This window comes from Novosphingobium sp. PC22D, assembly GCF_002556635.1.
Classification (GTDB): domain Bacteria; phylum Pseudomonadota; class Alphaproteobacteria; order Sphingomonadales; family Sphingomonadaceae; genus Novosphingobium.
In genome coordinates this window covers 286716-402058 of the sequence record NZ_MWMO01000002.1, presented here as the reverse complement: position 1 = coordinate 402058, position 115343 = coordinate 286716, and the positions used below count along the sequence as shown (strand labels likewise).

Annotated in this window: 96 protein-coding genes (2 of these 96 cut by a window edge); 52 read left to right on the top strand and 44 right to left on the bottom strand. The window is 67.3% G+C overall.

The features are described 5' to 3' along the window. From B2G71_RS05420 to B2G71_RS05400, 5 genes are all read left to right on the top strand, one after another. On the top strand, window positions 1-1202 hold the 3' portion of the coding sequence (locus B2G71_RS05420; protein WP_098104700.1) for a leucyl aminopeptidase. It extends 262 nt beyond the left edge of the window; 1202 of the gene's 1464 nt are visible here — the last part of the coding sequence; its start codon lies off the left edge, out of view; its stop codon occupies window positions 1200-1202. Between the two features lie 20 nt (window positions 1203-1222). Next, the gene (locus B2G71_RS05415; protein WP_098104699.1) at window positions 1223-1657 is read left to right on the top strand and encodes a DNA polymerase III subunit chi; all 435 of its coding nucleotides are present in this window, start codon (window positions 1223-1225) and stop codon (window positions 1655-1657) included. Between the two features lie 76 nt (window positions 1658-1733). Beyond that, window positions 1734-2156, top strand: coding sequence for a nucleoside-diphosphate kinase (ndk, locus tag B2G71_RS05410; RefSeq protein ID WP_098104698.1), 423 nt, complete (start codon window positions 1734-1736; stop codon window positions 2154-2156). A gap of 111 nt (window positions 2157-2267) precedes the next feature. Beyond that, window positions 2268-2969, top strand: coding sequence for a lysozyme inhibitor LprI family protein (locus B2G71_RS05405; RefSeq protein ID WP_098104697.1), 702 nt, complete (start codon window positions 2268-2270; stop codon window positions 2967-2969). A gap of 63 nt (window positions 2970-3032) precedes the next feature. Then, on the top strand, window positions 3033-3278 hold the full coding sequence (locus tag B2G71_RS05400; RefSeq protein WP_098104696.1) for a hypothetical protein: 246 nt from the start codon (window positions 3033-3035) through the stop codon (window positions 3276-3278). On the opposite strand, the gene B2G71_RS05395 is transcribed toward B2G71_RS05400, so the two are convergent. The 3 genes from B2G71_RS05395 to purM all read right to left on the bottom strand — a co-directional run bounded on the left by B2G71_RS05395 (window position 3275) and on the right by purM (window position 6699). Then, window positions 3275-4543, bottom strand: a complete 1269-nt coding sequence (locus B2G71_RS05395; RefSeq protein WP_098104695.1) for an MFS transporter — start codon at window positions 4541-4543, stop codon at window positions 3275-3277. The two genes, B2G71_RS05400 and B2G71_RS05395, sit on opposite strands and share 4 nt — an antisense overlap. 106 nt (window positions 4544-4649) lie before the next feature. Continuing rightward, window positions 4650-5603 (bottom strand): phosphoribosylglycinamide formyltransferase, encoded by a 954-nt coding sequence (purN, locus tag B2G71_RS05390; protein ID WP_098104694.1) that lies wholly within the window; start codon window positions 5601-5603, stop codon window positions 4650-4652. Then, complete coding sequence (gene purM / locus B2G71_RS05385) at window positions 5596-6699, bottom strand: phosphoribosylformylglycinamidine cyclo-ligase (RefSeq protein ID WP_098104693.1); 1104 nt, start codon at window positions 6697-6699, stop codon at window positions 5596-5598. Before purM ends, purN begins: the two co-directional genes overlap by 8 nt. A gap of 67 nt (window positions 6700-6766) precedes the next feature. Between purM and B2G71_RS05380 the strand changes: the two genes are divergently transcribed. Genes B2G71_RS05380 through B2G71_RS05365 form a run of 4 tightly spaced genes read left to right on the top strand, consistent with a single transcriptional unit; the run spans window position 6767 to window position 9801 of the window. After that, window positions 6767-8074: a hypothetical protein gene (locus tag B2G71_RS05380; RefSeq protein WP_098104692.1), complete on the top strand. Its 1308-nt coding sequence runs from the start codon at window positions 6767-6769 to the stop codon at window positions 8072-8074. A gap of 12 nt (window positions 8075-8086) precedes the next feature. Next, the gene (locus B2G71_RS05375; protein WP_098104957.1) at window positions 8087-8680 is read left to right on the top strand and encodes an ATPase; all 594 of its coding nucleotides are present in this window, start codon (window positions 8087-8089) and stop codon (window positions 8678-8680) included. 45 nt (window positions 8681-8725) lie between these two features. After that, window positions 8726-9430: a serine O-acetyltransferase EpsC gene (gene epsC, locus B2G71_RS05370; RefSeq protein ID WP_098104691.1), complete on the top strand. Its 705-nt coding sequence runs from the start codon at window positions 8726-8728 to the stop codon at window positions 9428-9430. Between the two features lie 5 nt (window positions 9431-9435). Continuing rightward, a complete protein-coding gene (locus B2G71_RS05365) occupies window positions 9436-9801 on the top strand; it encodes a DUF2794 domain-containing protein (protein WP_098104690.1) in 366 nt (121 codons plus the stop codon). Window position 9802: 1 nt separating this feature from the next. Here B2G71_RS05365 and B2G71_RS05360 read toward each other — a convergent pair whose 3' ends face one another. Then, window positions 9803-10450 carry a DUF4328 domain-containing protein gene (locus B2G71_RS05360; protein ID WP_098104689.1) on the bottom strand — a complete coding sequence of 216 codons (648 nt, stop codon included), beginning with the start codon at window positions 10448-10450 and terminating at the stop codon, window positions 9803-9805. Further along, window positions 10451-11368, bottom strand: a complete 918-nt coding sequence (locus B2G71_RS05355; protein WP_098104688.1) for an SDR family NAD(P)-dependent oxidoreductase — start codon at window positions 11366-11368, stop codon at window positions 10451-10453. It lies immediately after the preceding gene. 137 nt (window positions 11369-11505) lie between these two features. Here B2G71_RS05355 and purS point away from each other — a divergent pair, with 137 nt between their 5' ends. Together purS and purQ are read left to right on the top strand one after the other, a co-directional pair. Beyond that, window positions 11506-11742 (top strand): phosphoribosylformylglycinamidine synthase subunit PurS, encoded by a 237-nt coding sequence (gene purS / locus B2G71_RS05350; RefSeq protein WP_098104687.1) that lies wholly within the window; start codon window positions 11506-11508, stop codon window positions 11740-11742. Further along, entirely contained in the window at window positions 11739-12422 is a 684-nt protein-coding gene (gene purQ, locus B2G71_RS05345; RefSeq protein WP_098104686.1) for a phosphoribosylformylglycinamidine synthase subunit PurQ, read from the top strand. The genes purS and purQ overlap by 4 nt, the downstream gene beginning before the upstream one ends. 128 nt (window positions 12423-12550) lie before the next feature. Here purQ and B2G71_RS05340 read toward each other — a convergent pair whose 3' ends face one another. The 4 genes from B2G71_RS05340 to glmU form a co-directional block, all read right to left on the bottom strand. Next, window positions 12551-14914 (bottom strand): EAL domain-containing protein, encoded by a 2364-nt coding sequence (locus B2G71_RS05340; RefSeq protein ID WP_240530014.1) that lies wholly within the window; start codon window positions 14912-14914, stop codon window positions 12551-12553. A 286-nt stretch (window positions 14915-15200) separates the two neighbouring features. Further along, on the bottom strand, window positions 15201-17024 hold the full coding sequence (gene glmS / locus B2G71_RS05335) for a glutamine--fructose-6-phosphate transaminase (isomerizing) (protein WP_098104685.1): 1824 nt from the start codon (window positions 17022-17024) through the stop codon (window positions 15201-15203). A 109-nt stretch (window positions 17025-17133) separates the two neighbouring features. Continuing rightward, entirely contained in the window at window positions 17134-17967 is an 834-nt protein-coding gene (locus B2G71_RS05330) for a TIGR00266 family protein (protein WP_098104684.1), read from the bottom strand. A 33-nt stretch (window positions 17968-18000) separates the two neighbouring features. Next, complete coding sequence (glmU, locus tag B2G71_RS05325) at window positions 18001-19365, bottom strand: bifunctional UDP-N-acetylglucosamine diphosphorylase/glucosamine-1-phosphate N-acetyltransferase GlmU (protein ID WP_098104683.1); 1365 nt, start codon at window positions 19363-19365, stop codon at window positions 18001-18003. A 59-nt stretch (window positions 19366-19424) separates the two neighbouring features. Here glmU and B2G71_RS05320 point away from each other — a divergent pair, with 59 nt between their 5' ends. Next, window positions 19425-20096 (top strand): HAD-IA family hydrolase, encoded by a 672-nt coding sequence (locus B2G71_RS05320; protein ID WP_098104682.1) that lies wholly within the window; start codon window positions 19425-19427, stop codon window positions 20094-20096. Here the strand turns inward: B2G71_RS05320 and B2G71_RS05315 are convergent, their stop codons facing one another. Then, window positions 20097-21953, bottom strand: a complete 1857-nt coding sequence (locus tag B2G71_RS05315; protein WP_240530013.1) for a sodium:proton antiporter — start codon at window positions 21951-21953, stop codon at window positions 20097-20099. A gap of 166 nt (window positions 21954-22119) precedes the next feature. Between B2G71_RS05315 and B2G71_RS05310 the strand changes: the two genes are divergently transcribed. After that, complete coding sequence (locus tag B2G71_RS05310) at window positions 22120-22995, top strand: isocitrate lyase/PEP mutase family protein (protein WP_098104954.1); 876 nt, start codon at window positions 22120-22122, stop codon at window positions 22993-22995. Window positions 22996-23120: 125 nt separating this feature from the next. Beyond that, entirely contained in the window at window positions 23121-24044 is a 924-nt protein-coding gene (locus B2G71_RS05305; protein ID WP_098104681.1) for a TIGR03619 family F420-dependent LLM class oxidoreductase, read from the top strand. Here B2G71_RS05305 and B2G71_RS05300 read toward each other — a convergent pair. Further along, window positions 23939-26932, bottom strand: coding sequence for an insulinase family protein (locus B2G71_RS05300; protein WP_098104680.1), 2994 nt, complete (start codon window positions 26930-26932; stop codon window positions 23939-23941). The genes B2G71_RS05305 and B2G71_RS05300 overlap by 106 nt on opposite strands. 100 nt (window positions 26933-27032) lie before the next feature. Further along, on the bottom strand, window positions 27033-27830 hold the full coding sequence (gene purC / locus B2G71_RS05295; RefSeq protein ID WP_098104679.1) for a phosphoribosylaminoimidazolesuccinocarboxamide synthase: 798 nt from the start codon (window positions 27828-27830) through the stop codon (window positions 27033-27035). 179 nt (window positions 27831-28009) lie between these two features. On the opposite strand from purC, the gene B2G71_RS05290 reads away from it, so the two are divergent. Together B2G71_RS05290 and B2G71_RS05285 are read left to right on the top strand one after the other, a co-directional pair. After that, window positions 28010-28477, top strand: a complete 468-nt coding sequence (locus B2G71_RS05290) for a MaoC family dehydratase (protein WP_098104678.1) — start codon at window positions 28010-28012, stop codon at window positions 28475-28477. Window positions 28478-28497: 20 nt separating this feature from the next. Then, window positions 28498-29094 carry a GNAT family N-acetyltransferase gene (locus tag B2G71_RS05285; protein WP_098104953.1) on the top strand — a complete coding sequence of 199 codons (597 nt, stop codon included), beginning with the start codon at window positions 28498-28500 and terminating at the stop codon, window positions 29092-29094. A 20-nt stretch (window positions 29095-29114) separates the two neighbouring features. On the opposite strand, the gene B2G71_RS05280 is transcribed toward B2G71_RS05285, so the two are convergent. Further along, entirely contained in the window at window positions 29115-29576 is a 462-nt protein-coding gene (locus B2G71_RS05280; RefSeq protein WP_098104677.1) for a low molecular weight protein-tyrosine-phosphatase, read from the bottom strand. Window positions 29577-29775: 199 nt separating this feature from the next. Here B2G71_RS05280 and B2G71_RS24735 point away from each other — a divergent pair, with 199 nt between their 5' ends. Beyond that, window positions 29776-32874 (top strand): Ig-like domain-containing protein, encoded by a 3099-nt coding sequence (locus tag B2G71_RS24735; RefSeq protein ID WP_141521502.1) that lies wholly within the window; start codon window positions 29776-29778, stop codon window positions 32872-32874. 24 nt (window positions 32875-32898) lie between these two features. Here the strand turns inward: B2G71_RS24735 and B2G71_RS05270 are convergent, their stop codons facing one another. Next, window positions 32899-33426, bottom strand: coding sequence for a hypothetical protein (locus tag B2G71_RS05270; RefSeq protein ID WP_141521501.1), 528 nt, complete (start codon window positions 33424-33426; stop codon window positions 32899-32901). Window positions 33427-33477: 51 nt separating this feature from the next. Here B2G71_RS05270 and B2G71_RS05265 point away from each other — a divergent pair, with 51 nt between their 5' ends. The 7 genes from B2G71_RS05265 (at window position 33478) to B2G71_RS05235 (ending at window position 38647) form a co-directional block, all read left to right on the top strand. Further along, window positions 33478-34239 carry a TlyA family RNA methyltransferase gene (locus B2G71_RS05265; protein ID WP_206049327.1) on the top strand — a complete coding sequence of 254 codons (762 nt, stop codon included), beginning with the start codon at window positions 33478-33480 and terminating at the stop codon, window positions 34237-34239. An 86-nt stretch (window positions 34240-34325) separates the two neighbouring features. Then, window positions 34326-34880, top strand: a complete 555-nt coding sequence (locus B2G71_RS05260; RefSeq protein WP_098104673.1) for a TspO/MBR family protein — start codon at window positions 34326-34328, stop codon at window positions 34878-34880. A 41-nt stretch (window positions 34881-34921) separates the two neighbouring features. Continuing rightward, window positions 34922-35173, top strand: coding sequence for an accessory factor UbiK family protein (locus B2G71_RS05255; RefSeq protein WP_098104672.1), 252 nt, complete (start codon window positions 34922-34924; stop codon window positions 35171-35173). Window positions 35174-35249: 76 nt separating this feature from the next. Further along, window positions 35250-35762: a hypothetical protein gene (locus tag B2G71_RS05250; RefSeq protein WP_098104671.1), complete on the top strand. Its 513-nt coding sequence runs from the start codon at window positions 35250-35252 to the stop codon at window positions 35760-35762. Then, complete coding sequence (locus B2G71_RS05245) at window positions 35759-36367, top strand: recombination protein O N-terminal domain-containing protein (protein ID WP_098104670.1); 609 nt, start codon at window positions 35759-35761, stop codon at window positions 36365-36367. Before B2G71_RS05250 ends, B2G71_RS05245 begins: the two co-directional genes overlap by 4 nt. A gap of 19 nt (window positions 36368-36386) precedes the next feature. Further along, window positions 36387-37430: a 3-isopropylmalate dehydrogenase gene (leuB, locus tag B2G71_RS05240; RefSeq protein WP_098104952.1), complete on the top strand. Its 1044-nt coding sequence runs from the start codon at window positions 36387-36389 to the stop codon at window positions 37428-37430. Window positions 37431-37474: 44 nt separating this feature from the next. Next, complete coding sequence (locus B2G71_RS05235) at window positions 37475-38647, top strand: glycosyltransferase family 2 protein (RefSeq protein WP_098104669.1); 1173 nt, start codon at window positions 37475-37477, stop codon at window positions 38645-38647. Between the two features lie 49 nt (window positions 38648-38696). Here the strand turns inward: B2G71_RS05235 and B2G71_RS05230 are convergent, their stop codons facing one another. Further along, complete coding sequence (locus B2G71_RS05230; protein ID WP_098104668.1) at window positions 38697-39983, bottom strand: phospholipid carrier-dependent glycosyltransferase; 1287 nt, start codon at window positions 39981-39983, stop codon at window positions 38697-38699. 105 nt (window positions 39984-40088) lie between these two features. On the opposite strand from B2G71_RS05230, the gene B2G71_RS05225 reads away from it, so the two are divergent. From B2G71_RS05225 to B2G71_RS05210, 4 genes are all read left to right on the top strand, one after another. Continuing rightward, entirely contained in the window at window positions 40089-41297 is a 1209-nt protein-coding gene (locus B2G71_RS05225; RefSeq protein ID WP_098104951.1) for an aminotransferase class I/II-fold pyridoxal phosphate-dependent enzyme, read from the top strand. Then, entirely contained in the window at window positions 41294-42652 is a 1359-nt protein-coding gene (locus B2G71_RS05220; protein ID WP_346426929.1) for a PAS domain S-box protein, read from the top strand. The genes B2G71_RS05225 and B2G71_RS05220 overlap by 4 nt, the downstream gene beginning before the upstream one ends. A 67-nt stretch (window positions 42653-42719) precedes the next feature. Further along, window positions 42720-43118 (top strand): Co2+/Mg2+ efflux protein ApaG, encoded by a 399-nt coding sequence (gene apaG / locus B2G71_RS05215; RefSeq protein ID WP_098104666.1) that lies wholly within the window; start codon window positions 42720-42722, stop codon window positions 43116-43118. 67 nt (window positions 43119-43185) lie between these two features. Continuing rightward, complete coding sequence (locus tag B2G71_RS05210; protein WP_098104665.1) at window positions 43186-43971, top strand: LysR family transcriptional regulator; 786 nt, start codon at window positions 43186-43188, stop codon at window positions 43969-43971. A gap of 230 nt (window positions 43972-44201) precedes the next feature. On the opposite strand, the gene B2G71_RS05205 is transcribed toward B2G71_RS05210, so the two are convergent. The 3 genes from B2G71_RS05205 to B2G71_RS05195 are packed head-to-tail and all read right to left on the bottom strand — an operon-like array spanning window position 44202 to window position 48002. Next, window positions 44202-45533, bottom strand: coding sequence for a hypothetical protein (locus tag B2G71_RS05205; RefSeq protein ID WP_098104664.1), 1332 nt, complete (start codon window positions 45531-45533; stop codon window positions 44202-44204). 16 nt (window positions 45534-45549) lie between these two features. Beyond that, complete coding sequence (locus B2G71_RS05200) at window positions 45550-46923, bottom strand: oligosaccharide flippase family protein (RefSeq protein ID WP_098104663.1); 1374 nt, start codon at window positions 46921-46923, stop codon at window positions 45550-45552. Continuing rightward, a complete protein-coding gene (locus B2G71_RS05195) occupies window positions 46920-48002 on the bottom strand; it encodes a glycosyltransferase (protein WP_141521500.1) in 1083 nt (360 codons plus the stop codon). Before B2G71_RS05195 ends, B2G71_RS05200 begins: the two co-directional genes overlap by 4 nt. 502 nt (window positions 48003-48504) lie before the next feature. Between B2G71_RS05195 and B2G71_RS23680 the strand changes: the two genes are divergently transcribed. From B2G71_RS23680 to B2G71_RS05160, 9 genes are all read left to right on the top strand, one after another. Beyond that, a complete protein-coding gene (locus tag B2G71_RS23680) occupies window positions 48505-48945 on the top strand; it encodes a hypothetical protein (protein ID WP_141521499.1) in 441 nt (146 codons plus the stop codon). A 300-nt stretch (window positions 48946-49245) separates the two neighbouring features. After that, entirely contained in the window at window positions 49246-50427 is a 1182-nt protein-coding gene (locus tag B2G71_RS05190) for a glycosyl transferase family 2 (RefSeq protein WP_098104661.1), read from the top strand. Beyond that, window positions 50420-51322 (top strand): hypothetical protein, encoded by a 903-nt coding sequence (locus B2G71_RS24025; protein ID WP_168176270.1) that lies wholly within the window; start codon window positions 50420-50422, stop codon window positions 51320-51322. The genes B2G71_RS05190 and B2G71_RS24025 overlap by 8 nt, the downstream gene beginning before the upstream one ends. Beyond that, window positions 51319-52560, top strand: coding sequence for a glycosyltransferase (locus B2G71_RS05185; protein WP_168176269.1), 1242 nt, complete (start codon window positions 51319-51321; stop codon window positions 52558-52560). The genes B2G71_RS24025 and B2G71_RS05185 overlap by 4 nt, the downstream gene beginning before the upstream one ends. Then, a complete protein-coding gene (locus B2G71_RS05180; protein WP_168176268.1) occupies window positions 52560-53462 on the top strand; it encodes a glycoside hydrolase family 16 protein in 903 nt (300 codons plus the stop codon). Before B2G71_RS05185 ends, B2G71_RS05180 begins: the two co-directional genes overlap by 1 nt. 97 nt (window positions 53463-53559) lie before the next feature. After that, window positions 53560-54861 (top strand): O-antigen ligase family protein, encoded by a 1302-nt coding sequence (locus B2G71_RS05175; RefSeq protein WP_168176267.1) that lies wholly within the window; start codon window positions 53560-53562, stop codon window positions 54859-54861. Next, window positions 54858-55718 (top strand): aldo/keto reductase, encoded by an 861-nt coding sequence (locus B2G71_RS05170; protein ID WP_098104657.1) that lies wholly within the window; start codon window positions 54858-54860, stop codon window positions 55716-55718. Before B2G71_RS05175 ends, B2G71_RS05170 begins: the two co-directional genes overlap by 4 nt. After that, window positions 55715-57442, top strand: coding sequence for a GMC family oxidoreductase (locus B2G71_RS05165; protein WP_098104656.1), 1728 nt, complete (start codon window positions 55715-55717; stop codon window positions 57440-57442). The genes B2G71_RS05170 and B2G71_RS05165 overlap by 4 nt, the downstream gene beginning before the upstream one ends. Before the next feature lie 36 nt (window positions 57443-57478). After that, window positions 57479-58852, top strand: coding sequence for an O-antigen ligase family protein (locus B2G71_RS05160; RefSeq protein WP_141521498.1), 1374 nt, complete (start codon window positions 57479-57481; stop codon window positions 58850-58852). Here B2G71_RS05160 and B2G71_RS05155 read toward each other — a convergent pair. The 5 genes from B2G71_RS05155 to B2G71_RS05140 form a co-directional block, all read right to left on the bottom strand. After that, window positions 58800-59408, bottom strand: coding sequence for a hypothetical protein (locus B2G71_RS05155; protein WP_098104654.1), 609 nt, complete (start codon window positions 59406-59408; stop codon window positions 58800-58802). The two genes, B2G71_RS05160 and B2G71_RS05155, sit on opposite strands and share 53 nt — an antisense overlap. Window positions 59409-59438: 30 nt before the next feature. Continuing rightward, on the bottom strand, window positions 59439-61598 hold the full coding sequence (locus B2G71_RS05150; protein WP_098104653.1) for an AAA family ATPase: 2160 nt from the start codon (window positions 61596-61598) through the stop codon (window positions 59439-59441). 26 nt (window positions 61599-61624) lie between these two features. Further along, window positions 61625-62917 (bottom strand): outer membrane beta-barrel protein, encoded by a 1293-nt coding sequence (locus B2G71_RS05145; RefSeq protein WP_168176266.1) that lies wholly within the window; start codon window positions 62915-62917, stop codon window positions 61625-61627. 26 nt (window positions 62918-62943) lie between these two features. Beyond that, window positions 62944-63393 carry a hypothetical protein gene (locus B2G71_RS24020; RefSeq protein WP_168176265.1) on the bottom strand — a complete coding sequence of 150 codons (450 nt, stop codon included), beginning with the start codon at window positions 63391-63393 and terminating at the stop codon, window positions 62944-62946. A gap of 93 nt (window positions 63394-63486) precedes the next feature. Further along, window positions 63487-64056, bottom strand: a complete 570-nt coding sequence (locus B2G71_RS05140; protein ID WP_098104651.1) for a polysaccharide biosynthesis/export family protein — start codon at window positions 64054-64056, stop codon at window positions 63487-63489. 426 nt (window positions 64057-64482) lie between these two features. Between B2G71_RS05140 and B2G71_RS05135 the strand changes: the two genes are divergently transcribed. Continuing rightward, a complete protein-coding gene (locus B2G71_RS05135; RefSeq protein WP_141521497.1) occupies window positions 64483-65070 on the top strand; it encodes a transglutaminase-like cysteine peptidase in 588 nt (195 codons plus the stop codon). 72 nt (window positions 65071-65142) lie between these two features. On the opposite strand, the gene B2G71_RS05130 is transcribed toward B2G71_RS05135, so the two are convergent. The 4 genes from B2G71_RS05130 to B2G71_RS05115 form a co-directional block, all read right to left on the bottom strand. Next, window positions 65143-66594: an efflux transporter outer membrane subunit gene (locus B2G71_RS05130; protein ID WP_098104649.1), complete on the bottom strand. Its 1452-nt coding sequence runs from the start codon at window positions 66592-66594 to the stop codon at window positions 65143-65145. Next, window positions 66591-69797: an efflux RND transporter permease subunit gene (locus tag B2G71_RS05125; protein WP_098104648.1), complete on the bottom strand. Its 3207-nt coding sequence runs from the start codon at window positions 69795-69797 to the stop codon at window positions 66591-66593. Before B2G71_RS05125 ends, B2G71_RS05130 begins: the two co-directional genes overlap by 4 nt. Window positions 69798-69804: 7 nt before the next feature. Continuing rightward, on the bottom strand, window positions 69805-70938 hold the full coding sequence (locus tag B2G71_RS05120; protein WP_240530030.1) for an efflux RND transporter periplasmic adaptor subunit: 1134 nt from the start codon (window positions 70936-70938) through the stop codon (window positions 69805-69807). 211 nt (window positions 70939-71149) lie between these two features. Then, window positions 71150-71497 carry a c-type cytochrome gene (locus B2G71_RS05115; protein ID WP_098104647.1) on the bottom strand — a complete coding sequence of 116 codons (348 nt, stop codon included), beginning with the start codon at window positions 71495-71497 and terminating at the stop codon, window positions 71150-71152. 123 nt (window positions 71498-71620) lie between these two features. Here B2G71_RS05115 and B2G71_RS05110 point away from each other — a divergent pair, with 123 nt between their 5' ends. Then, window positions 71621-72589 carry a histone deacetylase family protein gene (locus B2G71_RS05110; protein WP_098104949.1) on the top strand — a complete coding sequence of 323 codons (969 nt, stop codon included), beginning with the start codon at window positions 71621-71623 and terminating at the stop codon, window positions 72587-72589. A 118-nt stretch (window positions 72590-72707) separates the two neighbouring features. Next, window positions 72708-73940, top strand: a complete 1233-nt coding sequence (locus tag B2G71_RS05105; RefSeq protein ID WP_098104948.1) for a cell wall hydrolase — start codon at window positions 72708-72710, stop codon at window positions 73938-73940. Here the strand turns inward: B2G71_RS05105 and B2G71_RS05100 are convergent. The 4 genes from B2G71_RS05100 to amt all read right to left on the bottom strand — a co-directional run bounded on the left by B2G71_RS05100 (window position 73927) and on the right by amt (window position 79189). Beyond that, a complete protein-coding gene (locus B2G71_RS05100) occupies window positions 73927-74592 on the bottom strand; it encodes an ATP-binding cassette domain-containing protein (RefSeq protein WP_098104646.1) in 666 nt (221 codons plus the stop codon). The two genes, B2G71_RS05105 and B2G71_RS05100, sit on opposite strands and share 14 nt — an antisense overlap. Further along, the gene (gene modB / locus B2G71_RS05095) at window positions 74589-75254 is read right to left on the bottom strand and encodes a molybdate ABC transporter permease subunit (RefSeq protein WP_098104645.1); all 666 of its coding nucleotides are present in this window, start codon (window positions 75252-75254) and stop codon (window positions 74589-74591) included. The genes B2G71_RS05100 and modB overlap by 4 nt, the downstream gene beginning before the upstream one ends. 7 nt (window positions 75255-75261) lie before the next feature. Further along, window positions 75262-75951 carry a molybdate ABC transporter substrate-binding protein gene (gene modA, locus B2G71_RS05090; RefSeq protein ID WP_240530012.1) on the bottom strand — a complete coding sequence of 230 codons (690 nt, stop codon included), beginning with the start codon at window positions 75949-75951 and terminating at the stop codon, window positions 75262-75264. Between the two features lie 160 nt (window positions 75952-76111). After that, window positions 76112-79189: an ammonium transporter gene (gene amt / locus B2G71_RS05085; protein WP_098104643.1), complete on the bottom strand. Its 3078-nt coding sequence runs from the start codon at window positions 79187-79189 to the stop codon at window positions 76112-76114. A 376-nt stretch (window positions 79190-79565) separates the two neighbouring features. Here amt and B2G71_RS05080 point away from each other — a divergent pair, with 376 nt between their 5' ends. Then, complete coding sequence (locus tag B2G71_RS05080) at window positions 79566-80960, top strand: ethanolamine ammonia-lyase subunit EutB (protein WP_098104642.1); 1395 nt, start codon at window positions 79566-79568, stop codon at window positions 80958-80960. Further along, window positions 80953-81684 carry an ethanolamine ammonia-lyase subunit EutC gene (gene eutC, locus B2G71_RS05075; protein ID WP_098104641.1) on the top strand — a complete coding sequence of 244 codons (732 nt, stop codon included), beginning with the start codon at window positions 80953-80955 and terminating at the stop codon, window positions 81682-81684. The genes B2G71_RS05080 and eutC overlap by 8 nt, the downstream gene beginning before the upstream one ends. A gap of 43 nt (window positions 81685-81727) precedes the next feature. Here eutC and B2G71_RS05070 read toward each other — a convergent pair whose 3' ends face one another. From B2G71_RS05070 to B2G71_RS05050, 5 genes are all read right to left on the bottom strand, one after another. Beyond that, a complete protein-coding gene (locus B2G71_RS05070; RefSeq protein WP_098104640.1) occupies window positions 81728-84157 on the bottom strand; it encodes a TonB-dependent receptor in 2430 nt (809 codons plus the stop codon). Then, window positions 84141-85106: a FecR domain-containing protein gene (locus tag B2G71_RS05065; RefSeq protein ID WP_098104639.1), complete on the bottom strand. Its 966-nt coding sequence runs from the start codon at window positions 85104-85106 to the stop codon at window positions 84141-84143. The genes B2G71_RS05070 and B2G71_RS05065 overlap by 17 nt, the downstream gene beginning before the upstream one ends. 27 nt (window positions 85107-85133) lie before the next feature. Further along, window positions 85134-85649, bottom strand: a complete 516-nt coding sequence (locus tag B2G71_RS05060; RefSeq protein ID WP_098104638.1) for a sigma-70 family RNA polymerase sigma factor — start codon at window positions 85647-85649, stop codon at window positions 85134-85136. A 947-nt stretch (window positions 85650-86596) separates the two neighbouring features. Beyond that, complete coding sequence (locus B2G71_RS05055; RefSeq protein ID WP_098104637.1) at window positions 86597-88129, bottom strand: ATP-binding protein; 1533 nt, start codon at window positions 88127-88129, stop codon at window positions 86597-86599. A gap of 168 nt (window positions 88130-88297) precedes the next feature. Continuing rightward, the gene (locus B2G71_RS05050; RefSeq protein WP_098104636.1) at window positions 88298-89746 is read right to left on the bottom strand and encodes an Ig-like domain-containing protein; all 1449 of its coding nucleotides are present in this window, start codon (window positions 89744-89746) and stop codon (window positions 88298-88300) included. Window positions 89747-90138: 392 nt separating this feature from the next. Here B2G71_RS05050 and B2G71_RS05045 point away from each other — a divergent pair, with 392 nt between their 5' ends. The 4 genes from B2G71_RS05045 to B2G71_RS05030 all read left to right on the top strand — a co-directional run bounded on the left by B2G71_RS05045 (window position 90139) and on the right by B2G71_RS05030 (window position 95889). Beyond that, the gene (locus tag B2G71_RS05045) at window positions 90139-92763 is read left to right on the top strand and encodes a TonB-dependent receptor (RefSeq protein WP_240530011.1); all 2625 of its coding nucleotides are present in this window, start codon (window positions 90139-90141) and stop codon (window positions 92761-92763) included. A gap of 17 nt (window positions 92764-92780) precedes the next feature. Further along, a complete protein-coding gene (locus B2G71_RS05040; RefSeq protein WP_098104946.1) occupies window positions 92781-93824 on the top strand; it encodes a tyrosine-protein phosphatase in 1044 nt (347 codons plus the stop codon). 142 nt (window positions 93825-93966) lie between these two features. Continuing rightward, complete coding sequence (locus tag B2G71_RS05035) at window positions 93967-95178, top strand: toxic anion resistance protein (RefSeq protein WP_098104635.1); 1212 nt, start codon at window positions 93967-93969, stop codon at window positions 95176-95178. Between the two features lie 6 nt (window positions 95179-95184). Next, window positions 95185-95889, top strand: coding sequence for a hypothetical protein (locus B2G71_RS05030; RefSeq protein WP_098104634.1), 705 nt, complete (start codon window positions 95185-95187; stop codon window positions 95887-95889). Window positions 95890-95913: 24 nt separating this feature from the next. Here B2G71_RS05030 and B2G71_RS05025 read toward each other — a convergent pair whose 3' ends face one another. Further along, entirely contained in the window at window positions 95914-96360 is a 447-nt protein-coding gene (locus tag B2G71_RS05025) for a nuclear transport factor 2 family protein (protein ID WP_098104633.1), read from the bottom strand. Window positions 96361-96501: 141 nt separating this feature from the next. Beyond that, the gene (locus B2G71_RS05020; RefSeq protein ID WP_098104632.1) at window positions 96502-97104 is read right to left on the bottom strand and encodes a TetR/AcrR family transcriptional regulator; all 603 of its coding nucleotides are present in this window, start codon (window positions 97102-97104) and stop codon (window positions 96502-96504) included. Window positions 97105-97262: 158 nt separating this feature from the next. On the opposite strand from B2G71_RS05020, the gene B2G71_RS05015 reads away from it, so the two are divergent. After that, on the top strand, window positions 97263-98420 hold the full coding sequence (locus B2G71_RS05015) for an NADH:flavin oxidoreductase (RefSeq protein WP_098104631.1): 1158 nt from the start codon (window positions 97263-97265) through the stop codon (window positions 98418-98420). Window positions 98421-98443: 23 nt separating this feature from the next. Here the strand turns inward: B2G71_RS05015 and B2G71_RS05010 are convergent, their stop codons facing one another. Then, window positions 98444-101227: a DUF3857 domain-containing protein gene (locus B2G71_RS05010; protein ID WP_141521496.1), complete on the bottom strand. Its 2784-nt coding sequence runs from the start codon at window positions 101225-101227 to the stop codon at window positions 98444-98446. A gap of 633 nt (window positions 101228-101860) precedes the next feature. Here B2G71_RS05010 and paoA point away from each other — a divergent pair. Genes paoA through paoC form a run of 3 tightly spaced genes read left to right on the top strand, consistent with a single transcriptional unit; the run spans window position 101861 to window position 105653 of the window. Then, a complete protein-coding gene (gene paoA, locus B2G71_RS05005) occupies window positions 101861-102502 on the top strand; it encodes an aldehyde dehydrogenase iron-sulfur subunit PaoA (protein ID WP_098104629.1) in 642 nt (213 codons plus the stop codon). Further along, a complete protein-coding gene (locus B2G71_RS05000; protein WP_098104628.1) occupies window positions 102499-103449 on the top strand; it encodes a xanthine dehydrogenase family protein subunit M in 951 nt (316 codons plus the stop codon). The genes paoA and B2G71_RS05000 overlap by 4 nt, the downstream gene beginning before the upstream one ends. 5 nt (window positions 103450-103454) lie before the next feature. Next, window positions 103455-105653 (top strand): aldehyde oxidoreductase molybdenum-binding subunit PaoC, encoded by a 2199-nt coding sequence (gene paoC, locus B2G71_RS04995; protein ID WP_098104627.1) that lies wholly within the window; start codon window positions 103455-103457, stop codon window positions 105651-105653. 77 nt (window positions 105654-105730) lie between these two features. On the opposite strand, the gene B2G71_RS04990 is transcribed toward paoC, so the two are convergent. Then, a complete protein-coding gene (locus B2G71_RS04990) occupies window positions 105731-108523 on the bottom strand; it encodes a TonB-dependent receptor (protein WP_168176264.1) in 2793 nt (930 codons plus the stop codon). 183 nt (window positions 108524-108706) lie between these two features. Between B2G71_RS04990 and B2G71_RS04985 the strand changes: the two genes are divergently transcribed. Continuing rightward, window positions 108707-110359: an alkaline phosphatase D family protein gene (locus B2G71_RS04985; protein WP_098104625.1), complete on the top strand. Its 1653-nt coding sequence runs from the start codon at window positions 108707-108709 to the stop codon at window positions 110357-110359. Window positions 110360-110418: 59 nt separating this feature from the next. Further along, a complete protein-coding gene (locus B2G71_RS04980) occupies window positions 110419-110871 on the top strand; it encodes a tRNA (cytidine(34)-2'-O)-methyltransferase (protein WP_098104624.1) in 453 nt (150 codons plus the stop codon). 24 nt (window positions 110872-110895) lie between these two features. Here the strand turns inward: B2G71_RS04980 and B2G71_RS04975 are convergent, their stop codons facing one another. The 4 genes in view from B2G71_RS04975 to B2G71_RS04960 are tightly spaced (at most 19 nt apart) and all read right to left on the bottom strand, a layout consistent with a single transcriptional unit that may run on beyond the window. Beyond that, window positions 110896-111222, bottom strand: a complete 327-nt coding sequence (locus tag B2G71_RS04975) for a DUF3325 domain-containing protein (protein ID WP_098104623.1) — start codon at window positions 111220-111222, stop codon at window positions 110896-110898. Between the two features lie 19 nt (window positions 111223-111241). Then, on the bottom strand, window positions 111242-112951 hold the full coding sequence (locus tag B2G71_RS04970; RefSeq protein ID WP_168176263.1) for a PepSY-associated TM helix domain-containing protein: 1710 nt from the start codon (window positions 112949-112951) through the stop codon (window positions 111242-111244). Next, entirely contained in the window at window positions 112948-113250 is a 303-nt protein-coding gene (locus tag B2G71_RS04965; protein WP_098104622.1) for an iron transporter, read from the bottom strand. The genes B2G71_RS04970 and B2G71_RS04965 overlap by 4 nt, the downstream gene beginning before the upstream one ends. After that, window positions 113250-115343, bottom strand: partial view of a TonB-dependent receptor gene (locus B2G71_RS04960; RefSeq protein ID WP_141521495.1) — the 3' portion only. 546 nt of this gene lie beyond the right edge of the window; the window shows 2094 of its 2640 coding nt (coding positions 547-2640); its start codon lies beyond the right edge, outside the window — the gene reads right to left on this strand; its stop codon occupies window positions 113250-113252. The genes B2G71_RS04965 and B2G71_RS04960 overlap by 1 nt, the downstream gene beginning before the upstream one ends.

Genomic DNA, 115343 nt, shown 5'->3' with positions numbered 1-115343 from the left:
TCGTCGGCAAGTACTTACGCTCTGGCGAAGCGTCGCTCGCGATCGATTTCACCGGCGCCGGGCTCTCGGCGGAAGACGCCGCGGCCGCGCTGCTCGCGGCTCGCCTGCGCGCCTGGCGGCTCGATGGCTACAAGACCAAGCTCGCCGACGACAAGAAGGCCACGCTCGAGACGATCGCCGCCCTCGCCGCGCCCGATGGCACCGAGGCGCTCTGGCAGAGCGAAGAGGCGCTGGCGCAGGGTGTCGAATTCACCCGCGAACTCGTGACCGAGCCGGCCAACACGATCTATCCCGAAAGCTTCGTCGAGCGCTGCAAGGCGCGAATGGAAGGGACCGGGATCGTGTTCAAGGTACTCGACGAGGACGAGATGGCCGCGCTCGGCATGGGCGCGCTGCTCGGCGTGGCGCAGGGTTCGGTGCGCAAGCCGCGTCTGCTCGCGATGGAGTGGAATGGCGGCGAGGCCGGCGTGGCGCCGGTCGCCTTCGTCGGCAAGGGCGTGACTTTCGACACCGGCGGCATCAGCCTCAAGCAGCCCGGCGGCATGGAGGACATGAAGTGGGACATGGGCGGTGCCGGCGCGGTCGCGGGCACGATGCTCGCGCTCGCGCGGCGCAAGGCCAAGGCCAACGTCGTGGGCATCTGCGGGCTGGTCGAGAACATGCCCGACGGCAATGCCCAGCGCCCGGGCGACGTCGTCACCTCGATGTCGGGCCAGACGATCGAGGTGATCAACACCGACGCCGAGGGACGGCTGGTGCTGTGCGACGCGATGACCTGGACGCAGCGGACCTATTCGCCCTCGCGGATCGTCGATCTCGCCACGCTGACCGGCGCGATCATCGCCTCGCTGGCGCACGAATACGCCGGGATCTTCTCGAACGACGACGAACTGGCCGGCGCGCTTTCGGCGGCGGGCGACGCCACGGGCGACCGGCTCTGGCGCTTCCCGATGGGCCCGGCCTACGACAAGCAGCTCGACAGCGCGATCGCCGACATGAAGAACGTGGGCACCCGCTTCGGCGGATCGATCACCGCGGCGCAGTTCCTCCAGCGTTTCGTCGAGGACGAGCGGCCCTGGGCCCACCTCGATATCGCCGGCACGGTATGGGCCGACAAGCCCGGCGCTACCTGGGACAAGGGCGCGACCGGTTTCGGCGTGCGGCTGCTCGACCAGTTCGTGCGCGACACCGCCGAAGCCTGACGCGGCGCGCGTAGGCGATCGTGCGCGTCGACTTCTACCAGCTCAGCCGCGACCCCGCCGAGACGGCGCTGCCGCTGCTGGCGCGCGCCACGCTCAGGGCGGGCGAGCGGATGCTGGTGGTGGCGCGCGACGATGCGCTGCTCGAGCGGATCTCGCGCGGGCTCTGGTCGCTGCCCGGCACGTTCCTCGCGAATGGCCGGGCGGGCGAGGGGGCCGAGGACCGGCAGCCGGTGCTGCTCTCGAACGAGCCGGTCGCGGGCAACGGCGCGCGCTACATCGCGTTTGCCGACGGTGACTGGCGCGACGAGGCGGCGGGTTTCGAGCGCGTCTTCCTGCTGTTCGACGAGCGCTCGGTGGCGAACGCGCGCCAGGTTTGGCGCGGCCTGCGCGCGCGCGAGGAGGTCGAGCGCCGCTACTGGAAGCAGGAAGGCGGTCGCTGGATCGAGGCGGGGTAAGCTTGCTTGCAGCTTGCGATTATCCCGGCTAGGGGCGCGCGCAACGCAATCAGACCAACTTCAAGGAATAGGTAAAATGGCGGTCACCCGCACTTTCTCGATCATCAAGCCCGATGCCACCCGCCGCAACCTCACCGGCGCGGTCACCAAGATGCTCGAGGATGCCGGCTTGCGCGTCGTTGCCTCGAAGCGCATCCAGATGACCAAGGAACAGGCCGAAGGCTTCTACGCGGTCCACAAGGAGCGTCCCTTCTTCGGCGAGCTCGTCAGCTTCATGATCTCCGGCCCGGTCGTCGTGCAGGTGCTCGAGGGCGAGGACGCCGTGAAGCGCAACCGCGACGTCATGGGCGCGACCAATCCCGCCGACGCCGCCGAGGGCACGATCCGCAAGGTCCACGCCGAGAGCATCGAGGCGAACTCGGTCCACGGCTCGGACAGCGACGAGAACGCCAAGATCGAGATCGACTACTTCTTCAAGCCCGAGGAAATCGTCGGCTGATCGCCGCGCGTATCGCGAGAAATCGAAAAGGGCCGTCCGCGAGGGTGGCCCTTTTTCTATGCCCCGCGCGTGCATCGGCTTAAGCTGGACGAAACGACGAGAGGGCGGGCGATGAGATTGCGGATCGTGACGAGCGTGTTCCTGGCGCTTGCAGGATGTTCGCGGCAGGCGGCTCCGACGGATCCGGCGGACACTTCCACCGCAGCGGCGAGCCTCCGCGAAGCGGCGGCGCCCGTCGCCACGGCATCGCCGAGCTTCGCCTGCGCCAAGGCAGACACCAGGGCGATGCAGCTTGTTTGCGGCGATGCCGAGCTGGCCGCGCTCGATCGCGAAATGGCGCGGCTCTATGCACTGGCCTCCAAGGACGGCCCCCGCGACTCCGTCCGGCAGGAGCAATTGCGCGGCATGCAGCGCGGCTGGATCAAGGGCCGCGACGAATGCTGGAAGGCCGACGACCTGCGCCGCTGCGTGTTCAGCTCGTACAGTGGCCGGATCAGCGACTTGCGCCAGGGCTACGCGCCCGCGCGCAGCGATGACGCGAAGGGTATCTCCGAAGGACCGTTCTCGCTCGCTTGCGACGAAACGCCGTTCGCCATCGGCGTGACGTTCCTGAGGAGCGATCCGGGCGGCGCGTTCCTCCAGTGGAAGGACCAGGCCGTTGCGCTCGAGCGCATCGCGGGCGAGCCGGGAACGACGTATCGGGGCGTGAACTACGCGGGCGAAGCGGTGCTGACGATTTCGGACGATGATGCGCGGGTCACGCTCCCCGGCGAAACGGAGGAGCGCCATTGCCGGATCGAGGGCGGCGGCTGAACCTTCGCGTTTGATCCACTACGGCTCATTGCGCTATGCTCCCCCGCAAAGGAGAAGAACGCAATGCAAGGCATGGGTGAAGAGGGCGAAGCCTGCCCGTTCGAGTTCAATTTCGATCCCGCCACCTTCAAGGTCGGCGACATCGTCAGCTACCGCGTGACCGGCAGTCTCGAAGGCTTTCCCTTCGTGGGAACGCTGCTCGAGGTGCACGAGGACCACGTGATGATCGCGGGCGATCCGAAAGACCCCGAAGCCAAGTACCGCGGCACCCGCGAAAGCCGGCCGCTGGTCGACTACGCCGCGATCTAGCTCGCTGCCGAGTTGCCATTCTCGGCACGGTCGAAGTCGGGATAACGCCCGAGCAGGCCGTAGCAAATCGCGGCCACGAGCATGAAGGGCACCGCGACCAGCATCACGATCTCGTAGCTCGAGGTCGAATCGTAGACCATGTTCGCCACCAGCGGACCGGCGCCCACGCCGAACGCGATCGAGGTGTTGATCGCGCCGTAGAGGGTTCCGAAGGCGCGCTGCCCGAAGTGCCGGCTCGCGAGATAGGCGACGGCCGGAACTTTCGCACCGCCCAGCAGGCCGTAGACTGCGACCGCGCCGGCAGCGACCGGCACAGATCCGGCCATGGTCAGCAGCAGGACAGGCAGCAGCGAACACCCCGCCGCCGACACCGAAGCGATCGCCGCTGCACTGAACCGGTCAAGCAGCCAGCCGCCGAAGACCCGGCCCACGATTGTCGCGATGCCAAGGAGACCGGCGATGGATGCCGCCGTCGTCGGCGTCAGGCCCGTAGAGCGCAGAACGGGCACCAGATTGAGGATCAGCGCGACTCCGGCGGACATGCTCAGGAAGGCGCCGATCCCGAGCTTCCAGAACGAGGCTTGCCTGAATCCCTCGCGCGCGGTGAAGCCGGGCAGTGTCTCGGAGGTTTGGGCGGATTTCGCGGCGCCCTCCGTGGGTTGGCTTTTCGGCGCGCGACCGACGCGGAAGAACAGGATCAGCAGCGTCATCACGATTGCGAACCAGATCGCCGAAATCAGCAGGTAGGCCGAACGCCAGCCGCTTTCCTGCACTTGTGCATTGGCGAGTATCGGCACGAGCGTCGTGGAAATGCCGGAGCCCGAGAGCACCAGCGCGACGGCGAGGCCCTTGCCCTTTGTGAAGATCATCGAGACGGGCGTCAGCCAGACCGTCGGCATCGTGGCGCTGGCGACGCCGATCAGCGCCCACAGCCCCCACCACTGCCACAAGTGATCGCCGATCAGCGAAAAGCTGGCGAGGCCTGCGCAGAATGCCGTCGCTGCACTCAGCCCGACGAGCCGGGGCCCAAACCTGTCGATGAGCAGGCCGCCGCCAGTGCTGAGCACCATCACGATCAAGGGGACCAGCGAAGGGCCGAGGGTGATCTGCGTACGGGTCCAGCCAAGATCGCGTTCGATCGGCTCGATCATCACCCCGAGCGAGGCCGAGGTCACGCTGGCGAGCGAAACGCCCGATGCGGCGGCCAGCACCAGGGGCCAGCGACGCCCAAGCTCGGCATACGAATCGTCCCTGGCGCCCGCCATTCCACTCTCTCCCGCGAATCTCTGTTTGAGGAGAGGATGAAGAGGAGATCCGAACTCGGCAATCGACGGAATGGTCTCTCAGATGACTGAGCGGGTAGCAGCGGCGCTAGAAGTCGTCGGCCGCGTCGAGCAGCTTGGTCAACTTCTTGGGCGCCACCGCGCGCCATGACCGGCGCAGCCAGTCGGCGATCGCGTCCCAGTCGGTGTCGCCGAGGTCGAGGCGGATGCCGATCCAGCCGTCGCCGAAATAGGCGGGGCGGAAATAGCGCGCCTCGTCCTGCTCGATCAGCATCGCCTGTTCGTCGGGGCCGCTGATCTTGACGAGCAGCGCGATCCGCCCGTCGCCGTGATGGTCGGCGGTGAAATAGGCGAACTTCTTGCCCTTGACGATGCCGAAGCAGGGCATGCCGTGGCTCATGATCTCGTCCGCTTCGGGCATCGCCATGGCGCGCTCGCGCACCATCTGCGCGAGGTATTCTGGCGAGGTCTCGCGCGTGACGAGGCTTTCGAGGCAGCGCGAATAGAGCTGGTGCTCGGCGATCAGCACCCGCGCGGCGAGGCTGTCGGGCGTGTCGTCGGGCAGGATCGCGACCGGCGTCTGGCCGAGCACCGGCCCGCAATCGAGCTCGGCGGTGACGAGGTGGACTGTGACGCCGCCGTGGCTGTCGCCCGCCTCGATCGCGCGCTGGTGGGTGTGGAGCCCGGTGTACTTGGGCAGCAGCGAGGGGTGGATATTGACCATCCTGCCCTCCCAGCGCGCGACGAACTCGTCTGTGAGGATGCGCATGTAGCCCGCGAGCGCGACCCAGCGCGCGCCGCTGCGCCGGATCGCGGCGTCCATCGCGATGTCGTGCGCGGCGCGCTCCATGCCCTTGTGCGAGAGTGCGAAGGTGGCGACGCCCTCGGCCTCGGCGAGCCTCAGCCCTCCGGCCTCGGGCTTGTTCGAGGCGACGAGCACGATCTCGTAGGGGCAGTCCTCGGCGCGGCTGGCATAGAGCAGCGCGGCCATGTTGGTGCCGCTGCCCGAGATCAGGACCGCGACCTTCTGCCGCTCAGGCATCGTGCGCGGCGTCCCAGGCCTCGCGCGCGCTCCAGGTTCCGGCGCTGCCCGAAACCGAACAGCCGCGCGGGCCGGCCTCGATTGCGCCGATGCGGTGCACCGTCTCGCCCGCCGATTCGAGCGCGGCGCTGATCGCCGGGACGTCGTCCTCGGCCACGGCGATGACCATGCCGATCCCGCAGTTGAACGTGCGCGCCATCTCCTCGGGCTCGATCGCGCCCTGCGCCTGCAGGAAGGCCATGAGGCGCGGCTGTCCCCACGAATCGGCCTCGACCCGCGCGCGCAGCCCCTCGGGCAGGACGCGCGGTACGTTCTCGAGCAGGCCGCCGCCGGTGATGTGCGCCAGCGCGTGGATCTTGCCGCTGCGCACCAGCGGCAGCAGGCTCTTCACGTAGATCTTGGTCGGCGCGATCAGCGCGTCGATGAGCAGCACGTCCTGGTCGAACAGCGCCGGGCGGTCGAGCTTCCAGCCCTTGTCCGCGGCAAGCCGGCGGACCAGCGAATAGCCGTTCGAATGCACGCCCGAGGAGGCGAGGCCGAGCAGCACGTCGCCCGCGCGCACCTTGTCGCCGGTGAGCTGCTCGCCGCGCTCGACCGCGCCGACGCAGAAGCCCGCGAGGTCGTAGTCGCCATCGGCATACATGCCCGGCATCTCCGCGGTCTCGCCGCCGATCAGCGCGCATCCGGCGATCCGGCAGCCCTCGGCGATCCCCGCGACGACTCGCTCGGCAACGCCGTTCACCAGCTTGCCGGTGGCGAAATAGTCGAGGAAGAACAGCGGCTCGGCGCCCTGGACGATGAGGTCGTTGACGCACATCGCGACCAGGTCGATGCCGATGCGGTCGTGCCGGTCGTGGTCGATCGCGAGCTTGACCTTGGTGCCCACGCCGTCGTTCGCCGCGACCAGCAGCGGATCGACGTAGCCCGCCGCGCGCGGGTCGAAGAACCCGCCGAAGCCGCCCAGGTCGGCGTCCGCGCCCGGCCGCGCGGTCGCTTTCGCCAGCGGGGCGATGGCCTTCACCAGCGCGTTTCCGGCGGCGATCGAGACGCCCGCCTGCGCGTAACTGTAGCTTTGCTGGGACTTATCGTCGGTCATCGCGAGGCGGTTAGCGCTTTACGGCTTGGATTTCCACTTGCCTTTGGGCAAAAGGCGCGCCTCGAAGATGGTTATCGCCTCTAACAGCAGGACCAAGCGGCCCGGGTTTCTCGTGGGACGCCGCCCCGGGCCCGCCGCGCAGCTCCTGCTCGCGCTCGGCGGCGCATTGGCGATCGCGCTCGCGGTGGTCGGCCCGGCGCGGCTGATCGCGCAGATCGAGGGCGATCGCGGTATCCCTCCGCTCGCCAATTCCGACGATATCCAGGTGACGGGCATCGCCGTCGACGTGACCGGCAAGGACGCCGACGATGCGCGTACCCAGGGCTGGAAGCTGGCGCAGAAGAAGGCCTGGGAAAAGCTCGGCGGACCCGAGATGTCGGTGGAGCAGATCGACGCGATGGTCTCGGCGGTGGTGATCGAGAGCGAGCAGATCGGCCCGCGCCGCTACAAGGCGCGACTCGGCGTGATCTTCGACAAGGCCAAGGCCGGGCAATTCGTCGGCCGGGCGGAAGGCGGCGCGGCAAGCCGCTCGGCACCCTTGCTGGTGATCCCGGTGCTCTATTCGGGCGGCGTGCGCCAGGTGTTCGAAGTGCAGGGACCCTGGCAGCGGGCCTGGGCCAACTTCCAGGCGGCGGCGAGCCCGATCGACTACGTGCGACCCACTGGCGCCGGCGGCGAATCGCTGATCCTCAACGCGGGCCAGCCGGGACGGCGCAGCCGCCTGTGGTGGCGCACCGTGCTGGGCCAGTTCGAGGCGGCCGACGTGCTGATCCCGGTCGCCCGGCTCGAACGGCAATGGCCCGGAGGCCCGGTGCGCGGCACCTTCACCGCGCGCTACGGCCCCGACAATACCTTTCTCGAAAGCTTCACGCTCACTGCCGACGACGACAGCAAGGTTCCGGCGATGCTCGACGCGGCGATCGTGCGGGTCGACCGCATCTATCGCCGCGCGCTCGCCGAAGGCCGTCTGACGCCCGATCCGACGATCCAGAGCGGCGAGCTCGCCTTCGATCAGGCGCTCGACGCCTTGCGCCGGAAGCTGTTGCCCGGCGGGCCAGTCGCCCCGGCCGAGTCGAGCGCGCCGAGTCCGGCCGAAGCGCCGTCGCCCTCTCCATCGCCGTCCGGCGAGACGCAGTCGGTGGCCACGATCACCGTCCAGTTCGCCTCGCCCGATGCGTCCGCGGTCGATTCGGCGCTTGCCGCCGTGCGCGGCGCGCCCGGCGTGCAGGGCGCCGCGCCAACCAGTCTCGCGATCGGCGGCACTTCGGTGATGCGGGTCACCGTGGCGGGCGGCATCGACGCGCTCGCGGCCTCGCTGCGCGCGCAAGGCTGGCAGGTCTCGTCGAACGGCGGGGTCCTGCGGATCAGCCGCTAGGCGATGACGGTGATGTCGCAGATCGCTCTTCCGCTCGAGCCCATCGGCGGCGGCGGCCGGATCGTCGTCGGCAATGCCAATCGCGCCGTGCTCGATGCCTTCGGCACGACGTCCGACTGGCCGTTCCGCACCGCGATCCTGTTCGGTCCGCCGCGTTCGGGCAAGTCGCTGCTGACGCGCTGGTTCATCGAGTCGGGCGCGGGCGAGGCCATCGACGATGCCGACCGGCTGGAAGAGGACATCGTCTTCCACCGCTGGAACCGAGCGCAGGAAAGCGGGCGGCCGCTGCTGCTCGTCAGCCACGCGCCCGAGGGCGGCTGGAAGGTCGCCTTGCCCGACCTCGCCTCGCGGCTCGGCGCGGCGCTGCGCCTGAGCATCGGCGCGCCCGACGACGCCATGCTCGCCGAACTGATCGAGCTCCACGCGCAGGCCCGAGGGCTGGTTCTTGACCCTTCGGCAACCGAATATCTTGTACCACGCTGCGAGCGTAGCCATTTGGGCGTCGAAAAGCTGGTCGCCGCGATCGACCGCCTGAGCCTGGAGCGAAAGCATGCTCCGACCATGGCGATCTGGCGCGACGCACTGGCCGAGAGCCACGGAACCTGAGCGGCAAGCTTGCGTTGCGTACCGTTTGATGAAAGATTCGCGTCGATGATTGCTGCTCTTGTCCGTTATCTCGATTCCGTGAAGGCGCGCGATCCGGCGCCGCGCTCGCGTTGGGAAGTGCTGCTCTATCCCGGGGTCTGGGCGCTGTTCTGGCACAAGGTGGCGCACCGGCTGTTCAACGCGCGGCTGTTTTTCCTGGCGCGCTTCGTCAACCACATGTCGCGCTTCTTCACCGCGATCGACATCCACCCGGGCGCGACGATCGGGCGCAACCTGTTCATCGACCACGGCTTCACCGTCATCGGTGAAACCGCGGTGATCGGCGATGACGTGACCATCTACCAGTGCGTCACGCTCGGCGGCACCAACCCGACCAACGGCAAGGCGGGCAAGCGTCACCCGACGCTGGAAGACAACGTCATCGTCGGTTCGGGCGCGCAGATTCTCGGTCCCGTCACGGTCGGTCGCCGCGCGCGCATCGGCGCCAGCGCGGTCGTTACCGAGGACGTGCCCGAGGGCGCGACGATGATCGGCCTCAAGGCGCGCTCGACGCTCGTCGCCGCCGAGACCTGGGCCAAGGAGTTCATGCCCTACGGCACGCCGTGCAAGGAGCCGTGCGAACCGGTCGGCAACCAGCGGGTCGAGGAGATCGAGGCCGAAGTGGCGCGGCTGCGCGAGCAGGTCGAGGCGCTTCTGGCCGAGCGCGAGGCGGAAAAGCCCGCCAGCCAGCCGGCCTGCAAGGGCGTCTGAGCTGAATGGCCTCAGGCGGTCACGCGGCGAATACCGGCACGGTCATCGCCTTTCCCGGCAGGCCGGGCGGGCAGGTCGGCTTCGACCGGCTCGAATTGCAAAAGATCATGGACCTCTACGGCCGGATGGTCGCGGCGGGCCAGTGGCGCGACTACGCGATGGACTTCGGCCGCGATGCCGCCAGTTTCGCCGCCTACCGCCGCGCCGCCGAACGCCCCCACGCCCGCATCGAGAAACGCCCCTCGCTGCGCGGGCGCCAGGGCATGTGGACGCTGTTCGGCGAAGCCGGGCAAGTGCTCAAGCGCGGGCACGAACTGGCGGGCGTGCTGGTCCCGCTCGAACGCCGGCTGCTGAAAGTGGTCGAGGACTAGTTCAGGCAAATGTCGAGGCAGCGCGCAACGAGGTTTGCTGCGCCTGACTCACCTCGCGGATGATCTGCAACAGCAACCATGCGGACGCGATGAAGCTGAGGTCCGAGACGATATCGAGGAAGGACGTCAGCCGCGCGAAGGCTTGATCGTTTCGATCACCGAGTCGAAGGCTCGCGTTACTGGCCATACTTCCCACGATCCACGCTCCCCACCAGACTGGCAGGTTTCCGGAGTCGGTCCCGCCGTTTCCGGGGCGGCCGGTCAGGCTCGCTTCGCGCAGTTCGCGCATGGCCTGAAAGGGCTTGAACAGGTTGGCGATCGGGATGAAGTACCATCCCACGGCCCAGCCCGGACTGAATTTGAGGTCCCCGATCCCCGCGTCCCGCAAATTGGCATGGGCCCGGTAGATCCAGGTGGCGACGATTATTGTCGTGGCCACCATCGTGATGATGTAGGCTGCAAGGCTTAGACCGGCGGCGGTGGATGGCCGGTCCAGCTCGGCGGCGTCGAAGTCTATCAAGCCGCCATATTCGCAGATCGTAACGCCGATGCTGACGCCCGCCAAAGCCATGAACAGGATCAGCGCGATGTGTGCCCTCGCGGCGCGCGCCTCCAGAGTGCTCAACCCGGCATCGAGAGTCAGCACCATCTAGCCGCGCACATCCCTGTCCTTCTTCGCCAGCCTTGCCATGACTCGTTGCGACTGTTCCATGCCGTTGCGCACGGGCCGGTCGGTCGAGCGGTCGGCGATGCGGTCCCACGCGGCGGCGATGCCTTCGGGGGTGCGCTCGGCTTCGGGGAGCAGTTCGCCCTCGTTCATCGTCACCCAGGCCGACTGGAACACGCCGCCGCCCGCGCCGACGATCGCGCCGTTGGGCGCATCCTCGCCGACGAGAAACAGCGCGGCGGGCACCACGTTGTCGAGGCTGAAAGCGGCGAAGGCGTCTTCGGGGAAGATGTCCTCGGTCATACGCGTGCCCGCCGTGGGCGAGATCGCGTTGACGCGGATGTCGTATTTCGCGCCTTCGAGCGCGAGCGTCTTGGCGAGGCCGACCAGCCCGAGCTTGGCCGCCGCGTAGTTCGCTTGCCCGAAATTGCCGCCGAGCCCCGCAGAGGAGGTCGTCATCAGCACCCGCCCGTAGCCCTGCGCGCGCATGACGTCCCACACCGCGCGCGTCGCATTGGCGGCGCCGAACAGGTGGACGCCGACCACCGCCTCGAAATCCTCCTGCGCCATCTTGGCGAACGTGCGGTCGCGCAGGATGCCTGCGTTGTTGATGAGCACGTGGATGCCGCCCCAGGCGTCCTTCGCGCGCGCGGCCATGGCCTCCATCTGCCCGCTGTCGGTCACGTCGCCGCCGTCGGCCAGCGCCTCGCCACCCTTGGCGCGGATCTCGGCGACGACATCGGCGGCGGCCTGCGAATGCCCGGTGCCGTCGCGGCAAGTGCCCAGATCGTTGACGACGACGCGCGCGCCGCGCTCGGCGAGCGCCAGCGCATAGGCGCGGCCGAGGCCGTTGCCCGCGCCGGTCACGATCGCGACCTTGCCGTCGAAGTCGATGGTCATGGCCCCGGGGATGGCACGGCACGCGCGGGGATTCAATTGTTCAGCGACGCGCGTTCGGCGATGGGCGCACCTTGCGCCCGGCGACGCGCGGGGCCATAGGCGCAACAGACCCACCAAGCCCAACGAAAGGTCCTGCGATGAAGGTGCGCGTGCACGTCAGCCTCAAGCCCGGTGTCCTCGATCCGCAGGGCCGCGCGATCCATCACTCGCTCGAGGGGCTCGGATTTTCGGGCGTCAACGATGTGCGCGCCGGCCGCCTGATCGAACTCGACGTCGACGAGGCGACCAGCGATGACGCGCTCGACGAGATGTGCCGCAAGCTGCTCGCCAACATGGTGATCGAGAACTACCGGATCGAGAAGGTCGCGGCATGACCGGCGGCTTCCGCTCCGCGGTCGTCACGTTCCCCGGATCGAACTGCGATCGCGACATGGCGGTCGCGCTCGAGCAGGTCTCGGGAACCGCACCGATCCGCGTCTGGCACGGCGATGCCGAGCTGCCCGAGCGTCTGGACTTCATCGCCCTGCCGGGCGGGTTTTCCTATGGCGACTACTTGCGCTGCGGCGCGATCGCCTCGCGATCGCCGATCATGCGCGCCGTGATCGAGGCGGCGGGCAAGGGCGTGCCGGTGCTCGGTGTGTGCAACGGTTTCCAGGTGCTTACCGAAAGCGGCCTGCTGCCGGGTGCGCTGCTGCGCAACGCCGCGATCCGCTTTGTCTGCCGCGAGGTCGTGCTCACGGTCGAGAACGGGCAGTCGCTGTTCACCTCGGGCTACGAGCAGGGCGCGCGGATCCGCGTGCCCGTCGCGCACCATGACGGCAACTACTTCGCCGATGACGAGACGCTCGACCGGATCGAGGGCGAGGGCAGGGTGGCCTTCCGCTACGCCGAGGAGGTCAACGGTTCGTCGCGCGCGATCGCGGGCGTGCTCAACGCCGCCGGCAACGTGCTGGGGATGATGCCGCACCCCGAACGCGCCATCGAGCCCGCCCAGGGCAGCGCGGATGGCCGCGCCTTGTTCGAAAGCGCGGTGAAGGGTCTCGTCGGGGCCTGATCAGGCAGGCCGACCCCTTGCTCGTGCGGCAAACCGCATCCGCAGTTTGCCAAGGTCCGAACGGACGTCCGGACCGCACCAACCAATGACTCGCCGATGCCGCGATCGCGCCGCATCGGGCGCTTCGATCAGGCCGGCGCGGCGAGGCTGCGCAGGTCGGTCTTGCGGAACAGCTTGAGCGCGTCCTCGCGGTCCATCGGGCGGCCGAAGAAATAGCCTTGAATCTTGCGACAGCCGAGGTTGCGCACGATTTCGAGCTCGCGCTCGGTCTCGACGCCCTCGGCGGTCGTCGACATCTCGAGGCTGTCGGCCATCGCCACCACCGCGCGAATAATCGCGAGGCTTTCGGGATTGCCGCTCGCCGCGCCCTGGACGAAGCTGCGGTCGACCTTGATCGTCGAGAAGCGCAGCTTGCGCAGGTAGCCGAGCGAGGAATAGCCGGTTCCGAAATCGTCGAGCGCGACGCCGCAGCCCAGCGCCATGACTTGCTCGAGCGCGGCGCGCGCCATCGAGGCGTCGCGCAGGAAGATACTCTCGGTCACTTCGATCTCGAGGCGCCGCGCGTTGAGGCCGCTGCTGGTGAGCGCGCCGACGACGCTGGCGGCGAAATTGGCGTCGAGCAACTGCTCGCCAGAAACGTTTACCGCGACGCGCACATGCTCGGGCCAGTTGGTCGCCTCTTCGCAGGCCTGGCGCAGCACCCATTCGCCGATCGGCACGATCAGTCGCGTGTCCTCGGCCAGCGGGATGAACTTGGCGGGGCTGACCATGCCGTGATCACGGCTCTTCCAGCGCAGGAGCGCCTCGAAGCTGACGACGTTCTCGTCGTTGGCATCGACCACCGGCTGGTAGTTGACCACGAACTCGTTGTTGTCGAGTGCCCGGCGCAGCGAGAATTCGAGCTGGCGGCGCTCTTCGGCGTGGGCGTGGAGCGCGGGCTCGTAGACGTAGTGCTGCCCGCCGCCCTCGTCCTTCGAGCGGTAGAGCGCGAGATCGGCGTTGCGCATCAGCGTCTCGACCGTGGCGCCGTCGCGCGGGCCGATCGCCGAGCCGATGCTGGCGCCGACGTAGAGCGTGTGGTGATCGACTTCGTAGGGCTGCGAAAGCCGGGCGATGACCCGTTCGGCGATGCGCTCGACCTGCGAGAGGTCGGACGCGTCGCGGATGACGATCGCGAACTCGTCGCCGCCCAGGCGGCCGCAAAGCTCGTTTTCGGTCAGTTGCTCGCGCAGCCGCTCCGACACCCGCGCGAGAAGCTGATCGCCGACGAGGTGGCCCAGCGTGTCGTTGACCGCCTTGAAGCGGTCGAGGTCGATCATGAGGAAGGCGCAGCGCGTGCGCCATTGCTCGGCGTAAGTCAGCGCGTCGCCGAGCGCTTCGGTCAGCATCATCCGGTTGGGTAGCCCGGTGAGCGTGTCGTAGCGCGCCATGTACGCGATCTTGTCGGAGCTTTCGCGCGCCTCGGTGACGTCCGAGCCGACGCCGCGGAAGCCGTCGAATAGGCCGTTGTCGTCGAGTTTGGGCGTACCCGAAAGCTCCCACCAGCGCGCCTCGCCGTTGATCGAGACGCGCACCAGCAGGTTCGAGAAGCTCTCGCGCCGCTGCAGGCGCTCGGCAAGGTCATGCAGGCTGGAGGAGAACTGACCGGTCTCCCAGGCCTCGCCGGCGATCAACTGGATGAACGGCTTGCCTTCGATGTCGCGCGTGTCCTTGCCGAGCGCGTAGGCGAAGCGCGGCGAGACGGCGCGCACCCGGCGCGAGACGTCGATCTGCCACAGCCAGTCGGCCTCGCCTTCCTCGAACTCCTTGAGCAGCAGCGAGACGACTTCGTCCTTCTCGGCCGCTCCGGCCTGGGCGATCTTGGTGAGCAGAAAGCGCCGTGCGGTGACGGTCGCGCCGGTCAGGCAGATGGCGGTGAAGGCGGCCACGACCATCGCCATGTCCCACAGGCCATTGGTCAGGAAGAAGGTGACGCCCGAGAGGCCGAGCAGGCCGAGGAACAGCGACGTGCTCATCGGCACGGCGGGCAGCAGGATCGCCGAACTCGTCATCAGCAGGGCGATGATCGACCAGAATTTTATCTCGGTCATCGTGATGACGAACGGCCCGAACCCGGCGATCGGAATGACCCAGACCAACGCGTTGATGATCGCGGCCTTGGTCTGACCCATGGTCTCGTCATGCGCGATCCGGCGGCGTTCGCCGGTGATGAGCGCCGATTCGGTCCGGGCGATGTGGATCAGCGATAGCCCGAGCAGCGCCAGCCACGACAGGACCGCGGGCAGCGGAATCATGCCGATGAACAACGCCGCGGTCGCGATCGCGGCGAGGATCTGCGTCGCCGCGCGTGTCGTGGTGATTCCGCCCAGTTCGGCGAACTGCAGCCCGCGCAGCCTGGACCAATCGCCCTGAGCCGGATCGGTGAGGCCGAGCAGCGCCAGGACCGGCAGGTCGGTGGGCAGGGCCGCGTCTGATTGAAGTCGTCTGGGCACGGGTCTTACCTAGACCATAGGCGTTATCGCCCGGTAAAGTTCTGGTGGAAATACTCGCGTCACACCGTTTTGTGAGCGGCAAGGCTCAGGCGATGATCCATGAATTTGTCGTGAACCGCTTTTTGCGTACGAAATGCTTTCAAATGAAATTGAATTTTTTGGGCCGAAGGTGCAGGCAGTATTGAAAAAATACTAGGCGCGCGGGCGCATTCCGGCGTGCAATAGATCAACATAAGACCGCGTCGTGCGGCGTATTTTCCCTACGGCCCGGCGTCCCGGCGCTCCGCTATTCGACGGTAACGCTCTTGGCCAGATTGCGCGGCTGATCGACATCGGTGCCTTTGACGCAGGCGACGTGGTAGGCGAGCAATTGCGCGGGCACAGCGTAGACCAGCGGCGCGATCAGCGGGTGCACCTTGGGCATTTCGATCACGGCCATGCAGTCCTCGCCCGCTTCGGCGATGCCTTCCCAGTCGCTGATCAGCACCACCTTGCCGCCGCGCGCACGCACTTCCTGCATGTTGCTCACGGTCTTTTCGAACAGCGGGCCGGACGGGGCGAGCACGATCACCGGCACCTCGTCGTCGATCAGCGCGATCGGGCCGTGTTTCATCTCGCCCGATGCGTAACCTTCGGCATGGATATAGCTGATTTCCTTGAGTTTTAGCGCGCCTTCGAGCGCCAGCGGATAGTCCGGGCCGCGCCCCAGGTAGAGCACGTCGCGTGCCGGGGCGATGAGGTGCGCCATCCGCGCGATCTCCTCGTCGTGGCCGAGCGCGGCGTTGAGGCAGGCGGGCACTTCGATCAGGTGCCGCACGACCTCGGCTTCCTCTTCGCGGTCCATGCGCCCGCGCAGAACCGCCATGTGCGTGGCGAGCGCGGCGAGCACCGCGAGCTGGCAGGTGAAGGCCTTGGTCGAGGCGACGCCGATCTCGGGGCCGGCATGGGTCGGCAGCAGCAGGTCGGCCTCGCGCGCCATCGAACTGGTCGGCACGTTGACCACGACCGCGATGGTCTGCCCGGCCTGCTTGCAGTGCCTGAGCGCGGCGAGCGTGTCGGCGGTCTCGCCCGATTGCGAGATGAACAGCGCGAGGCCGCCCGGCTCCAGAACGGGATCGCGGTAGCGAAACTCCGAGGCGACATCGATGTCGACCGGCAACCGGGCGAAGCGCTCGAGCCAGTACTTGGCGACCATCCCGGCGTAGTAGCTGGTGCCGCAGGCGACGATGGTCACGCGGCTGATCGCGGTGAGATCGTAGCCGATCTGGGGCAGGGCGACCGTCTGGTCGATCTGGCGAATGTAGCTGCGCAGCGTCTGGGCTACGACGGTCGGCTGCTCGAAGATCTCCTTCTGCATGAAGTGGCGATAGTTGCCCTTCTCGATCGCCGCGGCCGAAGCGCCCGAAGTGACGATCTCGCGCTCGACCGGATTGTTGTCGGCATCGTAGACCTGCGCACCCTCGCGAGTGACGACGACCCAGTCGCCTTCCTCCAGATAGCTGATGCGCTGGGTGAGCGGCGCGAGCGCCAGCGCGTCCGAGCCGATGTAGGTCTCGCCCTCGCCGTAGCCGACCACCAGCGGCGAGCCGAGCCGCGCGCCGATCAGCAGGTCGGGATGGGCGCGAAAGGCGATCGCGAGCGCGAACGCGCCGCGAAGCTGGGGCAGGGCCCTGGCGACGGCCTCCTGGGGGCTCGCGCCGGCTTCGACCAGTTCGGAGACGAGGTGGGCGACCACCTCGGTGTCGGTCTCGCTCTCGAACTTGCGTCCGCGCGCCTCGAGCGCGTCGCGCAGCGGCCGGAAGTTTTCGATGATGCCGTTGTGCACGAGCGCGAGTTCGCCGGTGGCGTGCGGGTGCGCGTTGGCCGCGGTCGGCGCGCCGTGCGTCGCCCAGCGGGTATGGGCGATGCCGATCAGGCCGGGCGCGGGATCGCGCGCCAGCTCGCGCACCAGGTTGAACAGCTTGCCTTCGGCGCGGCGGCGCACGAGATGGCCGTCGTGGACGGTGCAGACGCCCGCGCTGTCATAGCCGCGGTACTCCATCCGCTTGAGGCCGTCGACGAGGCGGTCGGCGACTTCTTCCTTGCCGACAATGCCGATGATTCCGCACATGGACCGATAATGCCCCGTAGCTGAGGGTTAACGCGCTTCGGGCCGTCTATGCCCGCGCGGGATTGAATTTGGGTTTAACGCGCCCGAAGGGCCCGCGCGCGGTGGTTTATCAGTCGCCGTCGAAGATGTCGCCCAGGCCGCCGAGCAACGAACCCTCGCCGCGGTTCTGGCCGCCGTAGGACCCGGCGGCGGCGAGCATCCGGCCGGCGAGCCGTGAGAACGGCAGCGACTGGATCCAGACCTTGCCCGGGCCGCGCAGCCGCGCGAAGAACACGCCTTCGCCGCCGAAGAACATCGACTTGATCGAGCCCGCGCGCACGAGGTCGAAGTCGATGCCCGCGGTGAAGGCGGCGACGCAGCCGGTGTCGATGTGCAGCTCCTCGCCCGGGCCGAGCTCGCGCTCGATCACGGTGCCGCCCATCTGCACGAAGACCCAGCCGTCGCCCTCGAGCTTCTGCATGATGAAGCCTTCACCGCCGAACAGTCCGGTCATGATCCGTTGCTGGAAGTGGACGCCGATCGACACGCCCTTGGCGGCGCACAGGAAGGCGTCCTTCTGGCAGATCAGGCGTCCACCGACCTCGTCGAGCTTGAGCGGCACGATCGCGCCGGGCACCGGCGCGGCGAAGGATACGCGCGCCTTGCCCGAGCCGTGGTGGGTGAAGACCGTGGTGAACAGGCTCTCGCCGGTGACCAGTCGCTTGCCCGCGCCGAGCAGCGCGCCCATGAAGCCGCCGCCCGCTCCGGACTGCGAGCCGTCGCCGAACACCGTGGTCATCTCGATGCTGGCGTCCTTCCAGACCATCGCGCCCGCCTCGGCGACCGCGCTTTCGCCGGGGTCGAGCTCGATCTCGACGAACTGCAGTTCCTGTCCCTTGATCTCGAAGTCGATGTCGTCGGACACGGCGCTGCTGCGGCTGTGGCTCCAGGGGCTGTTGCTCATGTCAGGGATCTCCGAAGCTGGTAAGAGGACGGGCTACTTCGCCTTCTCGGCTTTTTTCTTCTTCATCGCGTCGTGGAAGCGGTCGGCCCAGCCCGGCTTGACGAGCTGCTCGGCGCGCACCAGCCGCAGCTCGCCGTCGGCGACGTCGCGGCTGACCGCGCTGCCCGCCGCGACGATGGCGTCGGCGCCGATCCGCACCGGCGCGATCAGCGCCGAGTTCGAGCCGATGAAAGCGCGGTCGCCGATCACCGTGCGGTGCTTGAAATAGCCGTCGTAGTTGCAGGTGATCGTGCCCGCGCCGATGTTGGTGCCCGAGCCGATCTCGGCGTCGCCGAGGTAGGTGAGGTGGTTGGCCTTCGCGCCCGCGCCGAGTACCGCGTTCTTGATCTCGACGAAGTTTCCGACCCTGGAGCCGACACGAAGATCGGCGCCAGGCCGCAGCCGCGCGTAGGGCCCGACTTCGACTCCGCCCGCGATCCTGGCGCCCTCGATGTGGCAGAAGGCGCGGATCGTCGCGTTGTCGGCGATCTCGACGCCCGGGCCGAGGACCACGTTGGGTTCGATCGTCACGTCGCGGCCGACCCGGGTGTCCCAGGAAAAGAACACCGTTTCGGGCGCGATCAGCGTCGCGCCTTCGGCCATCGCCTGCGCGCGGCGGCGCTCCTGCCAGCGCGCCTCGGCCTGCGCCAGTTCGGCGCGGCTGTTGATGCCCGCGACTTCGTCGGGATCGTCGGTGACGACCACCGCGCTGTTGCGGCCGTCGTCGATGGCGATGTTGACGATGTCGGGCAGGTAGTACTCGCCTTGCGCGTTGGCGTTGCCGATGCGGGCGAGCAGCGCGAACAGGTCGTCGGAGCGCGCCGCCATGATGCCCGAGTTGCACAGGCGGACGGCGCGCTGTTCCTCGGTGGCGTCCTTGTGCTCGACCATCCACTTGATCGTGTCGCCGTCGGCGACGATGCGGCCGTAGGTGAGGGGATCGTCGGGCTCGAAACCGAGGACGACGACGGGCGGCTCGTTCAGCCCGTGCAGCCGGTCCAGCATGCGCCGCATCGTCTCCGCGCCAACGAAGGGAACGTCACCGTAGAGGACGAGCACGTCGCCATGGAATCCGGCGAGCGCGGCCTCGGCCTGCTGCACCGCGTGTCCGGTGCCGAGCTGCGGCTCCTGGACCGCGATCGTCGCGCGGCCGGCGAGCGCCTTTTCAAGCTGTTCGCGCCCGTGCCCGGCGACCACGACCTGGCGCTCCGGCGCGAGCTCGGCGACGCTGGCGAGCAGGTGCTCGAGCATCGGCCGCCCGGCCAGCGGATGGAGGACCTTGTGGGTCTCGCTCTTCATGCGAGTGCCCTTGCCGGCAGCCAGGATGATGACAGCGAGCGGAGCAGCGTGATCGATCATGCGCACGGTTTGCCAGCAAATGCTTGCGGTTTCCACACCGACCCGTCATCGGCTCGTCGATGACCTCTTTTCCCTTTGAAATCGTCGGCTTCGATCTCGACGGCACGCTGCTCGACACCCATGGCGACTTGTCCGCCGCGGTGAATCACGCGCTCGTCGCCGAGGGCCGCGAGACGATCGCCCCCGCGCAGGTGCGCGATCTGATCGGCGGCGGTGCGAAGAAGATGCTCGCCCGCGCGCTCGATGTGACCGGCGGCGCGGTCGGGCCGGAGCGATTCGACGCGCTCCATGGCGAGCTTCTGAGGTACTACGAGGCCAACATCGCGGTTCACTCGGGCCTGTTTCCCGGCGGCGAGACGATGCTCGACGCGCTCCACGCGCGCGGGGTGCGGATCGCGGTGGTGACCAACAAGCTCGAGCGGCTGGCCCGGCGCCTGTTCGGCGAACTCGGCCTGACCGAGCGTTTCTTCACCATTATCGGCGGCGACACACTTGGACCGGGCCGGGCCAAGCCCAGGCCCGATCTGTTGCTCGAAATGGTCGAGAGGGGCGGGAGCGCCCGCGCCGCCTATGTCGGCGACACGACCTACGATACCGGCGCGGCGGCCGCGGCGGGCTTGCCCTGCGTCGCGGTCAGCTTCGGCTTTTGCGACCTGCCTCCGGCCGAACTCGGCGCGGCCGCCGTGATCGACCATTTCGACGACCTGATTCCGACGCTCGAACGGCTCTGATCAGGCGGGCTCGGGGCTGGCCCCGGCATTCGCCTCCGCCTTGCCGGCCGCCTTCGATACGCGCTTCGCCTTGCGCTCCTCGGCCGTCTCGGGCGGAACGAAGGAAATCACGACGTCGCCGTCGCGGATCGTGGGGGTGCGCACCGACGAGAAGATCTCGTAGCTGCCGTCGGGCCGGACCACCGCGAAGGGCTGCGCGCCGTCGTCGAGGTTGGCCTTGAAGTCGGCGAAGTCGTATTCCTGCGTGATGCGCGTTCGGCTGAAGATCCAGCCGTCGGCGGTGCGCGTCTGCAACTCGTAGATGTCGACCGGATCGAGGAATACGGTGTTGCCCTTGGGCTGGGTGAGCCCGTCGCGTTGGTCGGGCGCGATCTGGAGCACCTTGTCGAAGCCCAGTTCGGGGCCGAGTTCGGCGCAGACCAGCGCGTTGTAGGCGTCGCTGTCCGAGGCCGAGACGACATGGTGGAACTCGTTCCAGTCGAACTGGTGGCGGAACTTGTCGTTGAGCACGTCGCCCTTGCGCGAATCGATGTCGCGGAAGCGGGCATGGCGCTGCGAGAACTTCGAGTTGTCGGCCATCATCACCTCGACACCGGCCTCGCGCATCGCCGCCGCAGCAGCAGCCGACCACTGGTTGATGCCCACGATCATCAGCCCGGTGCCTTCGCCGCGCGCGATCCGCAGGGTCTCGGCCCAGATCTTCGCGGTGAAGCCGTGCGCCACGATCGTCGCGATGGCGGTCGCGAAGGCCAGCGGGACGAGCAGGTCGGCGCCCGCGACGCCGTTTTCGCTCAGCCGTAGCGCGAACAGGCCCGTCACCGCGACCAGCACGATGCCGCGCGGCGCGATCCAGGCGATGAACAGCCGCTCGCGCCACGACATGTCGCTGCCCAGCAGCGAAACGAGGACTGTCAGCGGGCGGGCAAAGAACAGCAGCAGGAACAGATAGGCGAGGAAGCCCCACTGCGCCCGGCTGATCACCTGCCAGTCGAGCGTCGCCGACAGGATGATGAACACGCCCGCGATCAGCAGGACCGAAAGGTCCTCCTTGAAGCGCTTGATCGTCGCCGTGGAGAACGTGGGCCGATTGGCGAGCGTCATGCCCATGACGGTGACCGTGATCAGTCCGCTTTCGTGCTGAAGCGTGTCGGCCGCGACGAAGGCGGCGATCACGATCACCAGCAGCATCGGCGCCTTGAGGTATTCGGGCACCAGTCCGCGCGGAAAGGCCCAGGTGACCGCGAGGCCGAGCGCGAGGCCGAGCACGCCCGCCGCCACCGATGCGCCGAGCACGGCCGGCACGCTTGCGGCATGATCGGCATCGCCGGTGGCGAAGGTCATCTGCGCGAACACCACGATGGCGAGCAGCGCGCCGATCGGATCGTTGATGATCGCTTCCCACTTGAGTGTGTCGGCGACTCGCCTCGGCACGCTGATCGCGCGCAGCATCGGTCCAATCACGGTCGGCCCGGTCACCACGAGGATGCCGCCGAACAGCGCCGAAAGCTCCCAGTCGAGCCCGACGCCGAGATGGACCGCGAGCGTGCAGGTCATCCAGCCAAGCGGTACGCCCAGGATGATCAGCCGCTTCACCGAGCGGCCGGCTTCGCGCAAGTCGCGGAAATTGAGCTGCAACCCGCCCTCGAACAGGATCACGGCCACGGCCAGCTTAATGATCGGCTGCTGCAACTCGCCGAAGTCGCGCGCCGGATCGAGCAGGCCCGCGATCGGCCCGGCGATGATTCCGGCGCCGAGCAGGAAGACGATGGCGGGTTTGCCCGTGCGCCAGGCGATCCACTGCGCGGTCATGCCGAGCACGCCGATCAGCGCGATCTTCAGCATCAGCGGTTCGGACAAGGTAGCTCCTGTTGCTGTCGAGGTGCCGGAAAAAGGCGGCAAGGCCTGGCCGTGGGATCGGGAGGAGACGCTTGCCTGACCGGCAGCTTCATGCAACCGATCGGGCAAGCGGATGTTCCGCGGCGCGAGCAATAACACGCAAACGGGAAAACGAGGAGAGGCGGCGATGCCAACGGCGGGCGAGAAACTGCGCAAGCTGATCGAGACGGGCGAACACTTCGTGTGCGGCGACGTGTTTTCGGCGATCACCGGCCGGATCGTCGAGCATGTCGGCTTCCCCGCCGCCTATCTCGGCGGCCACGCGTGCAGCGCCTTTCACTACGCGGTTCCCGACAATGGCGTCTACAGCCAGGTCGAGCAGATCGAGCAGGCCAGCCGGATCGCCAACGTGATGAGCATTCCGCTGATCGCCGACGCCGATACGCTGGGCGAGACTGTGGCCGACGCCTATCATTTCACCCGCCGCTACATCCAGCAGGGCATCGCGGGATTCCACGTCGAGGACGAACGCAATCCCAAGCATTCCAAGCTCGTCAACGGGCTCTGGTCGATCGAGGACCAGCAGGCGCGGATCGACGCGGCGCGCCGGGCGCAGCGCGATTCGGGCCAGGACCTCGTGATCATCGCGCGCTGCGACGAGCTTTACACCAGCGAAATGGGCGGCGGCGGCGGCGGCGACATCAACGAGGCGATCCGCCGCGGCCACGCCTACATCGAAGCGGGCGCGGACGTGCTGTTCTATCCACCCCGGCCCGAGTGGGTCGGCGATCTCGTCAAGGGGCTGGGGCCGAACATTCCCGTCGCGACGATGGGCTTCACGCTGCCGGACACCGCCTTCAACATGGCGACCGGCGGCTGGGTCACGGCGGCCGCGAACCACCTCAAGCTGATGCGCGAGCTGATGGACGAGGGGAAGATGAAGTCAGGCAACTGGAACTTCCCCGAAAAGTACGAGCTGATCGAGCATCCGCTCTACGACGGCCTGATCGAGGAATGGGCGGAGAAGACCGGACGGCAGAGCCGTCCCAATCACGCGCCCTGATCGTGCACGGCTGAACCTCCCGGCTTGACCGGGGACGCATTCGGCCGCGCCGTCGATTGTCCGGCTGCCGCGCTTGTGGTGAACCTTGCGGCTGTGCCGGCGGTCGACCGGCGGGGGGAGGCGCAATGAAGCTCGGCGTAACCGCAAACTATGTCTGGAGCGGCCCGCCCATCGCGAGGCTGGCGCGCCATATCGAAGCGCTCGGCTTCGAATCGATGTGGATGGGCGAGCATCCCGCAATCCCCTTCGCCTCGCTGGAGGCGGAGCGCTACGGCGTTCCGCTGCCTCCCAATTACCGCGACATGCCCGACCTGATGGTCTCGCTGGCCGCTGCGGCCACCGCCACGAGCACGTTGCGTTTCGGCACCAACGTATGCGTCGTCCCGCAGCATGAGCCGATCGTGCTCGCCAAGCAGGTCGCGACGCTGGACCGCTTGTCCGAAGGGCGCCTCATCTTCGGCTTCGGCACCGGCTGGATCGAGGAGGAGGCGGCGATCTTCGGCTATCGCTTCGACAAGCGGCTGGGCGTCACGCTCGACATGATCCGCGCGCTCAAGGTGCTCTGGACCGAGGAGCGGGCGAGCTATGCGGGAGAATACGTCTCGTTCCCGGAAATCTACTGCAATCCCAAGCCGCTGCAAAAGCCGCACGTTCCGATCCTGGTCGGCTCGGGCAACGACAAGACCGATAACACCGCGATCTTGCGGCGTGTCGCCCGGATCGCCGATGGCTGGCTCCCGTCCTTTCTTTCGCCGCCGCAAATGCGGGAGCAATTGCGCGAACTGCGCGGCTATTGCGAAGAGGAAGGGCGCGACTTCGCGGCGCTGGACATCACCTTGCTGGTTCCGGCGATCAGTTTCGGCGTCGGACCCCTGCCGCAATGGGGCGCGAAGGCGTACGAGGATATCAAGCCCCGCCCGGTCGCCGAACTGCTCGCCGAGTATCAGGAAGCGGGCGTTGGCAGGATCGCCGTGGGTTTGCCCGATCTCGAGGACGAAGGCGCGTTCGCGCTGCTCGAGGAAGTGGCCGCGGGGATGGGGCTGGCCTGATCGCTTTCGTCGCCCTCGGGGGCGAGCGCGACGCCCTGCGGCACCACGACGATACGGATTGCCCGGTCGGGATCGAGGTAGCGAAGCGCCAGGGCCTGAAGATCCGCGGGCGTGGTGGCCATCAGGATCTCGCCCGCACCAAGATAGCGATCGATCCGCGCGGGTTCGCTCTGTGCGCGGTCGACCAGCGCGAGCCAGCCGGCGTTCGACTTGAGCGCGTTCTGGAACCGCTCGAGCAGCGGCTGCCGGGCGCGCTGGAGCAAGTCGTCGGATGGCGCCTGCGCGCGCAGGGCGGCGATCGTCGCGCGGATCGCGTCGCTCGTCGCGGCGACTTCACCGACGTCGACCGAGGCCTGGACCGCGAACGTCCCGTAGCCCTTCCAGTTGTGCGACAGCGCGCTCGAGGCCTGCGGCGAGTAGCTCTTGCCCAGCTTCTCGCGCAGCGTATCGGTCAGCTCCACGCGCACGACGCGTTCGAGCAGATCCAGCCTGAGCGCTTCAACCATGTCGCTGTCGTCGCGCGTCGGCCAGGTGAAGCGCAGCAGCGCCTGGTCGGACGCGCCTTCGTGACGCACCACGCGGCGCGTGCGATCCTCGGCGAAGACGCGCGGCTGCTGCTGGCCGCTGTAGTCGCGGAAGCGGCGCTCGCGATCGGGCAGCGCGCCAAAGGTTGCGGCGACCAGCGCGATCGCCTGTTCTTCCTCGATATCGCCGACGATGCCGATCTCGATCGCGCCGAACTCGAGCCGTCCGGCGATGTCGCGGCGCAGCTTGGCGAAGGTCAGCCGGCGATAGGCCTCGACCGGCTGGAGCGTGAAGCGCGGATCGTCATCCGACAGGATTCCGCCGATCGCGGCCCCCAGCGCCGAGCCCGGCGTCGCGTCCTTGCGCTTGAAATAGGTGTTCATCTGTTGCCGGAACTGAAGCTGGCCCTCGGCGCGGTAGCCCGGATCGACGATGTAGGCGGTGAGAAGCTGAAGCTGCACCTCGAGATCGCGCGGCGTGGTGATGCCGCGCGAATCGAAGCTCGCCTCGCTGGTCCGGAAGCCGTCCGAAACGCTGCGCCCTGCAAGGATCGTCTGGAGATCGTCGCTCGAGTGCCGGGCGAGACCGCCTTCGTCCAGGTAGGGCACCATTTCGGTCGCGAGCGGGTTGGCCTTGGTGTCGAGCATGTCGCCGCCGTCGATGCTGACCGAGAAGCGCACGCGATCCTTCTCGATTTCGGTGTGCTTGACGTTGAGCATGACCCCGTTGGCGAAGACTATCTGGCGAATGCCGAGCGCGGGCTCGCGCTTGTCACTCACGACCACGCCCGCCGGGCCGAAGTCGGTATAGGCGAAGCCTGCGAGGTCGGTGGAGCTTTCGCGGCTGACCGCGGCCAGCATCGCCTCGTTCCAGGCGGCGCGCACCGCGTCGGCATCGCCGGCGGGCGCGAAGCGCGTGCGTAGCCGGATGTTCGGGTTCTCGAGCGGCGCCGCGTCGGCGACGAGCGCGGCCATGACCCGCTCGGGCGTGATCTGCGGGGCGAAGGCCTCGAAGCGGGCGAGCACCGTCGCCGGCTGCGATGGCACGGTGCCGTCGCTCAGCAGCGCCTCGACCGCGGCGTAGAGCGTGCCGTTGCTCTGCGTGCGCGCGCCCGCCGCGGCGTTTTCGAGCGAATTGCGGATATTGGCGAGCTGTTCCGCGACCTCGGCCTCGCTGAAGCCGTAGAGCAGCGCGCGGCGATACTCGCGCGCCGCCGCGATCAGGCCGCGCCGCCAGGTCCTGTCGACGGTATCGACGATGAGCCGCGTCGCACGGGCCGAATCGAACACGTCCCCCGTCCCGAACCCGGCGCCGCGAAATGGCGGATCGGGCGAGCGCGACAGCCGCTTGAAACGCCGGTTGACGATTCCGTAGCCCACTTGCGCGAGCAGGTTTTCCTGCCGCGCGGCGACGGTATCGGCCTCGTAGGTGTAGGGACGCGTGCGTTGCGCGACGATGCGTTCGGAGACCGCCGGGTCGATGTAGACGTCGGTGCGGCCGATATCCGCGTTGCGGATCGGCCCGGCATCGGGCCGTGGCCTCGCCTTCGGGCCGGTCCAGTCGGCGAAATGCGCGAGGATCGCCCGTTCGACCAGATCGGGCTCGAAATCGCCCACGATCACGACTGTGACGTTGCCCGGGACGTATTCGCGCTCGTAGAACTCACGCAGCCGTTTGGCGGTGGCGGTCTTGATGCTCGCCTCGGTTCCGATCGGGAAACGCTGGGCGAAACGCGATCCGGCATAGAAGAAGTTGGTTCCGGCCACGGTGTCGCGGTAGCTCCAGGTGTTGCGGTCGCGCATTTCGGCGAGCACCACCCCGCGTTCGCGATCGACCGCGCCGGGCGAGATCATCAGTTCGCTCGCGGTTTCGCGCATGAGCATCAGCGCCGTGTCGAGCAGGGCGGGATCGTTGCGCGGCAGGTCGAGCTTGTAGGTCGTGCGCTCGAACCCGGTCGAGGCGTTGGTGTCGGCACCGAAGGCGAGGCCGTTGCGCTCGAGCAGGGGCACCATCTCGCCTTCGGGCACGCGGGCGGAACCGTTGAAGGCCATGTGCTCGACGAAATGGGCAAGGCCGCGCTCAGCCTCCTTCTCGTCGAGCGAACCGGCCTCGACGATCATTCGGACCAGCGCGGTGCCCTCGGGCGTCGCGTTCTTGCGGATGACATAGCGCAGGCCGCTGCCGAGCCGGCCGAAGCGATAGGCCGGATCGAGCGGAATGTCGCTGTCCTCAAAGCCCCAGACCGGCTCGCGCGCATGCTCGATCGCGGCATCCCTGGCAGGCGCGGCGAGCGCGGGGGCCGGGAGCGCGACGATCGGAAGCAGGGCCGAAAGCAGGGCCGCAAAAAGCCGTAAGAGCTTCATCGCCGTTCAGGTGGCCCAGCCGGTCTTGCGATACAAGGCGCGTCGCACGGCCGGGACGCGGCCGACGGTCGACGTGCGCGGCGTATCGGGCGAACCGACGCTACTTGTGAGTCTTGCTGCCGCGCACCTTGCCGCGATGCGCGGTCAGATCGAACACTTCGCCAGGGGTGCCGTCGTCCTGGAGCAGCCCGAGCCGACGCGCGACTTCCTGGTAGGCTTCTTCCTCGCCGCCGAGGTCGCGGCGGAAGCGGTCCTTGTCGAGCTTCTCGCCGGTGTGCATGTCCCACAGGCGGCAGCCGTCGGGGCTGATTTCATCGGCGAGGATCACGCGGCTGTAGTCGCCGTCCCAGATGCGGCCGAACTCGAGCTTGAAGTCGACCAGCTTGATGTTGATCGCCGCGAACATGCCGCAAAGGAAGTCGTTCACGCGGATCGCCAGCGAGGAAATGTCCTGCATTTCCTCGTTCGAGGCCCAGCCGAAGCAGGCGATGTGCTCTTCGGCGATGAGCGGATCGCCGAGCGAATCGTCCTTGTAGTAGTACTCGAGCAGAGTGTGCGGCAGCAGCTCGCCCTCGGGAATGCCGAGCCGCTTCGAGATCGACCCGGCGGCGACGTTGCGGACCACGACCTCGATGGGAATGATCTCAACCTGGCGAACGAGTTGCTCGCGCATGTTAAGGCGCCGGATGAAGTGATTCGGCACGCCGATGTGGTTCAGGCGCGTGAACACGTACTCGCTGATGCGGTTGTTGATGACGCCCTTGCCTTGGATCGTGCCCTTCTTCTGGGCATTGAAGGCGGTGGCATCGTCCTTGAAATACTGGATCAGGGTGCCCGGCTCGGGACCCTCGTAGAGGATCTTCGCCTTGCCTTCGTAGATCTGGCGCCGACGCGACATCGCAAAACCCCTGGGTTCAAGAGACAACAAGCCCCGACCTGACGGAACGCGCAATAGCACGCCGCGCTGGGGCCGGGGCACGATCTGAGGCATATAGGCGATGGTCCCCCAAAAGCAAACCGGCTAGGCCCGGCTGGGGCATTGCGCGAGAAAGACCGGAGCGGGACAGAGGCACGGGGATGAAAGAGGATATCGTGCAGGCGCAGGCGCAATTCGTGCGCGAGCAGGTCGGCCGGACCTATCTGTCGGACTGGATGCTTGTCGATCAGGCGCTTATCGACCGCTTCGCCGAGACGACCGATGACCACGCCTTTATCCACGTCGAACCCGAGGCGGCGCGCGAAGCCGGGTTCGACGGGACGATCGCGCACGGGTTCCTCACGCTCTCGCTGCTTGCCCCCATGCGCGGGCAGATCTCGCGACCGGTCTTTCCCGGGCTCAGGTCTGGCTACAACTACGGGCTCGATGGCGTCCGGTTCCTGGCGCCGGTCGCCGCGGGCAAGCGGATCAGGGGACGCATGACGGTCGCCTCGATCGAGGAAAGGCAGCCCGGCCGCTTTCGCGAAGCGCTGGACGTCGTCGTCGAGATCGAGGGCGAAGACACGCCCGCGCTTGTCGCGACCTGGATCACCCTCCACGTCACATGACGGCGACGAACGGGGATGAGATGACCGAAGGAATCGCGATCGAAGACCTCACCGGCGCGCGGGTGCAAGCGGTCATTGCCGATCTCGCGCGTCTGCGGATGACGGTCTTCGCCGCGTTCCCCTATCTCTACGATGGCGACCCCGCCTACGAGGAGGACTACCTGCGCGGGTTCATCGCCGCCCGCGACGCCATCGTCGTTGCCGCGCGCGACGGCGAACGGATCGTCGGTGTCGCCACGGCCTCGCCGCTGGCGGCGCAGGGGGGCGAGATCCGCGATCCGGTGGCGGCGGCCGGTTTCGCGCCGGAAAGCGCGTTCTATTTCGGTGAGAGCGTACTGCTCGATGCCTATCGCGGGCGGGGGATCGGCCATGCCTTCTTCGACAGGCGCGAGGCGCAGGCGCGCCGTTGCGGCGCGCGCTTCGCGTGCTTCGCCTCGGTGATCCGGCCCGAGGATCATCCCGCGCGCCCGGCCGGCTATCGCTCGCTCGAGGGTTTCTGGCGCAAGCGGGGCTATGCTCCGGTGCCCGGACTGCGCATCGAGATGGCCTGGAAGGAGCATGGCGAGCCGGGTGAGAGCGCCAAGGCGCTTCAGGTCTGGATGCGCGATCTCGGCTGACACGCGCGCCGCCGCGCGCCTCACGCCAGTTGGCGACAAAGCGCCTCCGCGGCCTCGCTCACTTGCCGCCAGGTTTCGACGAAGCCCTCGGGGCCACCGAAATAGGGGTCGGCAACGGGCTGGCCCTCGCGCCCCGGCACATGATCGAGCAAGAGCGAGAGTCGCGTGCCGTGTCCGGCGGGGGCCAGCCTTTGCAGGTTGCGCAGATTGTCGAGATCGAGCGCGAGGATATGGCTGAAGCGCGCGAAGTCGCCGCGTTTGACCTGGCGCGCGCGATAGCCCGAAATGTCGATGCCGTGCCGCGCGGCCTGTTCGATCGCGCGCGGATCGGGCGGTTCGCCGACGTGCCAGTCGCCGGTCCCGGCCGAATCGGCCTCGATGGCGAGGCCAAGCGCCGCCGCGCGCTGCCGCAAGGCGGCCTCGGCCAGTGGCGAGCGGCAAATGTTGCCAAGACAAACGAACAGCAGCGACGGACTGGTCATCTGATCGTCATTCGGCAATCGGGGACGACAAAAGCGATTTAATCATTCGAAAGCCTTGCTATGAGTAAGTAATCTGGAGCTTCGGCTCGGGATGTTCGCGGGATCGTCGCGGCTGCCATCGCCTTAGGGCGCGGGTGGATCGCAAGGCAAGGGGGTGGGACCGGCGCTGACGCCTGGTCCCAAGAGGAGTCTGCGGTACGTGTTCAGCGAATCCGAGCTGGTCGATACCGGCGAAACCGGCAACCTCTACATCGATTCGCTCGTCTACGACTTTGCCTTCGTGCCGGGCATCACGATCAACTACGTGCTCGAGGGCAATGGTGCGTACGGCGGCACAACCTGGGGCAACGGCGCGCGCGAGGGCTTCGCGGCCTCGGTCGCGACATGGGCGGCGGTGGCAAACGTCAATTTCGTCGAGGAAGCGGGCCCTTACCGGGGCACCGGAACCACGCAGGCCTACGACTGGATCGAGAAGATCCGCACGCTCGACGACGGCTCGCTCGCTTTTCACACGCTGCCCTTCGCGGGGACGCTGAGCGGCACCTACAGCGATGCCGACGGGCTGTTCTCGGCGGGCAGCGTGGCGCCGGGCGGGTACACCTTCTCGACCTTCGTTCACGAGACCGGGCACGGCCTCGGCCTCAACCATCCCCATGCCGACGATACCGACGGCCCGGACCGCCTCGTCTTCCCCGGTGTCGACGGACCCTTCGTGCTTGGCGAGAACCAGCTCAACCAGGGCGTCTTCGTAACGATGGGTTACAATTCCGGCTATCTCGAGGTCGGCTATTCGCAGACTTACGACTACGGCTGGGTGATCGGGCCGGCCGCGTTCGACATCGCCGCGATCCAGTCGATCTACGGTGCCAACACGGCGACCGCCACGGGCAACAACGGCTATCGGCTCCCCGAAGCAAACGAACCGGGCACGGGCTGGACGACGATCTGGGACGCGGGCGGCACTGACGTTATCTCCGCATCCGATTCCACCGGCATGGGAGCGACCATCGATCTGCGCGCCGCGACCTTGCGCGACGAGCCGGGCGGCGGCGGCTTCGTGTCGTGGATCGGCGGCGTGATCGGCGGATTCACCATCGCCAACGGCGTCGTCGTCGAGAATGCGCAAGGCGGAACGGGCGACGATCTGATCCACGGTAACGGCGCCGACAACCGGCTGGTGGGCGGCGGCGGCTTCGACATCGTCAGCTACACCGATGTCGCGGCGGACCTCGTGATCGATCTCGGCGCGGGCCGCGCGACGGGGTACGGTTCGGACACGCTGGTCACCATCGAAGGCGCGATCGGCGGATTGGGCGACGACCGCATGGTCGCGGGCGCCGGGCGGATCGACGCCGATGCCTCGAACGAAGTCTTTCGCCCACAGAGCGCGATTGACGGCCTGACCATGGCCGATGCCTTCTCGCTCGATGGCCTGTTTGCAGTGGACGCGGACGATGCGGGGCTCGACGCGGACCCCGGCATGGCCAGCGTGCGGGTCCATGCCCTGGGCGGGGGCGGCGGACCGCAGTACTACAGTTTCACCGCGGGCACGGACGGCCGCGCGATCATCGACGTCGACAACAGCTTCGCCTTCGATTCCTATCTGACCGTGTTCGATGCGCAAGGCGGGCTCGTCGCGGAGAACGACGACGGCGAGATCGTCGATGCCGGCAGCGCCAACATCTACGACAGTTTCCTCGAACTCACCGATCTCGTCGCGGGCGAGACCTACATCATCGAGGTTTCGGAGTTTTACGGCTTCTCGCTGCCGCAGAACGCGCGATACGAACTCAACGTCTCGCTCGTCACCGACGCCCGGGCGCAGGCCGGCAGCCTGATCGGCGCATGGTTCGACGGCGGCGAGGGCAACGACGTCCTGCTCGGCGCGGATGGCAACGACCGCCTCTATGGCGGTTTCGGCAACGACGACCTGACGGGGGCGGGCGGCGACGATTTTCTCGACGGCGGGGCGGAAGTCGACACCGCGTTCTATCTCGGCGCGGCGGCCGACTACACTGTGCGCGTCGATGCCAAGGGGCTGGTGCAGATATCCAGCGCGGAGGGCACCGATACGCTGCGCGATGTCGAGTATTTCTCGTTCGCCGATGGTCTCTACCGCCTCTCCGAGACCGCCGCGCTCGAAGTCGCGGCCGATCCGCCCGTCATCAGCGGCGCGCGCAGCATCTGGGTGGAAGAAGGTGCTACGACGACCTTCGTCCTGCTGATCAGCGATCCCAACGGCGATCCGCTGACGTATGCGCTGAGCGCGCCGCGCCACGGCACGGCGGTGCTGACGCAGGTGGGCGAGGGCGAACTCAGCGTCGCCTATTCACCCGATGCCGGATATGCGGGGATGGACAGCTTCGCGGTCACCGTGAGCGATCCCGGCGGGCTGGAAACGCGCCAGGACATACAGGTGGAGATCACCGCGCCGCCGGGCATCCAGATCATCGCCAGCACCGGTTTCGCGGGCGAACTGGGCGGCCGGGCCCGCGTTTTCGGCACGACCGGCGCGCAGGACTTCACGGTGACCGGCAGCGACTCGATCGTGACCCTCGACCCCTCGTTCAACCGGGGCGGCGACGTCATTCGCTTCGCGGGCGAGGCTGCCGACTACACGATCGCCGCCTCCGGTTCGCTCGCGAGCATCGCGGGACCGGTGGGGACGGTGAACCTGCCGCTCGGCCCGGCCGGCGTCGCGATCGTTTTCGACGACGGCGCGCGCCTGCTCGCGATCGACGCCGCGAGCGCGAGCGTCAGGATCGGCGCGCAGACGGTCACCGGCGCGCCGGCGGCGATCCTTGCGGCGCCCGACGATACCGCATCCACCGTTGCGCTCGATCCCGAAAGCGGCGCCCGCGCGCTGTTCGAGGCCGGTGCCTCGGCCATTCTCGGGGGCGATTATCAGGTCTTCGGCACCGCCGGCGGCGGCGAGACGGTCGTGCGCCTGTTCGGCGACATGACCTTCGATCCCTCGTTCAACCTCGGCGGGGACCGCATCGAGTTTGAGGGGCCGGCGGCCGATTTCGCCGCCTACCGCGACGGCAGCACGCTGGTGGTGTTCTCGGAAGACGCGCGGGCGGCGATTCCCGTGGGCCTTGGCGAGACGCTGCTGGTATTCGGCGAGTTCGACGTGCGCACGCTGACGATCGACGTCGAGGCGGGCGCGATCGTTCTCGACGGGGCGCAGATCACCGGGACTAGCGTGGCAACGGCGCAGCCGCTCGATCCGACCGATCTCGCACCGCCGCTTGCCGCGACGCTGTCGGCGCTCCAAGGGGTTTACGATCTGGGGTAACGATGCCGTGGCCGGCCCGCTGCCTCAGCGGCAATCCTCGATCACGCGGCTCACTTCGGGCCAGCTCGGAACATAGAGCGTCGGCTGCCCGCCGCTCGCAATGGCGAATCGGCCCCGGCTGAAGGCCATGGCATCGAGCAGCGGATCGCGTGCGCCGAGCCGCGCCTCGATCGTCGGCGAAGCGCTCGGCTGGCGCCTCGCGACCAGCGTGCGCGTGCTCTTCTCGGTGATCACCGTCATCGGCACTTCCTCGGCTGGCGCGCCGGCGCGAATCAGGCTGACGGTGCGGTCCGAAACGTTGCACCGCATCGCGAACAGCCCATTCGCGAAGCGCGCGACCGATTGCCCGGAGACCATGCCCCAGGTCCAGTCGCCCGGCGTGATCGGTGCGTCCTGCCAGTCGACGGGCGGCGCCGTCGTCGGCAAGGGCCGGGGCGCGGCGGGTGGAGGCGTCGTCGGTGCGGGCGCGGGAATGACGCGGCGATCCGAGCAGGACGCGGCAAGGGCCATCGCGCCGAGGACCGCGAGGAGAGCGAGGGGGCGGATTGCCATCATGGCCTTCGTATGGAATCACTCTTGGTCTATCACAAGCCCCGCATCCCCATGACCGTCCCGCCCAAGACTCCAGCCGGCGCAAAAAGCCGGGTCGACCAGTTGCTCGTCGAGCGCGGCCTCGCCGAGAGCCGCACCCGCGCGCAGGCGCTGATCATGGCGGGCGTTGTCTTCGCGGGCGAAACCAAGATCGCCAAGGCCGGACAAACGGTCTCCACCGACGTCGCGCTCGAAGTGCGCGGGCGCGATCATCCCTGGGTTTCGCGCGGCGGAATCAAGCTCGCCCATGCGATCGAGCACTTCGGGCTGGACCCGAACGGCGCGGTTGCGATGGACATCGGCAGTTCAACCGGCGGTTTCACCGACGTGCTGCTGACGAAAGGGGCCGAGCGCGTCTTCGCGGTCGATTCGGGCACCAACCAGCTCGCCTGGAAGCTGCGGCAGGACCCGCGCGTCACGGTGCTGGAGAAAACCAGCGCGCGGCTTCTCACGCCCGAACTGATCGATGCGCCGTGCGACTGGGTGGTGTGCGATGCGAGTTTCATCGGGCTGGCCAAGGTGCTGGAGGCTCCGCTGCGGCTGGCCGCGCCCGCGTGCACGCTCGTCGCGCTGATCAAGCCGCAGTTCGAGGTGGGGCGCGGCGAAGTGGGCAAGGGCGGTGTCGTCCGCGATGCGGCGCTGCACGAGCGGGTTTGCGGCGAGGTGCGCGAATGGCTCGAATGCTCCGATTGGGATGTGCGCGGACTCGTCGAAAGCCCGATCAAGGGCCCCGAAGGCAACATCGAATTCCTGATTTGGGCCAAAAGGGGCTGATATCGGGCGGACTGTCGCATTGCACCATCGTTAGCATTTCTTAATAAACACGGGGCCCCTGCTCGATTCGGGAGACTGCGCCGCTCATGAATGTGATTGCTTCAACCGGTCAGCTCCGGGCCGGGCTCTTGCGATGGACGCTGCTGACCGTACCGACGATGCTCCTGCTCGGGCTGCTTTCGGGAACGCTTTCGGGCAGCGGGGCCGGGAACGTCTGGTTCGCGACGCTGGTCAAGCCCGCCGCCTACCCGCCAGCCTCCACCTTCGGCATCGTGTGGCCGATTCTCTACGTACTGATGGGGATTGCGCTGGCGGTGATCTTCGCGGCGCGCGGCGCGCCGGGTCGCGGCCCCGCCGTAGTCGTGTTCGTGGTTCAGGCCGCGCTCAATCTCGCCTGGTCGCCGGTTTTCTTCGCCATGCACGATATTCTCGCGGCGCTCGTGGTGATCGCGCTGCTCGATCTCGCGGTGCTGGCGACGATCCTCCTGTTCTACCGCGTCCGGCCGATCGCCGCGCTGCTGCTGGTGCCCTATCTCCTCTGGATCGGCTTCGCGACGTACCTCAACTGGGAACTGCACGTGCTCAACCCCGTCACGGAGAGTGTCGAAGTGAGCGGGGCGGTGCAGCGAATCGAGTTCTGAGGGCTCTTGTTTCCGGCCGCGAAGGCTGCCACCTAAGCAGTATGCAAAGCGAAAACCCCTTCGTCTCCGACTTCGTCAAGCTGATGAACAGCGCCGCCGGTACCGTCGCCGGGATGGGACGCGAGGCTCGCGATTCCGCGCGTGAGCGCTTCAAGGAATTCGTGGGTGACATGGATTTCGTCAGCCGCGAGGAATTCGACGCGGTCAAGGAAATGGCCGCAACCGCGCGTGAAGAGGCCGAAACCCTCAAGAAGCGCGTCGAAGAACTCGAGGCGCGGCTGAACGCCAAGTAGGCCGCGGCGCGACGATCACGGTTTCGGCACGGGCGCTGTTGCCCGCCGGGCCGAACTGCGCCATCGACCGGCCGGCATGCTGCTTTTCGGTTTCCTGTTCGTCCTTGGGTGCGTGGTTTCGCTGGCGGCGGGCCGAGCGATAGGGCGCTGGGCCTGTGCGCGGCTGGGCGATGCGACCCCGCGCTGGCTTCCCGGTATCGCGCTGGTGCCCGCGCTGCTGCCGCTTGCCTGGCACTACCAGTCGGCCCTCGCGCTCGCGCGCGCCGACTTGTCGGCGTCCAACGGCGATCTTGAGGGGCTGAGCCTGCTGGTGCCCTTCGCCGTCGTCGTCCTGTGGCTGGTCGGGACGCTCGCGGTGCGGCGGCTGCCGCTGCTCGCGGTCGCCTTTCCGATCCTTGCCGTGTTCCTCTACGTCCGGTTCGTCCTCGCTCGATTGCTCGGCCCGCCGCGCGACTTGCCGGTCGACCGCGAGGCGTTCGTCATCCTGCTCGGCAGCGAGGCGCTCGCCACTTGCGCGGCGTTCGGCTTCGTGTGGGGCGTGATCGGACTTTTGGGCATGCTGCGGTCCTGGCCGCGCGCGGAGCGGTGAACTTCTCTGAGACCGCGATCGTCTGCGCGGCGCGGCCGCATGGCGAGACCGCCGTGATCGCGAAGCTGATGACCGCGCGGCACGGCATGGTCGGCGCCTATGTCGCGGGCGGGCGCGGACGGCACTTGCGCCCCTTGCTCATCCCCGGCAACGAAGTCGCCGCCGAGGTGCGCGCGAAGTCGGAGGGACGCCTGCCGTTCGCGCGGCTCGAACTGGTGCGCAGCCGCGGCCCCTGGATGAGCGAGCCGCTGCCCGCTGCCGCGCTCGCCTGGGTGACCGCGCTCGCGGCGGCCGCCTTGCCCGAGCGTCACGCCTATCCCGCGCTGCATTCGGCGCTCGCGGCCCTGATCGAGGCGATCTGCGTCGCCCCCTCCGCGCGGCGCTGGGCGGGTCCCTTGCTTTCCTACGAAACGCTGCTGTTGCGCGAACTCGGCTATGGCGGGGGCAGCGCGCCGCCCGCCGAGGGCGCGTGGGCGGACTATCTCGGTGCGTTCGACAAGCTCGGGCGCCAGCTCGAACGCTATGCGCTTGCCGAACGTCGATCGGATGTTATGGCGGCGCGCGCCATGCTGCGCGAGCGGCTGGCACGGATCGAAGGAGGGTAATACGGTGAGCGGCGCCAACATGCGGATCGCGGTTTTTGCGGGGGACGGGATCGGGCCGGAGGTTGTCGGAGAGGCCGTGCGCGTCCTCGAAGCGCTCGATCTTCCCGGGCTGGACCTGATCGAGGGCGACGTCGGCGGGGCCGCATACCGCAAACACGGGCATCCGCTGCCGGCCGAGACGCTGGAGATCGCGCGCTCGTGCGGCGCGATCCTGTTCGGCGCCGTGGGCGATTTCGATCTCGACCACCTCGAACGCCATCTGCGGCCCGAACAGGCGGTGCTGGGGCTGCGCAAGGAACTGGGCCTGTTCGCCAACCTGCGCCCCGCTACGGTGTTCGAGGGGCTTGAGGATCTCACCACGCTGCGCGCCGAAGTCGCCTCGACGATCGACCTGCTGATCGTGCGCGAACTGAACGGCGACGTCTATTTCGGCGAGAAGGGCCGCCGCACCACGCCCGACGGGCGGCGCGAGGGCTATGACATCATGTCCTACGCCGAGGACGAAGTGCGGCGCATCGCGCACACCGCCTTCACCGCCGCCCGGGGGCGCGGCGGCAAATTGTGCTCGGTCGACAAGGCCAACGTGCTCGAGACCTCGCAGCTCTGGCGCGACGTGGTGATCGAGGTCGCCGCCGAATACCCGGACGTCGAACTCAGCCACATGTACGTCGACAACGCGGCGATGCAGCTCGTCAAGAATCCCGGCCAGTTCGATGTGATCGTCACCGGCAATATGTTCGGCGACATCCTTTCCGACCAGGCGAGCATGTGCGTCGGCTCGATCGGCCTGCTCGCCTCGGCCTCGCTGGCCGAGGGCACGTTCGGCCTGTACGAGCCGATCCACGGATCGGCGCCCGACATCGCGGGGCAGGGCCTCGCCAATCCGATGGCGACGATCCTCTCGGCAGCGATGCTGCTGCGTCACAGCTACCAGCTCGAAGCCGAGGCGGCGCGGATCGAGGCGGCGGTGGCCAAGGCGCTGACGGCGGGTGTCCGTGGCGGCGATCTGGGCGGAAAGGCCGGAACGCGCGAGATCGGCGACGCGGTTCTGGCGAATCTGTAAACAGGCTAAACGGATATTTACGAATTCTGTATAGCGGGCGTTAGATGCATTTGGTTCGCGACAATCTGGCTCAGGCCGTCGATGCCGCCGTCAAGCCGCTGGAGCTTGCCGTCGTGCTGCCGACCTTCAACGAGCGCAAGAACCTCGGCCCCATGATCGAGCGGCTCGACGAAGCGCTGCAAGGCATTGCCTGGGAAGCGATCGTCGTCGACGACAACAGCCCCGACGGCACCTCCGACGAAGCTCGCGCGATTGCGCTCAACGATCCGCGCGTGCGGGTGATCGAGCGGATCGGCCGGCGCGGGCTGTCGTCCGCCGCGATCGAGGGCATGTGCGCGACTGCCGCGCCCGTCGTCGCGGTAATGGATGCCGACCACCAGCACGATCCGCGCCTGCTGCCCGAGATGCTCAAGGCGGTGACCTCGGGCGAATTCGATCTCGCCTATGCCTCGCGCTTCTGCGACGGCGCCAGCACCGAGGAGTGGGGCCGGCCGGACCGGGTCAAGGCCTCGGGCCTCGCCAACCGCCTCGCGCGAAAGGTCACCGGCGTGACGCTGAGCGATCCGATGAGCGGGTTCTTCATGCTGCGCGCGGCCACGCTGCGCGCCGATGCCCACCGGCTTTCGGGCGTCGGCTTCAAGATCCTCCTCGATATTCTCGCCACTGTGGAGACTCCGTTGCGCGTGAAGGAATTCCCGATGTCGTTCGCGGCCCGCGCCGAAGGCGAGAGCAAGCTCGACCGGACCGTGGTGTTCGAATTCCTGGTCGGCCTCTATGACAAGTGGCTGGGCCGCATCATCCCGACCCGCTTCGCGCTGTTCGGCACGATCGGCGCGATGGGCGTGGTGGTGCACATGGCGGTGCTCTCCGCGATTCTTGCCGTATTCGGCGGCCCGCCGCTCAAGGGCCAACTCGTCACCGCCTTCGAAGTGGCGCAGACCATCGCCGCGCTCACCGCGATGACCTTCAACTTCTTCCTCAACAACGCGCTGACTTATGCCGACAAGCGGCTGACCGGCTTCGTCCCCTTGCTGCGCGGCTGGGCGAAATTCGGCCTCACTTGCCTGATCGGCCTCACCGCCAATGTCGGCGTGGCCGCGATCCTTGTGCGCTACGGCATCCACGAATACCCGGCTGCGCTGGTTGGCATCGTCATCGCCTCGGTGTGGAACTTCGCTCTGTCGTCCAAGTTCGTCTGGGGCAAATACGGCACCTGAGCGGCGTATTCTTGGCTGGGGCCGGCATAGGCCACCGCGGGGAACCGCCTCAGCGCCAGGAATCTAGCCACATCCACTTCGCGTAGGCCCGCTTGCCGTCGGCCAGTTGCATCGCCGAGATGATCGGGAAGAAGTACGCGAACATCGCGAAGGTCGCGATCAGCGAGAGCGGGGCAAGCCAGCGCCAGCGGTCGCGGCGGCTCCACAGGTCATCGAGCGCGAAGGCCAGGCAGGCCATCAGGAACGCGCCCGGCAGCAGGTAGTGGTAGTAGAACTGGATCGGCTTGCCGTTCACCACCCACATGCCCAGGCACGCGGCATAGAGCACGACGAAGCCGAGCAGGTAGGCCCGCTTGCGGCGCAGGCCCTGCCACAGGCACCACAGCAGCGCGGGCAGTCCCGCCAGCATCGAGAAGGGATTGCCGATCAGCACGATCCCGCGCTGGGCGCCGTCGACCGGCTCGTAGAGATACCATATCGCGCGCCAGTCGACGATCCACTGGTACCAGAAGCTGCGGTAGGGATGCGGTTTGCGCACGCTGTCCTGCAGCCGGATCATGAATTCGTGCTGCCCGATCACGTTCAGCGGATCGAGCTTCCAGCCGACCGGATAGAAGAACGCGGGCGCGTAGGTCGCCCAGTAGACGGCGAGCGGCAGCAGGCCGAGGAAGAAGACCGCCTCGGCCATCGTCACGCCGGAGATCGGGCCCGCGCCGCGCCTGCCGATGAAGACCGGCCCGGCGCTGCGGACGCGCAGCGCCAGGAAGGCGAGGCCGGGCAGGACGATCGCGGGAACGCCGCTCCATTTCGCGCCCATCGAGAGGCCGAGCGCCACGCCCGCCGCGAGCAGGCGCCAGCGCGCTTTCGCGGCCGGCGCCGCGAGCGCCGCGGCGAATTGCCACAGCCCGACCATCAGCAGCCCGGCGCTCACCATGTCGAGCATGGCGATCCGGCTCTGGATGAACCAGGTGAAGTTGGTCGCGAGCAGCAGCGCGGCGAGGATCGTCGCGCGCCGCCGCCGGCTCGACCACCATACGAGGCGCGAGAAGGCGAACAGGCCCACGCCGCCGCAGACCACCGAGGGCAGCCGCCAGGCCCACGAGGTGTCGCCGAACAGCCGGATCGAGGCGGCGATCAGCTCCTTGGCGAACAGCGGATGCTCGCGGTTGGCCGCTTTCAGTTCGAGCAGCTTGCGCGCGGCGGGGACGTAGTGGACTTCGTCGAAATAGAGCCGCGTGGGAATGCCGAGGCGCCAGACGGCCAGCGCGAGGAACGCCGCGGCGATCGCGATGCACCAGACCAGCGGGTCGCGATCATGGGCGGAGAAGCGGGCCATCGGCCGCGCCAGTAGCATGAACCGTCCCGCTCGCAAGCGAAGATCACTTGTCGTCCCGCGAGCGGGCGCTTGCGCGCGGGCGAGCGCGATTCTAAGGCCGGCGCGATGAAAAGAGATACCGGACAGGATCGCAGCAAGACCGCGTACTGGCGGCCGGCCACTCGTGCCGTGCGCGGCGGCACCTGGCGATCGGAGCAGGGCGAGACGAGCGAAGCGCTCTTCCTCACCTCGGGCTATTCGTACGACGACGCGGCGACGGTCGCGGCGCGCTTTGCCGGCGACCTCGACGGCATGACCTATTCGCGGCTGCAGAACCCGACCGTGGCGATGCTCGAGGAACGGATCGCGCTGCTGGAGGGCGCCGAGGCGTGCCGGGTGCAGTCGACGGGCATGGCGGCGATGACCGCCGCGCTGTTGTGCCAGCTTTCGGCGGGTGATCACATGGTTTCGGCGCGCGCCGCGTTCGGCTCTTGCCGGTGGCTGGGCGACAGCCTGCTGCCGCGCTTCGGCGTCGACGTGACCGTCGTCGACGCCCGCGACAATGCCGCGTGGGAAGCCGCGATCCGCCCCAACACCAAGGTCTTCTTCTTCGAGACCCCGGCCAATCCGACGATGGACATCGCCGATATCGAGGCGATCTGCGCCCTGGCGCGGGCGCACGGGATCACCACGGTCGTCGACAATGCCTTCTGCACCCCGGCGCTGCAGCGCCCCCTCGAATTCGGCGCAGACGTGGTCGCCTATTCGGCGACCAAGCTGATGGAAGGACAAGGCCGGGTGCTTGCCGGCGCGGTGTGCGGCAGCGAGGCGTTCATCAACGACAAGCTGCTGCCCTTCCAGCGCAACACTGGCCCGAACCTCTCGCCGTTCAACGCCTGGGTGGTGCTCAAGGGGCTCGAAACGCTCGACCTCAGGGCCCGGCGGCAGAGCGAGAACGCGCTCGAAGTCGGCAAGTTCGTCGAGGGGCGCGTGCCGGTCATCCTCCACCCCGGCCTCGAGAGCCATCCGCAGCACGCGCTCGCGCGCAAGCAGATGGACGCGTGCGGACCGATCTTCTCGATCGTGCTCGAGGGTGGCCGCGAGCAGGCGCATGCCGTGCTCGACGCGCTCGAACTGATCGACATTTCCAACAATATTGGCGACTCGCGCTCGCTGATGTGTCATCCCGCGTCGACGACCCATCACAACATGGGCCCGGAGGGCCGTGAGGCCATGGGAGTGAGCGAAGGGATGTTGCGCATCAACATCGGTCTGGAAGACCCCGCGGATCTGATCGAGGATCTCGACCGGGCGTTCTCGAAGGCCGGCCTCTGATCTCCAATCTGCCCGCGACCGGCGCCGCGGCGTTTCTCGCCGCGATCGTCGAATCGACCGACGACGCCATCGTCGGCAAATCGCTCGAGGGCGTGATCCTGTCGTGGAACGCGGCCGCCGAGCGGATCTTCGGCTATACCGCCGAGGAGATGACCGGGCGCAACGTGCGCAGTCTCATCCCCGAAGATCGTCAGGAGGAGGAAGACCGCATCATCTCCACGATCATGCGCGGGGAGAGAGTCCCTACCTTCGAGACCGTCCGCCGACGCAAGGACGGCAGCGAGGTTCAGGTCGCGATCACGGTTTCGCCGGTGCGCGACGAGGACGGCAATGTCGTCGCCGCCAGCAAGATCGCCCGCGACATCACCGAGCAGAAGCGCATTCGTTCGCGCCTTGCCGAGAGCGAGCAGCGCTTCCGGCTGATGGCGGACAACATCTCGCAGCTCGCCTGGATCGCCGACGGCGACGGCTGGATATTCTGGTACAACAAACGCTGGTTCGACTACACGGGCACCACGCACGAACAGATGCAGGGCTGGGGCTGGAAAGCCGTGCACCACCCGGAGCACGTCGACCGGGTGGTCGAGCGCATCCAGCACAGTTGGGACACCGGCGAGGACTGGGAAGACACTTTCCCGCTACGCGGCGCGGACGGAAACTATCGCTGGTTCCTCTCGCGCGCGGTGCCGATCCGTGACGAAGCCGGAGTGGTGCGTCTCTGGTTCGGCACCAATACCGACGTCACCGAGATGCGCGATGCCGAACAGCGGATCGAGTTGCTGCTGCAGGAGGTCAACCATCGTTCGAAGAACATGCTCGCGGTGATTCGCTCGCTGGCGCGGCGCAGCGACGCCAACAGTCGCGATTTCCTCGAACGGTTCGATCAGCGGATTGCGGCGATCGCCGCCAATCAGGACCTGCTCGTCAGCCGGGCGTGGTCGCAGGTGCCGCTGCGCGAGATGCTCGAGACGCAGCTCCAGTTCCTGGCCGACGCGCAGGCGCAGTGCGAGCTTGCGGGGCCGATAGTCGAACTGTCCCCCGCCGCCGCCGAAGCGCTCGCCATGGCGGTTCACGAGATGGCGACGAACGCGCTCAAGTACGGGGCGCTCTCGATACCCGAGGGACGGGTGCGGATCGTCTGGACCGTGTCGGGCGATGGCTCGTCCCAGGACCGGCGCTTCGCGATTTCCTGGCGCGAGAGCGGTGGGCCGGCGGTGGCGCCGCCGCAGGGGGCCGGCTTCGGCACGCGCGTGATCGTCGACGTGCCGCGCCACAAACTGGCGGCGCAAGTGAAGGCCGACTATCCGCCCGAAGGCTTCGCGTGGACTCTGGAATGCCCGCTCGAGGCGCCGTGATCCGGCGGGGCGAGCCTGGCCATGGCAGTTGTCGGCCCGAGATTTAGTCGTTAGGCTGAGCCTCGCGATGAAGGAACTTTTCCAGCATACAGCCATCACCGAGGGCATCGTCGTGCGGGTCGCGGTCAATTTCCTGCCCGAACAATCGCGCATCGAGGCCGGCAAGTGGTTCTGGGTCTATCACATCCGCATCGAGAACGATTCGGATGAGACCGTGCAACTGCTGACGCGGCACTGGCGCATCACGGACGGCAATGGCAACGTCAGCCTCGTGGAGGGCGATGGCGTCGTCGGCGAGCAGCCGGTGCTCGCGCCGGGCGCCACGCATGACTATGTGTCGGGCTGCCCGCTTTCGACGCCGCACGGCAGCATGGAAGGGCACTATACCTTTCGCGGCCCCACCGGGAACGCGATCAAGGCGTCGATCCCGTTCTTTCCGCTGGCCGCGCCCGCCACGGCGGGCTGACGCCGCGCCTCGACAGCGGACGCACCCGGCGATTGCCGCGCGCCCGACTTGGGCATAGGGAGGCGGCATGAAGCGTACCCACCTGCCGCTCAATGCCCTGCGCGTGTTCGACGCGGCCGCGCGCCATCTCTCGTTCACCCGGGCGGCCGACGAACTCGCGGTGACGCCCGCAGCGGTCGGCCAGCAGATCCGAGCGTTGGAAGACGTGCTCGGCGTCGTCCTGTTCCGGCGGACCAGCAAGGGCCTCGAACTCACCAAGGAAGCTAGCGAGGGGCTCGCCGCGCTGCGCACCGGCTTTCTCTATTTCGAGGATTCGGTCCGGGCGATGCAGGCGGGCCAGTCGAGCCACGTCTACACCATCGCGGCGCCGCGAGAGTTCTTCGCCGCCTGGCTGGCGCCGCGCCTCGCCGCGTTTCGCGCGGCCAATCCCAGCGTGCGCTATTCGCTGGTCGAGGACGAGATGGCTGACTTCACCGAAGCCAATCTCGACCTCGCGGTGCGCTGGATCGACGGGCCGGGCGACCTCGAGGGTGTGCCTCTTGGCTTGCCCGAATGGACCGTTATCGGCGAGGGCGACTGGATCGGCTGGCCCGGCGATCCGCACCCCGCGGGCGATGACACGGCGCCGCCGGTCATGGTGGGCGACGCCGGACAGGCGCTCGCCGCCGCGCGCGCGGGTATCGGCCGCGCGCGCATCCCGGCGCTGCTGGCGAACGCGATGGGCACGCAGGCAGCCGAACCGGTCACCGCCGCGAATGAAGCCTGCCGCCGGGCCTACTGGCTGGTCGCGCCCAAGCCGCAATGGCGCCAGAGCAAGGTGCGCGATCTGGTCGAGGCGCTGACTGCGGAGTAAGCGCGCGGTCCGCTTGCGTCCCGGGGGCGTGGGGCGCCGGCCCGGTCCACCGCGCTCTGTCCCGGCATATGGCGTCGCGCCGAGGCGGCGGCGGGGAGTTGTACCGATTGCTCGGACGTCCCGCCCGTGCGATCTTCGGGTCGCGCGATTGCCGGGCGCCGGCCGATCTTAGCCCGGTCAGGTTCCGGACAACGGGGAAGCGGCTGTTCAGATGAGTCTCGAGAACAAGGTCAAGCTCGCGCTGCTCGCTCTCGGAATCGCCGTGATAGGGTTTGGCGTTCTTGATCCGGATCGGACAGTGACTCGAACGGCTGTGGACTATGAGGCTGAGGAGCCGTGACCGGGTCGCCCTGCGGCGGCCCCGTACTCCACGTTGACGACGGACGGCCGATCTTGACCAGCGTCGTGAGCATGATGAACAGGAATATGTTCACGGGCACGAGGAAGCCGCCGTTCAGAAAGAGAAACTGAACCGCCAGCGCATAGCCGACCGCGAACGGAGTGCTGCCCCTGAAAATCGCCGCGAGCAGGCTCGCGAAGAAGACCCCGCCGACGAGAATTCCGTACTCGTTGGCGACCTTGGTCGCGGGGGTCCAGACGATGTTCGGACCCTCGGGCATCTGGCCGGCGCCGATCCCGGTCAGCGCGACGGACTGGTGCGACAGGTTCTTGATCGCGAAATCGTATTGCGCAACGAAGCGCTGGTTGGCGCTCGAGCCGTCGCGGGCGAAGTCTTCGGAGCGCTTGGCGACGTTGTCGAAAACGCCCATGCTTGCCGCGGTGATCACCGCGATCGGGGCCAGGACGACCGCCGCGGCGATGATCTTGGGCTTGAGGTGGGGCAGAACCACGGGAATGCATGCGGCCAGGAGGAGGAAGCCGGTGCCGCTGAACGTCAGGATCTGCGCGACGGCGAGCAGCGCCAGATAGGCGAAACGCCGGAAGAAGCAGATCTCGATAACGATGCCCGTGGCGATGATCTGGGCGAGATAGGACACTTCGAGATAGAAGAAGCCGTTCGGCTTGTACCACTTGCTGCCCCATTCGAGGGGCTGGATGTAGTTGTAGTGCACGAATTTGAGTTGTTCGGGCAGCAGATGCTCCATGTTGGGCATCGGCAGCCCCGCGAACTGGAATGCCCAGTCGGCCAGAATCATGCAGGAACTGAAGGCCGCGAGCATCTGAAAGACGCCGAGCAGCCTGAAGTAGGTCGGCCGCGACACCTCGGTCCGCACGGCGAGCGGCATGTAGAGCACGAGAACGAGCAGAAGCGAGGTCAGCGAATGCGCGGTCACGAGGCTGAGCGTGACGGCGCCCGCGCAGAACAGCAGCAACAGGAAAAGCACCGTGAGGTCGATGTGCGCCCGGTTCGTCGCCAGAAGCAGGAAGATCAGCAAGTATTCCAGCAGGATCGTGATTTCGAGCGGGGTTCCGGCGCCGAGCGGGACGGAAAGCTTTTGCGCGAGGATGCCGATCACCAGAAAGAAGGCGGTGATCGTGAGCACCCGCTCTTCGGCCTTGTGCCGCGCCGTCGTCTTGTTTCGGATAGGGGTGTGGTCCATGCGGAAGCTCTGGCCGTCACTCGCCGGATCGCGCAGCGGCGTATCGGCGGGGCGCGGGACCCGTGCGGGCGTCGCTGCCGGCGCCTCCGTCCAGAAAGCGCCGCGACGCGATCCGCTCGCCGATGCGCAGCGCGACCAGATTGAACAGGTGCGTCGCCAGCAGGGCGAGACAACATCCGACCAGTCCGTATGGGCGCGCCAGGAGCAGAAAGCCGACCGCGACCGATGCGGTGACAATGCGCAGGGTCAGCAGCAGCCGGCTTGCCCGCAGGACGATGAGGAAAGTGTCGGAAGGCTGGTTCATGCACATCGCGAAGAACACGAGGCCGAGAATGCGGATTTCGAGCGTCTGGTCGGCATACTTCGGCCCGAAGGCCGCCATCAGAATAGGCTCGGCAAATATGATGAGTGTTCCCAGATAGAGGCCGGTCACCAGCGCCAGCAGGCGGCGCGTCTTGCCGACCGATTGGCGCAGGCCCGCCAGCCCGTCGGAAGCCAGCGCGCGCGCGGCACGCGGCTTGTCCAGAGAATCGACCGCCGTCACCATGCTCACCGCCGGATTGGTGATCGATCGCGCTGCGTTGAATGCCGCGGCGGCCAGCGGCCCGTTGATCAGTCCGACCAGGACGACGACCGAGGCGTTGTAGATCGCGTGGGGAATGCTGGTCATCGTCTGCCAGAAGGCGAAGCCGCGGTTGTGCGACCAGATCTCGAAGCCCTCGCGCAGGCGCGGCCGACCCGGCGGCAGGGCCCAGGCGGCCACCGCGCCTCCCAGGACGCCGGCTCCAAGCCACGCGGCGGCGCCGGCCGTCGCAGACACATCGAACCGGAGCAGCGCGAGCGCAAGGCCGAGGCTGGCGAGCAGATAGCAGCCTGATGCGAGCGCGGCCGTGACCGGCAAGCCGGCCTGGAACAAGCAGCGCCGCCCGAACTCGTAGAACTGCAGCGCCGGCGTCACCAGCACCGCCAGGGCCATGGCGTCGACGAACCATGCGTTGCTTTCGTTCGGACCGCCGAGCCAGGCCGCGATCCCTGCGATGGCCGCAAGGCAGACCGCGATCGCCGCGAGCCATGCGAGGTTGAGCCACCACCATCGGCCGTCCGCATCGGTTCCCCCGTCATCGCCCTGCCCGACGTCGAGGATGAACGGCAGGACGATGGCCGTGCGGTGCAGACTGGCCACGAAGTAATGGACGCCCAGCATCGTCCCGATCGTGGCGAAGCCTTCGTGCGTGAGGCTGCGCGCGAGAACGATATTGACGGCGAGGTTGGCGACACCCTGCAACCCCTGATCGCCGAATGCCGCGAGTCTGGCGACATGGGGCTGCATGCGGCTGCCGAATGGAACGGCACCGATGAGGCGATGGGCGAAGGCATCGAGGCCTCTCACGCCCGCATGCGCCGTGCTTCGCGCCGCGCCGTGCTGCTGAGGGCCGCCATCAGTTGCTCGCCGCGCTTGTCCCAGTCGAAATTGTCCCGGCAGTACGCGAAAGCGGTGTTCTGCAGTGTATCGAGACGAGCGGTATCGTCGATCAGGGTGGGGACTACAGCCGCCATTTCGTCGAGCGTATCGACGCCGTGGTAGTGGACGCCGTCCACGAAGGTCGTTCCCGTCATCGCAGAGCGAAGCCCGAGAATCGGAACTCGCAGCATCGCGAGTGTCAGCACGCGCATCTTGAAGCCGCCACCGAGGTCGTCGGGCACGAGGCCGAGGCGCGCGCCGTGCAGATACCCGGGCATGTCCTCGACGAAGCCACGGAACGTGCAGTCGGGGTGGCGGGCGGCCAGTGCCGCGAGGTCTCCGGCGCCCGCGATCTCGATGCTTACTCTGGCGTCGGTGCCATGGCGGCTCAGAGCCTTGAGCGCGTGTTCGAGCACCAGGAGCTTGTGCGCGGATTCGCGGTTGCCGATGATCGTCGCCATCCGCGGCGTATCGGCGTCGATCCGGCGGGTGGGCGCGACCGGTCCCCTGTACCCCGGCCGCAGGACGAGGCCGGGCGTGTCGCACTCATTCGCGAATGCATGGGCATCCTCGTCGATGATGGCGGTGACGAGGTCTGCGGCCGCATTTGCGGCCAGTTCGAGCCTGCCGGCCTTCCATGCGTCATATCCGATCACGAGGTTCTTGGGGAAAGCGAAGCTGCGGGCCGCCGCGCGCCGCAAGGAGCGTTCGTGATTGTGGGTGATCATCACCAGCGGCACATCTAGCCCCGCCGCGTTCATGGCGCGCTTCAGCGGTGCGACGATCCACGCCATCGCGATGAAATCGACAATCACGGCGCCGCTCGTGCGCGCGAGTTCGACCGCCTTGGCGAGGTAGGCGCGGGAGCGGAACCGGAAGGCCACGTCGGGCAGATCCGACAGCACCCCGCGCAGGCGCGAGGGACGCGAATAGGGCAGGGTATGCCAGGTAATCGGCTGGCCGGCCGGGATCTGGACCGTGGCATCCTGGTAGGCGAGCGCCTGCACCGGCGTCTGCCGACAGAGGCTTTCCAGCAGTTCGCGGCTGTATTGAAAGGCCCCGCCGTAGAGCGGTGGATAGGGCGGAAAACGGGTCAGCCACAGGACGCTCAACGGGCGAGGCCCGTGTCGCGGGCGGGACCGCCTCGGCAGGGCCGGTCGGTGCCGGATCCGAACGCAGGCAGACCACCGGCAACGCGCGATTCCCAAAGAGAACCACCCATAAGGTATTCTACGAATGACATTGCGGGGTGAATCACCGGGCCTCCGAACTGAAAGACAACCTGTCCAGACAGTGCCTGTCCAAGCTTTCGCGCCTCGCTTCGAAACTATTTTGCTGCGGTATTTTGTGCAACGCACAATCTGGTGCGTTATGGTTCATTCGGCACTTGAACTCTTCGCGATCTGTTGGAGAATTCCGCAGCGGCCGAGTGTGTTGTCTCAATCCCGGCGAGAGCGGCGTTCCGATCTTGGCTCGCCCGCATCGGCACGGCCGCACGAACTCCGCTGCTTGCCGATCGCGATCATCGCAAGAGCCTCGGGGCGCCACGTTTACCTGCGGTTGCGTCGCATTCGGCCCGAAGGCAACGCGCGGGCGACGACCCGCGCCGATCGCACCCGTGCGGACCGCCTTGGGCAATTCCAGCGGTCTTTTGCGCAAGGTCTGATCGCGGTGAAACGCGCCGTACGGTGCGTTCAGGCCAGCAGTCCGTCGCTCATCGCAAAATATCACATGCCTAAAAAAACATTAAAATCCCGTGTGATTGCGGTCATATGTCAATATTACCTATATAAATTGAATGAAGATTGGATGTCTGTTGTAGTATATAGTTATAATAAAGTGGATTTAATCCGTTTTGGGCCAATTTCGTGGCCTAATTGGATGGTGAAGTCATTGATCATTTCCGTGGATCACTGCAAAAATGCAGAGGTGAAGTCGAGCAGTGATTGAGCGGAGATGCTCATTGTCGGTGTCAGTGTCGAGGCATTTCCAGATCCTGATCGGCTTCTGCCGTTGCCGTGCGCACGTTCGACTGCGGCGGGCGGCGGGGGCAAGGCCGGCGCGGCGATTGGAGTTTGCGATATTGCCCGATTCCAGCACATCCCGTTTTCCGCCGCGAACCCGCGCGGCCGGCGTTTGCGAGGTTCATCCCACGTCTCTGTCTCGCGTCTCGCGCGTCCCGAGTGCGACTGCGCGGATCGGTAGCGCGCGCTTGTCGTTCGAGCCGCGCGCGGACGAGGCGCGGGCGAAGTGAGCGAGGGGCCCGCCATCGTCGCAGTGGGTTACAATCGGCCCGATGCCCTGGCGCGCCTGCTCGATGCGCTGCGGCGCGCCGCCTATCGGCGGGCCGCTCCCCTCGTGATCAGTCTCGACTGTTCGGGCGAGGCCGGCCCCGGCGCGATAGCAGAGGCGTTCGACTGGCCTCATGGTCCAAAACGGATCATCCGTCATCCCGAGCGCCTCGGATTGCGCGAGCACATCCTGCGCTGCGGCGATCTCACGCGGGACTATGGCGGAATCGTTCTGTTCGAGGACGACATCATCCCCGCGCCGCACTTTCACGACTACGTTCTGCGCGCGATGCGCTTTTTCGAGGGCGACGACCGCATTGGCGGCATCGCGCTCTACAGCTATCGGCTGAACGAGTTCGACAATCGCGATTTCGAACCGCTCGACGACGGTTCGGACGTCTTCTTCCTCCAGGTCGCCGCCTCCTGGGGGCAAGCCTGGAGCTTGCGCCAGTGGTCCGGGTTCCGCGAGTGGTACGCCCGCCACAAGGACGAGCCTTTCTCGGTCGAGGACGGAACGCCGCGTCAGCTTGAGGCCTGGCGCGCCAATTCGTGGAAGCGCTTCTACATCCGCTATCTGGTGAAGACCGGCCGCTACTTCGTCTATCCGCGCGCATCACTCAGCACCAACATGGCGGTGCCGGGCACGAACACCAGGCGGGCGGTCAGCATCTATCAGGTGCCGCTCGATCTGGCCCCGCGCGAATGGCACATGCTCTCGCTCGACCGGTCGCGGGCACGCTACGACGTCTTCGCCGAACCCGAGGCGGAGTGCCTGTGCGCGCTCAATCCGACCTTGGGCGAAGCCGACTTCGATGTGGACCTGTTCGGGTCCAAGCCCGGCCCGGCGCTGCGCAGGCCCCGGCTGCTGACATCGCGTGCCGGCAAGGCCGATCGCGGCTTCGGCTTGCTCGACGGCGCGCCGCCCGCCGCGGCGATCGTTCAGAACCTGGGCGGGGATTTCTTTCGCATCGGCGCGAGGGAGCGGTTTGGATCGCTGTCGCTCCGAAGGCGCCTGAAGCTCATCAGGGCGACCCAGTCGGGGCGCTCTCTCGACGCGCTGGGGTTCCAGATGCTCAAGCCGGTGCAGACCGAACTGATGATCGCGCGCCAGACTCGCCGCGGAGCCTCGCGGAGTGCTTGATGCGCCCATCTCCCATATCCGCCGCGCAGGCCTCGCCCGGGGGGGGCTCCGCGCCGCGCTGGCGGAGATCGCGAAGGGCTTTGATCCGACGCTGCTCGTGGCGGCAGACGCGCGTATCGCGGATGCGGCGGACGCCTTTCTGGGCCCCGCGCTCGAGGCGCTGCGCGCGGGGTCGGCATTCGGCGCCTCTCTCTCGTTCCCTCGCTTCCGGCCCGGCACGCGCATTCCGGTGGTCCCGCTGGAGGATGGTTCCGACGTGGTGTTCGGGCGGTGCGCGCCGGATGTCGCGGGGCTGTTCGAGCCGGACGGCGCTCGTGCCATCCTCGAGGCCTGGCCCGCGTCCGATGCGGATGGCTTTGCGCGGGCGCTCGCTCGCCTTGGCGGCTTCGTGCTGCTGCCACGATCGCCGCTCGCATGCTTGCCCGGCGGGCGGGGGGCGATGCGACGCAACCTCGCAGTAGGCTGGCGCGACTGGCGGATTCCGCGGCCGGACGATGCGCTCGCGCTGTATGATTGCGACTGGAACCTCGTCGAAGCGGCCGCGCGCCGTCTCGGTCCGCTAAGGTCCTACCGGAATTTCAGGATCGACCTTTGGGGACAGAGCGCGGCGTCGTTGCGCGCAGACCTCATGGTGTCCGCACGCCCATGCCGGGCTCCGATCCTGCAATTCCCCCTCAGCTTCATGCCGCTGGAGGCAAACCTCACGATGGCAAGCACTCCTGGAACGAGCGGGCCGGGCTTCTTCTCGCTTGGCGCCGAGCGAGATTTCGAGGCGATGCCCGCCGCCTCGCGCGAGCGGTTGTTTCGCCATGCCACGCGCTACAACGCGATCGACGACTATTTGGGACAATTCCTGGCGCCGGTGAAAAGGCGCCTCGCGGAGCGATGGCGATGAGCGCGGCGAAGCCCGCGATCCAGATGATCTGGACAAGGCCGGTGGACGAGCAGCCGCAGGCCGGCCGGCTGCGCATAGCGGCGTCGATCCGCGATGCGCTGCGCGAAGGGGCCGAGGTCAACGAGATCGTCATTTCGACGGCGATGGAACTCTACGGCCGGGCCTGGCCGTTCGCGGTCGGCTGGAGTTGGCTCAAGGCCTTGCTGCGGGGCGAGATGCTGCCGGTACAATGCGCGCTGTTCGCAACGGGACGCCAGGTGCGTGAGGTCTGCGAAAGGCTCGATACCGGAGCGGAAGCGATCTACCTCGACGGCGTGCGCTCGCTGGCGGTGCTGGAGGCGGTGCGAAACCGGAATCCGACGGCGCACATCGTCGTCGACCTCGACGACCTCATGTCGCGCCGGATGCGGCTTCTGCGCGCGCTGGGCGAGACCTTGTCGCCCGGCTACCTGATCTCGCGGCTGTCGCCGACGGTGGTCCGGTTGCTCTCGGGAACGCTGGGCACTCTGCTCGTCCGCTACGAGGAGCAGACGCTGCGCGGCGCCGAGGCACGCGTCTGCGAGCTTGCGGACGCCATCGTCCTCCTGTCGGACGCCGACATGAAGGAACTCGAACCGTCGGGATGTGCCCGGCGGCTGCGCATCGCGCCTTCGCATTCGACACTGGGGAACGGCCTGCCCGCGAGGCTCGAGGGCGCCTTGCGCTTCGTCTTCATCGGCAGCGACCAGCTCACGCAGAACCGTCTGTCGATCGACTATCTTCGCGAGTTGTGGCGCAAGTACGAGATCCCGACCCCGCTCGTCATCTACGGCATCCAGAGGCGGCAGGTCGAATTGCCTCCCAACGTGAGATATGGTGGATATGTCGCTGACCTGCAGGAGGTTTATGACGGAGAGAGCATTCTTCTCGCGCCTTCGTTTCTGCGCGGGGGGATCAAGACCAAGGTGCTCGAGGCCTTTGCCTACGGCGCGCCGGTCATCGGCAATTCCGCCAGCTTCGAAGGTCTCGACAATTTCGACTATCCCCTGACAGTCGACGACGAAGCGCAACTGGTGGCCTTGCTCGTCGCTCCCGAGGCGTTCCGGGCGCGACTCATCGAGGCGGCACGCTGCGGGCTCGATCGTATCAGGAAGGCGCATTCGCCCGAGACTTTCACGCGGACCTGGCTTGAGGCCATGGGCATCGCCCCGGTGGGTTTGCCGTGTGTCCATGCGCAGCGCGGAGTCGAGGTCGGATGATGGGCGCCCCGCTCCTGAGGGTTTCGTGCATCGCGCTGGCCATGCCGTTCGCGCTGCTCGCGGCCTATGGCCTGCAACCGCTGCAAGGCGAGGAGGTCGGCAAGCGTCTCGATCGCTCGAAGCTCGAGCTGGTCTTCGCCGAAGAGTTCGATGAACCGATCTCGTTCTACGATGTCGAGCACGCGCCCGAGGGCCGTTGGAAGACCAATTTCCGTCATGGCGTTCAGGACCCGGCATCTCCCATTGCCTGGCAGGCGCGAACGCTCGTGCCGAACGAGGAACTCCAATACTACGGAGACCCCTTTCGCGACGCCAATCCCTTCGAGTGGCGGCCCGGCGAACTGACCATCGTCGCCACGCGATCCGAGGTCGGTGCGCCGCATGGCCTGCCCTATCTCTCGGGGTTGATCACCACCGAAACGTCTTTCGAACAGACCTACGGGTATTTCGAGGCGCGGGTGACGATGCCCGTGGGCAAGGGTCTGTGGCCCGCCTTCTGGCTGATTCCGGGCCTCGTGCCCCAGCCCGAGCCCGGGGCGCCGCAACCGATCCGCGAAGTCGACGTGTTCGAGAACATCGGCAAGGACGGTGAAGTCTACGCGTCCGTCCACCGCGAGGAAGACGGCAGGCACATCACCGACAATCAGCGCATCCCGGTCGATACCGTTACCGAGCCGCACACCTACGGCGTCTTGGTCGGGCGGAACACGATCACCTGGTACGTCGACGATGTCGCGGTCAAGGAAAGTCCGAACGTCGACTTTCACAAGCCCGCGCACATGCTGCTGAATCTCGCGGTCGGCGGCGACTGGCCCGGCAATCCCGACGCCACGACGCGGTTTCCCGCCCGCATGACGATCGACTGGGTGCGCGCCTATCGGCTGAAGGGACCCGCCTCGTGAGCTGTGTCCGCATCCCGGGCGTCGGGCTCGCGGATCGGCGGAAATGCGCCGGGCCTTCCGGTGCCCCGCCTCACGGCGATCACGCGGGAGCGAGGGCATGAACGCGATCCGCACGGACTGGGTGGCGCGCATGCTGGGGGTCCTGCTGGCGTTCCATGCGATGGCGGACCTGCTGAGACCCGAATTCATCCCGGTCAACCCAGGGTCCGACGTGATCGCCCACGAACCGAGCTTCTGGAGTTCGTTCATTCATCTTGTGGTGACCCTGGTTGTCCTGCCCTTGTCGCTGTGGGCGGGCCATTTCGGGCGCTGCGACCTGACCCGCTCGGGATGGTTCGCCTTGCTCACGACCGGACTGCTCCTGTTCGTCGCGATCAGCTTGATCCAGGTCGATACGATCATGCCGCTGATCTACTTCGTCCTGCTGGCAATGGTGCTTCTGGCCGCACTGGTGTTCGCCTCGACCGACCTGGCCCGGGACGGCGGCTTCCAGAACATGCTCGCGGCCGCGGCGATCGGCTACGGCCTGATCCTGTTCGCCGCGATCGTGATTGGCGAGTATTCGTTCGGCCGCCTCGCTTCGAGAGCGGGACCGACGAACCTGGGCCTCGTCGCGACGATGTGCCTGTGCTGTTCCGCCGCGATCGAGCATCCGCGGCTGCGGTGGGGGCTGATCGCGCTCTCGGCGCTGACCCTGTTCCTCACTTCGGCGCGGGGCGCGATGGTCACTAGCTTCGCGGCGGCCCTCGTCATGATCGTGATCGCCATAGCGAGGTGCGAGCCGCGGCGGCGCATGGGCTACTACGCCTTGTTCCTTTGCGGTGTTCTGACGCTGCCGCTTCTCATCCCCTATGTCGTCGAAGATCTCTTGCGCGTCGACGATCCCCGCCGGGGACTCGGGTCCGGATTGACCGGCCGTAGCGAGGCCTGGGGACAGGCCTTGCGGCTGTTTGCCGAGAACCCCCTGACCGGCGTCGGCTACCGCACCCACGAGACCTACATCACCGTGGCGACGTCCGCGCATGAGGCCTATCTCGCGGTTCTGGCCGAACTCGGACCGCTGGCGCTGTTGATCTATCTCTTTCTCATCGTCGGCGCCTTCGTGCGCGAACTGATCCGGGCGCTGAGGTCCGGGGACCGCGCCTCGATCGCATCGGCGGCGTTCATGTGCGCCTTCATTCTGATCGGGTTCACTGAGAACATGGCGCTGGCGACAGGATTGCCGATGCCCTTTGCGATGATGTTCATAACCGCTTTTGCGTGGCGGCGCGGCTTGCGCGCGACGCTTGCCGACAACGCCAAGGCATCCGCCCGGCGCGGGCCTTTGATGCTGACCACCAGCTATTCCGCCGAGCCGGCGATGCAGCCCGACCAATCGAAAGGGAGATCGACAGCATGAGCCCCAATACGATGGGTCTGTCACCGCTCGGGCTGGGATGCTCGCGCATAGGGTCGTTCAACAATCCCCAGTCTCTCGGCGAAAGCCGCGCGCTGATCGAGGCCGCTCTCGATATGGGCGTGACGACGCTCGATACCGCGAACATTTACGGCCAGGGCGACAGCGAGAAGCAGATCGGACGTGCCGTCTCGGGGCGGCGTGACAAGGCATTCATCGTTACCAAGGCGGGCCGCGGATTCTCCACCAAGATGCGGGTCCTGGCGCCGCTAAAGCCGCTGATCAAACCAGCACTGGCGGCGCGAAAGCGGCGATCCGGTCCGCCGGAGAGCAACGCCGTCTCGTCACGCCGAGAAGACGCGCTGCGGATGGACTGGTCACCGCACAGCCTTGCGCGAAGTCTCGACGGTTCGCTCGCGCGGCTGGGGACCGACCATGTCGACGGCTTTCTGCTGCACAGTCCGCCCGCCGGGATCGCTCGGGACGCGGGGGTCGCGCAGGCGCTCGCCGAGTTGAAGGCGCAAGGCAAGGTGCGGCACTTCGGAGTCTCCTGCGACGATCGCGAATGCTTCGAGGCCGCGATGTCCATGCCGGGGATTACCTTGGTGCAATTGCCCTGGACCATCGTCGCGGGGCTGCGGGATCAGGAGGTGTTGCATCTGGCGGAGCGCGGCATCGCGGTGATGGCGCGCGAGATCGTTCGCATGCAGCCCGCGCTCAAGCCGCTCGACGCGGTGCGAAGCGCGATCAGCCACCCTGCGGTGGGCTGCACGCTCGTGGGAACGACCTCGCGCAAGCATCTCGAGGCCTTGGCCGAACTGACCGTGCGCCAACCCGAGACGGAAGGGGCCGCGCCATGATCCGCGATGCGCGCAAGGCCGGGCTCCCGGCCGAGATCAATGCCGACGTGGCGATCGTGGGTGCGGGCGCGGCGGGCATCGTCCTTGCCCTTGAACTGGCCGATGCCGGCATGAAGGTCGTCGTGACAGAGGCCGGCGGCGACAAGTTCTCGCAGGCCAGTCAGGAATTCTACCGCGCCCAGAGCATCGATCCCGAGGGGCACGGACAAGTCGACATGTTCCGGCGGCGTAACCTCGGCGGCTCGACGGCGGCATGGGGCGGGCGCTGCATCCCGTTCGATCCGATCGATTTCGAGGACCGGCCCTGGCTGAACAAGGCCCGTTGGCCGATCGGCCATGACGATGTTGCGCCCCACTATGCGCGCGCGCTCGAATATCTCGACGCGGGCGTGCCCGAGTTCGAGGCAGCCCAAGCCTTGCCGGGTGAACCGGCGGACCTGGCCCCCGGCGTGCGATCGAGGGACGTGGTGCTCGATCGCATCGAACGATTCAGTCATCCGCTCGATCTCGGCAAGGGCTATCGCAAGCGGCTGCAGAGCGATCCGCGGATAACCCTGCTGCTGCACGCGCCGGTGCTGTGCGTTCTGGCCGAGCCGGGGGGCAATGCGGCACGCGGCGTGCGCGTCGCGCGAACGGATCAGGCGGCGCCGCTGGAGATCTTGGCGCCCACGGTCGTGGTGGCGGCGGGCGGTCTCGAGACGGTTCGCATCCTGCTCCATTCCAACGAAGAGCGCCCCTGCGGACTGGGCAACGACAACGATCTCGTCGGCCGGTTCTACCAATGCCACATCGAAGGCGAATTCGGCGAGATCGCCTTTCCGAAGGACGCTCGCGACGTACGCATGGATTACCAGCGCACGGCGACCGGAATCTACTGCCGCCGCTACATCTGGGTTTCGCCCGAGGCCCAGCGCAAGCACCGCCTGGCCGGGCTCGTGCTGCGGCCATACCATCCGAATATCGTCGATCCGGGGCACCGTAGTCCGATCCTGTCCTCGATGTATCTCGTCAAGGATCACATCGTGCCGGAATATGCGCGCAAGCTTACCTCGCTCGAGGAGATCAAGCGCCGCGAGGTGGGGGCGGGATCGCTCAGGTTCTGGGCCCGTCATGCCCGCAACATCGCGCTGGGCGGCCCCTCCCTCGCGCGTTTCACCCTCGACTTCGCGCGTCGGCGGACGTTCGCCAAGCGCAAGCTTCCCTCGGTGGTCCTGACCGACCCGCGCGGGATCTATCCGCTCGACATCAACGCCGAGCAGGAGCCCAACTTCGACAGCCGAGTGACACTGGGCAACGAACTCGACCGGAATGGACAGCGGCGGCTGCGGATCGAATGGCGCACGACCCGCGCCGATAACGAGCGTCTGGTCGCGGGCCTTCAACTCGTGGCGCATGCCTTCGAGCGCTCGGACGGAACACGGGTCAAGCTGACGCGAGAGGATCTCGACCGGGCCATGCACTGGAAGGTGCCCGTGGGCGGCCACCACATCGGCACCGCCCGGATGGCCGACTCGCCGTCGGACGGCGTATGCGACGCGAATTGCGAGGTCTTCGGGACGCGTGGGCTCTACCTTGCGGGCGCCTCCGTGTTTTCCACTTCGGGCTTCGCCAACCCCACCCTGACGCTCGTCGCGCTCACCTTGCGGCTGGCGCGCACCCTGATCGAGCGCGGCCGGCCCGGGCTTGCGAAAGAGACCGTCGGCGTGCTCGAACAGGCAGGTTAGCGGACCAGGAGTTGCATCCGAAGCGGATAGGCATGGTTGGCTGCGGCGGAAGTCTCGCGCAATCCTGCGCGGATGGAACGCAACGCGCCCGGTCCGATCCTGCACGCGCCAAGGCCGGGCTTGCTTCGCGCGAGAGCCGGCCCGCGGGAAGTTTGGTTCTGGATTGGCGGCATCTGCGCCTTGCTCGTGCTCGAGATCGCGCTGAACGGCACCAATGGCTATGCCGCCGGTTCGCTTGCGACCATCGTGCATCTCGCGCTGGGCCTTGCCGTGGTGGTGCGCGTGCGGGCCCGGCCGGAGGAATGGCGCTTGCTCGGGCCGCGTCTGGCATGGGCGGGCGCGCCGCTGGCGTGGCTGGTGCTGGCTTACGCCCTTGGCCCCAACCAGGTTCGCGCGAGCGGAGCATTCGGGCCGGAGTTCACGATCAGGCTGGGATTCCTGGCGCTGCTGGTCGCGGGTGCCTTGCTTGGCTTGCGCGGCGACTCGGGTGCGAAGGCCCTCTCCAGCCTTGCCGTGATCGGCGCGCTCTGGGCCCTTGCGGGGAGCGTCATGACATGGCTTTCCGGCAGCGCGGATCGCAGCGGCGAGGGCGCCGGGACGCCGCATCGTTTCGCCGTGACTTTGGACAACCCCAACGTGGCCGGAGCGGCGCTGGCGATGATCGCGCTTGCCTGTCTCGATCACTACCTGACCCGCACGCGGACCGCGCCGGTTCGTCGCGTGGTTCAAGGCGCCGCGCTGTTCGCGATCCTCGTCCTGATCGTGTGCACCGGCTCCAGAGCGGCGATGATCGCATTTGCCCTTGCCGCCGTGGTCCGGCTCCGCTTCGCGCCCAATAGTCTTGCAGATCGGGACCAAGTCCTTGGCTATGCCGCCGTGGTCCTTGCCGCGCTCGCGGTTTCGGCTGCGGTCATGTCTCCGGCCTTTCTGGCGCGGTTCGCCGATCTGACGAGCGATTTGCACGTTCGCATCGACGCTTGGCTTCTCTACGCGGGGCTTTCCGTCGAGCATCCCGTGTTCGGCTTTGGCCTCGGCTCTTTTCGCGCGGTGAACACCGCGCACCTGACGCCGGCCAATGCCGAGGTCATGTGGCGGTTTGGCGCCGCGCACAATTTCGTGCTTCAGGCCGCGCTCGAGGCCGGATGGCTCTACGTCCTGCTGTTGCTCGCATGGGCGGCGACGTTCGGCCGCGCGATAAGCCGGCGATGGCAACGCCGCGCACCTGACGATCCGGTGCGTACGATCGCGCTCGTGCTTGCAATCGCTCTGGTGTGCGGCTGGGTCGACATCGCGCTCGACGTGCCGGCCATCGCGTCGCTTTGCGCGTGGCTCGCCGGTATCGCGCTTGGCAATGCGCTCAGAGTGGCCGTTCCGCGACGGGGCTCCCTGGCAGACGAAGCGAGACCGTGATGTAGCTGTCGGTGCCGGCCAGAGCGTCGAGCACGGCGAGCCGCTGCCGGCGGCCGAGCCTGCCCAGCCAGATCGCTTCGGTCAGCATCGTCCGGCGGGTCACGGGGTCGAGATGGCTCGCTGAGCGCGCCGCGAGGGCTATCCGCGCGAGGGCGAAATCGCGCAGGTAGGGAGCCCGGCGGTAGGATTCCTGCAGGGCCACCATGGCCTCGTGCTCCCGGCCGAGTTGTGCGGCGGCAAGACTGCGCAGGACCGATGCCTCCCCCGACCCGGGCTGTTCGCCCTGCAGCCGCTCGGAAAAGCGGAGCGCCGCCAACAGCGCCGCATCTCGCCCGGGTCCCGGAGCCTCGCGCGCGGCGAGATTGAGATACAGCACCGCACAAGCGAGCAGGATGCGAGGATTGCTCCTGGAAACGCACGTCTCCTCGGTGGTCCGGTCCGGCGGTCCGGCATCGACCCGCTTCGCGTCGCCGGCAAGCTCGCGGATCACGCGCTCGTCGCGATGCGCGCGGACCGCGAAGATCAGCCCTCCGGCGAGAACCGCGCCGATCAGCACGGGCCATGGGGCCAAGCCGCGCCGCAAGGCTCAGGCTTCGACGTAGGACCGATAGAGATTGTAGTAATACGACCCGTCGTTGCGGGCGGTCCGCTTGCCGCGCACCGGCGCCCGGGTGAGAACGCAGCCCAGCAAGTGGCTGTGATCCTGACGGTAGAATTCGATCGCGATCCGCGCGGCGCGTTTGGGCGTCGCCCCCGATCGCGCCACGAAGATGGACGTGTCGACCGCCGAGGCGATCGCTCTGGCGTCGGCGACGGCGAGCGTGGGCGGCGTATCGAGCACGACGAAGCGATAGTTCTCGCGCAACTCCTCGAGCATCTTGTGAAAGGCCGGACCATTGAACAGGTCGACCGTTTCGAAGGTGTTGGGCGGTGCCGCCAGTATATCGAGGTTGGACCCGCGATCCGTTTCGATGGCATCCTTCCAGCCCACCTCGCCCTTGAGAACGCGCACGATGTTTTCCCGCGGTCCGTCGTCGCCAAGGAGCGTGCCGATCCTGCCCCTGCGCAAGTCGCAGTCGATCAGCAGGACGCGATCGTCCCCCAGGGCCATGGTGCGGGCCAGCGAGACCGCGACCGTCGATTTTCCTTCCGAGGGCAGGGCGGAGAGCACCGCGATGATCGAGGCCTTGCCGTCCGAACTCAGCACGATCGAATTGCGGATCGTGCGGAACGCTTCGGCAAAGGAGGTCATCGGCTTTTCGAGGACGTAGCGTTCGGGAGAGACGACCTCGCCGTCGATCTTGCGCCTGCTCGCCGGGACTTCGGGGACGGTCGTTATGAGGGGCAGCCCGCTCGCCAGGCTAAGATCGTCCGAGAAGCGGATGGTGCTCCCCAGGAACTCGTAGGTCAGGACCGCGGTGAAGGCGACGAGCAGCCCGAGCATGAGCCCGAGCACGCCGAACAGCAGGCGATTGGGGCTCGAAACATGCAGCGGAGGGACGGCGCGTTCGACGATCGCCGCTGTCGGCAGCAAGTCGCGCTGGATTTGCGAGACCTGCTCCAGACGTCGCGCCAGATCTTCGTAGGCGGATTGCTTGGCCTTGATCTCGCGGTCGAGGCTTTCGGCGAGCACCGCGGCACGGGTGTTTTCGGCCTGCTCGCCGCGAACCTGCGCGAGTGCGCTTCTCAGGCTGGCGGCGCGCGCGGAGGCGGCGCGCGCCTTGTTCTCGAGCCCCGCGACGATGCGGTTCGCTTCGGCTTCGATCGCGGCATCGAGATCGCGGATCTGCTCGGTCGCACGGGCGTTTTCGGGGTGCTTTGCGCCGTAGCGGGTCTCTATCTCGGCCTTTTCGGCGCTGGCGAGCGCGCGCTGGCGGCGCAGTTCGGCGATGACCAGCGAGTTGAGCACGCCGGAAACCGCTGTGATGTCGCCGCGCCGGATCTGGGCTTTCGCCGCCGCCATGTCGGCATTGGCGGCGGCCGCCTCGCTTTCGGCCTGGGCGAGCTGGACCGACAGCGGGCCGACCTGCTGATCGGTGATGGTGCCCTGGCTCTCCCCTTGAACGATGCCCGACTGCGCCCGGTAGCGAGCGACTTGCGCCTGGGTCGACTCCACTTCGGAGCCCAGCGATTGCAGCCGCGAGGTGAGCCACTTGGCCTGTTCGCCGGCCAACTGGCTGCGATCGGCAATGGTGTACTCAAGGTAGGTCTCGGCAATCGCGTTGGCGACTCTCGCGGCCTTTTCGGGGTCGCCCGAACTGTAACCGACGTCCACGATGTAGTCGTCGGAATCGCGCGTGATCGACACTCTTTCGAGGAACGCGTCGATCGCAAGTTTCCTGGAGCTGGCGTCGGCGGAGTCCTGAGCGTCCTTGAGCAGTTCGGGATCATCTTCGAGGCCCAGGCGGTCGACTACCTTTTGGGCGATGACGCGCGACCTGAGGATCTGGGTCTCGGTGTCGATCCGCGACTGTTCGGCCTGGGGCGAGGTCGAGCGTTGCGTGTCGTCGCTCAGTGCGCGTGCGTTAGGGTCGATCTTGAGCGAGGCCGAGGCGAAATACTGGGGCGTCATGAAGAAGGTCGCGCCCAGAACGAGCGCGAAGATCGCCAAGGTGATCAAGGCGATGTTGCGCGCCTGCCGGGCGATGATCTCGAAAAGCTGGCGAATGCCGAGTTCGCCGCCTCCGTCGACATCGTACGCAACCGATTGATCGATCCCGCCGCTGTATCTCGCTAACTGGTCCATCCGTCCTCCACGTCCTCGAGTGCGCGCTAGATGGCCAAGGCGAGCGCGACGATGCCCCTGATCTCATCGAATTCCTGGCCGCGATTGATGCCCTTGCTGGTCCGGTCGCTATAGGCGAGGCCTCCGGAAAGGCGCAGATTCCGGTCGATTAGGAAGTTGGCGCCGCCTTCCGCGATCCAGATGTTGTCGCGCCTGTCGATCCCCTCGAAGCGGTTGCGGGCGTAGCGGACCTGGCCGAAGAGCAGCAGATTGCGCAGAAGCTCGTGATCGGCGCGAAGCAGGAGCTCGTTCGAGAAGTAGCCGCTCGAATTGACGGTGACCGCTTCGCCGATGCTGCGCTGGGCGGCAGCGGATATCGTCGTGAGGCCCGAGGGGAAAAACTCGATCCTCGCGTCGTATCCGAAGCCCGACAGGTTCCGATAGATCGGACTTTTGAAGGTTCGCTCGATGTAGCCGATGCCCACGCGCGCGCGTGCGAGGGCGGTGAAGTCGAAGGAGGTTCCGGCCAGATAGCGGTAGTCGGACCCGTCGCGGTTCGGCCGGGCCTGGCCGATCGTGGCGAGCCGATAATCGATGTCGGACGCCGAGACCTCGCCGAAGATCCAGACGTCAGAGAACGCGGAATATTCGATCCGCGCCGCGCCGCGTGTCACGGTTCGGTCGCGAAAATCCTGGTCCAGCAGGGTCGTGCCGAGCTTCGCGTCCTTGAAGTCGAGGCCGTTGACGTCGCCCGCGATCGTCGCGCGGACGCGGCCGACGCCGTAAGTCGCGCGGACCTGGCCGAACGCCTTGACGAACTCGATCGGCGCGACCGCGTTGGCCGGGATTTCGCTCGAGTATTGCGACTGGTAGCCGCGGCTGATGCCCGCCGCGCCATTGATCTTGAGGTCACTGGATACGTCGAGCCGCCCGTCGATGCGGGCGGCCAGGCCGTCCTCGTTGCGGATCGAGCGGTCTATGTAGCGCCGGAAGGCGCCCGCGGCCGACACCGACACGCCGTGCCGCAACCAGTTGCTTGCCGCGCGGAGCCTGGGGTCGAAGGTGAGAAAGGCGGCGCTCTTGGCATCATCGGGAGCCGCGAAGACGTTGCTTGTCACGCCGACGCCGACCTGAGCCTCGGGATAGACGGTGAAGCCGCCGACGATCACGCCGTCGGCCTCGTACTCGGGCCGCGCCCGATCGAGGACGCTCACTTGCCGGCCGCGATCGATGTCGAGCGGGATCGGGCTTTCCAGAAAGGGGCCGAAGCTGTTCTGGGCGGAGGCCGGGCCGGCGGGGAGGGCGAGGCCTGCCGCGCCCGCCAGAATTGCGGATCGCACGCGGCCGATCGAACGGGATTGCCTCATCACTGGGCGTAGTCGCTTCCGCCGCCGACGTTGACGTTCGGCAAGCTGAAATTCAAACCGCCGCCTGCAGCGGAAGCCGATGTCGGCCCCGCACCGGTGCCGGCGCTGCAGCCACGCAAGTCCGCTCTCAGCTTCGCTATGGCCTTTCGCGCGGCGGTATCGACCGGCTCGCCCGCCGCTTCCGAGAGCGCCTTGAGGACGATCAGGCATTGCCGATTTTCCGTGGGCGAGGAAGCCGCCCCGCCTGCCGCCGTGCCGGATTGCAGCGCGCTGTCGACGACGATCGCGATCTGGGCCTGGTACACGTTCTGGTCGGAGCCTGCCGGCAATCGCGCGATCGCATCGAGGATGGATCGCTTGAGCGTGACGACCTGCGCCGTGCCTTCATCGGGCGCTTGCGCCGCCAGTCCGGCGCCGCAGATCGAAATGGATGTCGCGGCGCACAGCAAGAGCATCGCCTTGCGCCCCCTGTTGCTGATACCTGCCCCCATGAATCACCTCGTTCGTTTTGTTGTGGTTCTCTGCACGATCGCGCCCACCGCTCAGAAATACCGCTCGGCGATACGCACGGTATCTCCGGGATAGACTGCGAGGCTGGGCGTGATGTCGACGGCGACTTCCTTTTCGGAGCCCGCGCGCTTGATGAGGATGCGCCGCTTGTTGGCGCGGTATGTGAACCCTTCCGCCGACGCGATCGCCTGCAAGACCGTCATCCCGGGCGAATAGGGATATTCGCCGGGGCGGCCGACTTCGCCGAGGATGTAGAAGGGACGGAAGACCACCACCTCGCTCGAGACGTTCGGTGCGCGCAGATAACCGTCCGCCAGCTTCTCGGCGATGAGGTTGGATAGTTCTGCGCCGGTCTTGTTCTCGGCGGGGACGTCTCCGATCAGCGGAAACGAGATCATCTTGTTCTGCGCGACGACGTATTCGCCCGAGAGCGTGGGTTCGTTGTAGACCGTCACGCGGACCTTGTCCCCGACGTTCATGCGGTAGCTGGATTCGTCGGGCCCGGGCAGGGCGGCGGCACTCGGCGCAACGCTTTCGTATTCGCGCAGCCCCGAGCAGGCTCCCAGAGCCAGAAATATAAATGCCGGTAACCACCTTTTCATCTATCTAAACCCGTAGTTGCAAGGGGTAACGTCTATAGGAGAATGCGTGAAATGAAGGGTCTTGGCAACGGGAAGTAAATCTCCGATTTGGATTAAAGTATAACTGAAAGGTTTCTCTTACGATATGTAAGATATCGTAGGCCGAATAGCGATTTGGCCTGTCTTACAAGGACGTGTCGCTTGAATTTGGCGGCTGCGAAAGTCGCAACTAGACCATTTTGGACTGACTTTGCGCCTCATCGGAGTTCGACCGGCCGATCCGCGCATTCGCGCCCGCAGGGCTTGCCGGGCCGTGCGTCGGCGCCAATCGTAAACGGATGGTGACCATTCTCGTGAACCAAGTTCGCAGCGCGAAGCATTAAGCACTGGAATCTACTCAGATCAAAGGCGCCGGAGCCCGGCGTATCGGTCTGAGAGGTCCCTTTGGTGCGTCGGTTTCTTCCACTGGTGTTAATGATCTGCGCGTTTTCGGGCGCGGCCGAGGCGAGACCGGCGAGCGAACCGTTTGCCCCGTCCGGCGTTCCCGCCGAAGCGCCGCCGGGCTACGTCTCGATGTGCCACCGTAACCCCGAGGAGTGCGCCGACCGCCCCGCCGTCCGGTCCGCCGGGACATTGGCGGATGCGGACCGCTATGCCCTGATAAAGTCGGTAAACCGCCGTGTTAACCGCGAGGTGCACTGGCGCGCGGACCCGGTCGAGCGCTGGGAGCAGCCGACCGGCGAGCGGCTGGAGGGGGATTGCGAGGACTTCGCGATCGCCAAGCGCGCGGACCTGATCGCGCGGGGCTTCCCGCCCGAAGACCTGTTCTATCTGGTGGGTTATCTTCCGGGAACGGGGCTGCACGCGGTCCTGGTCGCGCATACCGCCGAGGCGGACTATATTCTCGACAACCGGACCAACGCCCTCAAGACCTGGGGCGAGGGCCCCTACGTGTGGATCCTGCGTCAGGCGGCCGGAAAGCCGTCGGAGTGGCGCAACCTGCTCGTTCGCGACGTGAAGCTGGCGGCCCGCTAGGGCGAGAGGGCGTACCGGTCCGATCCGGACCCGGCCGTCTATCCCCCCTGCCACGTGTGCGGCCAGTGCCGCTCACTCGGGCTCAGACACCGGCGTTGCGAGGTCGCCGCCCAGAACGCGGTAGACCGTGACGCGGTTCGCGGCGAGCGCGAGGAGCGTCGCGATCTCGGCTCGCCGGGCCGCATATTCGCTGCGCTGGGCATCGAGGCTGGTGAGGTAGCTGTCGATGCCCCCGCGATAGCGCGCCTCGGTGAGCCGCGCGGTGTCGGCGGCAGCGGCGGTGAAGGCGCGCGCGGCGCGCAGCCGCTCGGCGAGCGTGCCCTGGTCGGCGAGCGCGTCGGCCACTTCGCGAAACGCGGTCTGGATCGTGCCCTCGTAAGTCGCGAGCGCCGCCTCGCGCCGGGCTCTGGCGATATCGACATTGGCTCCGCGCCTACCCGCATCGAACAGCGGTGCGGACAGGTTGCCGCCCGCCGTGTAGCTGAAGGCGTCGCCGTCGAAGAGCGAGGAAAGCGCGTCGCTGGCGAAACCGAGCACGCCGGTGAGCGAAATCGCGGGAAACAGCGCCGCGCGCGCCGTGCCGATATCGAAGTCGGCGGCGCGCAAGGCGTATTCGGCCTCGATCACGTCGGGCCGCCGCAGAAGCACTTCGGAACTGGTCCCGGCCGCGAGCGGCGAGAAGCTCGCGGTCACTTCGGCGAGGCTCGATGGCAGCAGCGACTTGTCGAACGCGGCGCCGACGAGCAGTCGGATGAGGTTCTCGTCCTGCGCGATGCGCGCGGTCTGTTCGGCGATGTCGCCTTGCGCGGTGGTCAGGACCTGTTCGGCCTGCCGTAAGTCCGTGCGCGGCGCGACGCCGCCCTCGAGCCGCGCGCGCGTGAGTTCGATCGAGCGCCGGGCGTTGTCCGCCGTCGCCTGCGCGATCCCGAGCAATTCGCGGTCGGCGGCATAAGTGGCCCAGGCGTTGGCGAGATCGGCCACCAGTCCCAGCCGCACCGTCCGCGCCGCCGCCTCGCTCGCCAGCGCGCGCTGGCGTTCGGCCCGCGTCGCGTTCGCGAGCCTGCCGAACAGATCGATCTCGTAGCTCGAGACGCCGCCCTGGAGCGAATAGGACATGCCGTCGCGCCCCACGATGTTCGCGCCCGTGCCGCCGCCCGTTCCGGTGCGCGGCGTGCCGTTGTCGCCGGTGCCGCGATAGGTCGCCGATCCGGTGACGCCGATCTCGGGGAACTGGTTGGCCCGCGTCGCGCGGACCTGCGCCCGGGCGGCCGCCACGTTCGCGGCCGCGACGCGCAAGTCGCGGTTGTTGGCCAGCGCCTGCCCGACCAGCGCGCGCAGGCGCGGATCGGTGAATACGCTCTCGTAGGAAACGGTGGGCAGATCGCTCTCGCGCTGCGCCAGATAGGCGTCCCCGGCGGGCCAGGTTTGGGGGACCGGCGGTTCCGGCAGGTCGGTCGGCGGCGCCAGCGAGCAGCCCGCGAGCAAGACGAGCGGGCCGAGCGCGGCGAGGCGCGCGCGGCTCACGCCGAGGCTCCCGAAGGGGCGTGGGGGGTGTCGTCCGGGTGCATGTGCTCGCGCACCGCCTTGAGTCCGTCGCGCACGCCGCGCCGGACGATGACGAAGAACAGCGGAATGTAGAAGATCGCCAGGAGCGTCGCGGTGAGCATGCCGCCGACGACCGCGGTGCCGATCGCGAGGCGGCTGTTGGCACCTGCGCCGGTGGCAAGGGCAAGCGGCAGCGTGCCGAAGATGAACGCGAAGCTCGTCATCAGGATCGGGCGCAGACGGATGCGCGCCGCCTCCAGCGCGGCCTCGATCACGCGCTTGCCCTGCTTTTCCGCCTGCTCGGCGAACTCGATCATCAGGATCGCGTTCTTGGCGGCGAGGCCCATCGTCGTCAGCAGGCCGATCTGGAGGTAGACGTCGCTCTCGAGCCCGCGCAAGGTGACCGCGACGATCGCGCCGACCAGTCCGAGCGGGATCACCATCAGCACCGCCACCGGGATCGTCCAGCTTTCGTAGAGCGCCGCGAGGCACAGGAACACGACCAGGATCGAGAGCGCGTAGAGCATCGGCGCCTGGTTCGACGAGACCTGCTGCTCGTAGGACGAGCCCGACCACGCGACGCCGGCGCCCGGAATCTCGCGCGCGAGCGCGGCGATCCGGTCCATCGCGGTGCCCGAGCTTACGCCGGTGCTGGCTTGCCCGGAGATCTCGAACGCCGAGATGCCGTTGAACCGCGAGGTCGAGCTCGGAACGGTGGACCAGGCCTGGCTGGAAAAGGCGGAAAATGGCGTCATCTCGCCGTCATTGCCGCGCACGTACCACTTTTTGATGTCGTCGGGCGCCGCGCGGTAGCGGGCATCGCCCTGCACGTAGACCTGCTTGATCCGGCCCTTGTCGAGGAAATCGTTGACGTAGCTGCCGCCCCAGGCGGTCGAAAGCGTGGTGTTCACGTCGCTGACCGACAGACCATAGGCCTGCAATCTCTGCGCATCGATGTCGATCTTGAGCGTCGAGACATCGGGCAGGTCGCTCAGGCGCACGCCTTGCAGGTCCGGGTCGGCGTTGGCCTTGGCGAGCAACTCGTCGCGCGCATCAATGAAGTCGGCGCGGCTGAGGGCGCCGACGTTCTGCAACTGCATCGTGAACCCGGCCGAATTGCCGAGGCCCCGGACCGCGCCGGGCACGAGCGCGTAGACTTGCGCGTCGCGCAGGTTCGAGAAAGCCGCCATCGCGCGATCGGCGATCGCCTGCGCGCTGTTCTCTTCTCCGGGCCGCTCCTCCCAGTCCTTGAGGCGGATGAAGGCCTGCCCAGTGTTCTGGCCGCTCGCGCCGAAGCCACCGCCCGCCAGGGTGAACATCGTCTCGAGGTTCGCGCCCTCGTGCTCGTAGAAATAGCGCTCGACCGTGCGCTGCACCTTGCTGGTCTGCTCGAGCGTGGTCCCGGGCGGCATGCGGTATTGCACGATGACGAGGCCCTGGTCCTCGTTGGGCAGGAAGCCGTTGGGCAGCCGTACGAACAGCAGCACGAGCACGCCGATGATGATGACGTAGATCCCCAGGAACAGCCACTTGCGCGCGACGATGGCGTCGATGCAACGGACATAGCGCTCGCTGATGCGATCGAAGGCGTCGTTGAAGGCGCCGCGCGATCGTTCGGACCACGTCGCCAGCATCGGCAGGCGGCGCTCGAGAAAGCCCTTCGCTTCCCGCTCCTGCACCCTGGACTTGAGCATCGTCGCGGTAAGCGCCGGGCTCAGGATCAGCGCGACGAAGACCGACAGCACCATGGCGGAGATGATCGTCAGCGAGAATTGCCGGTAGATCACGCCGGTCGAGCCGCCGAAGAAGCTCATCGGCAGGAACACGGCGGACAGGACGAGCGCGATGGCGACGAGCGCGACCTGGATTTCCTTCATCGACTGGATCGTCGCCTCGCGCGGCGACATCTCGGGATTCTCCTCCAGCAGCCGCTCGACGTTCTCGACGACGACGATCGCGTCGTCGACCAGCAGGCCGATGGCGAGGACAAGCCCGAACAGGGTCATCGTGTTCACCGAGAAGCCGGCGACATAGAAGATCGCGAAGGTGCCCAGCAGGACGACCGGAACCGCGATGGCGGGGATCAGGGTCGCGCGCCAGCTCTGCAGGAACACGAACATCACGAGCACGACGAGCACGATCGCGATGATCAGCGTTTCCTCGACCTCGGCGACCGAGAGCTTGATGAAGTCGGTGGAATCGTTGCCGTATTCGTAGGCGAGGCCGTTGGGCAGGTTGCGGGCCAGGCGGCTCATCTCGGCCTTGACCGCCTCGGCGGTGCGCAGCGCGTCCGCGCCCGGCGCGAGCGAGATCGACATGCCGGCGCCCGGGTGCCGGTTGAGCCGCGAGACCACGGCATAGCTGGCCGCGCCGATCTCGACGCGGGCGACGTCGCGGATGCGCACGCTCGACCCGTCGGTGAGCGTCTTGAGGACGATGCCCTCGAACTCTTCGGGCGTCTGCATCAGCGACTGCGCGGTGAGCGTGGCGTTGAGCGCCTGGTCGGCGGGGGCCGGCACGCCGCCGACCTCGCCGGCAGCGACCTCGGTGTTCTGGGCCCGGATCGCGGCGATCACGTCGCCGGGCATGAGCTTGACCGCGGCCAGCTTGCGCGGGTCGAGCCAGATCCGCATCGCGTGCTCGGACCCGTAGACGTTGACTTCGCCGACGCCGTTCACGCGCGAGAGCGGGTCCTGGAAGTTCGACGTCAGGAAGTCGGCGACATCGACGTTCGAGCGGGTGTCGGTCTCGTCGTAGACCGCGACCAGCATGAGCTGGTCGGGATTCGACTTGGTGACGCGCACGCCCTGCGACTGGACCGCCTGCGGCAGCCGCGAGATCGAAGACTGGATCGCGTTCTGGACCTGGACCTGGGCAATGTCCGGGTCGGTGCCCTTGGAAAAGACCGCGGTGATGGTCACGCGGCCGCGGTTGGTGCTCTGCGAACTGAAATAGAGCAGGCCGTCGAGCCCGGTGAGCTGCTGCTCGAGGATCTGGGTGACGCTGTTCTCGATCGTCTCGGCCGAAGCGCCCGGATAGGTCGCGCGGATGTTCACCTGGGTCGGGGCGATGTCCGGATATCGCTCGTTGGGCAGCGACAGCAGCGCGCCGGTGCCTGCGAGCATGACGATGATCGCGATGACCCAGGCGAAGATCGGCCGGTCGATGAATATGCGTGACATCGGGTCGTCAGCCCGCCTTGGCGGCGGCTCCGGCCGTTCCCTTCGCCGGCGGCGCGACTTTTTGCGGCGTGTCGGCGGGGACCGGGCGGATGCCGGCGCCCTGCTTCAGGCCGTTGAGCCCTTGCAGGATGACCTTGTCGCCCGGCGCGAGCCCGGCGGTGACGACCCAGAACCGGCCCCGCGTCCGCGCGGTCCGGACCTTGCGCATCTGCGCCTTGTCGTCCTTGCCGACGAGCATGACGTAGGTCGTTCCGTCGAAATCGTGCTGAACGGCGCCCTGGGGCACAAGGTAGGCGGTCTTGTCGATCGCCTGGTCGAACTGCGCGGTGACGAACATGCCGGGCAGCAGCAAGCCGTCGGGATTGGGGAAGCGGGCGCGCAGCGTGACCGTGCCGGTCTCTTCGTTCACCGTCACTTCGGAAAACTGCACCGTACCGGGCAGCGCGTAGTCGCTGCCATCGTCCAGCTTGAGGCGCACTTCGCTGCCGCCGTCGACGATCCCGCCCTGCGCGAGCCGGCGGCGCAGCGCGGTGAGGTCCGAGGCCGACTGCTGCATGTCGACGTAGATCGGATCGGTGCGCTGGATGATCGCGAGCGGTGTATCCTGGTTCGCGCTCGCGAGCGCGCCCACCGTCAGCAGCGAGCGACCGATGCGCCCGCTGATCGGCGCAGGGACCGTTGTGAAGCGCAAGTTGATCCGGGCGGTGTCGAGCGCCGCTTCGTTCTGCTGGACGGCGGCGCGGGCGATGCGCGCCTGGGCCGCCGCGTCGGTGTATTGCTGCTTGGAAATCGCCTCGATCTCGGCCAGCGGCCGATAGCGCTCGGCGAGCGCCGAGGCCGCCTCGGCGGAGGCGCGGGCGCTGGCGAGATCGGCTTTCGCCTGGTTGACCGCCGCCCGGTAGAGGCTCGGGTCGATCTCGAACAGCGGCTGGCCCGCGCGGACATAGCCGCCCTCGTCGAACAGCCGCTTGCGAATGACGCCGCTGACTTGCGGGCGCACTTCGCTGGTCTCGTACGCGACCGTGCGGCCTTCAAGCTGCACCGGCATGGGAACGGCTTGCGGCGTCACGACCACATATCCGACTTGCGGTGGAGTCCGATCGCCCGCGCCTTGCTGCGAGCCGCCGCAGGCCGCCAGCAGGAGGGCGGCCGGCGCGCCGACGAGAAGCGCGGCGATCCTGCCACCGGAGGGGAAAGCGAGTTTGGTTGCGGGCAAGCCGTTTGCCTTGATAGGATTTGCCGCGCCTATTGAGCCAATTACTGTGAACTGCAAGTGATCATTGGCGCTTCGCGGCGTTTTGGGCGGCAGTCCGGGACAGAGCCGCTACGAATCCTTACCTATGAGATATCGGCTATCGTTTCTCTTCGTCGCGCAGGGTCAGCATGTAGGCTGACAGCGCGTCGATCTCCTCCGGATCGATGTCGAAATCCATCTTCTCGGGAAAGTTGTGCGAATCGCGCAGGAAGGCGGCGAGAGTCGTTCGCGTGAGGCCGGGTCTGTCGACGATCTCGGCGAACTGCGGCGCTTCCGGATTGGCGGAGACCTCGAGCGGCCTCACCGCGTGGCACTGCGCGCAATGCGCCTGCGCGAAGCTCAGGCCTCTTGCCGGAGCGGCGGCGTCCGAGGAGGTGGCTGGAGGGACCGCGAGGCACGCCGAAGCCGCCAGGGTGAGCGCCAGGGCGATGGGGATGGCTTTCATGCCGCGATCTTTTCCGTGGCGGCGCCGCCCCGTCAATACCCGCCGCTGCGAAGGGGCCGGCGATTGCGGTGCGACGCACGCGAACCTAGATTGGCGGCGTTCAGCCACGATGGAGAGGCCGGCTTGACCGTCGCCCTGATCAGCCACCCGGCCTGCCTGGAACATGATACCGGCGCCGGCCATCCCGAGCGCGCGGACCGGCTGCGCGCCGTCCTCGCCGCGCTCGACGACCCGCGCTTCGAGGGGCTCGCGCGTCACGAGGCGCCGCGTGCCGAGGTGGAGCACCTCACCGCCGTGCATGACGGCTCCTATGTGGACGCTATTCTCGCGCTCGAGATAGAGCGCGGCGATCTGGGCGCGCTTGATGCCGACACGATCGTCAGCCCCGGCAGCGTCGAGGCCGCCTTGCGCGCGGCGGGAGGCGGCATTCTCGCCGTCGACCTGGTGATGGACGGCGAGGCCGACGCCGCGTTCGTCGCGGTGCGGCCGCCGGGCCATCACGCCGAACCGGCAAGAGCGATGGGCTTTTGCCTGTTCAACAACGTCGCCGTCGCCGCGCACCACGCGCGGCGACGCTGGGGGCTCAAAAGAATCGCGGTCGCCGATTTCGATGTCCACCACGGCAACGGCACGCAGGACGCCTTCTGGGACGATCCCGACCTGCTGTTCGTGTCGAGCCACCAGTCGCCGTGCTATCCGGGAACGGGGGCGGGTCACGAACGCGGGCGCGCGGGCAACATCGTCAACGCGCCGCTCGATCCCGGCGCGGGCGGCCGCGCGTTCCGAGATGCCTGGCGCGAAGTGCTGATCCCCGCGCTCGACGATTTCGCACCCGAACTCGTGATCATCTCGGCGGGCTTCGACGCGCATCGGGCGGACCCGCTCGCCCAGCTCCGGCTCGACGAGGCGGATTTTCACTGGGTTACGGCGGAGCTGGCTGGGGTGGCCGATCGCCATGCACGGGCGCGGGTGATCTCGCTGCTGGAGGGCGGCTACGACCTTGCGGCGCTCGCCGCCAGCGCGGCTGCGCATGTCGATGCACTCATGCGCCGGCCCTGTCAGTCATCGCCGGTCTCGCTCACCCGAGCCTGACCGGCTTGCATCGGGACCTTTTGCGCGCAAGAGGCGTTTCGCGATTCTCGCGGGGGCAATACGGAAGCGCGAAAAATCGCGCCGCTCGCGATGGAGACACGATCTGACGACCATGCCAATGCCAGCACAGCGAAATCCGCTCTACGTGGTTGGTGGCCTGGCGCTTCTGCTTTGCGTCCTGCTGCTGATCATCGCCTGGTCAGTGGTCCGTCGCGAGGATAACCGGCCGACCGAAGCCGAGGCGCATGGTGCGGACGTTCCCGCCTTGCCGGCGCGGCCCGAGGATATCGAAGCGCACGGCGAGGCCGCCAAGACCACGCTCGCGCCGCCCGACGCGCGGCAGCGCAACGAGGCGGTACCGTTCGCCCCGAGGATCGACGCGGCAGCACGCCCGTTCGTGTTCAAGGGCAGCGATCAGGACCGCGCGCGCGCGCTTGCCTGCCTCGCGACCGCCGTGCTCTACGAAGCGGGCGACGACACCACCGGCGAGGCGGCCGTGGCGCAAGTCGTGCTCAACCGCGTGCGCCATCCCGCCTTTCCATCGACAATCTGCGGGGTCGTCTATCAGGGCTCCGAGCGTAGGACGGGCTGTCAGTTCACGTTCACCTGCGACGGATCGCTCGGCCGCAAGATGTCCGACGCGGCATGGCGCCGTGCCCGCGAGGTCGCCGACAGCGCGCTGTCGGGAAGCGTCGACGACAGCGTGGGCCTGGCGACGCACTACCACACCGACTGGGTCTATCCCTACTGGAGCCCCGAACTGCGCAAGCTGGCGCGGGTCGGCACGCACCTGTTCTTCGGCTGGCCGGGCACCTGGGGCGGGCCCAAGGCATTCAGCCGCGTCTATCGCGGCAACGAGCAGGCCGCGCGGGTCTTGCTCGGGGCGATGCCCGGCGGCGACGCGGACGATCCGGCGCCGGTCGACATGGGCGCGCCGAAGATCCTCGGGCTGCCGCAGCCCCCCGCCAAGCTCCCCGCGCGAATGGGCGAGGTCCCGCTCTACGGCAACAAGCTCAAGCTGGTGGGACGCGACGGCCACTCTTTCGGGCTGCTCGCGCCTTCGGGCATCGCGGCGGCCAAGGTCGTGAACGCCGCGCTGGCGCTCTGCGACGAACCCGGCCCGTGCCGCGTCAACGCCTGGGCGAACGAGGATGACATCCCCGGCGAATACCCGATCTCGCAAGGCAGCCGCTCGATGATGGTGTTCGAGTATGCGCGCGACGGGGCCGGCGCGAGGCCCACGCTCAAGTTCGACTGCCAGCGCTTTCCCAACAAGGACCCGAACGCCTGCCTCGACGTGACGTCGCAGGTGCCGGACGTGCTCGCGGGAATCCGCTTCAAGAAGAACTGACGACTTTCAGCGCCGGATCTGCGCTTTCGACCCGGCCACCGCGCAGCCGCACGCAGCGCGAGGCGAGCCTTTCGGCTTCTGTCTCGTCGTGCGTGACGTAGACGACCGGGATCGGGATCTCGGCGAAGGTCCGCGCGAATTCGTCGATCAGGCCGGCACGTGCGGCCCCGTCGAGCGCCGAGAGCGGCTCGTCCATCAACAGCAGGCGCGGCTGCGAGAGCAGCGCGCGGGCAAGCGCGGCGCGCTGCGTTTCGCCGCCCGAAAGACGCCCGGGCATGCGTTCGAGCAGCGGACCCACGCCCATGGCCTCGACGATTGCCTCGCGCGCGAATGGCCCTTCGACCGCGCGCTTTTCGGCATAGTCGAGGTTGCGCGCGACGCTGAGGTGCGGGAGCAGGCCGGCACCCTGGAAGACGTAGCCGACGCGGCGCCGGTGCGCCGGAACGAAATGGCGCTGATCCTGCCAGACCTCGTCGCCGAACCGGATCGTGCCATGCCGTCGCTCGAGCCCCGCGAGCGCGCGCAGGATCGTCGTCTTGCCCGAGCCCGAGGGGCCGAGCAGGCAGGTCACGCCCGTCAGCGGCAGCGCGAGATCGACGTCGATGGCGAAGTCGCGGCTGACCGGGCCGTGGAGCGAGATCGCGAGGTTCATCGCTCGATCACCGACCAGCGCCGTTCGACAAGCAGCAGCAGCAGCAGGGTGACGAAGGCGAAGACGACGAGCCCGCCGGCGATGCGATGCGCGGCGGCGAAGTCGAGGCTCTCGACGAGCTGGTAGATGCGGGTCGAGAGCACTTCGGTCTCGCCGGGAATCGCGCCGCCGATCATCAGCACCACGCCGAACTCGCCCACGGTATGCGCGAAGACGAGGATCGCCGCCGAGAGGAAGCCGCGCCGGGCGAGCGGCATAGCCACCGTCACGAAGCGATCGAGCGGCCCGGCGCCCATCGTCGCGGCCACTTCGAGCGGGCGGTCGCCGATCAGTTCGAAGGCGGTGCGCAGCGGCTGGACCGCGAAGGGCAGCGAATAGAACAGCGAACCGATCACCAGGCCTTCGAAAGTGAAGGCGAGGGTGCGGATGCCGAAGGGATGCAGCGGCGCCATCAGCGGGCTTTCCGGCCCTAGCGCGACGAGGACGTAAAAACCGATCACGGTGGGCGGCAGGATGAGCGGCAGCGAGACCAGCGCGCCGACCACTTCCTTGCTCCAGTGCCGCGCGCGGGCGAGCCACCAGGCGAGCGGCGTGGCGAGGATCAGCAGCAGGATCGTCGTGACCGCAGCGAGTTCGGCGGTCGTGCGGATCACGAGGTCCATCAGCGCGTCATGCGCCGTAGCCGTAGCGCTTGATGATCGCGCGCGCGGCCGGCCCGCGCAGGAACCTGGCGAAGGCTAGCGCCGCCGGATTGCGCGCGCCGCGCTTGAGGATCACGGCCTGCTGCGCGATCGGTGCGTGATACTTCGCCGGGACCACCCAGCGCGATCCGCCCTTGGTCTTCGCCACTTGGCTCAGCGCGACGAAGCCGAGGTCCGCGGCGCCGGTGGAGACGAACTGGTAGGCTTGCGTGATCGAGGTGCCCTTGACGATGCGGGGCGCGAGACGGTCCGTCACGCCGAGCCGGTCCATCGTTTCCACCGCGGCGCTGCCGTAGGGCGCGAGCGCGGGATCGGCGATCGCGATCCGCGCGAACCCGCCGCGCTTCAGCACGCCGCCGGCGGCATCGACCAAGCCCGGTTTGGTCGAGTAGAGCACAAGGCGCCCGGTCGCGTAGGTAAAGCGGCTCTTGGGCACCGCGAGGCCCTCGCTCTCCGCCTTGGCCGGCCGCTCCGAGTCGGCGGAGAGGTAGACGTCGAAGGGCGCGCCATGGGCGATCTGGGTATAGAACGCGCCCGAAGAGCCGAAGCTGAGAATCGCGCGGTGCCCCGTGGCCTTGCGGAAGGCCGTCGCGATTTCCTTGGCGGGTTCGGTGAAGTTGGCGGCCACCGCGACGCGGGTTTCGCCTGCGGTTGCCACCGGCGCTTGGGCGAGGCTTAGGGCGCCAAGAAGGATGGCGCAAAGGGCGCGCAGGACCATTAGTGGCTCCGTGGTTCGATTGCTGTATTCAGTTATATATAGCAATTGCGAACAGCGAAACCCCTGTCTTCCGCAGTGCGGCATCCGGGGCCTTGGGGCGTCAGGCGACTTCTAGCGAAGGCGGCTTTTGCCAGCGCCCGTTGACGACATGGCTCGCGGCGGCGGCGGCGGGCATCGGCTCGGAGACGAGGAAGCCCTGGATCTGGTTGCAGCCCTCGCGGGCCAGCTTGTCGAGCTGTTCCTGCGTCTCCACGCCCTCCGCGACCACCGAGGTGCTGAGCTGCGAGGACATCTGCAGGACCGAGCGCATGACGTGCCAGGTCTTCTCGTCCTCCATCTGGATGAAGCTGCGGTCGATCTTGATCGTATCGAAGGTGAAGCGGGTCAGATAGCTCAGCGAGGAATAGCCCGTCCCGAAGTCGTCGAGCGCAACCCGCACGCCCAGGCCGCGCAAGGTGTTGAGCGTGCGTGTCGCCGTGCGGTCGTCGTCGACGAGCACGCTTTCGGTGATCTCGAGTTCGAGACGCGAGGCATCCAGGCCGCTGCTGTGCAGCGCTTCCGAGATCGTCGCGAGCAGCAGCGGATCGTGGAACTGGCGCGTGCTGACGTTGACGCTGATCGGCATGCCGTCGAGCACCTCGCTCGCGGCCTTGCAGGCCTCGCGGATGACCCAGGCGCCGATCGGAATGATCAGGCCCGATTCCTCGGCGATCGAGATGAAGTCCTCGGGCGGAATGAGCCGGCCATCGCGATTCCAGCGCAGTAGCGCCTCGAAGCTCGCGACCTCGCCGGTCTCGACGTAGACGCGCGGCTGGAAGTGGAGGAACAGCTGGTTGCGCTCGATCGCCTTGGAAAGGTCCTCCTCCAGTTCCTGGCGCAGACGGATGACGCGGCCCATCTCCGGCTTGTAGCGCTGGAAGCCGTTGCGGCCGCGATTCTTGGTCGCATAGAGCGCGAAGTCCGCGTGCTGCATCAGCGTCGCCATGTCTTCGGCGTCGTCGGGACTGAGCGCGAGGCCTATGCTCGCGCGCGGCTGGATGACGTTGCCGGTGGGCAGCGTCAGCGGCTGCGAGATGTTCTGCAGGATGCGGTACGCAAGGTCGAGCGCCTGATTGGGGAAGGCGATGTTCGTGTGGATGACGGCGAACTCGTCCCCGCCGAGGCGCGCGACCGTGTCGCAATCGCGCACCCCGGCGAGCAGTCGCTCGGCGACCGCCGTGAGCACGAGGTCGCCCGAGGGGTGCCCGTGCAGGTCGTTGATGTCCTTGAAGCGGTCGATGTCGATCAGCAGCAGGGCGGTGAGCGTGCCGAAGCGCTGGTTCTTGAGCGCCGTTTCGAGACGGCGGTTGAACAGTTCGCGGTTCGGCAGGTCGGTGAGCGTGTCGTGCAGCGCGAGCCGGTAGATCGCCTTGCGCGCTTCCTCGCGTTCGCTGAGATTGGTCATGCGCAGGACGACGACGTTGTGACCGTCTATCTCGATCTCGCGGAAGCGGATCTCGACGGGAATCTCGGCCCCGCTGCGCGATATGGCGACGGCCTCGTGCACCGCGTCCGCGCCGGTTTCGAGCCAGGAGCGCAATTGCGAGCGCAGCCGGGGATGGATCAGGTCCTCGGGCCGCGTATCGACCAGCGTTTCGGATTTCGTTTCGAACAGCGTGGCCGCCGCGCTGTTGGCGCTGCGGATCAGGTCGTCGTGGATGAGGAAGATCGCTTCCGAAGCCACTTCGCCGAAGGCCGCGAGCCGCTGCGCCTCTTCGTCGGAGCGGTTCGCATGGACGGCCTGCGACCGCCTGGCCTCCGTCTCCTGGATCTTGTCCATCAGGCTGTTGAGCGCGGTGGTCAGCCCCTCGTTCTCGTCACCGGCCTCGACCTTGAGGCGATGGTTGGACGGGCTGTCCTCGAGCATGAACTCGACGGCGGCCTGCAAGTGATCGGTGCCCAGCTTGGCGCCGTGCTCGGCTGCGTTGAGGCCCAGCGCCTCCTGTTCGGGTGTCACGCGCAGGCTGATGAACGGGCGTATCGAGAGCGTGAGGATCAGGCCGGTGCCGAAGGCCCAGATGAAATTGAGCACGCTGCCTTCGAGCTGCACGAGCAGTTGGGTGCCTCGCGAGCCCGCGGGCAGCAGCTCGACCGGCGCCAGCAGCGCGACCCCGATCGTGCCGATGACGCCCGCCACGGCATGAACGCCGACCGCGCCGACCGCGTCGTCGATCCGGTGGCGCGTCTCGAGGTAGTAGTTGGCGGCATTGGCGCACACGCCGCCGACGGCGCCCAGCAGCAGCGCCGAGCCCGGCTCGACCAGGTGGCAGCCCGCCGTGATCGCCACGAGCCCGCCGACCACGCCGTTGACCGCGCGCTCGGGCAGCATCGCCCCGCCGAACCACATCGCGCCATAGCCGACGACACCGCCCGCCGCGCCGGCAAGAACGGTGTTGAGGATGATGCCCGGCACCTGGCTCGTGGCGGCGAGCGTGGAGCCGCCGTTGAAGCCGATCCAGCCGATGAACAGGAAGAGCGTGCCCGCCGAGGCGAGGACGACGCTGTGTCCGCTGAAGCGGATCGGCGAGCCGTTGGTGAACCGGCCGTCGCGCGAGCCCAGGACGATACACGCCGCGAGCGCGAACCAGCCACCCGTCGCGTGGACCACCGTCGAACCGGCGAAATCGACGAAGCCGTTGTTCGCGAGGAAGGCACCGCGCGAATGGGCGAGGGCATTGCCCCAGGCCCATTGCGTGAAGACCGGATAGACGAACCCCGCCACCAGGATGCACAGCACGATATAGGCGCGCAGCCGCATGCGTTCGGCGACTGCGCCGGAAATGATCGTCGCCGCCGTGCCGCAGAACATCACTTCGAAGATGAAGAAGGTCGCGTTGTTCCCCGAGACCCCGCCGAGCAGGAAGAAGTCCGGATCGCTGCCGATCGGCAGCAGCGTCGTCGAACCCCCGAACGCGAGACCGAAGCCGACCAGCGCGAACACGACCGTGGAAAAAGCGAAGTCGAGCAGGTTCTTCTGGGCGACGCTGACCGCGTTCTTGGTCCGGACCGAACCGGACTCCAGCAGCATGAAGCCCACCTGCATCATCATCACCAGGGTCGCCGCAATCAGCACCCAGATCATGTCGATCGTGGCGGTGAGATCCTCGACTCGGTTTTGAACCTGGGTCCCGGTTCGCACGAGCGCTGCCGCGTGTGCGTTCGCCGGAAATACAATGCAGACGGCCCCCACGACCGACGTAAGCCGGAAATTCAAGATCGTTTGTCCCGCCTTGTCGCTTCCAATGCGGCGACCGTGGACCAGAAACGTTAGTAAACCGTTGTTCGTCGTGAGTTAACTTTGAAATTCGGACGCGCCCAACTCGTTCGCCAGTTGTGAACGAGTGTTATCTTATTTCGCATCATCACCTATTCGGGCGCGGCCGTTCTTGCCGGGCTCCCGCGCCGGATCGGCTGCGCCTTACGGTGAGCCGGACAGGCCCGCCATTTTCGTCTGGCCAAGTCGTCGCCGATCCTGGAAACTCGCGCGCTCGCCAACCGGACACGAGGCCACAGTCTTGCCAAGCTACAGCGCCACGCTCGGGCAGCAGCGCCACCGGTTCGCCGACCTCAAGCGCTTGCTCGCCGCCGCCAGCACGCGCCGGTCGGGCGACGAGCTTGCCGGAATTGCCGCCGCCAGCGCGGAGGAACGCGTCGCCGCGCGGATGATCCTGGCGGACCTGCCGCTCGCGACCTTCCTCGAGGACCCCGTGGTTCCCTACGAGGACGACGAGGTCACGCGCATGATCGTCGACGGGCATGACAAGACGCTTTTCGCGCCGCTCGCGGCGATGACCGTGGGCGAATTTCGCGAATGGCTGCTCGGCGAGGCGAACGACGGGGCCGAGATCGCGCGGGTCGGTCGGGGGATCACGCCCGAAATGGCCGCCGCCGTCTCCAAGCTCATGCGCAATCAGGACCTCGTCATCGCCGCGCGCAAGATCAGGGTGGTCAGCGCCTTTCGCGACACGCTCGGCCTGCCCGGACGCTTCTCGACGCGGCTGCAACCCAATCACCCGCGCGACGATCCGGGCGGGATCGCCGCCTCGATCGTCGATGGCCTGCTGATGGCCTCGGGCGACGCGGTGATCGGCATCAATCCGGCGGGTGACGACCTTGCCGCGACCGGCGAGCTCTTGCGCTTGCTCGACGCGCTGCGCGAAAGCCTGGCCATTCCCACGCAGACTTGCGTGCTGACCCATGTCACCAGCACGTTAGAGCTGATCGGGCAGGGCGTGCCGGTCGACTTGTGCTTCCAGTCGATCGCCGGGACGCAGGCCGCGAACCGGGGCTTCGGCATCGATCTCGCGCTGCTCGCCGAGGCCCGCGAGGCGACCGCGTCGCTGGGGCGGGGCACGGCGGGAACGAATTGCATGTATTTCGAGACGGGGCAGGGCTCTTGCCTTTCCGCCGACGCGCATCACGGGGTCGATCAGCAGACGCTCGAAGCCCGGGCCCATGGCGTCGCGCGCGCGTTCGATCCGCTGCTGGTCAACTCTGTGGTCGGCTTCATCGGCCCCGAGTACCTCTACGACGGCAAGCAGATCATGCGCGCCGCGCTGGAGGACCACTTCTGCGGCAAACTGCTCGGCCTGCCGATGGGGCTGGACATCTGCTACACCAACCACGCCGAGGCGGATGCCGACGACATGGACGCGATCCTGACGATGAGCGCGGCCGCCGGCGTCAATTTCATCATGGGCGTGCCGGGGGCGGACGACGTCATGCTCGGCTATCAGTCGACCTCGTTTCACGACGCACTTTATGTTCGCGAGGCGTTCGGGCTCGCGCCCGCGCCCGAGTTCGAGGCGTGGCTCGAGGCCAACGGCCTGTGGTGCGATGGCAGGCTCACCGATCCGGGCACGAGCGAACTGCCCGGCCGAATCCTGCAACTGGCGACGCATCATGACTGACCAGCCTCTCGTCGAGCGGCTTCGCGCGCTCAGCCACGCGCGGCTGCGACTCGGACGGGCCGGCTCTTCGCTGCCGACGCGCGCGCAACTGGCGTTCGAACTCGACCATGCCCGCGCGCGCGACGCGGTGGTAAGCCCGTTCGAGCCCGTCGGCCTCGCCGACGCGCTCGGACGCGAGGTGATCGAAATCGCCAGTCGCGCCGCCGACCGGACCGAGTACCTTCGGCGTCCCGATCTCGGGCGCCGTCTCGATGACGCGAGCGCGGCGCGGCTGACGCGCGGCGACTACGACCTCGCGATCGTCATCGCCGACGGCCTCTCGCCCGCGGCGGTCCACGCGCATGCCGCGTCCGTCGCGCTGGCGCTGTTCGAGCGGCTGGCGGACTGGGCGATCGCGCCGGTCACGGTCGCTCGGCTCGGTCGCGTCGCGCTGGGGGATGAAGTCGGCGAGGCGCTGGGCGCGAAATTGGTTTGCGTCCTTATCGGCGAACGGCCCGGCCTGACCGCCCCCGACAGTCTCGGCGCCTATCTCACCTGGAACCCGGCGCCGGGACGCCAGGACAGCGAACGCAACTGCATCTCGAACATCCGTCCGCCACGGGGCCTGTCCTACGACAAGGCCGCCGACACGATCGCGCGCCTGCTGACGGCGGCCCGCCGGAGCGGCGCGACCGGGATCGGCCTCAAGGATGGTCCCGCCGCCTTGCCGCGGGCCGAGGGCTAGCTATGAGCCCTCCGCCGCACGGTCGACGAGGCCTCCGCCTGCCTCAGAAGTCGAACTCGAGTCCAAGCCGCAAAGAGCGCGGCTTGAGCGGAGTGATCTGGTTGCGGTCGCGGACCTGGAACGGCGATCCCAGCGCGAAGCGGTTGCCGGTCGAATCGAGCAGGTTCGAGAGCGCCAGGCTAAAGCGCAGCGGGCCCGAGCGCAGGCTCGCTTCGAGACCGGTATCGAGATAGTCGCCCTGCGGCTGGCCGAGGATCGGGCCGATGCCGAGGATCGACTTGCCGACATAGCGCGCGAAGCCGGTCAGCTCGAGGTCGTGGTCGTCGTCGAGCAGCGTCGACCAGGTGAACCCGACGCGCGCGGTCTTGTCGGCGATGTTGGGCAGCCGGTTGAAGCTCTCGCTTTCGACCTTCTGCTGGAGCTGGACCAGAATCTGGTCGCGACTGGTGACCTTCGATTCGTTGAAGAAGATCGCGCCGTCGAGTTCGAGGCCGGGGAGGGGCCGCCACCGGCCCGAGAAGCCCGCCGAGAACACGTTGCCGTCGCCCACGTTGCTGGTGGTGGGAAAGCCGAAGCCGTCGATCAGGTCCGCCTGGATGTTGCTCCAGTCCGTCCACGAGGCGCTCGTTTCTAGCTCGAGGCCCCCCGTGCGGTAGCGCAGGCCGGCCTCGACCGTCCGGACGCGGTCGCCCTCGTAGCGCTGCACGTATTCGCGGCGCACGGCGATGCCGCCCGGCCTGAAGCCTTCCTGATAGCGCGCGAACAGCGTCAGGTCCCGGTTCGCCTGGTAGGCGATCGCCAGCGAGGGCAGCAGGCGGGTTTCGTTGCGGCTCGCTTTCGCGCCGGGATCGAGATTGTAGGCGATCAGCGGAACGACCGCGTCCTGCGCGGCGCCGGACAGGCGCGAGGTCGCCGCCCGCGCGCCCACGGTCACGTTCAACCGCTCCGCCGGCGAAACCGTGGCCTCGCCGTAGACCGTGACTTCATTGACATTGTTCTGCACGCCGGTCAGCGGACTGATGAAAGGGGGCGTCTCGGTCTGGCGGCTCACCTTCGCCTCGTTGCGCAGGAAGCTCGTCGCCAGCAGCCAGCCGGTCCCGTCGGGCAGGCTTTTCGACAAGCGGACCTCGGCGGTGAACATGTTGATCACGTTCTTCTGGCTGAAGCGCGCGGCCTGCGCCGTCTCGGCCGGCGCCAGCAGAGAGTCGCTGACGCTGGTCAGCGCCGAGCCCTCGAAGACCTCGGATACGTTCTGGTAGGCGTATCCCAGCGATGTGGTGAGATCGATGTCGCCCCAGGACTTGCGCACGACCACGTCGGCCAGCAGGAAATCGTTGCTGTAGGGCTGCTGGATCGCGCTCGATCGCGTGAGCCCGCCGAGGTCGCGCTGGGCGTACTGGCTGTCGCTGCCCTTGATCCGCTGGCCGACGAGGCTGGTATCGATGAGGAGATCGTCGCCGTTGTCGAAGCGCAGCGAGGCACGGCCTCCCAGCGAGTCGACGTCGTTGACGTCGCTCAGGCCGCGCCCGGCATCGTCGATGTAGCCGTTTTCCACCGACCCGAAGGCAAGCACGCGCAAGCCGAGGCGGTCTTCCACGAGCGGCACGTTGAGCACGGCGCCGCCGTCATACCCCGGCTGGCCGTGCGAGACGGCCTCGACTCCCGCCCAGACCGAGCCGCCGGCGGTATCGAGCTGCGGCGCGCGTGGGACGACGCGAACGATCCCGCCCAGCGATCCGGCGCCGTAGAGCGTGCCCTGCGGGCCTTCGAGTACCTCGATCCGGCGCACGTCGAACAGCTTCAGGCTGGGATCGGGCGCGCTGTAGGTGATGCGGCTGTTGCCCCAGTACTGGCCGACGGTGGACTGGGTCGGGCCGACGAAGCTCGAATCGGCGATGCCGCGCACGAACAGCTTGTTCCGCCCCGGGCCGAGGTGGGTGGAGACCACGCTCGGCGTCGTCGCCGCGATCGCGTCGCTGCCCAGCCGGCCGGTGCTGGCGTTGAGCTGGTCGCCGTCGATGATGTGCACCATCCCGGGATAGGCCTCGATCGGGATGTCGCGCTTGGTGCCGGTCACGACGATCTCGACCGGCGGAATGTCCGGGATCGGCCTGTACGGATCGCGCGCTCGGGACGGGGCCGGGGGCGGCGATTCGCGCGCTTTGCCGAAATCGGGGTCGGCCTCGACGAGAAACGTGTCCTGCGCCACGCGTCGTGCGCGTGCGCCGGTCTCGTGGAGCATCAGGTAGATCGCCTCGCCCGCGGTGTAGCGCCCGCGCACCGCGTTGACGCGGACCCGCGCGACGCCGATGTCGCGAAAGCCGATACTGGCGCCGCTCTGCCGTCCGAGGGCGCGCACCGCCTGGTCGAGCCGCGAGGCAGGCACGTCAATAGGCAAGCGCTCCTCGCGCGCGAGCGCGGGAGACGCAAGGGTGACAGCGGCAAGGCCTATCAGACTAGCGGATCGCACCATCTCTAGGCGTCATCTCCCAGCCTTTGCCGTTCTTGCGGAATGTCACGCCCAGCAAGGGCCCGATCCTTGCGAAGACGTCCGATGCCGGTCCCTCCACGGCGAGCGTCCCGCTGTAATGCATGTCCCGCGCCACGGGCGAAACCGCGATCGGCGTGCCGGTCGTGCGCGACAGGTCCCTGGCGACGATCGTCAGCGTCGCGTCATCGTACTGGAGCAGCCCGTCGCGCCAGGCCCCGACGTTCGCCGGATCGGCCTTGCGCAATTCGATGGCTCCGTCCCGCCCCATCCGTACGAGGGCGTCGCCCGGTTCGAGCCTGACCGGCTGGCGCCCCGCGTCGTAGATGACCGCGCCCTCGGCGACCGCGACTTCGAAACGGCCATCGTCGTTGACGACGTTGAAGACGGTCCCCGCATCGATGAGTCGCGCCTTGCCCGCCTGGACGACGAAGGGGTTTGCTTCGTCGTGCCGGATTTCGAACACCGCCTCGCCGCGGTCAAGAGTGACCATGCGCGGCGTGTCGGGGTCGTAGGTCACCTGGCTGTCGCCATTGATCTCCATGCGCGAGCCGTCGGACAGCGCGATCGAGCGATGTTCGCCCAGCGCGGTGACATAGACGTTCGACGCGGGCGCGTCGGGCGCCATCGTCCACACCGTCACGCCCACGACCGCCGCCGCGACCGCGCCGCCGAGCGCGACCCATGGCCGCCTTCTCGCGGCGCGCCGCGGGAGAGCGGATTCGCTCGGCGCATGGACCGCGTCCCGGTTGGCGGCGTCGGCCAGTTCGCCCGCCCAGGCATCTTCCTCCAGCGCGCGTTCATAGGCGGGCAGGTGGCGCGGATCGGCCTCCAGCCACCGGGTGAGACCGTCCCAGTCGGTGAAGGCTGGGTCGTTCGCCCGCAGCATCCAGGCGCGCGCCGCGTCCATGAGGTCCGAAGAAGCCCCGGTCATGGCATGACCGCCTGTTGCATGATCGCGTCACTCTGCATCGAAACGCGCCTTGATCTCGGCCATGCGGCGATAGGCTTTCTGCAGATCCTTCTCGACCGAACTCAGGCTGATGCCGAGCTGGCTGGCGATCCTGGCCTGGCTGATGCCCTCGATGCGATAGGCCCGAAACACGCGCGCCACGCGTGGGCCGAGCTCGTCGAGCGCCTGCTCGACGATCCGCAGACGTTCGCGGGCGATCAGCACGCGCTCGCCGCCGGGCTGTTCCTCGTCGGTGCTCGCGGCCTCGTGCCAGTCGAACTGGCGGCGTTCGCGGCTGACCATCGAGCGTCGCTGGTCGCGAATGAGATTCTCGGCGGCGCGGAAAAGATAGGAAACCGGGTCCGCGATCGGCTGCGCATGCGTGGCCGAGACGCGCTGCCAAAGTTCGTGCAGCAGATCCTCGGCATCCTCCCCGGCGCCGCGCGCCGCCAGGAAGCGGAGCAGCCGCGCGCGCTCGTTGAGCAGGACGCTCTGCAAGCCGCTGGTCTGAACTTCGCTTCCCATTGTCGGCAGAGGCTTCGCTTCCCGGCGTTTCGATTCACTAACGATGCCCCCGTCGATCGCGCGTAAACGGCGCGACGCGGGATTCGTCAAGAAGTCATTGCGCTCCGGCGTCAAAACCCGGCTCCGCGATGGGGCCGCGCCGCCGCCGGAGCAAGCCTCGCGTGCCGCGTCCACGCGCCGCCCGCCGCTTGCCGCGGGCCAGGCGAAAGGCGGTTCGGTTCGAGCGAAATCGGCAATGTCTGGCCCTGTTCCATTGCAGACAAGACGAAGCCGGGCGCACCGAACCGCAAATCAAATATTCGGTTGCCCGGCGTGACACGTCTTGCGGGTTTGAAGCCGCCGCGACGTCCTTCCCATGTCAGCACCAAGCGGCGGCCATGCGATTGAAGAGCGATGCATCTTGAAGACAAAGCGAGGGCGGCCCTTTCGTCGCGAGGCCCGAAGTCGTCTCGAACGGCCCGGAAAGAGCGTCTCGATCCGTCCGCCACTGCGGCGGTGGGGGACCTGGCGCCCATGCCGCGCCGAGCCCGTCGGCGTGGCCGCCGGACGACCTCGTGGGCGCGCGGGGTCCCGGCCTGCGCAACCCGGCCGCACGCTTGCCTGACATGGATTTCGGCAAAGCCGGGCGCGGGGTTCGCAATGGCCCCGCGTCACCCGAAACCGGCCGGGGCTGCGGATCCAGAACCCCCTACTTCCTGCCCGATCCGCAGCCTCGGCCGGAATGGCCCATGCCGAGGAGACGAAGCTTGCCGGGTCTGACGCCCCGAGTTGGCTCGCAAGCTTCGTCTCCGACTTTTCCGAACCTACTAGAGACTCTTCGGGCGACGCGGGTGGCGTAGCCAGGCATCGAAACGCGAATACGGGCCGCGGCCTGCGCCGCGCTTGAGCCGGCCTGGACGCGGGCCGCTCAGGCGATCCGAACGTTCCTCGCCTGACCGGCGGTCCGTTCAGGTTTCGAGCGGCGCCGTCGCGATGCCGAGTTGCGGGATCGTGATCGACCGCCGCCCGCCGAAATCGGTGCGCACGACGATGAAGCCGCCTTTCTCGAGGTATTCGAGCAGGCGCCGGATACGGCCCGGCGAACTCGTGCCGTAGACGCGGCCGAGTTCCTCGTCCTCAGGGCAGGGCGCGTTGCGCTGGGCGGCGCGCGCCATGAGCAGATAGGGAGCAAGCAGGTCTTCGGGAACTTCGCTTCCGGCCTCGAGGATCTCGCCCCAGCCGGCGTCGTCGCTGGTCACTCCGGCCAGCGCCAGCGCGAAGCGCCGCCGGAACTGCGCGATATCGAGCGCCGGAGTGCGGATGCGGCGTTGGCGGCAGCGCATCGCGAAGTCCTGATAGAGGACGGCCGCCGAGCGGAAGGCGCAGTCGGGCTCGGCGGCCATCTCGGCGAGCACGTCGGCGATTTCCGTTTCCGCGTCCCGTCCGGGCTGGGCCTCGGCCTCTGCCGGGACGGCGGCTCTCGCGGCGATCCGGTCGATCAGGACGTCCGCCGTCGCGATGCCGTCGGAAAGCGGCATCGCCGGAAACGGCGGGGTCGGGCTCGGACCCGGAGGAAGCGGCGCGGCTTGTTCCGAGACTCGCGCTGGCGGGCCAGGCTTGGCCGGAGCAGCTTCGTCGGCGCTGTGGCCGCCCTCGCCGTGGAGCAGCGCGTGCAACTCGTCGCCGGTTATGCTCGGCGGCGGTTCCATTGCGTGCGAGACGGCTTTCGATCCCGTGCGGACCGGGCCGATGCGGACCGGGATCGGCCGCCGGCTGATCGCGGGGCCGAGGCCGAGAAAGTGGCCGCGGTCGAGGTCGCGGATCTCCTCGGCGTTGCGCCGCTCCATGCCGAGCAGGTCGGCCGCGCGCGCCATGTCGATGTCGAGAAAGGTACGCCCCATGAGGAAATTCGAGGCTTCGGCGGCGACGTTCTTGGCCAGCTTGGCCAGCCGCTGCGTCGCGACGATCCCGGCGAGCCCGCGCTTGCGCCCCCGGCACATGAGGTTGGTCATCGCGCCGAGCGAGAGGCGGCGGACTTCGTCGCTGACGTCGCCTGCAACGGCGGGCGCGAACATCTGCGCCTCGTCGACAATGACGAGGGCAGGATACCACTCTTCGCGCGGGGCGTCGAACAGGGCCGAAAGGAACAGCGCGGCGCAACGCATCTGCGCCTCGATCTCAAGGTTGTCGAGCGCGAGCACCACCGAGGCGCGGTGCTTGCGGATACGCCCCGCGAGGCGGGCGATCTCGCCGCCCGAATAGGCGGCCCCATCGACGACGACATGATCGAAAGCGTCGGCAAGCGTGACGAAATCGCCTTCGGGGTCGATGACGATCTGCTGCACCATCCCCGCGCTTTCCTCGAGCAGGCGGCGCAGCAGATGCGACTTGCCCGAGCCGCTGTTGCCCTGGACGAGCAGGCGGGTCGCGAGGAGTTCCTCGATATCGATCGCAACGGAGCCTCCGCCCGGACCCTGGCCTATCTCGATCTGCGCGCTCACGCGGTCTCGAATACGCGCTGGGCCTCTCGGGGCAAGGGCGGGCGGCCGTTTTTCCAGAGTCCTTCGCCATCCGGCGGTGCGGGGCCGGGGTCGGGGGTGAGAACGGATGCTCCCCGGGCCCTGGCCGAACGCCCGTCCGGCGGTCCCGGGGAGCGGGGATTCGCTTGGTTAAGCGAAGGGTGCCACTTCCAGCGGGACGATGCCGAGAGTTTGGTCGCCGAAGTGGATCGTGCCGTCGACGATCTGGAGTTCGCGCAGATCGGCCCCTTCATCGAAACCGATGGTCGTGGCGCCGAGACCGACGGGCACGACGAACGCCAGATTGATCGAAGAGATGATCACGTTCGATCCGTCCTGCACCGCGCTGAAGTCCCCGGCCGAGCCGTCGACCAGGATCGTGTCGCCGCCCCTGTTGAAGGAGGGGTCGAAGACGATCTCGCCGGACGTGATCGTGATCGTCTCGGAACCATCGGCGGTGCCGAAGACCGAGACGTGGCCGCCCACGCTGGCCGCCCCGCCTTCGTTCATCACCAATTGCGCCGAACTATCGGCGCCGATCCCGTCGACCGGAACCGGCACGTCCTGGGCTTCCGCGGTCAGTATCGTGAGCGTCTGGTCGATCACCTGATCGCCGATCACCACGACGTTGTCACTCTCTTCGATCTCGAGGATGCGCGGACCGTCGGCGAAGACCAGCGTGAGGCCGGTCGGGACCGCGGGAATGATCACTTCGGTGTCGCCGTCGAACAGGCTGACGCTCGATCCCGAGATGCTCGCGCTCCACTCGGAGGCATCGCCCGGGAGGCGCACCACGTCGCCGCCCCGGTTGAACGAGGGATCGAAGGAGATCCGGCCCGCGAGGTCGAGAACGGTGACGTCCTCGAAACCGGTGGTGCCGAAGACGTCGCCGCTCCCGCCGATTTCACCGATCCAACCGCTGTGGGTGATGAGCCGCCACTCGCCGCCCGAAGGATCGCTGGCGACGACGTCGAAGATCGCGGCGAAAGTGTCGCTCCCGCCGTTTCCGTCGCTGACGGTGACGTGGAAGCTGTCGGTGCCGACGAAGCCGTTTTCGGGCGTGTAGACGAACCTGCCGTTGCCGGTGTCGGTCAGCGTGCCGTGCACCGCCTCGCCGGCCGAATAGGACAACGCGTCACCGTCCGCATCGGTGGCGGCGACGGTGAACGCCGCGCCCGTGCCGGCGAGCGTCGCGAAGCTGCCGCTGTCGGGGCTGAACACCGGTGCCGCATTGCCGCCATCGGGATCGAGGACATTGACCGTGACGGTCGCCTTGTCGAAGCTGAATTCGTCGCCGACGTTGTGGGTGAAGCTCGCCATGCCGATAAATCCTTCTTCGGGAACGAAGGTCACCGTGCCGTTCTGCAGCGAAACGCTGCCCTGGGCAGCATTGCCGACCGCGATGATCTGGAGCGGCGAACCCTCGATATCGAGGCCGTTGGCTAGCAGGTTGGCGACCGGAATGTCGAGCGTCATGCCTGCCAGAGTCTCGACCGAGTCGTCCTGGCCCCGCGGCGAATCGTTCACCTCGCCCACTTCGAACTCGAAAATGTCGGAGGTGCTGTATCCACCGTCGCTCGCCGTGACCTTGATCAGCATCGATCCGGAGCAACCTTGGGTCTAGGTATAAACTCTTGTCAGATCTAACCGGACGATATCTATACAGATCTGTGGAAAGGCGCGGAAAAACGAAGCGTTGCATACCCGTAGCTTCCGGTCGAAGGTCCATTCAGAAGAACGACGGCTAAGCCGGACGCTCGAACGGCATTGTCGCCGTTATATATCGTTAGATAGTCCGCCGGCGTCGCGAATGGCGGGCCACTCCGCATCGGGTGAGCGCCCGATGGGCGACATCGCTCGTGTGCGCATCGTCTCAACGCCGCTTTCAAATTGGTGTCATCCAACCTCCGCGCAATTGTCACGGATCGGTCCTCAACCTGTCACCGCCGCGGCCTAGGTGCCCCTGCGAATTCAGGATCAGGGGGTCGACTGTGACATTCAGGATTGAACAAGCGGCCGCGTTAACGGGAATAATCGCGGTTGCCGGATGGAGCGGCGCGGCCTGCGCCGCCGAGGGCGCGGACGAGATGGACGCCAATGCCGAGGCCATCGTCGTCACCGGCTCGATCCTCGAATCCCAGCAGGCCTCGGTCGAGGCCAAGCGCCGGGCGGACAACGTCGCGGATATCGCAGCCGCCGACGCGGTCGGCCGCTTCCCCGACCAGAACAGCGCCGCCGCGCTCGCGCGCCTGCCGGCCGTCGCCGTCCAGCGCGACCAGGGGCAGGAGCGCTACATCCAGGTGCGCGGCGCGCCGAACCGCTGGACCTCGGTGAACATCGACGGCATCCCGGTGGTCGGTGTCGACGAGGGCGGCGATACCCGCGCGTTCCGCTTCGACGCGATCCCGGCGGTGCTGCTCTCGCAGATCGTCGTCAACAAGTCGCTGACCTCGAGCCTGCAGGCCGACGCGATCGTCGCGACCATCGACCTGCAGACCTATTCGCCGATGGAGCGCGAAGGACTGCACGTCACCGGCGATGCCGGCTACGGGTTCATGGACCAGGGCGGCGGCGAACAGCGGCAGGCTTCGCTGCGCCTGTCGTGGTCCAACGATCGGTTCGGCTTCGTCGTCGGCGGATCGCACTACCGCCGCAAGCAGTTGACAGACAACCGCGAGGTCGGCCTCTATGACGAGCCGTCCGACGCCTCCGACCAGACCTTCGGGCCGACCGAGTTCGACGTCCGCCAGTACAAGCTCGAGCGCTGGAACAACGGCCTGTTCGGCGGGATCGAGTTCAGCCCGGCCGACGGCCAGCGCCTCTACGCCAAAGGCATCTTTACCGAGTTCAACGACGACGAGCAGCGCAACCAGTACGAATTGCGGCTCGATCAGGCGGCGGGGGGAACACGTAATCTGGACGAGGGCACGCTCGTCCAGGTTCCGCTGCGCGGCAGCTTCAACTATGGCGAATACCGCAACCGCAACTACATCGGCACGATCGGCGGCGATTATGAGGGCGATGACGGCTTCGCCGTCCACGTCAAGGCGAACTACACGCGCACCGAGAACACGACCTATCTGCCGCTGACCCAGGCGAGCACGAGTGGCCTTGCGTCGCCCTCGCTCACCTACGACCGCAGCAATCCGAACTTTCCGGTCGTAACGCTCTACCAGACAGTCGCGGGCCCCGACGGCAACCCGACGGTCGGTCCGCAAATCACCGATTTCGACCAGGGCATCCTGAGCGTTGGCGGCACCTACATGATCGCCGCGCGTCAGAAGACGATCTCCGACAGCTACACGCTCAAGCTAGACATGACCAAGGAGTTCGAGGGTCTGACGCTCGGCTTCGGAGGGCTCTACGCCGATCGTGACATCGCGGGGAACAACTTCTCGTTCTCCAACATCGTCTATCTCGGCGCATACGGCGCCGCCGTCGGCCAGCCGTTCGACATCAACAGCTATGTTACCGGCAAGCCGTGGGACACCCAGTTCCCGCTCGGCTTCACGCTGAACTACGTCGACAACGTCGCGATGCGCAAGGACATAGACGCGCTGCTCGAAACGCTCCAGGCGGCCGGGTTGTACGATACCGCCAACGACATTCCCGCGACCGACAAATACTTCCAGAAGGAAAAGACGCTGGCCGCCTATGCCATGGCCAAGGCCGAGTTCGGCGCGGCGACGGTGATCGGCGGCGTGCGGTTCGAACGCTATATCCTCGACAACGCGGGCACCGTGCTGGCCGGCGGGGTCTATGCCCCGCTCGCCCTGCGCCGGACCTACAATGACTTCTTCCCAAGCCTGAACATCAAGTACCAGGCCACCGACAATCTCGTGCTGCGCCTTGCCGGGCAGCGCGGCGTGTCGCGTCCCGCCTACGGCGCGCTGCGCGTGGGTGCCTCGATCAACGACACGGCCTCGCCGGGCGAGATCGGCGGCGGCAATCCCGCGCTCGAGCCCGAATACACGTGGGGCGCCGATGCCAGCGTCGAGTACTATCTGCCTGGCAACGGCCTCGTCTCGGTCGCCGGCTTCTATCGCTGGGTGGACGACGTGCTCTACCAGAGTCAGCGCCCGGTGGGGTCCGACTTCTATGATTTCGGCGGCGTGGATCGCTCCGGCTATCTGCTGGGGGCCACGTTCAACGGCGACAAGGGCAAGCTCTACGGGCTCGAGTTCAACGTGCTCAAGCAGTTCGATTTCCTGCCCGAGCCGTTCGACGGGCTCGGCTTCCAGGGCAACCTCACGCTGCTCGACGGCAGCTTCGATACGCCGACCGAAAAGGACATCGTGTTCCAGGGCCTGTCGGACAAGATCGCCAATGCCTCGGTCTTTTACGAGAAGTTCGGCATCTCGGCGCGGGTGAGCTACCAGTGGCGCTCCGACTGGCTCGACACGCTGGGCGGTCTCGGCAGCGGCGAATATCGCAAGGGCTACGAGAACCTCGATGTTTCGCTGCGCTACGCGATCAACGAGAACTTCACGCTCTTCGCCGATCTCGCCAACCTGACCGACGAAACCTACATCGCCTACGAGGGCACCACCGACAAGCCGACCGAGGTCGAGCAGATCGGCGCGCGCTATCTGTTCGGCGGCCGATTCTCCTTCTGATGCGGAGCGATATGACCATGCGAAGCAAGCTTGTAACCCTCGCCGTGCTGCTCGTCACCGCGACGAGCGCGCAGGCGCGCGAACTGGCGACCGTGACCCGGATCGATGCCGATACCGTCGAGCTGACGCGTGAAGATACGAAGCCGGTGGCGGTGTGGCTAAGCGATGACACCGTCGCCGATGACGCCGATACGCTGGTGGCGCGCGACTGGACGGAGAGGTCCGTCCAACTGGACATGCCCGCCGATCGGCGCGGCTATGTGCTGCTGGAAGCGGATGGCGGCGAGCCGGTCGTGGCCGCCGAGCGGTCGCTGCCGCTCGCGCAAGCCAGCAACTTTCGCGACATCGGCGGCTACGTCACCAAGGATGGCCGTACGGTGAAGTGGGGCAGGGGCTTCCGTTCGGGCGCGATGCCGATGCTAACCGAGGCGGACTATGCACTCATCGGCCAGCTCGGCATCGACAGTGTCGTCGATTTCCGCTCGCTCGAAGAGCGCGAGGTCGTTCCCGATCGGATCGACGACAAGACCGGCGCACTGTTCGTATCGAACGATTATTCGCTCAAGCCGCTGTTCGCGCGCTTCGGCAAGGGCGATGGCGAGAACACTTATGCGGGGATGGAGAAGCTGCTGGCGCCGCAATACCGCAGCTTCTTCAAGCGCCTGATCGCGGACGAGGGTGCGGTTCTCTATCACTGCTCGGCGGGGCAGGACCGCACCGGCATCGCGACGGCCATTCTCTACGACGTGCTCGGCGTCGATCGCGAGACGATCCTGAAGGACTATCATCTCTCGACCGCGCTGCGCCGCCCGCAATGGGAGATGCCGAAGCTCGATCCCGAGGATTATCCCGACAACCCGATCGTGCAGTACTACTTCTCGCTCGGCGAGAACGCGCGCAAGACCGCAGAGCCGCTCTATACGCCGAGCGGGGCTTCGCATCTGGCGCAGTTCTTTGCCCATATCGACAAGACCTACGGCGGTTCGGAAGGCTATCTGAAACAGGGACTGGGCTTCACCGGTGCGGACCTGGCGCGGCTGCGCGAGGTCATGCTCGACTGAAGTCGCGCCGCGTCCGGACTGCGGGTGCGCCATGTCACTGGTCGAGGCGCAAGTCCTTGCGGTCGGCTGCAACTTGTGAATGCCGGGCCCGCGCCCTAGATTTCGATTGCTCCCAATCGCGAAGGCAGTCGAGACGAAAACTATGGAAACCCGCACCAGCGAAAAGACGCAGGCAGACGAGGGTCTTACGCTTACTCCGCCCGATCCGGTTCTGCCGGTTCAGGCGGAAAAGGCCGCCGGACTTGTTCCGGTGAACGAGGAAACCAAGACCAAGCTGCAGGGGCGGGTCGACGAATTCATCGAGGATCTCGTCGCGCAGGATGCCAATTCGCCCGAATTCGGCCGGCGTGTCGACCAGATCGCCGGGATGGGTCAGCGCGAGATCGCTCAGGCCTCGGGGCAGTCCAACCGCTTTCTCGACCGCCCCGTGCGCGCGATGGACGCCGATGCCGGCGTCGGCGCCGATCTCGCCGAACTGCGGCGCACGGTCGAGGACCTCGATCCCTCGCGCAAGGGCAACCTGCTCGCGCCGCGCAAGCTGTTCGGCGTGATCCCCTTCGGCAGCAAGCTGCGCAACTACTTCGACAGCTATACCAGCGCGCAGGGACACATCGGCGCGATCCTCGCCCGCCTGCAGGGCGGCAAGGACGAACTGTTGATGGACAATGCCGCGATCGACGTCGAGCGGCAGAGCCTGTGGGCCGCGCTCGGCAAGCTCGAGCAGATGATCCACATGTCGAAGGCGCTCGACGCCGGGCTCGAGGAACGCGCGGCGCAGCTCGACCACACCGATCCCGCCAAGGCCAAGGCGATCCGCGAGACCGCGCTGTTCTACGTGCGTCAGCGCACGCAGGACCTGCTCACGCAGATGGCGGTGAGCGTGCAGGGGTATCTGGCGCTCGATCTGGTCAAGAAGAACAATGTCGAGCTTATCAAGGGCGTCGATCGCGCCTCGACCACGACAGTGAGCGCGCTGCGCACCGCAGTCACCGTGGCGCAGGCGATGGCGAACCAGAAGCTGGTGCTCGACCAGATCACCGCGCTCAACACCACCACCGCCAGCATCATCGACGGGACCGGCCAGATGCTCAAGGACAACACCGCGCGCATCCACGAGCAGGCGGCGGGTTCGACGATCCCGCTCGAAACGCTGAGCCGCGCGTTCCAGAACATCTACGACACGATGGATTCGATCGACACCTTCAAGCTCAAGGCACTCGATTCGATGAAGCAGACCGTGACCGCGCTCGAAGGCGAGATCGGCAAGTCTAAGGCCTATATCGCGCGGGCGCAGGGCCAGGCCGAAGGCGGGGCCGACGCCGGCGGCAAGGACCTGCTGGAAGCGGTCGACTAGGCCGAGATGACCGGGACCCGCAGCCCTGCCCAGATGCTGATCCTGCGCGATGCGCGGCGCCAGCGCGCCCTGCGCCTCTACCGCGCCAAGAAGGAGCGCTGGCGGTTCCGCATGCGGCGGCTGCGGCGCGCGTTCCTGAGCGTGGCGCTGTTTGTTCTCGGCACGATCGCGGCGAGCATCGGGCTGGGCGGGCTGACCGACGGCACGCTGGTGATGCTGTTCCTGGCTTCGATCGTCACCTTCTTCGTGCTCGCGGTCTATCCCTCGACGCCGCGCCCGCGGGCGGAGAACCTCCACGAGGCCGACCTTCCCGAACTGGCCGGATCGACCGAGCTTTGGCTGGAGACGCGCCGCCGGTCGCTACCGCCGCCCGCGCTCGATCTCGTCGATCTGATCGGCGCGCGGCTGGAGCAGTTGTCGCCCCAGCTCGAGACGCTTCCCGAAACCGAGCCCGCCGCGCGCGAAGTGCGCAAGCTGCTCACCGAGCATTTGCCCGGCCTCGTCGACAGCTACACGCGCATTCCCCGCTCGTTGCATGGCAAGCCGGGCGCGAGCGGCGTCACGCCCGAGGCGCAGCTCGAAAACGGGCTGAAGGTCATCGCCGACGAGATCGGCACGATGTCCGAACAGCTCGCCCGCAACGAGCTGACCGCGCTCGCGGTGCGCGAACGCTTCCTCGAGACGAAGTACGTGACCGCCGACAAGGCGTGAGCCTTACCGAGGGCGCGCGAGGCGTCAGAACAGCTTTCGCGTCTCGACCCGCAATCGCGTGAGACGGCTCGATCGGATGCGCCAGCCGCTTTCGAGCCGGACATAGGTCTCGTGGTAGTGGCCGAACCCGTGGAGGTAGTTCGATCCGTCCTCGAGCGGGTGTTCCCTGGTGCGGTAGAGCCGGTCTTCCATCGCCCAGATCACTTTCGCTTCGTCATCGCCCAGGAAATCGATGATCGGCATGTGCCCGTGATGCACCGAAACCTGATCGCCCGTGCTGGCCGCGACCCACTCGATGATCTTGTCGAGCGGTTCGACGACCATGTCCGCCTCGGGAACTTCGAGCCGGCCGTCGGGCGCCCAGACCTTTGCGCGCCACAAGTCCCAGTCGCGATGATCGAGCCCATAGAAATAGTTCGCCTTGCAGGCCTTGATCGCGTCGATCGCGAGCAGGCGGTCCAGTTCGGTCATGGTATCCTCTCACGAGACGGCAATGTCGGTCCGGCGGCCTGTTTAGCCGCCGATATTTTCAACGATCGCTTAAATCTTGACGGCATTGATGATGTCCAGAGGCGCGCGCGTCAAGCCGTCTTGCCCAAGCTCGGGCCATCGTCATCCCTGTCTTGCGGCGGCGGTGCCTCTAGCCGGATCGAGTTGATCGAGCAGGCGTTCCACACAGGCTTCGACCTTGTCATGCGCCGCGTCGATGCCGAGCGCGCGCTCGGTGAGCAGCGTGCGACAAGTGGCGGCCAGCACGAAGGCGAGGACGTCCGGCTCGAGCTTGCCGGGTTCGAGATCGCCGTTCCTGAGTGCGGCGGCGATGATCGCGGTCTCGATGGCGCGGACCCGCTCGCCAGAGCGCGCCACTTCGTCGCGGATCGCCGGGCGATGGTTGGCAAGCGCCAGAAACTCGCCGATAAGGCCGGTATCGCGAGGATCGCGGTTCAGCGCCCACAGGCCCCGAAGCGGCGAATCCGAACCCATCGCCTTGACCAGCCGGTCGAAATAGATTTTCTCGAAGCGCCGGTAGAGCGCCAGAAACAGCTCGTCCATCGAGCCGAAATGGTAATGGATCGGCATCGACTTCATGCCCGCCCGCTCGGCAATGCGCCGCGAGCTGACGGCCGCGTAGCCTTCCTCCTCCATGATCAGCGCGGCGGCATCGAGTATCTCGGTCTTGGTATCCGAAGTCGCCTGCTTGCGTCGCCCGCTCATCCTTGCCCCGTTTCCTCCGGCAGATTGCAGCCGAGCCGACGCACCATCATGCGGGTCGCCGGACGGCACGCGTGGACTTATGCTTGAATATTTTAAGCGAATGCTGAAAAAGGGCAAGATGGACGCTCGCGCCGACGAGCGAGGATGCGAGGAGCCTCATGACCGAAAGCCGCTTCGAGAGCCTGTTCACGCCGTTCCGGCTCGGCCGCTTCACTCTGCCGAACCGCTTCGTGTTTCCGCCGATGGGGCTGCAGGTCTGCGAGGGCGGGGTGCCGGGAGAGGAAGCCGCCGAATACTACGCCCGCCGCGCCGAGGGCGGGGCGAGCCTGGTGATGACCGAGGGTGTCTATATCGACCATCCCTCGTCCGGCGACAATCCGCTGCTCGGCCGGTTTCACGGCGAGGACGCCTTCGCCGGCTGGAGGCGCGTCGCAGAGCGGGTCCATGCCAGCGGCGGCATCTGCGTTCCCGAACTGTGGCACGTCGGACTGATCTATTGCGGTCCGGACGTTCTGACCGGCGGACCGCTCGCCTATCGCCCCGAACTCGGGCAGGTCAGCCCGTCGGGCTACATCGATCCGGCGAACAAGGTCTGCGAGGGCATGACCCAGGCCGAGATCGACCAGGTGATCGAAGCCTATGCCCGCGGCACCGCGAAGGCGGTCGAACTCGGCTTCGACGGGATCGAACTGCACGGCGCGCACGGCTACATCATCGACCAGTTCTTGTGGAAGGCGCTCAATCACCGCACCGACAAGTATGGCGGCAGCCCGCGCGCGCGCGGACGCTTCGCCGCCGAAGTGGTCGCCGCATGCCGTGAGCAGCTCGAGCCGGGAATGCCGATCATCCTGCGCATCTCGCAGTGGAAGATGGTCGACTATGCCGCGCGGCTGGCCGATACGCCGCAGGAGCTCGAAGAACTGCTCGCACCGGTCGTCGAAGCTGGCATCGACCTGATCGACTGTTCGCAACGGCGCTTCTGGGAACCGGCCTTCGATGACGGCAGCGACCTCAATCTGGCAGGCTGGGTCAAGAAAGTCACCGGCGTGCCGACCTGCACGATCGGTTCGATCGGCCTCGACACCGACTTCTTCACCAACCTGGGCGAGGGCAAGACGTCCGAGCTCGACCTGAGCCGCCTCGACGACCTCATGCGCCGCTTCGATCGCGGCGATTTCGATCTCGTCGCGGTGGGGCGCGCGATGATCGCCGAGCCCGACTGGCCCAAGCTGGTGCGCGCCGGAGCGTTCGACCAGCTCAAGCCCTTCAATCCGCAGGCGCTCGACCAGGCGCTGATCGCGCACGTAGACCGCTAGGCTGCCGTGCGGGGCGTCGCCGCTCAGGGTTTCAGGCCGTAGCGCGCGTATTCGTCGGCCAGGCCGGGCAGGTGGCGCGACAGGTAGCGCAGTTCTTCCGTGCCCTTGGGATCGGCGAGAGCGCGCAGGGCGAAGGCCCGCACGAAGCGCGTCTGGTATTGCAGCGGATAGATGAGCAATGCGGCGTTCGCATCGTCGCGAGCCCGCGCGAAGTCGCCGCTTTGCAGGAAGGCGAGCGCGCGGCTGTCGAGCACCTGGCCGGGGTTGCGGGCCTTCTCGACAGCCTCGTTGCAGATGCGCATCATATCGTCGCCGCCGACGCCGAAGCGCGCGCGATACCAGCATGAACCGTTGAGCCGGTGCGCCTGGTCGGGCCGCTCGCTGACGAGCGCGTCGACCAGAGCGAGCCCCTCGATCCCCTTGCCGTTGAACGCGAGCACCTCGGCGCGGGCCATCTCGAAGTACTCATGGTTCGTGCCATAATCGTCATATTCGTCGATCAGCGCCATCGCCTCGTCGGGCTTTCCGGCCATTCCCAGCGCCGTCGCGAGCGAAATCGCGTGATTTGCGGAGGGCGCGAGTTCGAAGGCCTTGCGATGGTCCGCGAGCGCCGCCTCGTGGTTGCCGAGCAGTTTTTGCACATTGCTGCGCGATCCGTAGTTTTCGGCGCTCGGATCGCGCTTGATCGCCTCGTTCATATCCGCGAGCGCGCCTTCGAGATCGAGAATGCCTTTGCGGAAGCTGGCGCGATTGATCCAGTTGCGCGCGGGCTCGGGATCGCGCGCGATCGCGGCGGCATAGGCCTTTTCGTAAGGCGCGACGCGCCTGCGCAGCGCCGGCCGCGCATATTCCCAGCGCCGGGCAGCGTTTTGGGGCGCGAGCAGCGATGGAGCCGAGGCCGAGATCTTCGCCGCGGCAGCCTTGCCGGCGGGAATGTCGGCGGGCGCAATCTCGCCCCCCAGGACTTCGACACGCTCCTCGGCCCCGAGCCGGCCGTCAGCGAGCGTCACCTTGCGCGCGATCCGCATACCTGGGAAGCTCTCGTCGATCTCGGTGCGGCCACGCAAGACATAGCCGTCCTCGCCTTCGGGCAGGATCACGTCGAAACGGACGACCTGGAGTTCGGGGGCGCCCAGATCGACCGGAATCTCGCGCCACGCCGGTCGGGCCCGATCGTGATCGAAATCGAGATGCGTGCTGGGCAGCACATCGAGCTTCTGGACCCGGCGGCCGTCCTCGGTGCTCCACGGCGGGGAGATCAGCCCCTTGCCCTCGATGGTTACCGTCTGAGCGTCCTCATCGCGGATGATGGCCGTCTCGAACAAGGCGACATTGCGGTAGATCTGGCCGATCGCGCTCTCGACCAGCGACTTCCTCTGCTCGTCGCTCGCGCCCTTGTCGAGCGCGGTGAGCATGCTGGCGAGCGCGCCGCGATGGCGCAGGCGGAACGTCGCGATCGCGGGCAGATCGACGCCTCCCGATTCGTCGAAAACGATCTCGATCTCCTGCGCCGGTTCGGTCGGCAGGCGCGGCTCGATCGCCAGCAGGCCGGCGCCTTCCGGCCGCAGCGGCAGGCCGTAATGGAATGCGGGCGTGTCGGCGATATTGCCGGGCGTGACACCGGTTGAGGTGCCGTCGAGCCAGTAGGATCTGCCCGCGATCGTCGCGTGAACGATCACGTGGTCGAACACCCCGGCCATCGGCAGCATATCGGGAATACCGTCGCCGAAGCGTGTGTTCACCAGCAGCGGCTCGGATTCGATGCCCAGCGCATCGAGCAGCATCAGCAGGAGCACGGTCTTCGCCTTGCAGTCGCCGTAGCGCATCTCCCAGGTCCGGGTCGGTGCCTGCGGGACGTAGTTGCCCCCGTTCATGCCCACCGCGAGGTAGCTCACCTGGTCCTGCACCAGCTTCGTCGCCAATGTCGCGCGGGCCAGCGGATCGGCGCTGGCGGCCTCGATCTTGCGGATCTCGGCCGCGAGCAGCGCCTTGCCTTCCGCGAACATCGCCTCGTCGCGATAGAGCGGCGCGAAAATGCGCGAGACCTGCGGCCAGTCCTCGAAGGTGCCCAGTTGCAGGATCGGCGGCCGGGTATAGCGCGAGGGCGCGTCGCCCGGCATGTCTTCGCGTTTGGCGAGCGGCAGCGCGAGCGCGATCGTGTGCATTCCCCTGGCGGTCGTCTCGACGACGCCGTCGACCGCGGGGCCGGCGCGCCACGCCACCTTCTCGTCGACCGGCCAGGATGCGCGGACACGGCCGAACTCCGCCTCGATCGGCGCGGCGAGCAGCAGCGAGGCATTCTCGACCTGCCCTTGCAGGGCGGCGTCGCGGCTCGTTTGCGAATAGCTGATCCGGATGATGTCGCCCACCCGCAGGCCGGGAATGGCGAGCGTGGCGGTGAGCGAGCCGTCGAGCATGCGCTGTTCGAGCCCCAGTTCACGGCGCAGGACGCTGTAGCGATTGCCGCCGGCGAGCACGTCGATCGTTTCATCGCCTCTCAGAATCTCGACGCGGTGCACCGTGAGGTCGCCCTTGTCTGGAAACCAAATGGCCGCGCTGGTGCCCGCCATCGTGAGCGCTTCCGGGCTCGAGAGCCGCACCGCGTTGTCGAGATAGACCGTAAGCAGTCCGTCTTCGATCCGCTGCTGCATGTCGAGCAGTGCGATGGAACTGGTCTTGTCCTTGCCGATATCGGCGGCGTCGTAGACTTCGACCCACTCGGGTGGTGGTCCGTAGTGCACCATCTCGTCGGCGAGCGCCGGAGCAATTGCGGCTGTCGCGCAAAGCACGAGCAGAAATCCACGCACGAGGCGAAAGCCCGGCGTGATGGCTATCCCTTCGGCTAATCGTCCCGCGCGAGATCGAAAGCGGTTCCGCGCCGGCCCATGCCGAGTTTCGACCAGCGTCAAGCGAGGATCTTCTTGTGCGGCCGAAACCGGTGGAACCCAATTGCTTCTGACATGGAGGAGGCCCTGATCTATCGAATCAAGAATAGAGTCTCGCGACTTGTGATACCAGTTAAAAATCCCGTCATGCCGATGCGATGAGACCGCGCTGTTGTTGTTTTCGATGTGCTTGGATGCCGGCACATCGGCCGGCTGTTTTCGCGGCGACGATTCCACGCTCGGAATGCGCTTCCTTCGGTCGGCCTCGCCTCTCCCCTGCTGAATGCGATATCGAGAGATAGCTGACGGTCTGCCCTGATGACGAGGCCAGGCGCGAGCGGCGGCTTGCGATGGCGCGCGGTATGGTCGCGAGCCGACCGACGTGATCCTCCGGTAACCGGTCGCCCTGCGGTCATTTCATTTGCAACCATGCGTGGCCGAACTGCGTTACTCGACAAAACTCGAGCCGATCCCCCGGGGCGGTGGCGCATTGGAACGCCGGGCAGGATCAGGGAAAACGATCGGCAAGCAGCCAACCAGGGATCATCTGACGCTATGGACGACACACGAGGACTAGGTCTTTCCCGCCGCGGCATGCTCGCAGCGAGCGCGGCAACCGCGACGGTAGCGGCTGGCACCACGCCTGCCGGCGTCCTCGCCGCGCCGGCGCGGGTGCCCGTGCCGGGCAAGGTTCCTGTCCGGTTTTCGGTCAACGGGAAGTCCGCCGAGCTCTCGCTCGATACGCGCACGACGCTGCTCGATGCGTTGCGCGAGCACCTCGCGCTTACCGGCACCAAGAAAGGCTGCGACCACGGCCAGTGCGGCGCGTGCACGGTGATCGTCAATGGCACCCGGATCAATTCGTGCCTCAGCCTCGCGGTCCAGCACATGGGCGACGAGGTCACCACGATCGAGGGACTCGGCACGCCCGAGGATCTGCATCCGATGCAGGCTGCGTTCGTGAAGCACGACGGCTATCAGTGCGGCTATTGCACGCCGGGGCAGATCTGCTCGGCGGTCTCGGTGCTCAAGGAGATCGAGGAGGGCATTCCCAGCCACGTCACCGATGATCTCGAGGGTGAGATGCGGCCGACCAACATGGAGATGCGCGAACGCATGAGCGGCAACATCTGCCGCTGCGGCGCCTACTCGAACATCGCCGAGGCCATGGCCGAGGTCGCGGGAGCCGAGGCATGAGAGCATTCACTTATCAGCGCGCCACGAGCCCGCGCGAAGCCGCCGCCGCCGTCGCCGGCAAGCGCGGGGCGATGTTCCTTGGCGGCGGCACCAACCTGCTCGACCTGATGAAGCTCGAGATCGAGGTTCCCACGCATCTGGTCGATGTGCAGGACATCGGTCTCGATGCCATCGAGGAAACCGACGAGGGTGGCCTCAGGATCGGCGCGCTCGTGAGCAACACGGCGCTCGCGGCCGACGCGCGGGTGCGGCGCGATTACGCGGTGCTTAGCCGGGCGATCGTCGCGGGCGCGAGCGGCCAGCTTCGCAACAAGGCGACCACGGCGGGCAATCTGCTGCAGCGCACCCGTTGTCCCTATTTCTACGACCCGAACATGCCCTGCAACAAGCGTAAGCCGGGCACGGGCTGCGCCGCGATCGAAGGCTATTCGCGCCAGCTCGCGGTGATCGGCACCTCGGACAAGTGCATCGCGACCTATCCCGGCGACATGGCGGTGGCGCTGCGCGTGCTCGACGCCGAGGTCGAGACGATCAAGGCCGACGGTGCCACCCGGTCGATCCCGATCGCCGACTTTCACCGGCTTCCCGGCGATGCTCCCGAGCGCGACAACGTGCTCGAGCCCGGCGAACTGATCACCGGGGTGGTGCTGCCCGGGCCGATCGGGGGAACGCATGTCTACCGCAAGGTGCGCGACCGCCGGTCTTACGCCTTCGCGCTCGTCTCGGTCGCGGCGGTGATCCAGGATGACGGCACCGGCCGCGTCGCCTTCGGCGGCGTCGCTCCCAAGCCCTGGCGCGACGAGGCGGCCGAAGCCGCGCTGCCGCAAGGCGCCAAGGCCGTCGTCTCGCGCGCTTTCGCCAAGGCGCGCCCGAGCGAACACAACAAGTTCAAGATCACGCTGGCGGAGCGCACGCTCGCCGCGGTCATCGCAAAGGCGAGGAGCTGATCTCCATGGAATTCACCGCACCGGCCGGCCGCAACCTGTTCGATTCGTCGAAGGTTGTCGGCAAATCGACGCAGCGCATCGACGGTCCGCTCAAGACCACCGGTACCGCCCCCTATGCCTACGAGCGGCACGACGTCGCCGCCAATCAGGCCTACGGCTATATCGTCGGTTCGGCGATCGCCAAGGGCCGCATCACGGCGATGGACTTGTCGGAAGCCCGCGCGGCGCCCGGCGTCATCGCCATCGTCGCCGCGCCCGAGACCGAGCCCGTCGGCAAGGGCATGTCGAATAACGCGCCGCTGTTCGGCGGTCGTGACATCGCGCACTACCACCAGGCGATCGCCTGCGTGGTGGCCGAGACCTTCGAGCAGGCACGGGCGGCCGCGGGCCTGATCCGCACGACATACGCCCGCGCCGACGGCCGGTTCGACCTGCCCGAGGCCGCGCCCCAGGCCCCGCTCGCGAAGACTGGCGGGGGCAAGCCCGACAAGAAGACGCTGGGCGATTTCGACGCAGCCTATGCGGCGGCGCCGGTGAAGTTTGACGGGCGCTACACCACGCCCGACGAGACTCACGCGATGATGGAGCCACATGCGACGATCGCGTCGTGGGAGGGCGACAAGCTCACGCTGTGGACGTCGAACCAGATGATCCAGTGGGGCAAGGAGAGCATGGGGAAGATTCTGGGCATCGATCCGGAAAACGTCCGGCTCGATTCGCCCTATATCGGCGGGGGGTTCGGCGGAAAGCTGTTCATCCGCTCGGACGCGGTGCTCGCGGCGCTTGCCGCCAAGGCGGCGAAACGTCCGGTCAAGATCACGCTCCAGCGTCCGCTCGTGGCGAACAACACCACTCATCGCCACGCGACCATCCAGCGCGTGCGGATCGGCGCGCAAAACGATGGCCGGATCACCGCGATCGCGCACGAGAACTGGTCGGGCAACCTCAACGGCGAGGACGGCGAGAACGGCACGCTGCAGACGCCCAAGCTCTATGCCGGGGCGAACCGGCTCACCGCGAACTACATCGCCACGCTCGACTTGCCCGAGGGCAACGCGATGCGCGCGCCGGGCGAGGCGGTCGGCCATCTCGCGCTCGAGGCGGCGATGGACGAACTGGCCGAGAAACTCGGCATGGACCCCATCGAGCTGCGCATCCGCAACGAGCCCGAGATGGTGCCCGGATCGCCCGACAAGAAGTTCTCCGAACGCAACCTCGTGCGCTGTCTGCGCGAAGGCGCCGAGCGGTTCGGCTGGTCGCGGCGCAGTGCGAAGCCGGGCACGGTGCGCGAGGGCGACTGGCTGATCGGCATGGGCGTCGCCGCCGGCTATCGCGGCGGTCCGACGCAGGAGTCGGGCGCGCGGGTTTCGCTTGCCAAGGATGGCGGTCTCAAGGTCGAGACCGACATGACCGACATCGGCACCGGCAGCTATACGATCATCGCGCAGACGGCGGCCGAATCGCTCGGCGTCCCGCTCGAAAAGGTGAGCGTTGTCCTGGGCGACTCGCGCTTTCCGGCCTCTTCCGGTTCGGGCGGGCAGTGGGGCGCGGCAAGTTCGACTGCCGGCGTCTACGCCGCCTGCGTCGAACTGCGGCGCAAGATCGGCGAGAAGCTCGGCTTTGCCGGGGATGACGCGGTGTTCGAGAACGGCCGCATCCGCGCGGGCGGCAAGGACATGGCGCTCACCGAGGCGGGCGCGATCAGCGCCGAGGGGAGCATCTCCTTCGGCGACTTCAAGAGCGGCTACGACGTCGGTACCTACGCGGCCCATTTCTGCGAAATCGCGGTCGACGCCTATACTGGTGAGACGCGCATCCGCCGCATGCTCGCGGTATGCGACGCAGGGCGCATCCTCAATCCGCTCTCGGCGCGCAGCCAGGTGATCGGCGCGATGGTGATGGCCGCCGGGGCCGCGCTGATGGAGGAACTGGCGGTCGACACGCGCTTCGGCTTCTTCGTCAACCACGACCTGGCGGGCTACGAAGTGCCGGTCCACGCCGACATCCCGCACCAGGAGGTGGTGTTCCTCGACACGCTCGACGACATCGTTTCGCCGCTCAAGGCGAAGGGCGTCGGCGAACTCGGAATCTGTGGTCCGGGCGCGGCGGTCGCCAATGCGATCTACAACGCCACCGGTATCCGCGTGCGCGATTATCCGCTCACGCTCGACAAGTACCTCGACAGGCTGCCCGAGCCCGTCTGAGGCTCAGCGGTCAGCAAACAGAAGGCCGGCTTTCCCTCGGGAAGCCGGCCTTTGTATTGGTTGTCCGTGGGTTCGGATCAGAACTTCGCGCTGATTCCGAAGTCGGCGTTGACGCCGTATTCCTCGCGCGACGTGACGCGGCTGGAATAGCCCTGGTAGCCGACGAGCGGCTCCTCGCCGAAGTTCGAGACCGAGCCGAAGACCTCGACGCCCTCGAAGACGCGATAGCCGATCCGCGCGTCGAGCACGGTGCGGCCGTCGATGTAGCTGTCGAAGTCCCTGCTCGCGCCCACGCCGACCAGGTAGGCGTCGCGGTAGCTGACCGCGAGGCGGGCCTCGATCGGCCCCTTCTCGAAGAACAGCGCGCCGCCCGCGAGCCACTTGGACTGGCGGAAGAACGGCAGGTCGTCGTCATCGCGGCCGGGCACGTCGACGCTGGAATCGACATAGGTGACATTGGCCGAGATCCCGAAGCCGTCGAACGGCGCAGGCAGGAACTTGAGCCGCGTCGTCATGTTGGCCTCGAGGCCGAACAGTTCGCCGCTGTCGGCGTTTTGCGGTTGCGAAAGGCTGAGCAGGTCCACCCCGGCGAAAGAGGTATCGTAGATGGTCTGCGAGTAGATCGGGTTCTTGATGTTCTTGTAGAAGCCGGCGACGGCGAACACGGTGTCGGCGTCGGGATAGTATTCGGCCGAAACGTCCAGTCCCATCGAGGTGTAGGGCCTGAGGTTGGGGTTGCCCGATTCGCCGTTTCCGTCCTCTTCCTCGAAGGTGGGCACGACATCGGAGTAGTTCGGGCGGCCGATCGTGTTGGTCCACGCGGCACGGAACACCATCTGCTCGCTCGGGCGGTAGTTCAGCGTGACGTTGGGAAGGACGTAGGTGTATTCCTTCTTGAACTCGAGCGGGGTGATGTCGGAGATCTCGACCTCGCCGTCCCCGTCGGTGTCGCGAATGGCGAAGGCGTCGTAGGTGCCCGAAGTGTACTCGATGCGCGCGCCGCCGATCACGTTGAGCGCGCCCATGTCGATGCTGGCCATGGCGTAGCCGGCATAGATCTTCTCGCTTATGCGATAGTCGCTCGCCTTGTCGTTGAAGGCGGTCGCTTCCTCGTCCAGCTCCATCCGGCCCGAGCCTTGCGCGAAGGCGTAGTCGAGCACGCCGTCGTAATCCATGGCCGGGCCGAAATCGTACTTGCCGCCGAAGAAGCCGGAGATCGGGGCGAGGGCGCCGCCGGTGTCGGCGAAGCTGTAGCCGTCGACCGGAGTCCACACTTCCTGATAGTTGTCGCGGTCCTTGGAGCGGTCGGTGAACTTGCCGCCGAATTTGACGAAGCTGTCGGTGCCGTCGGCGAAATCGACCTTCACGTCGGCCTTCACCGCGTGCAGATCCTCGTCGATCGTCTCGCGGCGCAGGCGGATGCGGCGCATCGGGAAGGCGGCGGGATCGAACAGCGTGTCGTCGATCGCGGCGAAGGTCGGCATCGAACCGTCGACAACGATCGTCGAGACCTTGTCGCCGCCCGAGCGGAACTCGATGTCGTCGCGGATCGGCGTGTGCTCCTGCGCGTGGGCATACGTGTAGTTGAGCTTGAGTTCGATCGTGCCGAAGCGCAGATCGACACCCGGCGAGATATTGTAGAGCTTCTGGGTCTGGTTGTTCTGGCGGAATTCGCGCGTCGCCCGACCGCGGTCGTAGGTCACCTGGTTGCCCGAGACCGTCGCCGTGCCGCGGAACATGTCGTAGTCGAACTGGTCGCGGCCTTCGTGGTCGGTGAACTCGTTGTAGATCGAGTTCACGTAGACCCGCACGTCGCCGTTCGGCCGCCATTCGAGGTTGGCGATCGCGCCGATGCGCTCGCGCATGATCGAGTAGTTGTACATCCGCATGCCGCCGGGCGCCCAGAAGCCGTCCGCCACTTCGCTCCAGCTCAGCGGATCGACGAGCTGGCTGTCGATGAAGCGCTTGGAATAGCTGGCGCCGACGACGACACCGAACTGGTCCTCGCCGCCGAAGGTCTGGCCGTGGATCGCACTGGCGCCCAGGCTCGCCTTGTCCGCCTTGCTGCCGTAGATGCCGCGCGCCGAGACGAAGGTGTAAGGCTCGGAGCGGTCGTAGGCGCTCGGTGTGACGATGTTGATCGCGCCGCCGATCGCGTTGGCGTCGTAGTCGGGCGTGACCGTCTTAACCACTTCGATCGCGCCGACCAGATCGGACGGGATCGTATCGAGCGCGACCTGCCGCCCTTCGGCTTCGGGAATGCCGACGACGTTGCCGTCGATCGTCACGAGGTTGAGGTTCGGATCGACGCCGCGGATGACGACGTAGCGCGGCTCGCCCTGGTCGATGTCGACCGAGATGCCGGGCAGGCGCTGCAGCGCTTCGGCGGTGTTGTAATCGGGCAGCTTGCCGATCCCGTCGGAGGAGACGACGTCGGCGACGACCGACAGCGCGCGCTTGCGCTGGATCGCCAGCAGCCGCGAGGCGCGCGCGCCGGTCACCACGATGTCGCCGCCCCGCGCCGCACTGTCGGCGAGCGCGATCGAGCCGTTGGCCGTGACGGTGCCGGTCTGCGGAACGGTGACCTGCAAGGTCTCGTCGCGGTAGCCGGGCTGGCTCACGGTCAGGGTGTAGCTGCCCGCATCGACGTCGTAGAGAACATAACGGCCGTCCTCGTCGGTGGTGACCGTCGTGTCGCTGCCCTCCACCGCGACCGTGGCGCCGCGGATCGGCCGGTCGAGCGCCGCGTCCATGATGACGCCCGAAATCACGCCGGCGAACGCCGTGCCGGGCAGGAAAGTGCCGGCGAGAATGGCCGCGCGCAGCAAGCGGCGGCGGCCCCGGGGACGGAGCGAATGGATGGCTGTCATGTGCGGTTCCCTGTTCATCACTGTTCTGATGAGCGGGGCCTTTAGGCAGGTTCCGTGACATCTATTCGTAAGTTAGATGTCAGATATCTGAAAGTTATGTGATGCTTTGATGTCCATTGTGCGACGTTCGAGCGCGGAAGAGTGCAACGGGACTGTCATCGCTTTGCGATAGCGCCCAGCGCTATGACAACCGACGCCCCCCTCACTTTCGTATCGCGGCGCAGCCTGCTTGAGGCTGCGGCGCTGGCCCCGCTGCTTGGCCTTGCGCCCGGGACGCTTTACGCGGCGCCAGCCGCGCGGGGCTTCACCCATTCGGTCGCCAGCGGCGATCCGCTGCAGGACAGCGTCACCTTATGGACGCGCTACGTACCGGCGGGTGGCGGTTCGGCGCTGCTGCGCGTGGAACTCGCGCGCGAGCCCGAGTTTGCGTCGATCCTCGCGCGCGGCTCTGCGCGGGTCGGGCCCGAGAGCGACTTCTGCGCCAAATTCCGCCCCGAGGGGCTGGAGCCGGGCCGCTGGCTCTACTACCGCTTTACGGCGCCGGACGGAGAGGTCTCGGATGTGGGGCGCACCCGTACGCTCCCCGAGGGGCCGCTCGACCACTTCCGCATCGGCGTCTTTTCCTGCTCCAACGCGACCTCGGGCTGGTTCAACGCCTATGGCCATGCGGCCGCGCGCGACGACCTCGATCTCGTCGTGCATCTTGGCGATTACATTTACGAATCCAAGCTCACGCGGTCGGACGCGCTCCCCGAACTTGTCGTCGGGCGCGGCATCCAGCCGCATCACGAGGCGGTCAGTCTGCTCGATTACCGCCAGCGCTACGCCAGCTATAGGCTCGATCCCGATCTGCAGGCGCTGCATCGGGCCTATCCGATGATCGCCATGTGCGACGATCACGAGACGGTGAACAACTCCTGGCAGCACGGCGCGGCCAATCACGATCCCGCCGACGAGGGTCCGTGGGCCGTGCGGATGGGGGCGGCCATGCAGGCCTGGCACGAGTGGATGCCGATGCGCCCCGATCCCTATAGCCGCTACGAGCTGGGCGATCTGGCGAGCCTGTACCGCCTCGAGACCCGCATCCTCGCGCGCAGCGAGCAGCTCGACCTTGGCGCCTGGCTCAAGGACAAGCCCGATCCGCTCGCCGCCGCGATCGCCTTTCGCGACGGACCGCTGGCGGACCCCGCGCGCACGATGATGGGCGCGGCGCAGGAAGCCTGGCTCGCCGAGGGATTCGCCGGGTCGGTGGCGGCGGGGACACGGTGGCAGATCCTCGCGCAACAAGTCATAATGGGCACCACGCTCATGCCGCGCGACTACGGCGCGTGGTTTCCTGCCGGTGCGGCCCCGACGGAGCAGGAGAAGACCGAGCTCGATCTTGCGGCAAAGCTCGCCGAACTGGGCATACCGTTGAGCATGGACCGCTGGGACGGCTATCCCGCCGCCCGCGCGCGCGTGCTGTCGGCCGCCCAGTCGGCAGGGTGCGACCTCGTGGTTCTCAGCGGCGACAGCCACAACGCCTGGGCCTTCGACCTCGACAACGCGGGCAAGCCCGCCGGGGTGGAGTTCGCCGGGCACAGCGTTTCGTCGCTCGGCTTCGACAAGCGCTATTCGGGCGATCCCCAGGCGGTCGCGCGCAGCTACCGCGAGAGCAATCCCGCGCTGAAATGGTGCGACACCAGCCGGCGCGGCTACATGGTCGTGGACGTGCGACCGGATCGGGTGACGAACGAATGGCTGTTCCTCCATTCGCGCCACCGGCGCTCGCTCGAACTGCTTGACCGGCACCGGATGCAGGTGGAGCGCGGAACCAACCGCCTGGCGCTTGCCTGAGGCCGGCGGCGGGCACACGCACACTTGCATCGCCGGCGCGCTGCGGCCAAGCGGCTGCGATGCGCCTGGCCCTGTTCGAACCGGAAATCGCGGGAAACGTCGGCGCCGTGCTGCGGCTCGGCGCCTGCATGGGGGCGGAAGTCGATCTGATCGAGCCGATGGGCTTTGCCTGGGACGACCGGCGCGTCCGCCGCGCGGCGATGGACTATATCGACCACGTCACCGTGGTTCGCCACGCCGGGTTCGACGCCTTCCGGTGCGCGATTGGCTCGCGGCGGCTGGTGCTGTTCACCACCAAGAGCCGCCAGTCGGTTTTCGATTTCCGCTTCAGGGCCGATGACGTCCTGCTGTTCGGCAAGGAAAGCGCGGGCGTGCCCGACGCGGTGGCGCAGGCTTGCGACGCGCGCGTGCGCATTCCGATGCGGCCGCAGGTCCGCTCGATGAACCTTGCTTCGTCGGCCGCGCTCGCGCTCGGTGAGGCGCTGCGCCAGACGGACGGACTGCCCGGCTGACCGCCCCGCTGCCGTATCGTATCGTCATGGGGCCAGCAGCAGCGCGAGCGCGACCACCGGCGCGACGGCGCCCAGCGGCCCGAGCACGGCCGGCCGATAGGTGAGCAGCAACAGCACCGGGGCTGCGGCGGCCGTCAGCAGGCCCAGCCACCAGGTCACCGCCATCGAGAGTCCGTATGCCGAGAGGCACGGCAGCAGCGAGAGGCCCAAAAGCGCGAAACCGGCGGGGCGAGCGAGCCGCGATAGCGGCAGGTCGCGGCCCTTGCCGAACATCTGCTCGCGATGGCGCTTCATCGCGAGCGCCAGCAGGATGAAGCCCGTGAGGGCAAGCGCGAACGTAGCGAGTTCCATGGATCTTTCGGGCCTTTCGCTATTCGGCCGCAAGCCGCGCGGCGTGCGTGGCGACGGGCGGCTTGGACGCGGCGCGTGCGATACGCCTGCGCAGCTTCGCGGCGGCGGCGAGGAGCGCGAGCCCGGTTGCCAGCGCCACGAGGTCGAAGCCGGCGACCATCCAGTTGCCTGCGGGCACGGTCACGCCGAGATGGGCATGGCTGGTCATCAGGTTGAGCACGGGGAGCGCCGCGAACAAGGCCCCGGCGGCGGTTAGTTGCTCGAGCCATGCCGCCCTGAGCGGGCGCAGCAGCGGATGGACGAAGCTTGCCAGCCAGATCGCGAGGAAGCAGGCGATCTCCCATTCGCCACGATCGTCGAGGCGCGCGGGCAGCAGGCGATTGGCCCAGAAGTAGCCTGCCGTGGCGATGCACAGACCAGCCACCGCGCCGACATTGAGATGATCGACCAGCTTGTGGCCGAAATGGCCGGGCGCGCCTTTGCGCTTTTCCGCGCGCTTGACCGACCAGAGCACCAAGCCTGAGCCGACCATGACCGTGCCGCCCACGCCCGCCAGGAAGAACAGCCAGCGCAGACCCGGCGGGGCGAAGCGCGCACGATGGAGGCTGCCAAGGGCGGTGTCGATCGTGGCGATGGCCGAGCCGGGCGCGTCGCGCTGTTCGTCGATCAACGCGCCGGTCGCTCCGGCGAAGCGCAGCTTGACCGCGCCGAGGCCGCCGCTGCCGCTGTGCTGGGCCAGGCTGTCGTTCCGGGTCGGCAGGACCTCTACGAGCGCGCCCGGCTTGCCGGGATCGGTGATGGTAATGCGGCTTGCCGGCTGGCCCCAGATCCGCTCGGCCCGCGCCAGCATCGGCGCGATTGGCGCCATCGCCGGGTCCGTCCCGGCGGCATCGGCGAGGCGAGCCTGCAGCGCTTCGACTTCGCGCGCCTGCGCCGCGCGGGCTTCGGCCCGGCTGGCGCGCGGATCTTCTCCGAACGCCATGTCGCCCGCCCAGGGCAGGAGGGTGGAGGCGAACAGCAGCAGCCCCGAATAAGTGATCATGAGGTGGAACGGCAGTGCCAGCACGGCGGTGGCGTTGTGCGCATCGAGCCAGCTTCGCTGCCCCTTGGCGGGCCGGAAGGTGAAAAAGTCCTTGAAGATCTTCTTGTGCGTGATGACGCCGGAGATGATCGCCACGAACATCGCCATGGTGGCGATGCCGACGATCCAGCGGGCCCACTCGCGCGGGAGGGCATAGAGCTCGAAGTGGAAGCGGTAGAGGAACGTGCCGCCGGCGGTTTCGCGCGGTGTGATCGTCGCGCCGGTGGTGGCATCGAGCGTCAGGCTCTCGCCGCGATCGCGCCCGCCGCCGCGACGGCCGCGATTGCGGTTGCCTTCGCCTCCGCGCTCGCCGCGACCATTGCCGCCGCGCGCGCGCGTCTCGGGCTGCGCCTTGCGCCACGAGATCCCGAGCGTGTTGCTGCGGTCGTTCGGCAGGCTGATCCGCCAGCTTGCGGCATCGGGGGCAACGGCGGCGAGCTTTGCGATCGCAAGCTCGGCAGCTTGAGGCGAGGGGCGCGAGGCGGCCGTCTCGGGCTGCATCCACGCGGTCACTTCCTGCCGGAAATAGGCGATGGTCCCGGTAAAGAAGATCGCGAAGAGTAGCCAGCCGAGCAGGAGCCCCGACCAGCCGTGCAGCCACGACATCGACTGGCGCAGGCCCAGGTCCTGTCCCTTGCGCCCCTTCATGCCGCACCTCCCGCCGCGAGCAGGCCGAGCGCGGCGAGCGCGCTGGCCAGGCCGATGCCCGTCCAGGCGCTCTCGGCGCTTCGGCAGCCGAAGGCCCAGATGGCTGCCCCAGCATAGACCAGAAAGCCGATCATCCGGCCCAGCGTCACCGCATCGCGCGCGCCAAGGACGTTCGCGAGGCCAGCGGTGATCGCCAGCGAGGTCAGCACGGCCAGCCCGTAGCTCCCGAGGATCGCGGCCAGACTGCGCGAGGCGATGGCAAGCCGGTAACGACCGGTGGAGGGCGCCGCGGACGCCATCAGAAGCGGTATTCCAGATTGAGGAAAGCGCGCCGCTTGTTGCCCCACACGATGGCGCCGCTGCTGCGATAGCGGCGCCGGTCGTAGTAGGTCGCATCGAACAGGTTCTTGATCTGCGCGCTCACCTTCACCTGGCCTGCGGCCAGCGGCGCGGTGTAGTAGAGGCCCACGTCGACCAGCTCGTAGGACGGGTTCCAGTCGGTCTCGCCCTCGTCGTCGAAGCCGTTGTTGACCCGGTCGTAGAGCTTGAGGCCCACGCCTGCGCCGAGGTTGCTGCCGTCGGCCCAGTCGAACAGGGTCCAGCGGTTCCACAGCGTCAGGCTGTGTTCGGGCACATAGGGGATCTGCTTGCCGACGTTGTTCACGTCGTTCGATTCGACCACCGTCGCATCGAGATAGCTGTAGCCCATCGAGGCGGACCACCAGGAAGTGATGTTGCCGCTCAGCGAGATTTCGAGCCCGTCCGAGCGCTGCAGCCCGTCGAGGAGGTAGTAGCAGTATAGCGGCGCGCCCGGAGTGACGACGTTGGGATCACAGGTGTCCGGGTTGGCCGCGCGCGCGACGTTCTCCTTCTCGAGCCGGAACAGCGAGACCTGCAGCAGGCCTTCGCCGTAGAACAGATCGCGCTTGTAGCCGATCTCGTATTGCCGTCCCCGCTCCGGATCGAGGATGAGCTCGCCGTCGATGTCGTTGAGCGTCAGGCTGGACTGGGGCTGGAAGCTTTCGCCGAAGCTGGCGTAGATCGTCGAGCTATCGCCGATGTCCTGCATGATCGCGAAGCGCGGCGACCATGCCTCGACATCGTTGCGGGTGTCATCGTTGCGCTCGAGCGTACGCCAGTTCGAGATGCCGCCGCGTCCCAGGTTCTCGAACCGCGACCAGCCGACGGCGAGCATCACTCGCGTCGTGTCGTTGGGAAGTGTGATCAGGTCCTGGACGTAGAGATTGTAGTCCTCGCGCTTGTCCCAGGGCACCGCGAAGATCGCCTCGTCGAGCAGATAGGCGCCTTCCCAGTCCTCGTGGACCGGATCGAAGATGTTGAGGTCAGGCGGCGCCAGCGAGCGCGGCTCGCCCTCGCAGTCGTTCGAGGTCGTGCTCTGGCCGAACAGGCATGAGAGGTAGGAGGGAATATAGGATGATCGCGAACGCGTCTGGCCGTAGCCGCCGCCGACAAGCCAGTCGTGGCCGAGCCCGAAGGTCTCGAACCGGCCCGAGACGTCGAGCCCGAACGAGAGGTTCTCCCGCTCGGTCTCGGGCGAGGAATTGCGGCCCATCGAGACATAGCGCGGGACGTTGCCGTCGGCATCGGCCGACGCCGGATAACCCGCGCGGCCGCCGCCGGCGATGCGCGTGTTCTGATACCACTGATCGGCGCGCTGGAAGTTGGCGTAGGCACTGACCTTAAGCGCGTCGCTCGGTGTCCATTTCGCATCCCAGATGAGAGTGTGCGAGGTCCGGACCGCGCGGTCGTTGAGATTGCCCCAGAAAAAATCGCGCGGCACCGGGAAATACTCGCCGGTGGTGCCGTCGCGCTTGTTGTTCTCCTGTTCGGGGACCGATTCGAAGTCGTAGTACTCGTAAGTGAACGTGGTGCTGAATTCGGGCGAGGGGCTCCAGGTCAGGGCGGCGAGCGCGCTGACCGGGTTCGAGAAAATGTGGTCCTGATCGTCCTCGTAGCGCGAGTAGTTGCCGACGGCGCGGTAGAGCAGGGTGCCTGCGGCGTCGATCGGCCCTGTCAGGTCGATGGAACCGCCGTAGCTGCCTTCGCTGTCGACGTCGGCTTTGACCGCATAGCGTGCCGTGGCCTTGGGCCGCTTGTAGACATAGTTGATCACGCCGCCGGGCTGGGCCGCGCCGTAGTAGAGCGCCGCGGGGCCGCGCAGCAGTTCCACGCGTTCGAGATTGGCCGCATCGCGGTTCTGCGAGCCCAGGCTGTAGGCGCGCTGCCCGTTGACCAGCGTTTGGCCCGCGCCGCCGAGATCGAAACCGCGCACCTGGATCGAACGCGAGATGCCCTGTCCGATGTCGGCGTTGGTGCTCGTGGTGGTGACGCCGGCGAAATTTTCGAGCGTCTCGAAGATGTTGACGTCGCC

Bases quoted from the DNA above. Each gene is read 5' to 3' on its own strand.
- ndk (WP_098104698.1), top strand. From the start codon at position 1,734: ATGGCGGTCACCCGCACTTTCTCGATCATCAAGCCCGATGCCACCCGC.
- B2G71_RS05405 (WP_098104697.1), top strand. From the start codon at position 2,268: ATGAGATTGCGGATCGTGACGAGCGTGTTCCTGGCGCTTGCAGGATGT.
- B2G71_RS05400 (WP_098104696.1), top strand. From the start codon at position 3,033: ATGCAAGGCATGGGTGAAGAGGGCGAAGCCTGCCCGTTCGAGTTCAAT.
- B2G71_RS05395 (WP_098104695.1), bottom strand. From the start codon at position 4,543: ATGGCGGGCGCCAGGGACGATTCGTATGCCGAGCTTGGGCGTCGCTGG.
- purN (WP_098104694.1), bottom strand. From the start codon at position 5,603: ATGCCTGAGCGGCAGAAGGTCGCGGTCCTGATCTCGGGCAGCGGCACC.
- purM (WP_098104693.1), bottom strand. From the start codon at position 6,699: ATGACCGACGATAAGTCCCAGCAAAGCTACAGTTACGCGCAGGCGGGC.
- B2G71_RS05380 (WP_098104692.1), top strand. From the start codon at position 6,767: ATGGTTATCGCCTCTAACAGCAGGACCAAGCGGCCCGGGTTTCTCGTG.
- B2G71_RS05375 (WP_098104957.1), top strand. From the start codon at position 8,087: ATGTCGCAGATCGCTCTTCCGCTCGAGCCCATCGGCGGCGGCGGCCGG.
- epsC (WP_098104691.1), top strand. From the start codon at position 8,726: ATGATTGCTGCTCTTGTCCGTTATCTCGATTCCGTGAAGGCGCGCGAT.
- B2G71_RS05365 (WP_098104690.1), top strand. From the start codon at position 9,436: ATGGCCTCAGGCGGTCACGCGGCGAATACCGGCACGGTCATCGCCTTT.
- B2G71_RS05360 (WP_098104689.1), bottom strand. From the start codon at position 10,450: ATGGTGCTGACTCTCGATGCCGGGTTGAGCACTCTGGAGGCGCGCGCC.
- B2G71_RS05355 (WP_098104688.1), bottom strand. From the start codon at position 11,368: ATGACCATCGACTTCGACGGCAAGGTCGCGATCGTGACCGGCGCGGGC.
- purS (WP_098104687.1), top strand. From the start codon at position 11,506: ATGAAGGTGCGCGTGCACGTCAGCCTCAAGCCCGGTGTCCTCGATCCG.
- purQ (WP_098104686.1), top strand. From the start codon at position 11,739: ATGACCGGCGGCTTCCGCTCCGCGGTCGTCACGTTCCCCGGATCGAAC.
- glmS (WP_098104685.1), bottom strand. From the start codon at position 17,024: ATGTGCGGAATCATCGGCATTGTCGGCAAGGAAGAAGTCGCCGACCGC.
- B2G71_RS05330 (WP_098104684.1), bottom strand. From the start codon at position 17,967: ATGAGCAACAGCCCCTGGAGCCACAGCCGCAGCAGCGCCGTGTCCGAC.
- glmU (WP_098104683.1), bottom strand. From the start codon at position 19,365: ATGATCGATCACGCTGCTCCGCTCGCTGTCATCATCCTGGCTGCCGGC.
- B2G71_RS05320 (WP_098104682.1), top strand. From the start codon at position 19,425: ATGACCTCTTTTCCCTTTGAAATCGTCGGCTTCGATCTCGACGGCACG.
- B2G71_RS05310 (WP_098104954.1), top strand. From the start codon at position 22,120: ATGCCAACGGCGGGCGAGAAACTGCGCAAGCTGATCGAGACGGGCGAA.
- B2G71_RS05305 (WP_098104681.1), top strand. From the start codon at position 23,121: ATGAAGCTCGGCGTAACCGCAAACTATGTCTGGAGCGGCCCGCCCATC.
- B2G71_RS05300 (WP_098104680.1), bottom strand. From the start codon at position 26,932: ATGAAGCTCTTACGGCTTTTTGCGGCCCTGCTTTCGGCCCTGCTTCCG.
- purC (WP_098104679.1), bottom strand. From the start codon at position 27,830: ATGTCGCGTCGGCGCCAGATCTACGAAGGCAAGGCGAAGATCCTCTAC.
- B2G71_RS05290 (WP_098104678.1), top strand. From the start codon at position 28,010: ATGAAAGAGGATATCGTGCAGGCGCAGGCGCAATTCGTGCGCGAGCAG.
- B2G71_RS05285 (WP_098104953.1), top strand. From the start codon at position 28,498: ATGACCGAAGGAATCGCGATCGAAGACCTCACCGGCGCGCGGGTGCAA.
- B2G71_RS05280 (WP_098104677.1), bottom strand. From the start codon at position 29,576: ATGACCAGTCCGTCGCTGCTGTTCGTTTGTCTTGGCAACATTTGCCGC.
- B2G71_RS05270 (WP_141521501.1), bottom strand. From the start codon at position 33,426: ATGGCAATCCGCCCCCTCGCTCTCCTCGCGGTCCTCGGCGCGATGGCC.
- B2G71_RS05265 (WP_206049327.1), top strand. From the start codon at position 33,478: ATGACCGTCCCGCCCAAGACTCCAGCCGGCGCAAAAAGCCGGGTCGAC.
- B2G71_RS05260 (WP_098104673.1), top strand. From the start codon at position 34,326: ATGAATGTGATTGCTTCAACCGGTCAGCTCCGGGCCGGGCTCTTGCGA.
- B2G71_RS05255 (WP_098104672.1), top strand. From the start codon at position 34,922: ATGCAAAGCGAAAACCCCTTCGTCTCCGACTTCGTCAAGCTGATGAAC.
- B2G71_RS05250 (WP_098104671.1), top strand. From the start codon at position 35,250: ATGCTGCTTTTCGGTTTCCTGTTCGTCCTTGGGTGCGTGGTTTCGCTG.
- leuB (WP_098104952.1), top strand. From the start codon at position 36,387: ATGCGGATCGCGGTTTTTGCGGGGGACGGGATCGGGCCGGAGGTTGTC.
- B2G71_RS05235 (WP_098104669.1), top strand. From the start codon at position 37,475: ATGCATTTGGTTCGCGACAATCTGGCTCAGGCCGTCGATGCCGCCGTC.
- B2G71_RS05230 (WP_098104668.1), bottom strand. From the start codon at position 39,983: ATGGCCCGCTTCTCCGCCCATGATCGCGACCCGCTGGTCTGGTGCATC.
- B2G71_RS05225 (WP_098104951.1), top strand. From the start codon at position 40,089: ATGAAAAGAGATACCGGACAGGATCGCAGCAAGACCGCGTACTGGCGG.
- apaG (WP_098104666.1), top strand. From the start codon at position 42,720: ATGAAGGAACTTTTCCAGCATACAGCCATCACCGAGGGCATCGTCGTG.
- B2G71_RS05210 (WP_098104665.1), top strand. From the start codon at position 43,186: ATGAAGCGTACCCACCTGCCGCTCAATGCCCTGCGCGTGTTCGACGCG.
- B2G71_RS05205 (WP_098104664.1), bottom strand. From the start codon at position 45,533: ATGGACCACACCCCTATCCGAAACAAGACGACGGCGCGGCACAAGGCC.
- B2G71_RS05185 (WP_168176269.1), top strand. From the start codon at position 51,319: ATGAGCGCGGCGAAGCCCGCGATCCAGATGATCTGGACAAGGCCGGTG.
- B2G71_RS05180 (WP_168176268.1), top strand. From the start codon at position 52,560: ATGGGCGCCCCGCTCCTGAGGGTTTCGTGCATCGCGCTGGCCATGCCG.
- B2G71_RS05175 (WP_168176267.1), top strand. From the start codon at position 53,560: ATGAACGCGATCCGCACGGACTGGGTGGCGCGCATGCTGGGGGTCCTG.
- B2G71_RS05170 (WP_098104657.1), top strand. From the start codon at position 54,858: ATGAGCCCCAATACGATGGGTCTGTCACCGCTCGGGCTGGGATGCTCG.
- B2G71_RS05165 (WP_098104656.1), top strand. From the start codon at position 55,715: ATGATCCGCGATGCGCGCAAGGCCGGGCTCCCGGCCGAGATCAATGCC.
- B2G71_RS05150 (WP_098104653.1), bottom strand. From the start codon at position 61,598: ATGGACCAGTTAGCGAGATACAGCGGCGGGATCGATCAATCGGTTGCG.
- B2G71_RS05140 (WP_098104651.1), bottom strand. From the start codon at position 64,056: ATGAAAAGGTGGTTACCGGCATTTATATTTCTGGCTCTGGGAGCCTGC.
- B2G71_RS05125 (WP_098104648.1), bottom strand. From the start codon at position 69,797: ATGTCACGCATATTCATCGACCGGCCGATCTTCGCCTGGGTCATCGCG.
- B2G71_RS05115 (WP_098104647.1), bottom strand. From the start codon at position 71,497: ATGAAAGCCATCCCCATCGCCCTGGCGCTCACCCTGGCGGCTTCGGCG.
- B2G71_RS05105 (WP_098104948.1), top strand. From the start codon at position 72,708: ATGCCAGCACAGCGAAATCCGCTCTACGTGGTTGGTGGCCTGGCGCTT.
- B2G71_RS05100 (WP_098104646.1), bottom strand. From the start codon at position 74,592: ATGAACCTCGCGATCTCGCTCCACGGCCCGGTCAGCCGCGACTTCGCC.
- modB (WP_098104645.1), bottom strand. From the start codon at position 75,254: ATGGACCTCGTGATCCGCACGACCGCCGAACTCGCTGCGGTCACGACG.
- eutC (WP_098104641.1), top strand. From the start codon at position 80,953: ATGACTGACCAGCCTCTCGTCGAGCGGCTTCGCGCGCTCAGCCACGCG.
- B2G71_RS05070 (WP_098104640.1), bottom strand. From the start codon at position 84,157: ATGGTGCGATCCGCTAGTCTGATAGGCCTTGCCGCTGTCACCCTTGCG.
- B2G71_RS05065 (WP_098104639.1), bottom strand. From the start codon at position 85,106: ATGACCGGGGCTTCTTCGGACCTCATGGACGCGGCGCGCGCCTGGATG.
- B2G71_RS05060 (WP_098104638.1), bottom strand. From the start codon at position 85,649: ATGGGAAGCGAAGTTCAGACCAGCGGCTTGCAGAGCGTCCTGCTCAAC.
- B2G71_RS05050 (WP_098104636.1), bottom strand. From the start codon at position 89,746: ATGCTGATCAAGGTCACGGCGAGCGACGGTGGATACAGCACCTCCGAC.
- B2G71_RS05040 (WP_098104946.1), top strand. From the start codon at position 92,781: ATGCGAAGCAAGCTTGTAACCCTCGCCGTGCTGCTCGTCACCGCGACG.
- B2G71_RS05035 (WP_098104635.1), top strand. From the start codon at position 93,967: ATGGAAACCCGCACCAGCGAAAAGACGCAGGCAGACGAGGGTCTTACG.
- B2G71_RS05030 (WP_098104634.1), top strand. From the start codon at position 95,185: ATGACCGGGACCCGCAGCCCTGCCCAGATGCTGATCCTGCGCGATGCG.
- B2G71_RS05025 (WP_098104633.1), bottom strand. From the start codon at position 96,360: ATGACCGAACTGGACCGCCTGCTCGCGATCGACGCGATCAAGGCCTGC.
- B2G71_RS05020 (WP_098104632.1), bottom strand. From the start codon at position 97,104: ATGAGCGGGCGACGCAAGCAGGCGACTTCGGATACCAAGACCGAGATA.
- B2G71_RS05015 (WP_098104631.1), top strand. From the start codon at position 97,263: ATGACCGAAAGCCGCTTCGAGAGCCTGTTCACGCCGTTCCGGCTCGGC.
- paoA (WP_098104629.1), top strand. From the start codon at position 101,861: ATGGACGACACACGAGGACTAGGTCTTTCCCGCCGCGGCATGCTCGCA.
- B2G71_RS05000 (WP_098104628.1), top strand. From the start codon at position 102,499: ATGAGAGCATTCACTTATCAGCGCGCCACGAGCCCGCGCGAAGCCGCC.
- paoC (WP_098104627.1), top strand. From the start codon at position 103,455: ATGGAATTCACCGCACCGGCCGGCCGCAACCTGTTCGATTCGTCGAAG.
- B2G71_RS04990 (WP_168176264.1), bottom strand. From the start codon at position 108,523: ATGACAGCCATCCATTCGCTCCGTCCCCGGGGCCGCCGCCGCTTGCTG.
- B2G71_RS04985 (WP_098104625.1), top strand. From the start codon at position 108,707: ATGACAACCGACGCCCCCCTCACTTTCGTATCGCGGCGCAGCCTGCTT.
- B2G71_RS04980 (WP_098104624.1), top strand. From the start codon at position 110,419: ATGCGCCTGGCCCTGTTCGAACCGGAAATCGCGGGAAACGTCGGCGCC.
- B2G71_RS04975 (WP_098104623.1), bottom strand. From the start codon at position 111,222: ATGGAACTCGCTACGTTCGCGCTTGCCCTCACGGGCTTCATCCTGCTG.
- B2G71_RS04970 (WP_168176263.1), bottom strand. From the start codon at position 112,951: ATGAAGGGGCGCAAGGGACAGGACCTGGGCCTGCGCCAGTCGATGTCG.
- B2G71_RS04965 (WP_098104622.1), bottom strand. From the start codon at position 113,250: ATGGCGTCCGCGGCGCCCTCCACCGGTCGTTACCGGCTTGCCATCGCC.